Annotated in this window: 101 protein-coding genes, 1 rRNA gene, 1 pseudogene and 1 riboswitch (1 of these 104 cut by a window edge); of the genes and pseudogenes, 58 read left to right on the top strand and 45 right to left on the bottom strand. The window is 72.4% G+C overall.

From position 1 onward, the window contains the following. From rrf to AMK16_RS23500, 11 genes are all read left to right on the top strand, one after another. Nucleotides 1-72: ribosomal RNA gene (rrf, locus tag AMK16_RS38545) — 5S ribosomal RNA — on the top strand; the annotation flags it as partial. A 132-nt stretch (nucleotides 73-204) separates the two neighbouring features. Then, on the top strand, nucleotides 205-795 hold the full coding sequence (locus AMK16_RS23545; protein WP_073918784.1) for a CDP-alcohol phosphatidyltransferase family protein: 591 nt from the start codon (nucleotides 205-207) through the stop codon (nucleotides 793-795). Nucleotides 796-894: 99 nt separating this feature from the next. Further along, complete coding sequence (locus tag AMK16_RS23540) at nucleotides 895-3,390, top strand: mannose-1-phosphate guanyltransferase (RefSeq protein ID WP_073918782.1); 2,496 nt, start codon at nucleotides 895-897, stop codon at nucleotides 3,388-3,390. Nucleotides 3,391-3,496: 106 nt separating this feature from the next. Beyond that, on the top strand, nucleotides 3,497-4,405 hold the full coding sequence (locus AMK16_RS23535; protein ID WP_073918780.1) for a DUF881 domain-containing protein: 909 nt from the start codon (nucleotides 3,497-3,499) through the stop codon (nucleotides 4,403-4,405). Beyond that, complete coding sequence (locus AMK16_RS23530; protein WP_030158423.1) at nucleotides 4,402-4,734, top strand: small basic family protein; 333 nt, start codon at nucleotides 4,402-4,404, stop codon at nucleotides 4,732-4,734. Before AMK16_RS23535 ends, AMK16_RS23530 begins: the two co-directional genes overlap by 4 nt. Nucleotides 4,735-4,739: 5 nt before the next feature. Then, nucleotides 4,740-5,726 carry a DUF881 domain-containing protein gene (locus tag AMK16_RS23525; RefSeq protein WP_107417215.1) on the top strand — a complete coding sequence of 329 codons (987 nt, stop codon included), beginning with the start codon at nucleotides 4,740-4,742 and terminating at the stop codon, nucleotides 5,724-5,726. 483 nt (nucleotides 5,727-6,209) lie between these two features. After that, nucleotides 6,210-6,752 (top strand): FHA domain-containing protein, encoded by a 543-nt coding sequence (locus AMK16_RS38155; protein ID WP_274535378.1) that lies wholly within the window; start codon nucleotides 6,210-6,212, stop codon nucleotides 6,750-6,752. A gap of 45 nt (nucleotides 6,753-6,797) precedes the next feature. Beyond that, nucleotides 6,798-7,559, top strand: coding sequence for a transcriptional regulator FtsR (gene ftsR, locus AMK16_RS23515; RefSeq protein WP_073918774.1), 762 nt, complete (start codon nucleotides 6,798-6,800; stop codon nucleotides 7,557-7,559). A 63-nt stretch (nucleotides 7,560-7,622) separates the two neighbouring features. After that, nucleotides 7,623-8,099 carry a bifunctional nuclease family protein gene (locus tag AMK16_RS23510; RefSeq protein WP_042812692.1) on the top strand — a complete coding sequence of 159 codons (477 nt, stop codon included), beginning with the start codon at nucleotides 7,623-7,625 and terminating at the stop codon, nucleotides 8,097-8,099. 180 nt (nucleotides 8,100-8,279) lie between these two features. Next, a complete protein-coding gene (locus AMK16_RS23505) occupies nucleotides 8,280-8,918 on the top strand; it encodes a MerR family transcriptional regulator (RefSeq protein WP_073918772.1) in 639 nt (212 codons plus the stop codon). Between the two features lie 75 nt (nucleotides 8,919-8,993). Further along, complete coding sequence (locus AMK16_RS23500; RefSeq protein WP_073918770.1) at nucleotides 8,994-10,472, top strand: DNA polymerase IV; 1,479 nt, start codon at nucleotides 8,994-8,996, stop codon at nucleotides 10,470-10,472. Between the two features lie 97 nt (nucleotides 10,473-10,569). Here AMK16_RS23500 and AMK16_RS23495 read toward each other — a convergent pair whose 3' ends face one another. Beyond that, a complete protein-coding gene (locus AMK16_RS23495) occupies nucleotides 10,570-10,935 on the bottom strand; it encodes a PRC-barrel domain-containing protein (RefSeq protein ID WP_199885533.1) in 366 nt (121 codons plus the stop codon). A 112-nt stretch (nucleotides 10,936-11,047) separates the two neighbouring features. Beyond that, nucleotides 11,048-11,146, top strand: a riboswitch (glycine riboswitch). Nucleotides 11,147-11,342: 196 nt separating this feature from the next. Between AMK16_RS23495 and gcvP the strand changes: the two genes are divergently transcribed. Further along, nucleotides 11,343-14,228: an aminomethyl-transferring glycine dehydrogenase gene (gene gcvP, locus AMK16_RS23490; RefSeq protein ID WP_073918768.1), complete on the top strand. Its 2,886-nt coding sequence runs from the start codon at nucleotides 11,343-11,345 to the stop codon at nucleotides 14,226-14,228. Between the two features lie 229 nt (nucleotides 14,229-14,457). On the opposite strand, the gene AMK16_RS23485 is transcribed toward gcvP, so the two are convergent. Together AMK16_RS23485 and AMK16_RS23480 are read right to left on the bottom strand one after the other, a co-directional pair. Further along, the gene (locus tag AMK16_RS23485; protein WP_073918766.1) at nucleotides 14,458-14,664 is read right to left on the bottom strand and encodes a DUF5999 family protein; all 207 of its coding nucleotides are present in this window, start codon (nucleotides 14,662-14,664) and stop codon (nucleotides 14,458-14,460) included. Nucleotides 14,665-14,925: 261 nt separating this feature from the next. Beyond that, nucleotides 14,926-15,546: a hypothetical protein gene (locus AMK16_RS23480; protein WP_073918764.1), complete on the bottom strand. Its 621-nt coding sequence runs from the start codon at nucleotides 15,544-15,546 to the stop codon at nucleotides 14,926-14,928. A 497-nt stretch (nucleotides 15,547-16,043) separates the two neighbouring features. Between AMK16_RS23480 and AMK16_RS23475 the strand changes: the two genes are divergently transcribed. Both AMK16_RS23475 and AMK16_RS23470 read left to right on the top strand, forming a co-directional pair. Continuing rightward, a complete protein-coding gene (locus tag AMK16_RS23475; protein WP_073918762.1) occupies nucleotides 16,044-17,567 on the top strand; it encodes a glutamate-cysteine ligase family protein in 1,524 nt (507 codons plus the stop codon). Between the two features lie 251 nt (nucleotides 17,568-17,818). Continuing rightward, a complete protein-coding gene (locus AMK16_RS23470) occupies nucleotides 17,819-18,640 on the top strand; it encodes a CPBP family intramembrane glutamic endopeptidase (RefSeq protein WP_242438869.1) in 822 nt (273 codons plus the stop codon). A 119-nt stretch (nucleotides 18,641-18,759) separates the two neighbouring features. Here AMK16_RS23470 and AMK16_RS23465 read toward each other — a convergent pair whose 3' ends face one another. Next, the gene (locus AMK16_RS23465; protein ID WP_073918760.1) at nucleotides 18,760-19,581 is read right to left on the bottom strand and encodes a PhzF family phenazine biosynthesis protein; all 822 of its coding nucleotides are present in this window, start codon (nucleotides 19,579-19,581) and stop codon (nucleotides 18,760-18,762) included. A 182-nt stretch (nucleotides 19,582-19,763) separates the two neighbouring features. Here AMK16_RS23465 and AMK16_RS23460 point away from each other — a divergent pair, with 182 nt between their 5' ends. Continuing rightward, nucleotides 19,764-20,390, top strand: coding sequence for a PadR family transcriptional regulator (locus tag AMK16_RS23460; protein ID WP_073918759.1), 627 nt, complete (start codon nucleotides 19,764-19,766; stop codon nucleotides 20,388-20,390). 81 nt (nucleotides 20,391-20,471) lie between these two features. On the opposite strand, the gene AMK16_RS23455 is transcribed toward AMK16_RS23460, so the two are convergent. After that, nucleotides 20,472-20,900 carry a type II toxin-antitoxin system Rv0910 family toxin gene (locus AMK16_RS23455; RefSeq protein WP_073918758.1) on the bottom strand — a complete coding sequence of 143 codons (429 nt, stop codon included), beginning with the start codon at nucleotides 20,898-20,900 and terminating at the stop codon, nucleotides 20,472-20,474. A 175-nt stretch (nucleotides 20,901-21,075) separates the two neighbouring features. On the opposite strand from AMK16_RS23455, the gene AMK16_RS23450 reads away from it, so the two are divergent. Then, nucleotides 21,076-22,032: an EamA family transporter gene (locus AMK16_RS23450; protein ID WP_073918756.1), complete on the top strand. Its 957-nt coding sequence runs from the start codon at nucleotides 21,076-21,078 to the stop codon at nucleotides 22,030-22,032. A gap of 172 nt (nucleotides 22,033-22,204) precedes the next feature. Beyond that, nucleotides 22,205-23,239, top strand: coding sequence for a DMT family transporter (locus AMK16_RS23445; protein ID WP_073918754.1), 1,035 nt, complete (start codon nucleotides 22,205-22,207; stop codon nucleotides 23,237-23,239). Here AMK16_RS23445 and AMK16_RS23440 read toward each other — a convergent pair. Next, nucleotides 23,221-23,946, bottom strand: a complete 726-nt coding sequence (locus tag AMK16_RS23440) for a pyridoxamine 5'-phosphate oxidase family protein (RefSeq protein WP_073918962.1) — start codon at nucleotides 23,944-23,946, stop codon at nucleotides 23,221-23,223. The genes AMK16_RS23445 and AMK16_RS23440 overlap by 19 nt on opposite strands. Before the next feature lie 38 nt (nucleotides 23,947-23,984). On the opposite strand from AMK16_RS23440, the gene AMK16_RS23435 reads away from it, so the two are divergent. Beyond that, the gene (locus tag AMK16_RS23435) at nucleotides 23,985-25,316 is read left to right on the top strand and encodes an aminotransferase class I/II-fold pyridoxal phosphate-dependent enzyme (RefSeq protein ID WP_073918752.1); all 1,332 of its coding nucleotides are present in this window, start codon (nucleotides 23,985-23,987) and stop codon (nucleotides 25,314-25,316) included. Nucleotides 25,317-25,588: 272 nt separating this feature from the next. Here the strand turns inward: AMK16_RS23435 and AMK16_RS23430 are convergent, their stop codons facing one another. Then, nucleotides 25,589-26,629, bottom strand: a complete 1,041-nt coding sequence (locus tag AMK16_RS23430; protein WP_199885529.1) for a DMT family transporter — start codon at nucleotides 26,627-26,629, stop codon at nucleotides 25,589-25,591. Nucleotides 26,630-26,703: 74 nt separating this feature from the next. Here AMK16_RS23430 and AMK16_RS23425 point away from each other — a divergent pair, with 74 nt between their 5' ends. After that, the gene (locus AMK16_RS23425; RefSeq protein WP_073918749.1) at nucleotides 26,704-27,624 is read left to right on the top strand and encodes a LysR family transcriptional regulator; all 921 of its coding nucleotides are present in this window, start codon (nucleotides 26,704-26,706) and stop codon (nucleotides 27,622-27,624) included. A gap of 103 nt (nucleotides 27,625-27,727) precedes the next feature. Here AMK16_RS23425 and AMK16_RS23420 read toward each other — a convergent pair whose 3' ends face one another. Next, nucleotides 27,728-28,186 carry a pyridoxamine 5'-phosphate oxidase family protein gene (locus tag AMK16_RS23420; RefSeq protein WP_073918747.1) on the bottom strand — a complete coding sequence of 153 codons (459 nt, stop codon included), beginning with the start codon at nucleotides 28,184-28,186 and terminating at the stop codon, nucleotides 27,728-27,730. 76 nt (nucleotides 28,187-28,262) lie between these two features. On the opposite strand from AMK16_RS23420, the gene AMK16_RS23415 reads away from it, so the two are divergent. The 8 genes from AMK16_RS23415 to AMK16_RS23380 all read left to right on the top strand — a co-directional run bounded on the left by AMK16_RS23415 (nucleotide 28,263) and on the right by AMK16_RS23380 (nucleotide 35,056). Beyond that, on the top strand, nucleotides 28,263-28,877 hold the full coding sequence (locus tag AMK16_RS23415) for a cysteine hydrolase (protein ID WP_073918745.1): 615 nt from the start codon (nucleotides 28,263-28,265) through the stop codon (nucleotides 28,875-28,877). Nucleotides 28,878-28,895: 18 nt separating this feature from the next. Further along, the gene (locus AMK16_RS23410; protein WP_073918743.1) at nucleotides 28,896-29,741 is read left to right on the top strand and encodes a HipA family kinase; all 846 of its coding nucleotides are present in this window, start codon (nucleotides 28,896-28,898) and stop codon (nucleotides 29,739-29,741) included. Next, nucleotides 29,738-30,121 carry a DUF3037 domain-containing protein gene (locus tag AMK16_RS23405; RefSeq protein ID WP_073918741.1) on the top strand — a complete coding sequence of 128 codons (384 nt, stop codon included), beginning with the start codon at nucleotides 29,738-29,740 and terminating at the stop codon, nucleotides 30,119-30,121. The genes AMK16_RS23410 and AMK16_RS23405 overlap by 4 nt, the downstream gene beginning before the upstream one ends. Before the next feature lie 162 nt (nucleotides 30,122-30,283). Beyond that, entirely contained in the window at nucleotides 30,284-31,045 is a 762-nt protein-coding gene (gene fabG / locus AMK16_RS23400) for a 3-oxoacyl-ACP reductase FabG (protein ID WP_073918739.1), read from the top strand. 26 nt (nucleotides 31,046-31,071) lie between these two features. Then, nucleotides 31,072-31,833, top strand: coding sequence for an SDR family oxidoreductase (locus AMK16_RS23395; RefSeq protein WP_073918737.1), 762 nt, complete (start codon nucleotides 31,072-31,074; stop codon nucleotides 31,831-31,833). 152 nt (nucleotides 31,834-31,985) lie between these two features. Continuing rightward, entirely contained in the window at nucleotides 31,986-33,569 is a 1,584-nt protein-coding gene (locus AMK16_RS23390; RefSeq protein WP_073918735.1) for an ABC transporter substrate-binding protein, read from the top strand. 122 nt (nucleotides 33,570-33,691) lie between these two features. After that, entirely contained in the window at nucleotides 33,692-34,360 is a 669-nt protein-coding gene (locus AMK16_RS23385; protein ID WP_073918960.1) for a uracil-DNA glycosylase, read from the top strand. A gap of 99 nt (nucleotides 34,361-34,459) precedes the next feature. Then, nucleotides 34,460-35,056, top strand: coding sequence for a hypothetical protein (locus AMK16_RS23380; RefSeq protein WP_073918733.1), 597 nt, complete (start codon nucleotides 34,460-34,462; stop codon nucleotides 35,054-35,056). Between the two features lie 41 nt (nucleotides 35,057-35,097). On the opposite strand, the gene AMK16_RS23375 is transcribed toward AMK16_RS23380, so the two are convergent. Together AMK16_RS23375 and AMK16_RS23370 are read right to left on the bottom strand one after the other, a co-directional pair. Next, nucleotides 35,098-35,652 carry a hypothetical protein gene (locus AMK16_RS23375; RefSeq protein WP_242438852.1) on the bottom strand — a complete coding sequence of 185 codons (555 nt, stop codon included), beginning with the start codon at nucleotides 35,650-35,652 and terminating at the stop codon, nucleotides 35,098-35,100. Nucleotides 35,653-35,793: 141 nt separating this feature from the next. Further along, nucleotides 35,794-36,318 carry a DinB family protein gene (locus AMK16_RS23370; RefSeq protein WP_073918958.1) on the bottom strand — a complete coding sequence of 175 codons (525 nt, stop codon included), beginning with the start codon at nucleotides 36,316-36,318 and terminating at the stop codon, nucleotides 35,794-35,796. 83 nt (nucleotides 36,319-36,401) lie between these two features. Here AMK16_RS23370 and AMK16_RS23365 point away from each other — a divergent pair, with 83 nt between their 5' ends. After that, a complete protein-coding gene (locus AMK16_RS23365) occupies nucleotides 36,402-37,307 on the top strand; it encodes a Gfo/Idh/MocA family protein (RefSeq protein WP_073918729.1) in 906 nt (301 codons plus the stop codon). Here the strand turns inward: AMK16_RS23365 and lnt are convergent. From lnt to AMK16_RS35870, 5 genes and pseudogenes are all read right to left on the bottom strand, one after another. Continuing rightward, nucleotides 37,252-38,862: an apolipoprotein N-acyltransferase gene (gene lnt, locus AMK16_RS23360; protein WP_079191672.1), complete on the bottom strand. Its 1,611-nt coding sequence runs from the start codon at nucleotides 38,860-38,862 to the stop codon at nucleotides 37,252-37,254. The genes AMK16_RS23365 and lnt overlap by 56 nt on opposite strands. A 38-nt stretch (nucleotides 38,863-38,900) precedes the next feature. Next, complete coding sequence (locus AMK16_RS23355) at nucleotides 38,901-39,401, bottom strand: nuclear transport factor 2 family protein (protein WP_073918727.1); 501 nt, start codon at nucleotides 39,399-39,401, stop codon at nucleotides 38,901-38,903. 69 nt (nucleotides 39,402-39,470) lie between these two features. Further along, a complete protein-coding gene (locus tag AMK16_RS36715) occupies nucleotides 39,471-39,647 on the bottom strand; it encodes a hypothetical protein (RefSeq protein WP_199885528.1) in 177 nt (58 codons plus the stop codon). 114 nt (nucleotides 39,648-39,761) lie between these two features. Beyond that, nucleotides 39,762-39,893: pseudogene (locus AMK16_RS35245) on the bottom strand (undecaprenyl-diphosphatase); the annotation flags it as partial. A gap of 362 nt (nucleotides 39,894-40,255) precedes the next feature. Next, a complete protein-coding gene (locus AMK16_RS35870) occupies nucleotides 40,256-40,504 on the bottom strand; it encodes a hypothetical protein (protein WP_143196855.1) in 249 nt (82 codons plus the stop codon). Between the two features lie 312 nt (nucleotides 40,505-40,816). Here AMK16_RS35870 and AMK16_RS38150 point away from each other — a divergent pair, with 312 nt between their 5' ends. From AMK16_RS38150 to AMK16_RS36290, 4 genes are all read left to right on the top strand, one after another. Continuing rightward, complete coding sequence (locus AMK16_RS38150) at nucleotides 40,817-45,118, top strand: LamG-like jellyroll fold domain-containing protein (RefSeq protein ID WP_143196854.1); 4,302 nt, start codon at nucleotides 40,817-40,819, stop codon at nucleotides 45,116-45,118. 135 nt (nucleotides 45,119-45,253) lie between these two features. Then, nucleotides 45,254-51,706 carry an RHS repeat domain-containing protein gene (locus AMK16_RS38145; protein ID WP_073918721.1) on the top strand — a complete coding sequence of 2,151 codons (6,453 nt, stop codon included), beginning with the start codon at nucleotides 45,254-45,256 and terminating at the stop codon, nucleotides 51,704-51,706. A 24-nt stretch (nucleotides 51,707-51,730) separates the two neighbouring features. Beyond that, entirely contained in the window at nucleotides 51,731-52,135 is a 405-nt protein-coding gene (locus tag AMK16_RS23335; RefSeq protein WP_073918719.1) for a hypothetical protein, read from the top strand. A 1,226-nt stretch (nucleotides 52,136-53,361) separates the two neighbouring features. Continuing rightward, a complete protein-coding gene (locus AMK16_RS36290) occupies nucleotides 53,362-53,676 on the top strand; it encodes a carbamoyltransferase N-terminal domain-containing protein (RefSeq protein ID WP_073918717.1) in 315 nt (104 codons plus the stop codon). A gap of 124 nt (nucleotides 53,677-53,800) precedes the next feature. On the opposite strand, the gene AMK16_RS23325 is transcribed toward AMK16_RS36290, so the two are convergent. Together AMK16_RS23325 and AMK16_RS23320 are read right to left on the bottom strand one after the other, a co-directional pair. Further along, the gene (locus tag AMK16_RS23325; RefSeq protein WP_073918715.1) at nucleotides 53,801-54,679 is read right to left on the bottom strand and encodes an undecaprenyl-diphosphate phosphatase; all 879 of its coding nucleotides are present in this window, start codon (nucleotides 54,677-54,679) and stop codon (nucleotides 53,801-53,803) included. A gap of 48 nt (nucleotides 54,680-54,727) precedes the next feature. Next, the gene (locus AMK16_RS23320; RefSeq protein ID WP_073918713.1) at nucleotides 54,728-55,456 is read right to left on the bottom strand and encodes a TVP38/TMEM64 family protein; all 729 of its coding nucleotides are present in this window, start codon (nucleotides 55,454-55,456) and stop codon (nucleotides 54,728-54,730) included. Nucleotides 55,457-55,505: 49 nt separating this feature from the next. Here AMK16_RS23320 and AMK16_RS23315 point away from each other — a divergent pair, with 49 nt between their 5' ends. The 4 genes from AMK16_RS23315 to AMK16_RS23300 all read left to right on the top strand — a co-directional run bounded on the left by AMK16_RS23315 (nucleotide 55,506) and on the right by AMK16_RS23300 (nucleotide 59,645). Continuing rightward, nucleotides 55,506-56,234: a DNA alkylation repair protein gene (locus AMK16_RS23315; RefSeq protein ID WP_073918712.1), complete on the top strand. Its 729-nt coding sequence runs from the start codon at nucleotides 55,506-55,508 to the stop codon at nucleotides 56,232-56,234. A 322-nt stretch (nucleotides 56,235-56,556) separates the two neighbouring features. Continuing rightward, nucleotides 56,557-57,738 carry an elongation factor Tu gene (tuf, locus tag AMK16_RS23310; protein WP_073918710.1) on the top strand — a complete coding sequence of 394 codons (1,182 nt, stop codon included), beginning with the start codon at nucleotides 56,557-56,559 and terminating at the stop codon, nucleotides 57,736-57,738. Nucleotides 57,739-57,831: 93 nt separating this feature from the next. Then, the gene (locus tag AMK16_RS23305; RefSeq protein ID WP_073918954.1) at nucleotides 57,832-58,689 is read left to right on the top strand and encodes a patatin-like phospholipase family protein; all 858 of its coding nucleotides are present in this window, start codon (nucleotides 57,832-57,834) and stop codon (nucleotides 58,687-58,689) included. 164 nt (nucleotides 58,690-58,853) lie between these two features. Further along, on the top strand, nucleotides 58,854-59,645 hold the full coding sequence (locus AMK16_RS23300) for a spermidine synthase (RefSeq protein WP_073918939.1): 792 nt from the start codon (nucleotides 58,854-58,856) through the stop codon (nucleotides 59,643-59,645). An 80-nt stretch (nucleotides 59,646-59,725) separates the two neighbouring features. Here AMK16_RS23300 and AMK16_RS23295 read toward each other — a convergent pair whose 3' ends face one another. Next, on the bottom strand, nucleotides 59,726-61,045 hold the full coding sequence (locus AMK16_RS23295) for an MFS transporter (protein ID WP_073918708.1): 1,320 nt from the start codon (nucleotides 61,043-61,045) through the stop codon (nucleotides 59,726-59,728). Between the two features lie 70 nt (nucleotides 61,046-61,115). Continuing rightward, nucleotides 61,116-62,126 (bottom strand): hypothetical protein, encoded by a 1,011-nt coding sequence (locus AMK16_RS23290; protein ID WP_073918706.1) that lies wholly within the window; start codon nucleotides 62,124-62,126, stop codon nucleotides 61,116-61,118. A 120-nt stretch (nucleotides 62,127-62,246) separates the two neighbouring features. On the opposite strand from AMK16_RS23290, the gene AMK16_RS23285 reads away from it, so the two are divergent. The 3 genes from AMK16_RS23285 to AMK16_RS23275 all read left to right on the top strand — a co-directional run bounded on the left by AMK16_RS23285 (nucleotide 62,247) and on the right by AMK16_RS23275 (nucleotide 64,040). Beyond that, the gene (locus tag AMK16_RS23285; RefSeq protein ID WP_199885527.1) at nucleotides 62,247-62,699 is read left to right on the top strand and encodes a DUF4442 domain-containing protein; all 453 of its coding nucleotides are present in this window, start codon (nucleotides 62,247-62,249) and stop codon (nucleotides 62,697-62,699) included. A gap of 142 nt (nucleotides 62,700-62,841) precedes the next feature. Further along, nucleotides 62,842-63,042, top strand: coding sequence for a type II toxin-antitoxin system VapB family antitoxin (locus tag AMK16_RS23280; RefSeq protein WP_073918703.1), 201 nt, complete (start codon nucleotides 62,842-62,844; stop codon nucleotides 63,040-63,042). A 338-nt stretch (nucleotides 63,043-63,380) separates the two neighbouring features. Beyond that, the gene (locus tag AMK16_RS23275) at nucleotides 63,381-64,040 is read left to right on the top strand and encodes a DedA family protein (protein ID WP_073918701.1); all 660 of its coding nucleotides are present in this window, start codon (nucleotides 63,381-63,383) and stop codon (nucleotides 64,038-64,040) included. 136 nt (nucleotides 64,041-64,176) lie between these two features. Here AMK16_RS23275 and AMK16_RS23270 read toward each other — a convergent pair whose 3' ends face one another. Further along, nucleotides 64,177-64,731, bottom strand: a complete 555-nt coding sequence (locus AMK16_RS23270) for a gamma carbonic anhydrase family protein (RefSeq protein WP_073918699.1) — start codon at nucleotides 64,729-64,731, stop codon at nucleotides 64,177-64,179. Between the two features lie 132 nt (nucleotides 64,732-64,863). Between AMK16_RS23270 and AMK16_RS23265 the strand changes: the two genes are divergently transcribed. Continuing rightward, on the top strand, nucleotides 64,864-65,625 hold the full coding sequence (locus AMK16_RS23265) for an acyltransferase (RefSeq protein ID WP_073918697.1): 762 nt from the start codon (nucleotides 64,864-64,866) through the stop codon (nucleotides 65,623-65,625). A 62-nt stretch (nucleotides 65,626-65,687) separates the two neighbouring features. Here the strand turns inward: AMK16_RS23265 and AMK16_RS23260 are convergent, their stop codons facing one another. After that, nucleotides 65,688-66,092, bottom strand: coding sequence for a CoA-binding protein (locus AMK16_RS23260; protein WP_073918695.1), 405 nt, complete (start codon nucleotides 66,090-66,092; stop codon nucleotides 65,688-65,690). A 100-nt stretch (nucleotides 66,093-66,192) separates the two neighbouring features. Here AMK16_RS23260 and AMK16_RS23255 point away from each other — a divergent pair, with 100 nt between their 5' ends. The 3 genes from AMK16_RS23255 (at nucleotide 66,193) to AMK16_RS23245 (ending at nucleotide 71,310) form a co-directional block, all read left to right on the top strand. Continuing rightward, the gene (locus AMK16_RS23255) at nucleotides 66,193-66,822 is read left to right on the top strand and encodes a YigZ family protein (RefSeq protein WP_073918693.1); all 630 of its coding nucleotides are present in this window, start codon (nucleotides 66,193-66,195) and stop codon (nucleotides 66,820-66,822) included. A 310-nt stretch (nucleotides 66,823-67,132) separates the two neighbouring features. Then, the gene (locus AMK16_RS23250; protein ID WP_073918691.1) at nucleotides 67,133-68,302 is read left to right on the top strand and encodes an exonuclease SbcCD subunit D; all 1,170 of its coding nucleotides are present in this window, start codon (nucleotides 67,133-67,135) and stop codon (nucleotides 68,300-68,302) included. Next, nucleotides 68,299-71,310 (top strand): AAA family ATPase, encoded by a 3,012-nt coding sequence (locus AMK16_RS23245; RefSeq protein WP_073918689.1) that lies wholly within the window; start codon nucleotides 68,299-68,301, stop codon nucleotides 71,308-71,310. The genes AMK16_RS23250 and AMK16_RS23245 overlap by 4 nt, the downstream gene beginning before the upstream one ends. On the opposite strand, the gene AMK16_RS23240 is transcribed toward AMK16_RS23245, so the two are convergent. Next, nucleotides 71,300-71,746, bottom strand: a complete 447-nt coding sequence (locus tag AMK16_RS23240; RefSeq protein ID WP_073918688.1) for an Lrp/AsnC family transcriptional regulator — start codon at nucleotides 71,744-71,746, stop codon at nucleotides 71,300-71,302. The genes AMK16_RS23245 and AMK16_RS23240 overlap by 11 nt on opposite strands. Before the next feature lie 94 nt (nucleotides 71,747-71,840). Between AMK16_RS23240 and AMK16_RS23235 the strand changes: the two genes are divergently transcribed. Beyond that, nucleotides 71,841-72,410, top strand: coding sequence for a rhodanese-like domain-containing protein (locus AMK16_RS23235; protein WP_073918686.1), 570 nt, complete (start codon nucleotides 71,841-71,843; stop codon nucleotides 72,408-72,410). 103 nt (nucleotides 72,411-72,513) lie between these two features. Here AMK16_RS23235 and AMK16_RS23230 read toward each other — a convergent pair whose 3' ends face one another. The 4 genes from AMK16_RS23230 to AMK16_RS23215 all read right to left on the bottom strand — a co-directional run bounded on the left by AMK16_RS23230 (nucleotide 72,514) and on the right by AMK16_RS23215 (nucleotide 78,610). After that, entirely contained in the window at nucleotides 72,514-74,217 is a 1,704-nt protein-coding gene (locus AMK16_RS23230; RefSeq protein WP_073918684.1) for a DUF885 domain-containing protein, read from the bottom strand. A gap of 238 nt (nucleotides 74,218-74,455) precedes the next feature. Continuing rightward, nucleotides 74,456-75,883 carry a GNAT family N-acetyltransferase gene (locus AMK16_RS23225; RefSeq protein WP_073918682.1) on the bottom strand — a complete coding sequence of 476 codons (1,428 nt, stop codon included), beginning with the start codon at nucleotides 75,881-75,883 and terminating at the stop codon, nucleotides 74,456-74,458. A gap of 182 nt (nucleotides 75,884-76,065) precedes the next feature. Continuing rightward, nucleotides 76,066-77,649 (bottom strand): alkaline phosphatase D family protein, encoded by a 1,584-nt coding sequence (locus tag AMK16_RS23220; protein WP_073918680.1) that lies wholly within the window; start codon nucleotides 77,647-77,649, stop codon nucleotides 76,066-76,068. 106 nt (nucleotides 77,650-77,755) lie between these two features. Then, nucleotides 77,756-78,610, bottom strand: a complete 855-nt coding sequence (locus tag AMK16_RS23215) for an alpha/beta fold hydrolase (protein WP_073918678.1) — start codon at nucleotides 78,608-78,610, stop codon at nucleotides 77,756-77,758. 288 nt (nucleotides 78,611-78,898) lie between these two features. Here AMK16_RS23215 and AMK16_RS23210 point away from each other — a divergent pair, with 288 nt between their 5' ends. Continuing rightward, nucleotides 78,899-79,669: a GntR family transcriptional regulator gene (locus AMK16_RS23210; RefSeq protein WP_073918676.1), complete on the top strand. Its 771-nt coding sequence runs from the start codon at nucleotides 78,899-78,901 to the stop codon at nucleotides 79,667-79,669. A 362-nt stretch (nucleotides 79,670-80,031) separates the two neighbouring features. Here AMK16_RS23210 and AMK16_RS23205 read toward each other — a convergent pair whose 3' ends face one another. The 3 genes from AMK16_RS23205 to AMK16_RS23195 form a co-directional block, all read right to left on the bottom strand. Then, the gene (locus AMK16_RS23205; RefSeq protein ID WP_073918675.1) at nucleotides 80,032-81,189 is read right to left on the bottom strand and encodes an ROK family transcriptional regulator; all 1,158 of its coding nucleotides are present in this window, start codon (nucleotides 81,187-81,189) and stop codon (nucleotides 80,032-80,034) included. A gap of 108 nt (nucleotides 81,190-81,297) precedes the next feature. After that, the gene (locus tag AMK16_RS23200) at nucleotides 81,298-81,948 is read right to left on the bottom strand and encodes a response regulator transcription factor (RefSeq protein WP_073918673.1); all 651 of its coding nucleotides are present in this window, start codon (nucleotides 81,946-81,948) and stop codon (nucleotides 81,298-81,300) included. A 4-nt stretch (nucleotides 81,949-81,952) separates the two neighbouring features. Continuing rightward, nucleotides 81,953-83,128: a sensor histidine kinase gene (locus AMK16_RS23195; RefSeq protein ID WP_073918672.1), complete on the bottom strand. Its 1,176-nt coding sequence runs from the start codon at nucleotides 83,126-83,128 to the stop codon at nucleotides 81,953-81,955. Between the two features lie 108 nt (nucleotides 83,129-83,236). On the opposite strand from AMK16_RS23195, the gene AMK16_RS23190 reads away from it, so the two are divergent. The 3 genes from AMK16_RS23190 to AMK16_RS23180 all read left to right on the top strand — a co-directional run bounded on the left by AMK16_RS23190 (nucleotide 83,237) and on the right by AMK16_RS23180 (nucleotide 85,472). Further along, nucleotides 83,237-84,148 carry an ABC transporter ATP-binding protein gene (locus tag AMK16_RS23190; RefSeq protein WP_073918670.1) on the top strand — a complete coding sequence of 304 codons (912 nt, stop codon included), beginning with the start codon at nucleotides 83,237-83,239 and terminating at the stop codon, nucleotides 84,146-84,148. Between the two features lie 96 nt (nucleotides 84,149-84,244). Then, nucleotides 84,245-84,994 carry an ABC transporter permease gene (locus AMK16_RS23185; RefSeq protein ID WP_073918668.1) on the top strand — a complete coding sequence of 250 codons (750 nt, stop codon included), beginning with the start codon at nucleotides 84,245-84,247 and terminating at the stop codon, nucleotides 84,992-84,994. Between the two features lie 40 nt (nucleotides 84,995-85,034). Further along, nucleotides 85,035-85,472, top strand: coding sequence for a hypothetical protein (locus AMK16_RS23180; protein ID WP_073918667.1), 438 nt, complete (start codon nucleotides 85,035-85,037; stop codon nucleotides 85,470-85,472). A gap of 28 nt (nucleotides 85,473-85,500) precedes the next feature. Here AMK16_RS23180 and mug read toward each other — a convergent pair whose 3' ends face one another. The 5 genes from mug to AMK16_RS23155 form a co-directional block, all read right to left on the bottom strand. After that, on the bottom strand, nucleotides 85,501-86,058 hold the full coding sequence (gene mug, locus AMK16_RS23175) for a G/U mismatch-specific DNA glycosylase (protein ID WP_073918665.1): 558 nt from the start codon (nucleotides 86,056-86,058) through the stop codon (nucleotides 85,501-85,503). Next, on the bottom strand, nucleotides 86,055-87,488 hold the full coding sequence (gene purB / locus AMK16_RS23170) for an adenylosuccinate lyase (RefSeq protein ID WP_073918664.1): 1,434 nt from the start codon (nucleotides 87,486-87,488) through the stop codon (nucleotides 86,055-86,057). Before purB ends, mug begins: the two co-directional genes overlap by 4 nt. 71 nt (nucleotides 87,489-87,559) lie before the next feature. Next, entirely contained in the window at nucleotides 87,560-88,351 is a 792-nt protein-coding gene (locus AMK16_RS23165) for an SGNH/GDSL hydrolase family protein (RefSeq protein ID WP_073918662.1), read from the bottom strand. Between the two features lie 68 nt (nucleotides 88,352-88,419). Beyond that, nucleotides 88,420-89,445: a hemolysin family protein gene (locus AMK16_RS23160; protein ID WP_073918661.1), complete on the bottom strand. Its 1,026-nt coding sequence runs from the start codon at nucleotides 89,443-89,445 to the stop codon at nucleotides 88,420-88,422. Further along, on the bottom strand, nucleotides 89,442-90,890 hold the full coding sequence (locus AMK16_RS23155; RefSeq protein WP_079191668.1) for a hemolysin family protein: 1,449 nt from the start codon (nucleotides 90,888-90,890) through the stop codon (nucleotides 89,442-89,444). The genes AMK16_RS23160 and AMK16_RS23155 overlap by 4 nt, the downstream gene beginning before the upstream one ends. A 213-nt stretch (nucleotides 90,891-91,103) precedes the next feature. Between AMK16_RS23155 and AMK16_RS23150 the strand changes: the two genes are divergently transcribed. Beyond that, nucleotides 91,104-91,538 (top strand): GNAT family N-acetyltransferase, encoded by a 435-nt coding sequence (locus AMK16_RS23150; protein WP_073918659.1) that lies wholly within the window; start codon nucleotides 91,104-91,106, stop codon nucleotides 91,536-91,538. On the opposite strand, the gene AMK16_RS23145 is transcribed toward AMK16_RS23150, so the two are convergent. From AMK16_RS23145 to bioB, 4 genes are all read right to left on the bottom strand, one after another. Beyond that, nucleotides 91,510-92,181, bottom strand: coding sequence for a class I SAM-dependent methyltransferase (locus AMK16_RS23145; RefSeq protein ID WP_073918658.1), 672 nt, complete (start codon nucleotides 92,179-92,181; stop codon nucleotides 91,510-91,512). The two genes, AMK16_RS23150 and AMK16_RS23145, sit on opposite strands and share 29 nt — an antisense overlap. A gap of 287 nt (nucleotides 92,182-92,468) precedes the next feature. Next, complete coding sequence (gene bioD / locus AMK16_RS23140; RefSeq protein ID WP_073918656.1) at nucleotides 92,469-93,179, bottom strand: dethiobiotin synthase; 711 nt, start codon at nucleotides 93,177-93,179, stop codon at nucleotides 92,469-92,471. Between the two features lies 1 nt (nucleotide 93,180). After that, on the bottom strand, nucleotides 93,181-94,419 hold the full coding sequence (locus AMK16_RS23135) for an adenosylmethionine--8-amino-7-oxononanoate transaminase (protein ID WP_242438866.1): 1,239 nt from the start codon (nucleotides 94,417-94,419) through the stop codon (nucleotides 93,181-93,183). Between the two features lie 121 nt (nucleotides 94,420-94,540). Beyond that, entirely contained in the window at nucleotides 94,541-95,803 is a 1,263-nt protein-coding gene (gene bioB, locus AMK16_RS23130) for a biotin synthase BioB (protein ID WP_073918654.1), read from the bottom strand. Between the two features lie 156 nt (nucleotides 95,804-95,959). On the opposite strand from bioB, the gene AMK16_RS23125 reads away from it, so the two are divergent. Then, nucleotides 95,960-97,153, top strand: a complete 1,194-nt coding sequence (locus AMK16_RS23125) for an 8-amino-7-oxononanoate synthase (RefSeq protein WP_073918652.1) — start codon at nucleotides 95,960-95,962, stop codon at nucleotides 97,151-97,153. On the opposite strand, the gene AMK16_RS23120 is transcribed toward AMK16_RS23125, so the two are convergent. Together AMK16_RS23120 and AMK16_RS23115 are read right to left on the bottom strand one after the other, a co-directional pair. After that, entirely contained in the window at nucleotides 97,101-97,343 is a 243-nt protein-coding gene (locus AMK16_RS23120) for a DUF397 domain-containing protein (protein WP_073918650.1), read from the bottom strand. The genes AMK16_RS23125 and AMK16_RS23120 overlap by 53 nt on opposite strands. A gap of 12 nt (nucleotides 97,344-97,355) precedes the next feature. Continuing rightward, nucleotides 97,356-98,240, bottom strand: coding sequence for a helix-turn-helix domain-containing protein (locus tag AMK16_RS23115; RefSeq protein WP_073918648.1), 885 nt, complete (start codon nucleotides 98,238-98,240; stop codon nucleotides 97,356-97,358). A gap of 196 nt (nucleotides 98,241-98,436) precedes the next feature. Between AMK16_RS23115 and AMK16_RS23110 the strand changes: the two genes are divergently transcribed. Beyond that, nucleotides 98,437-98,886: an ATP-binding protein gene (locus AMK16_RS23110; RefSeq protein ID WP_073918633.1), complete on the top strand. Its 450-nt coding sequence runs from the start codon at nucleotides 98,437-98,439 to the stop codon at nucleotides 98,884-98,886. 80 nt (nucleotides 98,887-98,966) lie between these two features. Here AMK16_RS23110 and AMK16_RS23105 read toward each other — a convergent pair whose 3' ends face one another. Continuing rightward, nucleotides 98,967-99,359, bottom strand: a complete 393-nt coding sequence (locus AMK16_RS23105) for a VOC family protein (protein WP_073918631.1) — start codon at nucleotides 99,357-99,359, stop codon at nucleotides 98,967-98,969. A 314-nt stretch (nucleotides 99,360-99,673) separates the two neighbouring features. Here AMK16_RS23105 and AMK16_RS23100 point away from each other — a divergent pair, with 314 nt between their 5' ends. From AMK16_RS23100 to AMK16_RS23070, 7 genes are all read left to right on the top strand, one after another. Beyond that, on the top strand, nucleotides 99,674-99,976 hold the full coding sequence (locus tag AMK16_RS23100; RefSeq protein WP_073918630.1) for an urease subunit gamma: 303 nt from the start codon (nucleotides 99,674-99,676) through the stop codon (nucleotides 99,974-99,976). Nucleotides 99,977-99,990: 14 nt separating this feature from the next. Beyond that, nucleotides 99,991-100,302 (top strand): urease subunit beta, encoded by a 312-nt coding sequence (locus AMK16_RS23095; RefSeq protein WP_073918628.1) that lies wholly within the window; start codon nucleotides 99,991-99,993, stop codon nucleotides 100,300-100,302. After that, entirely contained in the window at nucleotides 100,295-102,016 is a 1,722-nt protein-coding gene (locus AMK16_RS23090; RefSeq protein ID WP_073918626.1) for an urease subunit alpha, read from the top strand. Before AMK16_RS23095 ends, AMK16_RS23090 begins: the two co-directional genes overlap by 8 nt. Before the next feature lie 31 nt (nucleotides 102,017-102,047). Next, nucleotides 102,048-102,722 carry an urease accessory protein UreF gene (locus AMK16_RS23085; RefSeq protein ID WP_073918624.1) on the top strand — a complete coding sequence of 225 codons (675 nt, stop codon included), beginning with the start codon at nucleotides 102,048-102,050 and terminating at the stop codon, nucleotides 102,720-102,722. 39 nt (nucleotides 102,723-102,761) lie between these two features. Then, nucleotides 102,762-103,457 (top strand): urease accessory protein UreG, encoded by a 696-nt coding sequence (gene ureG / locus AMK16_RS23080; protein WP_073918623.1) that lies wholly within the window; start codon nucleotides 102,762-102,764, stop codon nucleotides 103,455-103,457. Beyond that, complete coding sequence (locus AMK16_RS23075; RefSeq protein ID WP_242438851.1) at nucleotides 103,454-104,251, top strand: urease accessory protein UreD; 798 nt, start codon at nucleotides 103,454-103,456, stop codon at nucleotides 104,249-104,251. Before ureG ends, AMK16_RS23075 begins: the two co-directional genes overlap by 4 nt. A gap of 246 nt (nucleotides 104,252-104,497) precedes the next feature. Beyond that, nucleotides 104,498-106,096 carry an alpha/beta hydrolase gene (locus tag AMK16_RS23070; protein WP_073918935.1) on the top strand — a complete coding sequence of 533 codons (1,599 nt, stop codon included), beginning with the start codon at nucleotides 104,498-104,500 and terminating at the stop codon, nucleotides 106,094-106,096. Nucleotides 106,097-106,123: 27 nt separating this feature from the next. On the opposite strand, the gene AMK16_RS23065 is transcribed toward AMK16_RS23070, so the two are convergent. The 4 genes from AMK16_RS23065 to AMK16_RS23055 all read right to left on the bottom strand — a co-directional run. After that, complete coding sequence (locus AMK16_RS23065; protein WP_073918621.1) at nucleotides 106,124-106,837, bottom strand: lysophospholipid acyltransferase family protein; 714 nt, start codon at nucleotides 106,835-106,837, stop codon at nucleotides 106,124-106,126. Between the two features lie 142 nt (nucleotides 106,838-106,979). Next, nucleotides 106,980-107,138: a hypothetical protein gene (locus AMK16_RS36710; protein WP_199885526.1), complete on the bottom strand. Its 159-nt coding sequence runs from the start codon at nucleotides 107,136-107,138 to the stop codon at nucleotides 106,980-106,982. A gap of 32 nt (nucleotides 107,139-107,170) precedes the next feature. After that, nucleotides 107,171-108,127 carry a cytochrome c oxidase assembly protein gene (locus AMK16_RS23060; protein ID WP_073918619.1) on the bottom strand — a complete coding sequence of 319 codons (957 nt, stop codon included), beginning with the start codon at nucleotides 108,125-108,127 and terminating at the stop codon, nucleotides 107,171-107,173. Nucleotides 108,128-108,216: 89 nt separating this feature from the next. Continuing rightward, nucleotides 108,217-109,197: the 3' portion of a 6-phosphofructokinase gene (locus AMK16_RS23055; protein ID WP_073918618.1), read on the bottom strand. 45 nt of this gene lie beyond the right edge of the window; the window shows 981 of its 1,026 coding nt (coding positions 46-1,026); its start codon lies beyond the right edge, outside the window; it ends in the stop codon at nucleotides 108,217-108,219.

Genomic DNA, 109,197 nt, shown 5'->3' with positions numbered 1-109,197 from the left:
CCGGAAGCTAAGCCTTTCAGCGCCGATGGTACTGCAGGGGGGACCCTGTGGGAGAGTAGGACGCCGCCGAACAATTATTGTGGGAAAGCCCCGCACCATTCATGGTGCGGGGCTTTTCTGCGTTCAGGACCCGTGCGGGGGCTCCTGTAGGGTCAAGGGGCATCGTTCGTCCAGTATTTTCACCGTCACAGTGGAGGCCCCCGGGTGGAGGTCCAGGAGACTCGGGTTCAGACTGACCGAATTTTCACCATTCCCAACATCCTGAGCATGGCGCGCCTGGCCGGCGTACCCCTGTTCCTCTGGCTGATCCTCGCGGAGCACGACGGATGGGCCCTGGCCGTCCTGATGCTCAGCGGCATCAGCGACTACCTCGACGGCAAGCTCGCCAGGCGCTGGAATCAGATCAGCAACCTGGGCCGGCTGCTGGACCCGGCCGCGGACCGCCTGTACATCCTGTCGACACTCTTCGGCATGACGTATCGCGGGATTCTGCCGCTGTGGCTCACCGGCGCCCTGCTGGCCCGCGAGCTGATGCTGCTGGTCATGGTGTGGATCCTGCGCCGCCACGGCTATCCGCCGCCCCAGGTGAACTTCCTCGGGAAGGCCGCGACCTTCAACCTGATGTACGCGTTTCCCTTGCTGCTGCTCAGTGACGGCACGGGTTGGTTGGCCTGGATGGGGGCAGTTTTCGGATGGGCGTTCGCCGGATGGGGTACAACCCTCTATTGGTGGGCAGGAATCCTTTACGTGGTTCAAGTCCGCCGTCTCGTGAAGGCGGACTCCACGGCCGATTGAGCTCGCCCGGCGCCCGATGACGCGGAGGAGTAGCGGAGTCACCGTCCGAGACGGGTGAGGTCGGCAAGACAGTCGTCTCTCTAGGAGGACTCTTCCGACATGAAGGCCGTCGTGATGGCCGGTGGCGAAGGTACCCGACTTCGCCCGATGACCTCGAGCATGCCCAAGCCGCTCCTGCCGGTGGCCAACCGGCCGATCATGGAGCACGTGCTCAGGTTGCTCAAGCGGCATGGGCTCAATGAAACGGTCGTCACCGTTCAGTTCCTGGCGTCACTCGTCAAGAACTACTTCGGGGACGGCGAGGAGCTCGGTATGGAGCTCACCTATGCCAATGAGGAGAAGCCACTCGGCACCGCCGGCAGCGTGAAGAACGCCGAGGAGGCCCTGAAGGACGACACCTTCCTGGTCATCTCCGGCGACGCGCTCACCGACTTCGACCTCACGGACCTGATCCGCTTCCACAAGGAGAAGGGCGGCCTCGTCACGGTCTGCCTGACCCGGGTTCCCAACCCGCTGGAATTCGGCATCACCATCGTGGACGAGGAAGGTAAGGTCGAGCGCTTCCTGGAGAAGCCCACGTGGGGGCAGGTCTTCTCGGACACGATCAACACCGGCATCTACGTGATGGAGCCGGAGATCTTCGACTACGTCGACGCCGATGTTTCCGTGGACTGGTCCGGGGACGTCTTCCCGCAGCTCATGAAGGAAGGCCGGCCGATCTACGGCTACGTGGCCGAGGGCTACTGGGAGGACGTGGGCACCCACGAGAGCTACGTCAAGGCCCAGGCCGACGTGCTCGAGGGCAAGGTCCAGGTCGACATGGAGGGCTTCGAGATCTCGCCCGGCGTGTGGATCGCCGAGGGCGCCGAGGTGAGCCCGGACGCGGTGCTCCGCGGGCCCCTGTACATCGGGGACTACGCCAAGGTCGAGGCCGGCGTCGAGATCCGCGAGCACACCGTCGTCGGGTCGAACGTCGTCGTCAAGAGCGGCGCCTTCCTGCACAAGGCCGTCGTCCACGACAACGTCTACATCGGCCCCCACAGCAACCTCCGCGGCTGCGTCATCGGCAAGAACACCGACATCATGCGTGCCGCGCGCATCGAGGACGGCGCCGTCATCGGCGACGAGTGCCTCGTCGGCGAGGAGTCCATCGTCCAGGGGAACGTACGCGTCTACCCCTTCAAGACGATCGAGGCGGGCGCGTTCGTCAACACCTCCGTCATCTGGGAGTCCCGGGGACAGGCGCACCTCTTCGGGGCGCGGGGTGTCTCCGGGATCCTCAACGTGGAGATCACGCCCGAGCTGGTGGTCCGGCTCGCGGGCGCCTATGCGACGACGCTGAAGAAGGGCGCGACGGTCACCACGGCCCGCGACCACTCCCGAGGCGCGAGAGCGCTCAAGCGAGCCGTGATCTCCGCCCTCCAGGCCAGCGCGATCAACGTCCGCGACCTGGAGAACGTCCCGCTGCCCGTGGCGCGCCAGCAGACCGCGCGCGGCAGCGACGGCGGCATCGTGCTGCGGACCTCGCCGGGTGTGCCGGACTCCGTCGACATCATGTTCCTGGACGAGCGGGGAGCCGACCTCTCCCTCCAGCAGCAGCGCAAGCTGGACCGCGTGTACGCCCGCCAGGAGTACCGGCGCGCCTTCCCCGGCGAGATCGGCGACCTGCAGTTCCCGGGCAGCGTCTTCGACGCCTACACGGGCTCGCTGCTGCGCCGGGTGGACACCACGGGGATCGGCGACGCCGGGCTCAAGGTGGTCGTGGACGCCTCCAACGGCAGCGCCGGGCTCGTCCTGCCCAGCCTGCTGGGCAGGCTCGGGGTGGACGCGCTGACGATCAACCCGGGTCTCGACGAGACCAGGCCGACGGAGACCGCCGAGTCCCGGCGGGCCGGGCTGGTACGGCTCGGGGAGATCGTGGCCTCGGCCCGGGCCGCGTTCGGTGTGCGCTTCGACCCGGTCGGCGAGCGGATCTCGCTCGTGGACGAGCGCGGGCGGATCATCGAGGACGACCGGGCGCTGCTGGTGATGCTCGACCTGGTGGCCGCGGAGAAGCGCAGCGGCAAGGTCGCGCTCCCGGTGACCACGACGCGTGTCGCCGAGCAGGTGGCGGCGTACCACGGCACGCAGGTGGAGTGGACGACGACCTCGCCGGACGACCTGACCCGGGTGGGCCGGGCGGAGAACACCATCTTCGGCGGTGACGGCCGCGGCGGGTTCATCGTTCCGGAGTTCAGCAGCGTCTTCGACGGATCGGCGGCCTTCGTACAACTGCTGGGCCTGGTGGCGCGGACGCAGCTCACCCTGAGCCAGATCGACGCGCGGATCCCGCGGGCGCACGTGCTCAAGCGGGACGTGCCGACGCCGTGGGCGGTCAAGGGCCTGGTGATGCGCAGTGTCGTCGAGGCGGCGGGCGACCGGCAGGTCGACACCACGGACGGCGTGCGGGTCGTGGAGGCCGACGGACGGTGGGCGCTGGTCCTGCCGGACCCGGCGGAAGCGGTCACGCACCTGTGGGCGGAGGGCCCCGACGACGCCTCCGCGCAGGCGCTGCTCGACGAGTGGGCGAGCGTGGTGGACAGCGCCGGGAACTGAGCCTCGGATCCACGGATGACCTACAGTCCCGCGGGCGGGGCGGGGAGAGTGCCCCGCCGGCCCGCGGGACGGGTGCATTGGGTGTGTACGGCGCCGACATGCGACGATGTGCGGCATGTCGCAGCCGCCCCACAACCGGAGTTCGGCGTCACCTCCGCCCGCTCGCCCGGACGCCTCCATGTCGCTGTTGACGCACGTGATGGACCACGGTCTCGACGAGGGCTACGCCGAGGCGTCGGCCCGGCGTGAGGCGGAGGGCACCGCCGGACTGCCGCGGACCCTGAAGGCGAAGCTGGCGCTGGCGGGCGGGCTCGTGCTCGCGGCCATGGTCGTCACGCTGGGCGCCGCGCAGGCGCAGCTGGCCGCCCCGGTGCTGGCCAAGGAGCATCAGGAGCTGATCGACCGCGTGGAGCGGGCGGACGATCGGGCCAAGGATTTGGACCGGGACATCGACCACCTGCGGACGGATGTGGCCGGGCGCCAGCGGACCGCGCTCAAGCAGCCGGGCGGGGGGCAGGGCGACCTCGTGGCGCTGCTGGCCGGGGCCACGGCGGCGCGCGGACCCGGGATCAAACTGGTCGTGGACGACGCCAAGGGCACGTCGTCGGGCGGCGGTGGCGGCCCGCGCGAGAGCGCCGGTTTCTCGGACACCGGGCGGCTGCGGGACCGTGACATGCAGAAGATCGTCAACGGGCTGTGGCAGTCCGGCGCGGAAGCCGTCTCGATCAACGGGCAGCGGCTGACGGCGCTGTCGGCGATCCGGGCCGCGGGTGACGCGATACTGGTCGACAACAGGCCGCTGGTACCGCCGTACGAAGTGCTGGCGGTGGGCGACAAGAAGCGGCTCGGCCCCGCCTTCCAGGACTCGGCGGACGGCCAGTACCTGCACGTGCTGCAGGAGAGCTACGGGATCCGCTACACGCTGTCCGCCGCGGACGACCTGCGGCTGCCGGCCGCGTCGAGCCTGACCGTGCGTACAGCCACAGCAGCAGAGCAGCAGAAGGGTGCATCGTGATCGCGGTACTGGGCCTCGTGGCCGGAGTGGTGGTCGGGCTTCTGGTCCGGCCCGAGGTGCCGGCCGTGGTGGAGCCTTATCTGCCGATCGCCGTCGTGGCGGCGCTGGACGCGGTGTTCGGGGGCTTGCGCGCCATGCTGGACGGCATCTTCGTGGACAAGGTCTTCGTGGTGTCGTTCCTGTCCAACGTGGTCGTCGCCGCGCTGATCGTCTTCCTCGGTGACAAGCTGGGCGTCGGTTCCCAGCTGTCGACGGGCGTGGTCGTGGTCCTCGGCATCCGCATCTTCTCCAACGCCGCGGCCATCCGCCGGCACGTGTTCCGGGCGTGAGGCCGATGAGTACGAACGACACCCCGCCGGAGCGGTCCGAAGGGCCCGAGGGGGCAGCGGGCTCCGGCGCCCCCGTCCCGCCGGTGCCGCCCCCGGTGCCCGGTCCTCCCGTGCCCCCGGTGCCCGCGCCTCCCGTGCCGCCGGCCGGGCCCGTTCCCCCGGACGCGTCGGTCCCGCCCGTCCCGCCGGCGGGTCCGCTCCCGCCCGCGCCGCCGCCGCAGGCCGCGGAGAGCGGGGCACCAGGTCCCTCGGGGCCGCTGTCCGAGCCGCCCGTGCAGACGGGCCGGCAGCGGCTCGCGGACGGGTTGTGGCCACCGCGTGTGAGCAGGGCCCAACTGATCGTGGCTCTGCTGCTGTTCGTGCTGGGTCTGGGGCTCGCCATCCAGGTGCGGTCCAACAGCGACTCCAGTGCGCTGCGTGGGGCCCGTCAGGAGGACCTCGTACGGATCCTGGACGAGCTCGACGGGCGGACCAAGCGCCTGGAGGACGAGAAGCAGCAGTTGGAGGACCAGCGCAAGGAGCTGGAGAGCAGTTCCAACCAGGCCGAAGAGGCGCGCAGGCAGACGGTGGAGAAGGAGCGCCAACTGGGCATCCTGGCCGGTACGGTGGCAGCCCAGGGGCCCGGTATCACGTTGAAGGTCGGCGATGCCACCGGTCAGGTGCGGTCCGACCAGCTGCTGGACACGCTCCAGGAGCTGCGGGCGGCCGGGGCCGAGGCGATCCAGATCAACGGTGTGCGCGTGGTGGCGGGCTCGTACTTCTCGGACGAGAACGGCGGGGTCGGGATCGACGGTAAGAAGATCACACAGCCCTACGAGTTCAGGGTGATCGGCCAGGCCCAGGATCTGGAGCCCGCCCTGAACATCCCCGGCGGGGTCGTACAGACGTTGGAGAAGGAACAGGCCACCGTGGAAGTCAAGCGTTCGGCCAAGATCGTTGTGGATGCCTTGCGAGCGGCGAAGCAGCCTGACTACGCTCGGTCGTCACCGTGATGAAGCGGAGTGGAAAGTGGAGCGGCTCATGCGGGCGGATGCCTGCGGGGGGTCGGCGCACCGAAGTCGCGGTGCGTGGTGGAAACTGTCTGGTGGTTACGGACGTTGTGAGAATGTCCGGGTCGGCAGGTGTTGCATTCGGAGTTCGTCCTGCCCCACGGGCGGGTCTGTTTCGGTCAAGGGGAATCGCCCGTGAAGTTGTTTGAGAAGTTGTTCGGCAAGAAGAACCGTGAGGAAAGCGGTGCGGCACGTCACCGCGCCGGTCACGGTGAGGGGGAAGGGCAGGGCGACCGGCCGCTCTTCCGGGACGAGGTCGCGGGCGGTGACATTTCGGGCGCGCACGGCGCGTCGTCCGTTGACCCTGCCGGTACCGGACGCATAGGTTTCGGTGACCCATCAACCTCGAGTGCGGGTGGAGGCTTTGCCCCCGACCCGTATGCCACCAATGCCTCCGCGGGGCAGCCGCGGCGCGAGGAGCCGTCCATGTCGGCCGAGCAGGTTTGCAGCAGGTGCGGGCACCGCAGCGATGCGGCCAGCCGGTTCTGCTCCAACTGCGGGGCGCCGCTGCGGGCGGGTCTGACGCCGGAGCGTGCCTCGGAGACCACGTCCACCATCTCGATCTCGGGCCTCGAGGCCTATGAGGCCGAGGTGTCGGGACAGCCGCACGTGTCGTCCTCGCTGTCCCCCGAGGCCCAGGCCGCGGTGGAAGCGCTGCCGCCCGGTTCCGCCCTGCTGATCGTGCGGCGCGGTCCCAACTCCGGTAGCCGCTTCCTGTTGGACGGCGAGCTGACCACGGCCGGCCGGCACCCGCAGAGCGACATCTTCCTGGACGACGTGACCGTCTCCCGGCGACACGTCGAATTCCGCCGGAGCCAGGACGGGGGCTTCACCGTCTCCGACGTCGGCAGCCTCAACGGCACGTACGTCAACCGTGAGCCGATCGACGCCGTCGCGCTGCACAACGGCGACGAGGTGCAGATCGGCAAGTACCGGCTGGTCTTCTACGCGAGCCTGCGGGGCATCTGACCCTCCCTCCGGACCCCGTCCGGAGGGACCCCCAGGGAAGGTCCCATGCTGCGTACACCGACGGGCGGTGCCGGAAACGGCGCCGCCGGCTCGGCAGGGCGGCTGGTGAGCATCGGCACGGTGCTCACCACGCTGCGTGACGAGTTCCCCGAAGTCACGATTTCGAAGATCCGTTTCCTGGAGGCGGAGGGGCTCGTCGAGCCCAGACGCACACCTTCCGGATACCGCAAGTTCAGCACCGAGGACGTGGAGCGGCTGGCCCGCATCCTGCGGCTGCAGCGCGACCACTACATGCCCCTGAAGGTCATCCGGGAGCAGCTCGACGCGCTCGCCCGCGGTGAGCAGATCCGTATCCCCGCACCCACCGCCCACGGGGAGTCCGTCGATCCGGCCGCCCCGGCGGCCGTCTACGGCGAGGTGGGCCGCCAGCGGCCCACGGTGGCGCGGGTGGGCCGGGCCGAACTGATCGCGGCCGCGGACGTGGACGAGGAGCAGCTGGCCGAGTGGGAGTCCTACGGGCTGCTCGCCGAGGCGCCCGGAGGCGGATTCGACGCCGAGGCCGTGACGGTGGCCCGTCTCATCGCCGATCTGCGCCGATTCGGGCTGGAGCCCCGCCACCTGCGGGCGATGAAGGCTGCCGCGGACCGGGAGGCGGGTCTGGTGGAGCAGGTCGTCGCACCGCTGCGCCGGCACCGCAACCCGCAGACCAGGGCGCATGCGGAGGCCACGCTCAAGGAGCTGGCAGGGCTGTCCGTACGGCTCCACGAGGCCCTGGTGCAGACGGCTCTGGGGGTCCGCCCGCAGTGACCGTGCTGGTCGTAGGGGAGCCCCGACTACCCAAACCTGCCGGGCAGGTCCTAGGGTTGCTGTGTGAACGAGCTCGACGTTGTGGGTGTCCGGGTGGAAATGCCCTCCAACCAACCGATCGTGCTCCTGCGTGAAGTGGGAGGCGACCGGTACCTCCCCATCTGGATCGGTCCTGGGGAGGCGACCGCCATTGCCTTCGCGCAGCAGGGGATGGCCCCTGCCCGCCCGCTGACGCACGACCTGTTCAAGGACGTGCTGGAGGCGGTCGGCGAGGAGCTGACCGAGGTCCGGATCACGGATCTGCGGGAGGGCGTCTTCTACGCGGAGCTCGTCTTCGCCAGCGGGGTCGAGGTGAGCGCGCGGCCTTCGGACGCGATAGCGCTGGCCCTGCGGACGGGGACGCCGATCTACGGCAGTGACGGCGTGCTCGACGACGCCGGCATCGCCATTCCCGACGAGCAGGAGGACGAGGTGGAGAAGTTCCGCGAGTTCCTCGACCAGATCTCGCCCGAGGACTTCGGCACCGGCCCGCAACAGTGACGGATCGGCCGCGTCGTCCACCGGGGGAATTCATCGCATTCGAGTAGCCTTTCCCCACGAGGAGATACGGGAAACCACTCTCAGGGTGATTATCACTCGGCGTGCCGAGTGTGGCGATCGTTGACGCACCCCTGGTGACTGCCTACCTTCAAGGTGGCAGGTCAAGGACGGAGGGTCGGCGTGAGGATCACGGGCGACGGTACGACCGGGGGCATCCCCGCACGGAGTGACGGTGGACCGTACCCGCTGCAGGGCAGTGCGGCCGCAGCCGCGCGCCGTCAGCCGGAGTCGACGCCGGCCGGACCGGTGGGCGGCGGCCCGGCGCCCGAGCAGATCGGCTACCGCGGGCCCACGGCCTGCGCCGCGGCCGGCATCACCTACCGGCAGCTGGACTACTGGGCCCGGACCGCTCTGGTGGAGCCGAGCGTGCGTCCCGCCCACGGATCGGGCACGCAGCGCCTCTACAGCTTCCGGGACGTCGTCGTCCTCAAGATCGTCAAGCGCTTCCTGGACACCGGGGTGGCGCTGCAGAACATCCGCACGACCGTGCAGCACCTGCGGGACCGTGGTTTCGAGGACCTGGAGCGGATGACGCTCATGAGCGACGGCGCGACCGTGTACGAGTGCACCTCGCCGGACCAGGTCGTGAGCCTGCTCCAGGGCGGTCAGGGCGTCTTCGGCATCGCCGTGGGCGTCGTGTGGCGGGACGTGGAGAACGCGCTGTCGCAGCTGCACGGGGAGCGGGTGGACACCGGCGAGACCCTCGTCAGGCACAACCCGGCGGACGAACTGGCCGCCCGTCGCAACCGCGCCGTCTGACCTGCGCGCGCCAGCGGCCCGGGCCGGGGCGGAGCGGGCCCCGCGATGTCAGAGGCGTAGGGCAGCATCGGTGGTGTGAGAGCCGCGCCGACCATTCTGCATCTGGACATGGATGCCTTCTACGCCTCCGTGGAGCAGGCGTCGAAGCCGAGCCTGCGGGGCAAGGCCGTCATCGTCGGCGGCCTCGGGCCGCGGGGGGTCGTCGCGACCGCCTCGTACGAGGCCAGGCGGTTCGGGGTGCATTCGGCGATGCCCATGGCGCAGGCGAGGCGCCTCTGTCCGAACGGCGCCTACCTCTACCCGCGCTTCACCGTCTACCGGGCGGTCAGCGACGTGGTGATGGCCCTGCTGCGGGAACTGTCGCCGCTGGTGGAGCCGCTCAGCCTCGACGAGGCCTTCGTGGACCTGGAGGCGGGCGGGGTCGCATTCGACTCCCCGACGGCCCGGGCCACGGGGGAGCGGCTGAGGGCGGACATCCGGGCCGCCACGGGTCTCAGCGGGTCGGTGGGGCTCGCGGGGTCGAAGATGCTGGCGAAAGTGGCCTCCGAGGAAGCCAAGCCGGCCGGTCTGCTGCTGATCGAGCCGGGCACGGAGCGCGAGCTGCTCGCCCCGATGTCGGTCCGGACCCTGCCCGGCGTGGGGCCGGCCACCGGTGAGCACCTGCGGCGCGCCGGGATCACCACGGTGGGACACCTGGTGGAGGCGGGGGAGGACGAGCTGGTGCGGATGGTCGGGCGCTCTCACGGGGTGGGGCTGTACCGGATGGCTCTGGGGCTGGACGACCGCCCCGTGGTCGCCGAGCGCGATGCGAAATCGGTGTCCGTGGAGGACACCTTCGACGTGGACCTGCACGACCGCGTGCGGATCCGGACCGAGGTGCAGCGGCTCGCCGACCGGTGCGTGCAGCGGCTGCGGGGGTCGGGGCACTCGGGGCGCACGATCGTGCTGAAGGTGCGCCGCTACGACTTCTCGACGCTGACCCGGTCGGAGACGCTGCGGGGGCCCACGGACGACCCGGCGGTGGTGAGGGAGGCCGCCGGGCGGCTCCTGGAGGGGGTGGACACCACGGGCGGGGTCCGGCTGCTGGGCGTGGGCGTGACCGGGCTGGCGGACTACACGCAGGAAGACCTCTTCGCGCAGTCGCTCACCGCGGAGGCGCGGGCCGCTGGGCCGGACGGGGTGGAGGAGGTCCAGGACGCCCGGCCGCAGGCCGGCGCGGAGGCGGGCGCCGTGGGGAGCGCGCCGGGGTCCGTCGAGGCCGCCGGGGGCCAGGAGGGAGCGGGGGAGGACCGGGGGCCGGAGCCGGCTCCCGAGCGGCGCTGGGCGGCCGGCAACGACGTACGGCACGCGGTGTACGGGCCGGGGTGGGTGCAGGGCAGCGGGGTCGGGCGGGTGACCGTACGGTTCGAGCGGCCCGGATCGGCGCCCGGCCGGGTCCGGACCTTCCGGGTGGAGGACCCGGAGCTGCAGCCGGCCGATCCGCTGCCGCTGGTGGGGGACGGGTCCGCTGCGGAGGAAGGCGGACCCGGCGGACCCGGTGCCGCTGGACCATGATCCGCGTCCGGCACGCTCCGCCGCCCGCCCGTCGGCCCGTGACGGATGTTACCGAGGCGCCCGGACCGCTCGGCGCGGGCGGGGCGGTCCCGCTCCTTCAGCCGTCGTCGCCCGCCAGGCTGCCGAAGTCGCCGTGGAGGTCCGTCGGCAGGGTCAGGTCCAGCCCGTAGTGGTGGTAGAGCTGGAGCTCCTGCTCGGGAGAGAGGTGGCGGCCCACGCCGAAGTCTGGCGCGTCCCTGATCAGGGCGCGCTCGAAGGGCACCCGCAGGGTGTCGCCCACCAGCTCGCTCGGCTCCAGCGGGACGAAGGCGTCCCGGCTGAAGAGGCCGGTGCGGACGGCGGCCCATTCCGGGACGCCCGTGGCGTCATCGAGGTAGACCTCGTCGATGGTTCCGATCTTGGTGCCGTTGCGGTCGAACGCCTTGCGGCCGATCAGGCTGCGCGGATCGATGTCGGTCTGCACGGTCCCTCCACATGGTCGCAACTCCTCCGTAAGCACTACAGAAGTGCATATCCGGAGCGCAGGCCACTCGGGAAGGGCCCGGATCCTCGCTGGTAGGCTGGATGACGGCTGTCGACCCTGTGCGGGAGAGTCCTCCGAGTGAGCTCGACGGAGGCGCCGAAGGAGCAAATCCTCCCCGGAATCTCTCAGGCATACGTACCGCACGGACGAGGCCACTCTGGAAAGCAGGGGCGGGTACCGGGCGCGCAGTGCCGGTTCCCCTCCTCACCGACGGTGAAAGCCGGAGCTCACGGGAGACCCCCGCGACTCCGGTGAAACTCTCAGGTTGAGATGACAGAGGGGGAGGCCGTCCGGGTGCCCGCGCCGTGGTGCCCCTCGCAGGTCATACGACCAGGAGGCCTCCGTACATGACCGCCAACCGCATTCCGCTCTCCCAGCTGGAGCGAGGCATTCCCTTCGAGCAGCGCCACATCGGCCCGGATGCCGAGGCGCAGGCGAAGATGCTCGCCCAGGTGGGCTACGGCTCCCTGGACGAACTGACCGCTGCCGCGGTGCCGGATGTCATCAAGACCGCCGAAGCGCTGAACCTGCCCGAGGCGCGGACCGAGGCCGAGGTGCTCGCCGAGCTCCGCTCGCTGGCCGACCGCAACCAGGTCCTCACCTCCATGATCGGTCTCGGCTACTACGGGACCTTCACGCCGCCGGTGATCCTGCGCAACGTCATGGAGAACCCGGCCTGGTACACGGCGTACACGCCCTACCAGCCCGAGATCTCGCAGGGCCGCCTCGAAGCGCTGCTGAACTTCCAGACCGTCGTCGCCGACCTCACCGGGCTGCCGACCTCCGGCGCCTCCCTGCTCGACGAGGGCACCGCCGCCGCCGAGGCCATGTCGCTCGCCCGCCGGGTGGGCAAGGTCAAGGACGGCGTCTTCCTGATCGACGCCGACGCGCTGCCGCAGACCATCGCGGTCATCGAGACCCGCGCCGAGCCGGCGGGCGTCGAGGTCGTCGTCGCGGACCTCTCCGACGGCATCCCGGCCGAGATCGCCGAGCGCGGTGTCTTCGGCGTACTGCTCCAGTACCCGGGCGCCTCCGGCGCCGTGCGGGACCTCAAGCCGCTCATCGACCGGGCGCACGAGCTCGGCGCCATCGTCACCGTCTCCGCCGACCTGCTCGCGCTGACGCTGCTGACCTCGCCGGGCGAGCTCGGCGCGGACATCGCGGTCGGCACCACCCAGCGCTTCGGCGTCCCGATGGGCTTCGGCGGTCCGCACGCCGGCTACATGGCCGTCCAGGCCAAGCACGCGCGCTCCCTGCCCGGCCGCCTCGTCGGCGTCTCCGTGGACGCGGACGGCAACAAGGCGTACCGGCTGGCCCTCCAGACCCGCGAGCAGCACATCCGCCGCGAGAAGGCCACCAGCAACATCTGCACCGCGCAGGTGCTGCTGGCCGTCATGGCCGCCATGTACGCCGTCTACCACGGCCCGGACGGGCTGCGGACGATCGCCCGCCGCACCCACCGCTACGCGGCCCTGCTCGCCGGGGGCCTGCGGGCAGCGGGGATCGAGATCGTGCACGGCGCGTACTTCGACACCGTCACGGCCCGCGTCCCGGGCCGCGCCGCCGAGGTCGTCGCCGCCGCCCGTGAGGGCGGGGTCAACCTCCACCGGGCCGGCGAGGACCTCGTCTCCGTCTCCTGCGACGAGACCACGCTGCGCGCCGACATCGAGGCCGTCTGGGCCGCCTTCGGCGTGAGCGCCGACATCGAGGCGCTGGACGGGACCACGGCCGACACCCTCCCCGAGGCGCTGCTGCGCTCGGACGACTTCCTGGGCCACCCGGTCTTCCACCAGCACCGCTCCGAGACCGCGATGCTGCGCTACCTGCGCAAGCTCTCGGACAAGGACTACGCGCTGGACCGCGGCATGATCCCGCTGGGCTCCTGCACCATGAAGCTCAACGCGACCACCGAGATGGAACCGGTCACCTGGCCCGAATTCGGGCAGCTGCACCCGTTCGCCCCGGTGGAGCAGGCCGAGGGGTACCTCACGCTCATCACCGAGCTGGAGGAACGTCTCTGCGAGGTGACCGGCTACGACAAGGTCTCCATCCAGCCCAACGCGGGATCCCAGGGTGAGCTCGCCGGCCTGCTGGCCGTCCGCGCCTACCACCGCGCCAACGGCGACGACCGGCGCACCGTCTGCCTCATCCCCTCCTCGGCGCACGGCACCAACGCCGCCAGCGCCGTGATGGCGGGCATGAAGGTCGTCGTCGTCAAGACCGCCGACGACGGCGAGGTGGACGCGGCCGACCTGCGCGCCAAGATCGAGCAGTACCGCGACGAGCTCGCCGTGCTGATGATCACCTACCCCTCGACGCACGGCGTGTTCGAGGAGCACGTCGCCGACATCTGCGCCCAGGTGCACGAGGCCGGCGGCCAGGTCTACGTGGACGGCGCCAACCTCAACGCCCTGGTGGGCCTGGCCAAGCCGGGTCACTTCGGCGGCGACGTCTCGCACCTGAACCTGCACAAGACCTTCTGCATCCCGCACGGCGGCGGCGGCCCGGGCGTCGGCCCGGTCGGTGTCCGGGCCCACCTGGCCCCGTACCTGCCCAACCACCCGCTCCAGCCGACCGCCGGTCCGCAGACGGGCGTGGGCCCGATCTCGGCCGCTCCGTGGGGCTCCGCGGGCATCCTGCCGATCTCCTGGTCGTATGTGCGCCTGATGGGCGGCGAGGGCCTCAAGCGCGCCACCCAGGTGGCCGTGCTGGGCGCCAACTACATCGCCAAGCGCCTGGAGCCGCACTACCCGGTGCTCTACACCGGCCCGGGCAACCTGGTCGCGCACGAGTGCATCATCGACCTGCGGCCGCTGACGAAGGCGACGGGCGTGAGCGTCGACGACATCGCCAAGCGCCTGATCGACTACGGCTTCCACGCGCCGACCATGTCCTTCCCGGTCGCCGGCACGCTGATGATCGAGCCGACGGAGTCCGAGGACCTCGCCGAGATCGACCGCTTCTGCGACGCGATGATCGCCATCCGCGGCGAGATCGAGCGGGTCGCGGCCGGCGAGTGGCCGACCGGCGACAACCCGCTGGCCAACTCCCCGCACACCGCGGCGGCGCTGGGCGGCGAGTGGAACCACCCCTACACCCGTGACGAGGCCGTCTTCCCGGGTGGGGTCACGGCCGCCGAGAAGTACTGGCCGCCGGTGCGCCGCATCGACGGCGCCTTCGGTGACCGGAACCTGGTGTGTTCCTGCCCGCCGCTGGACGAGTACGACAACTGAGCACGGGCGAAGGGGCCGGCCCGGGATTCACCTCCCGGGCCGGCCCCTTCGCCGTACCTCCGGCCCCAAGGGCTGTCCCGCAGTCCCCGGCGGGCGCACGACGCCGGCTACGGCGCCTCGCCGCGTTGTCGGAACGCCCCGATACGCCCCGTATGAGGGCGCCCCTCCGCCTTGCGATGCACCGCATCTGACGCCGTGCGCTGATCCACCGGGGATTGCGGGACAGCCCTTAGGCGGCCCTCATCACGTGCGCCGCCGCGAGCGGGCGGTGCGGGGCGATGATCTGGCCGTCCGGCAGCAGCTCACCGGTGTCCTCGAAGAGCAGGACGCCGTTGCACAGCAGGCTCCAGCCCTGTTCCGGGTGGTTGGCCACGGGGTGCGCGGCCTCCCGGTCGGCGGATTCGGCTGACGGGCAGGCTGGCTGGTGCTGGCACATGGATGCGTTCTTTCGCTGCGGTGTGGTCTGCGTGCTACGGCTCGATGCGTGGTTCATGGCCGTCCCCCTGGGTCGTCCCCGCACCCGCGGGGAGCGTGTCATCAGTCTTCCCCCACGACAGCCGCTTCGCAGGTATTTCCCGGCAGCTGTCCTCACAGATTGATGACGCATCACCCGTGCGGGCGGTTCAGCCCAACTCCCCTGTCCTTTCGGATGGTTCGCGAGTGACCCGTGCGGGCTAGGCCGAATGGGCCACTCGGGTCAGGCGGCCGGCGCGGCCAGCGACGGCGGGACCGGCGCCGCCGCCGGAGTCAGCCGGTGGGTGAGCACCGGCAGCAGCTCGGAGACCGGGTGCGGCCGGTACGCGGCGATGCCCGGAGGTGCGGGAGCGAGCGGCACCAGCAGGTCCTCCCCGGCGGGCAGACCGGCCGCGGCGTCGGCGCCGACCGCCCCGTGCAGCCACAGTGTGAGCATGTACAGCTCCGGAACGGACAGCAGCCGCGGCTGGTAGCCCTTGCCGAGCGACTCCGCCTGACGCAGGGCGCGTTCGGTGGCGGCGACGTAGGGTCCCTCGAAGAAGTGGGAGAAGACCCAGCCGTCCGGCGTCAGCCGGGTGTCGGCCGCCGCGACGTAACGGTCGCCGCTGCGGATCAGGAAACGCCAGCCGGTGAGCCGGGTGCGCGGCGGCCTGACGCCGGCCGTCCGGTCCGAGATCTTCAACCGGTCGAGGACGTGGACCGGCAGGGGGAGTTCGGCGGTCATCGGCCCCTGGAGCGCGCGCAGGGCCGGTGTGTGCGCCTCGTTGACGGCGGTGGGAGAACCGAGAGCCGCGAGGACGCTGCGCAGGGCGGGCGCGGGAGCCGGAGGGACATGCAGCGGCATGGTGGGTCGCCTCTCACTTGGGAGACCTGTGGAACGGGGGCGGGGTGCGGGGACGGCGCTGTCGCATTCTGGGGCCAGAGGGGGGCTGAGGGGCAATGGCCTCGCGCCAACTCTCTGCCTCGTTTGCGGAGTTTATACGACCTGTGTTCACGCAGTGTTTCGGCTAGCTGTCCCGGCTATTGCCGACAAGGCCCTTACCGGTCCCGCTGGTGTGGCATTCATACCGGTTGTGCGCCAACGTGTCGCCCTGACCTCGGAGGTTACCGGAAAGGGGCTCGGCTGGAAAGCGCCGGTAATCCGAAACCGGCACATTCGACGGGGAATTTGCGTTCCGCGACGTGCCAGGGGAATGTGCCCGAGCGCCCGTCGGCCAAACCGGCGCGCGCTCCTCGCCACTCACGCCCCCTCCGCGTTATGGATCACGCCGCCGGGGCATCATCGACCGTAACGCGAGCCTGGGTGCGCCGGGCCAGGCCCAGTCGAGGAGGGACGCTTCGATGGGGGAGAAGGTCGTGGCAGGCGGATTCGACCTGTCCGATCGGCAGCGGTATCGAAGGAAGCTTCACGAGTGCCTGGAGGGGCTGGAGCGGCTTCTGGCGGAGAAGAGGTTCGACCGTCCCAAGAACATGATGGGGCTGGAGATCGAACTGAATCTCGCGGGTGCCGACGGATTGCCGAGAATGGTGAATGCCCAGGTGCTGGAGCGGATAGCGAGCACCGATTTCCAGACCGAACTCGGAATGTTCAACCTGGAGGTGAACGTCCTCCCGCACCGGCTCGGCGGACGGGTATTCGATCAGCTCGCCGAGGAACTCGGCGCGGGCCTGGGTTATGCCCACCGGCAGGCCGCGCAGATCGAGGCGGGCGTGGTGATGATCGGGATCCTGCCCACGATCTCGCGCGAGGACCTGGTCACCGCCAACCTCTCCGCCGTCGACCGGTACTCCCTGCTGAACGAGCAGATCCTGATGATGCGCGGGGAGGACTTCGCACTCGACATCGACGGCGTCGAACGGCTGACCTGGAGTTCCGGGTCCATCGTGGCCGAGGCCGCGTGCACTTCCGTGCAGCTGCACCTCCAGGTCACCCCCGGGCGGTTCTCGGACGTGTGGAACGCGGCGCAGGCGGTGGCGGCCGCGCAGATCGCCGTGGGCGCCAACTCGCCCTTCCTGTTCGGGCGCGAGCTGTGGCGCGAATCCCGGCCGCCGCTGTTCCAGCAGGCCACCGACACCCGGCCGCCCGAGCTCCAGGCCCAGGGGGTGAGGCCGCGGACGTGGTTCGGGGAGCGCTGGGTGGACTCGGCGTACGAACTCTTCGCCGAGAACGTCCGCTACTTCCCCTCCCTGCTGCCGATCTGCGACGAGGAGGAGCCGCTGCGCGTCCTCGACGAGGGCGGGGTGCCGGCGCTGCAGGAACTGGTCCTGCACAACGGCACCGTCTACCGGTGGAACCGGCCCGTCTACGGGGTCGCCGAGGGGGTGCCGCACCTGCGGGTGGAGAACCGGGTGCTCCCGGCCGGGCCCACGGTCGCCGACGTCGTCGCCAATGCCGCCTTCTACTACGGGCTCGTGCGCACCCTGGCCGACGAGCCGCGTCCGGTGTGGACCCGGCTGCCCTTCGCCGAGGCCGAGGCCAACTTCGACGCGGCCTGCCGGTACGGGATCGACGCCCGGCTGCGCTGGCCGCGCCGGGGCCGGGCCGGCGGCCTGACGAGCGTGCCCGCCGTACGGCTGGTCCTCGACGAACTGCTGCCCATGGCGGCGGCCGGACTGGACGCGTGGGGCATCGAACCCGCCGACCGCGACCGCTACCTCGGCATCATCGAGGAGCGCTGCCGGCGGCGGGTGAACGGGGCGACCTGGCAGGTGGACACCTATCACCGGGCGCTGGCCTGTGGGATGGAGCGGGGCGAGGCGCTGGCCGCCACCACCCGGCGCTACAGCGAGCTGATGCACAAGGGCGACCCCGTGCACACCTGGCCCGTCGGGCCCGGGGACGAGGAGGTGCCCGTTCGGTCCTGAGCTGGGAGACCCGGGGCCGCACCCGCCCCGGGCCCCGGGATGCCGGATCGTCCCGCGGCCTCCCGTGGCCGCCGCCGCCCCGCGTCCTGCCGGACCGCGGGGGACCCGGCGACCTGGTGACCCGGCGACCCGACGACCCGGGCGTCATCCCGCCGGCGCCGCCCGGGAAACCGCCCCGACCGTGCCGCGGTGATCCCTCCGGCCTGCCGAGGAGGCAGTATGGGGTGGTCGCAGTCGGGATGTCGCAGTGGATGGCGGGACGGGAGTCGGGCGTGCGGACGGAACCGGAGCCGGTGGTCTTGGAGCCGCTCGAGGACGGGCGGCGGGGCCTCCTGCGCACCGAGACGCTGCTGGTGCTGGCGCTGTCCCTGGGCGCGAGCGCGGTCTCGGCGCTGATCAGCTTCATCGGCTCGCTCACCAAGCCCGGCGGCCTCAAGGACCAGGCCGCCACCCTCAACGGCTCCTACGCGCCCGGCCGGCCCTGGCTGGACCTGGCCTGGCAGCTGTTCGGCATCGCGACCGCACTGGTCCCCGTCCTACTCGTGGCCCACCTGCTGACCCGCGAGGGCGCGCCGGGGCTGCGGGTGCTGGGCTTCGACCGCACCCGGCCCCTGTGGGACCTGGGGCGGGGCGCTCTGGTGGCCGCCGGGATCGGCAGCGCGGGGCTGCTCTTCTACCTGGGTGCACGGGCCGCCGGGTTCAACCTCACGGTGGTGCCGGAGGCGCTGCCCGACGTGTGGTGGAAGTTCCCCGTGCTGATCCTCTCCGCGCTGCAGAACTCCGTGGTCGAGGAGGTCATCGTGCTGGCCTACCTGCTGCGCAGGCTGGACCAGCTGGGCTGGTCGCCGACGGCCGCGCTGCTGGCCAGTGCGCTGCTGCGCGGCTCCTACCACCTCTACCAGGGCATCGGCGGCTTCATCGGCAACGTGGTGATGGGCGTCGTCTTCGTGCTGGCCTACCGCCGCTGGGGCCGGGTCGGGCCCCTGGTCGTCGCGCACGCCCTGCTCGACATCGTGGCCTTCGGCGGGTACGCGCTGCTGGCGGGCAAGGTGGGCTGGCTGCCCACGCCGTGAGCAGCCCGGCGCGCCGAAGCGTCACGCGCCGAGACCTCAGGTGGCGGGCCTCCCGTGCCGGGGCCCCACCCGTGGGGGCCCGGCGGGCGCCGCGCACCGGGCCGGTGGCGGCGGTGCGGTCAGGGAGTGGCGAGCAGCTCCCCGTCCAGGACGGTGACCGCGTGCCCGTTCAGCAGGGTCCGCTCGCCCGCCAGGGTCACCCGTACGAGCCCCTTGCGCGCGCCGCCCTGCAGGCCCGTCAGCTCGCCGCGGCCCAGCCGCGCGGCCCAGAACGGGGCGAGCGCGGTGTGGGCGCTGCCGGTGACCGGGTCCTCGTCGATGCCGAAGGCGGGGAAGAAGCCGCGGGAGACGAAGTCGTACCCGCGGGAGGGGTCCTCGGCCGGCGCGGTGACGATCACCCCGCGCCTGGCGAAGGCGCGCAGGGCCGCGTGGTCGGGTTCCAGTTCGCGGACGGTCCTTTCGTCGGCGAGCTCGATCAGCAGGTCCCCGATGTGGGCGGAGGTGTCGTGCACGGAGAGGATCGGGGCACCGCCCAGGGCGTGGTCCACGGCGGGCGGAGCCGGCACCGCGGTCAGTGAGGACGTCGGGAAGTCCATGGTCAGCGACCCGTCTCCGGCGGTCTCGGCCGTGAGGACGCCGCAGCGTGCCGTGAAGCGGATCCGGCCGGCGGCAAGGCCCTCGGAGGCCAGGACGTGCGCCGTGGCGAGGGTGGCGTGCCCGCACATGTCGACTTCCGCGGCCGGGGTGAACCAGCGCAGGGCCCAGTCCGCCTCCGCGCCGGGCGGCAGGGGGTGCGCGAAGGCGGTCTCGGAGAGGTTCATCTCGGAGGCGACCTGCTGGAGCCAGGTGTCCGGCGGGAAGGCGGCGTCCAGGAGCAGGACGGCAGCGGGGTTCCCCTGGAAGGGGCGGTCGGTGAAGGCGTCGACGATTCGGATGCGCATCCCCCGACGGTAGGGCGGTTCGCCGGTCCCCGACAAAGGCCAATCGGGGGTGGTTGGCCTTGTCCCGCGCTGTTCGCCGAGAAAGTTTCCGATATATCGTTGACGCATCGCGATGGGTCTCCGATAGTGGAGGCATCGGACAACCGATAACGACATCACGACGTGATGAAAGGAGCGCAGTCATGCGTTCACACGGACAGCACGGACACGGCCACGGACACGAGCACGAGCACGGACGGGGCCACGGCCACTGCGGGCCTGATCACCGGGAGGAGTTCCAGGGACGGCGCGCGGCCTTCGGACCGTTCGGACCGCCCTTCGGCGGCGGCCCCTTCGGCGGCCGCGGCGGCCGCGGCGGACCGCGGGGCCGGGCCCGGCGCGGAGACGTGCGCGCCTCGATCCTGGCGCTGCTCGCCGACCGCCCGATGCACGGCTACGAGATGATCCAGGAGATCGGCGAGCGCAGTGGAGGGGCCTGGAAGCCCAGCCCGGGCTCGGTCTACCCGACCCTGCAGCTGCTCGAGGACGAGGGGCTCATCACCAACGAGAGCGAGGGCGGCAAGAAGCTGTTCACGCTCACCGACGCGGGGCGCACCGAGGCCGGGTCGGGTCCGGCGGCTCCCTGGGCCGAGGCGGGCCGCGGCGTCGACTTCGAGGCCATGAGTGAGATCCGTACGGCCGGCTTCGGCCTGATGGAGGCCTTCGGGCAGGTCTGGAAGACCGGCACCGCCGAACAGCGGGACAAAGCCGTCGCGGTCATCAACGACGCCCGCAAGAAGCTCTACCTGATCCTGGCCGACGAACACTGACCGCTCGGCAGGAGGGCCGCGACGGCGCGCCCCGCGGGTGACTCGCGGGGCGCGCCCTCGTCTGCGGGAGGGGTGGGCGGCTCAGGTGACCAGCCCGGCGAGCTTGCGCAGCGATTCGTTCAGTGCGGCGGTGGCCGAGTCCTTGAGCTTGCCGGCCATGAGGGAGACGGCTGCCCCGGTGAACTCGCCGTCGATGCGGACGGTCGTGGCGCCGCCGTCCGGGATCAACGTGTAGCGGGTCAGGACGGCCACACCCATCGGACCCTTGCCGGTGACGGCGAAGAGGCGCTCGGCCTCCAGCTCGGAGACGGTCCACAGGACCTCGGCCGGGAAGCCCATCATCTTCATGTTCTCGGTGAAGGTGGAGCCGACCGCGAGGGTCTGCGGGCCGCCCTGCGGGAAGTCGGTGTGGGTCGCGCTCCACCGGCCGTAGGCGTCCCAGTCCGTCAGCTGGGACCAGAGCTTCGCGGCGGGCGCCTCGATGCGTGATTCCGCGGTGACGTCGGCCATGCGACCACCCCTTCTCCTCGGGTACGTGCGGTGCGGCGGAAGGTAGCCCCGGCGCACCCAACATTCAATACTGACGACCTATCAGATTGCAGGGGGGCGGGGTGCGCGTGACCGGCCCCGTCCCAACAGGTGTCACGCCGGTGACGGTCCTGACCGGTCCTGTCATGATGGCTCGATGCAAGCGTCAGGGAGACATGCCGGACTGGGCCTCGCCCTCGTCTCGGCGTTCGCGTTCGGTGGTTCCGGAGTGGCGGCGAAGCCGCTGATCGAGGCGGGTCTCGACCCCCTCCACATGGTCTGGCTCAGGGTGGCCGGGGCGGCACTGGTGCTGTCCCCGCTGGCCTGGCGCCACCGCGACCTCCTGCGCCGCAAGCCGGCGCTGCTCGCTGCCTTCGGACTGGTCGCCGTCGCCGGCGTACAGGCCTTCTACTTCGCCTCCCTGTCGCGGATCCCGGTCGGTGTGGCGCTGCTCCTGGAGTACCTCGGCCCGGCGCTGCTGCTCGGCTGGATCCGCTTCGTGCAGTGCAAGCCCGTGACGCGGGCCGCCGCCGCCGGAGCCGCCGTGGCGGTCGCCGGGCTGGCCTGCGTGGTCGAGATCTGGGCCGGGCTGAGCCTGGACCCGCTCGGCGTGCTGTTCGGCCTCGCGGCGGCCTGCTGTCAGGCCTTCTACTTCGTCCTGGCCGACCAGGGCACCGACGGGGACGACGTGCCCGACCCGCTCGGGGTGATCGCGTACGGCATGATCGTCGGCGCCCTGGTGCTGACGGCGATCGCCCGGCCCTGGGAGATGCACTGGCAGGTGCTCGGCGGACAGGCGGCCGTGGGCGCGGCGGCGGTGCCCGCGCCGCTGCTGCTCGGCTGGGTCATCCTGGTCGCGACCGTCTTCGCCTATCTCACCGGCGTCATCTCCGTGCGCAGGCTCTCGCCGCAGGTCGCGGGAGTGGTGGCCTGCCTGGAGGCGGTCATCGCGACCGTGTTCGCCTGGATCCTGCTCGGCGAGCACCTCTCGGCCTGGCAGATCGTCGGCGGGGGGCTGGTGCTGGGCGGCGCCTTCATCGCGCAGTCCGCCCGGCCGACTCCGCCGGCTGCGGCCGATCCGGCCGTGCTGGACCGCGAAGCGGCCACCGCATAGGGTGCCGGACATGCCTTCGACCGTGCTTCCGCCTCCCGCCGCCTAGGCGCGGGCGGCACCTCCAGCGACGAGATCCCGGCCCGGACGTCCGACGGCGTCCCGGGCGGGTGTGCGCTGCCCGCGAAGCGATGACCTGCACCTCTCATCCTTCACGCATGCACGGAGACCCCACGTGTCGAACCATTCGCCCGCTGCCGGGCGCAGTCTGCTGTACCTCGTCGTCGCCGGAGCCGCCTGGGGCACCGCCGGGGCGGCCGCCTCCCTCCTCTACCTCGCCAGTGACCTCGGTCCGCTCGCCCTGTCGTTCTGGCGGTGCGCGGGAGGTCTCGTGGTGCTGCTGGGGGTGCTGGCCCTGCGCCGGCTCCCGTCCCGTCACCGGCCCCGTTCCCGTTTCCGTTCCCGTGCCGGTTCCGGACGGGCGTCCGGTCCCGTCCGGGTGCGGCCGTCGGCCCGTTCGCTCATCGCGACGGGGCTGATGTTCACGCTCTTCCAGGCCTCCTACTTCGGCGCCGTGCGCGAGACCGGCCTGGCCGTCGGCACCGTGGTCACGCTCGGCGCCGGTCCGGTGCTGATCGCACTCGGCGGGCGGTACTGGATGGGCGAGCGGCTCGGCCGGGGCGGCGCGTCCGCCGTCGTGGGGGCGCTCGCCGGGCTCGCCGTACTGGTGCTGGGCAGCGGGGACGGCCAGGTGCGTCCGCTCGGCGTCGGCTGGGCCCTGCTGTCGGCCGCCGGATACGCGGGGATGACCCTGCGGGCACGGTGGCTCGGGATGCGCGGGCGGAGCGGGGACCCGCTGGTAACCACCGCCTGGTCGGTCGGCGTGGGCACGCTGTGCCTGCTGCCGCTCGCCGCCGCGGAGGGACTGCTGCCGCACACCGCCGCACCGGGCCGGGTGATCTGGCTGCTGGTGTACGTCGCCGTCGTGCCGACGGCGCTGGCGTACGCGCTCTACTTCACCGGTGCCGCGGCCGTGCGGGCCGCCACCGTTTCGGTGATCATGCTGATCGAGCCGGTGAGCGCCGCGGTGATCGCCGTCCTGCTGCTGGGGGAGCGGCTGACCGGCGCCGTGGTGCTGGGAACCGTACTGCTGCTGGCCGCGGTGGGCGCCCTGATCGCGGCGGAGTCCCGCAGGCCCGCGGGCGGGCCGGCCGATGATGACGCGGCGCGGCCCGCCGCCGCGCGGACTGCTCAGAGCGTGGCGAGGTAGGCCGGGACGGGGATGCCGGGGGCCAGGTCGGCGGAGGGCACGGGGGCCGCGTAGGCCGGGGCGACGGGGACCACGCCCGCCCAGTGGGGCAGTGCGAGGTCCTCGGCGTCGTCGTTCGGGCCGCCGGTACGCAGCTTCGCGGAGACCTCGGTCAGGTCCAGGCGGATCACCGCCGTGGCGGCGAGCTCCTTGGCGCTGGCCGGCCGGGAGTCGGCCGAGCGGCCCGGAACCACGTGGTCGACGAGGGCGTCCAGCGCGATCCGGCACTCCTCCTCGTCGGTGACCTGGTAGGCGGTGCCGTGGACCACCACCGAGCGGTAGTTGAGCGAGTGGTGGAAGGCGGAGCGGGCGAGGACCAGGCCGTCGACGTGGGTCACGGTCACGCAGACCGCCAGGCCCGGGTCGGCCTGTCCGGCGGCGCGCAGGGGGCGGGAGCCGGTGGAGCCGTGGAGGTAGAGCGCCTCGCCGACCCGTCCGAAGAGGGTGGGGAGCACCACGGGGGCGCCGTCGCGGATGAAACCGAGGTGGCAGACGTAGGCCTGGTCGAGTATCGAGTGCACCGTCTCGCGGTCGTAGCGCGCGCGGTCCCGGGAGCGGGTGGGGACCGTACGGTCGGTGGGCTCGTAGGCGGCGGTCGGTCCCGTGGGGTCGGGCTGCCCGGCCGGGTCGGGCGTCTGGGTGGCGGGTGTGGCGGGCGTGGCCGTCATGGTGGCGGACTCCATTGCACTAGTGCATACTTGTCTTTGTGCTAGGAGACTATCGGATCACAGGGCGGCGCGCATCGGACATCGCCGCCAGCGTCGAGGCCGGCGTCGGGGCGGGAGCGCTCGCGCCGGGAGCCCTGCTGCCGCCGATGCGGGAGCTCGCCGGCGAGCTGGGGGTCAACCCCAACACCGTCGCGGCCGCCTACCGCGCGCTGCGCGAACGCGGGGTGATCGAGACCGACGGCCGGCGGGGCAGCCGGGTGCGGGCCCGCCCGTCGAGCGCGCCGCGGGACGCCCTGCGGATGGCGGTGCCGGCGGGCGTACGGGACATCACGGAAGGCAATCCGGACGTGTCCCTGCTGCCTTCGCTGGACGGCGCGCTGGCGGCGGCCGCCCGGCGGTACGCGCAGGCCCCCACCCGCTACGGGGCGGACCCGGTCGCGCCGGACCTGGCCCGGCTGGCCCGGGCCGACCTGGACGCCGACGGCGTGCCGGCCGGGCCGGTGGCGGTGACCTCGGGCGCGCTGGACGCCATCGAACGGGTGCTGGCCGCCCACCTGCGACCGGGTGACGCGGTGGCGGTCGAGGACCCGGGGTGGGGGAGCGTGCTGGACCTGGTGCCGGCGCTCGGGCTGCGGGTGCTGCCGGTCGCGGTGGACGACGACGGGCCGCGGCCCGAGGCGGTGGCGCGGGCGTTGGAGGCCGGGGCGCGCGCCCTGGTGGTGACCTCGCGGGCGCAGAACCCCACGGGGGCGGCGGTGAGCGCGGCGCGGGCCGGTGAGCTGCGGACGCTGTTGGGCGGCCACCCCGGGGTGCTGGTGATCGACGACGACCACGGGCACGCGATCGTCGACCTGCCGCTGTACCCGCTGGGCGGGATCACCCGGCACTGGGCGCTGGTGCGTTCGACGGCGAAGGCCTACGGACCGGACCTGCGGCTCGCGGTGCTGACGGGGGACCCGGTCACCCTGGACCGGGTGCGGGGACGCCAGCGGCTGGGCCCGGGCTGGGTGAGCCGGCTGCTGCAGTACGCGGTGGTGGAGCTGTGGACCTCGGGCGCGGTGGACCGGGCGGCCGTGGCCCGCTCGTACGGTGAGCGGCGGGACGCGCTGGTCGAGGCGCTACGGGAGCGGGGCGTGCCGGCGCACGGGCGGAGCGGGATGAACGTGTGGGTGCCCGTGGCCGATGAAACGGGGGTGGTGACGAGACTGCTGGCCGCAGGCTGGGCGGTGACGGCCGGGGCCCGGTTCCGTGTGGAGTCGGGACCGGGGGTGCGGCTGACGGTGTCGGAGGTGGCGCTCTTCGAGGTGGCGGGCCTGGCCGAGGCGGTGGCTGCCGCGGTCCGCCCGGCGACGGGCGGCCGCTTCGGCTGACGCCGGGGCGGTCCGCCCAAAGCCCGCGAGCGGGCGCTCGGAGCCCGTGAGCGGCCCCTGACCGCCCCGCGGAACTCCCGGCGACACCGCGGGTCCCGGCGGCCCTGTCGCCCCCTGGGGCCACCGGGCCGCCCCTCGGGCCGGGGCGGTCGCCCGGACACCCTCCGGGGAGGTGGCGCGGCGGACCCGGGCGACGGTCCGTCAGAGCCGCTCCGGGAGGCCGCCCAGGATCACGACGATGCCGGCGGCCGCTGTGCGACCGGTGGCCGTCGTCAGGCGCGGTTGCGTGCCCCGGGCCGGGTCTGGGTGAGGGCGGCGCCCGCCAGTACGATCGCCGCGCCGACCGGGGTGTTCCAGTGCAGTTGTTCGCCCAGGACCAGGACACCGGCCGTGGTCGCGATGACCGGGATGAAGTAGGTGACCATCTGCGCGGTGGTCGGGCCGACCTCGGTGACCAGTCCGTACTGCATCTGCAGGGCCAGGCCCGTGCCGAGGGCGCCCAGGGCGACCACCGACAGGGTCGGCCAGAGCGGGAACGATGCCGGGGCCGTCGTGAACACGGCGCTGACCAGGGCGAGCTGGAGGGTGGAGACGAGCAGCTGGCCGCCGGTCAGGGCCACCGGCGAGCCCGGGGTCCCCGCCAGGGTGCGGCGGACGTAGATCCAGCCGATGGGGTAGCAGAGCGAGGCGAGCAGGGCGAGCGCGGTGCCCTTGGCGTCGACGCCGGTGAAACCCTGCCAGGCGCCGAGGACGGTCAGCACGCCGAGGAAGCCGAGGCCCAGTCCCGCGAAGCGGCGGCGCGTGGGGCGGTCCTCGGACAGCGCCACCAGCGACAGCGCCATCCCCCACAGCGGGGAGGTCGCGTTGCAGATGCCGGCCAGGCTGGAGGGGATGCTCAGCTCGGCGAAGGCGAAGAGGGAGAAGGGGGCGGTGTTGAGCAGCAGCGCCGCCACGGTGAGGTGGCCCCAGGTGCGCCGCCCGCGCGGGAGGGGCTCGCGGCGGACCAGCAGGACGGCCAGCAGGGCGAGCGCGCCGAACAGGACCCGGCCCAGGGCGACCTGGAAGGGGGCGTACGCCTGCGTACCCACCTTGATCAGCAGAAAGCTGAAGCCCCAGATGACGGACAGGACCGCGAAGCGGATGCGCCAGTCCCGCAGGAGCTGCGCGCGGGCGGCCGCGGCCGTCGCCGACACCGTGGCCTGCTCGGCGGACGGGCTGCCGGCCGGCGTGCCGGCCAGTGGCATGGCGCCGGGGACGCCGGGGGTGGGGACGGCGGTGGGGAGGGTCGGTCCAGGGGCGGTGGGTGCGCTCATGCCCCTTACTGTGCGCTGTGCAACTTCGTAGGACAAGCGAGACTTTCTCGCAGTGACGTCGTAGCATCGCTTACATGTTGAACCTGGAGCGCCTGCGCACCCTCGACGCCCTCGCCCGCCACGGCTCGGTCAGCGCCGCGGCGGACGGCCTCCACGTCACCACCTCCGCCGTGTCCCAGCAGATGGCCAAGCTCGAACGGGAGGTCGGCCAGCCCCTGCTGGCCCGGAACGGGCGCGGGATCCGGCTCACCGACGCCGGGCGGCTGCTCGCCGACCACGCGGCCCGGATCATCTCCCAGGTCGAGCGTGCCCAGGCCGACGTCGAGGCCCAGCGGGGCCGCGCCGTCGGCCGGTTGCGCATCGGAGCCTTCCCCACCGCCATGCGCGGACTGCTGCCACAGGCCCTGTCCGCGCTGCGCACGGACCACCCGCAGCTGCGGGCACGGGTCCGCGAGCAGGAGCCCGAGGAGGGCATGGCCGCCGTGGTGCGCGGCGACCTCGACCTCGCGCTGGCCATCGACTGGCACAACAAGCGGATGCCGGTGCCCGGCGAGCTGACCCGGACGCACCTGCTCGACGACTCCGTCGACATCGCGGTCCCGGCCGGCCACCGGCTCGCCGACCGGGGGCAGATCTCGCTGGCCGAGCTCGCCGACGACGACTGGATCTCCTGGAACGAAGGGCAGTTCTGCCACGAGTGGCTGGTCTTCACCCTGCGGGGTACCGGCATCGAACCGCGCATCGCCCACATCGCCGAGGAGCACCACACGCAGCTGGCCTTCGTCGCGGCCGGACTCGGGGTGTGCGTGGCCCCGAAGCTGGGCCGGGGGCCCGTGCCGCCCGGGGTCCGGCTGCTGCCGGTCTGCGACAGCGTGCGCCGTCACGTGTACGCCGTCTGGCGCGCGGACGCCGACCGCAGGCCCACCATCCGGGCGGCGGTCGAGGCGCTGAGCCGGAGCGCCGCCGTCCTCCAGGGCGGGCCGGAGTCCGCCTGATCCGGTCCGATCCTCGGAGCCCGCCCGAGCCCGTCTGATGGGTCCGGTCCGACCCGGTCCGGCCCGGTCCGGTCCCGTCCGAGCGGACCGTCCCGGGCTCCGCCTACAGCTTGCGGAAGTCCCAGGAGACGATCGACTCCGGAGTCAGGCGTATCCAGGCGTGGCGCCCGTCGTGCGGCATTTCCGCGATGCCGAAGTTCTTGACCGGGAAGATCCGCTCCGCCTCCGCCAGTTCCGGACACGGTTCGCCCGTGCGCGGGGCCTCGCCCACGAAGACGGCGCTGCCGGACAGTTCCACGCCGCGCAGTTCGTCGTAGGCCTCCCCGCAATCCACGACCACCGAGATCCGCGGGTCCGCGCGCAGGTCCGACCACCGCCGGCTGCGGACGATCGAGTACAGCCACAGCGAAGCGCCGTCCCAGGCGAACCACAGGGCTCCCACGTGCGGCCGGCCGTCGGGGGAGACCGTCGCCACCCGGCAGGTCCGCTGCTCGCGCAGGAAGGCGTCCACTTCCCCGTCGGTCATCATGATGCGGCGTCCCCGCCGCTGCGTCCCGTTCATCCGTCCCACGACCCTTCACATCTGACTGTGTGTCAGGAATCATGGGCGCTCTTCCGTCGCCACGCCAGGGGGAGCCATGCCGGACCTCGATCCCGCCACCACCGCGCTGCTCACCGTCGAGTGCCAGAACGGTGTCGTCGGCGAGGAGAGCGCCCTGCCCGAGCTCGCGAAGGAGGCCCGGGATTCGGGGATGCTGGAGCGGGTGGCCGCGCTGGCCGATGCTGCGCGCGGAGCGGGCGTACAGGTACTGCACGCGGTAGCGGAGCGGCGGCCGGACGGGCGCGGGGCCAGCGTCAACGCAACGTTGCTGCGCGCCGCCGGGAGGCTGCCCGTGCGCCAGCTGACCGGGAGCCGGGCGGTGCAGGTCGCCGCCCCCATCGTCGTCGCCGAGCAGGACCTGGTGGTCCGCAGGCTCCACGGCCTCTCGCCGATGGCCGGCACCGACCTGGACGCCCTGCTGCGCAACCTCGGCGTCCGCACCCTCGTCGTCACCGGGGTCTCCTCCAACATCGCCATCCCGAACACCGTCTTCGACGCCGTGAACCTCGGCTACCAGGTCGTCGTCCCGGCCGACGCCGTCGCGGGGGTCCCCGCCACCTGCACCGCCGAGGTGATCCGCAACTCCCTCGCGCTGGTCGCCACCATCACCACGGCCGAAGCGCTCCTCGCGCAGTGGGCTCCCGCGTCCTGACCCCCGTAACCTGGTCGGATGCTGTCCGAAGTGATTGCGACCCGCTACGTCACGCCCCTGCGTGAGGGCGGCTCGCTGCCGGGGATCGTCGAAGCCGACGATCTCGGCACCTACGTCATGAAGTTCACCGGAGCCGGCCAGGGCCGCAAGACCCTGGTCGCCGAGGTCATCTGCGGCCGTCTGGCCCAGCGGCTGGGCCTGCGGGTCCCGAGGCTGGTCCAGATGCAGCTCGACCCCGTCATCGGGCTCGGCGAGCCCGACCAGGAGGTCCAGGAGCTGCTCAAGGCCAGCGGCGGGCTGAACCTCGGCATGGACTACCTGCCTGGGTCGATCGGCTTCGACCCGCTCGCCTACCAGGTGGACCCCGTCGAGGCCGGGCGCGTGGTCTGGTTCGACGCCCTGATCAACAACGTCGACAGGTCCTGGCGCAACCCCAACATGCTGGTCTGGCACGGGGACCTCTGGCTCATCGACCACGGCGCCACCATGATCTGGCACCACAACTGGCCCACCGCGGCGACGGCCGCCGCCAAGCCCTACAACGCCTCCGACCACGTACTGGCGCCCGTAGGCCCCGACATCGCGGCCGCTGCGGCCGCGCTGGCGCCGCTGGTCACCGAGGAACTGCTCACCGAGGTGGCGGCCGACGTGCCCGACGAGTGGCTCGTCGACGAGCCCGGATTCGACTCCACCGACGCCCTGCGCCGCGCCTACGTGGAGGCGCTGCTGCCGCGCGCGGCGACGATCCACGAGAGGATCTCGATGGAGTCGGAAGTCAAGACCGCCGCCGGACCGCCCGGCTGGCTCACCGACCACCTGACCGAATGGCCCCACAAGACCAAGAAGAAGAGCGACGGCGAGTGACCAAGCGGGACGTGTTCGAGTACGCACTGGTGCGTGTGGTGCCCCGGATGGAGCGCGGCGAGTGCTTCAACGCCGGAGTGATCGTCTACTGCCGGGCGCACGGTTACGTCGCGGCGCGCACCCACCTCGACGAGGCGAAGCTCCTGGCCCTGGACCCCGAGGCGGACGTGGCCGGGGTACGGGCCGCCCTCCACGGGGTCGCGGGGGTGTGCGCGGGCGGAGCGTACGCCGGCCAGGCGGCGGCCGACGACGCGGGCCGGCGGTTCCGCTGGCTGATCGCGCCGCGCAGCACGGTGGTGCAGCCGGGGCCCGTGCACACCGGCCTGACGGCCGACCCGGCCGCGGAGGTGGACCGGCTGCTGGACCTGTTGGTCCGCTGACCGCCAAGGCTGCGGGACGGTGGGTGCCGGGGCGGGAGGGCGGCGGGGTGGATGTGCCCCCGTTGACACCGAGTGCCAGGGCTCCTAGCGTCTCCTCAGCTGAAGCTACTAAGCGGTTGCTCACCTCTGGGCGGCCGCCTCTCAAGGGCGAGGAGATCCAGCATGTCCACCACCGAGCAGCGCGTCGCGATCGTGACCGGGGCGGCCCGGGGCATCGGCGCCGCCACCGCCGTACGCCTGGCCGCCGAGGGGCGGGCCGTCGCCGTACTCGACCTCGACGAGGCCGCCTGCAAGGACACCGTGGAGGCGATCACAGCGGCCGGGGGCAAGGCCCTGGCGGTCGGCTGCGACGTCTCCGACGCCGCCCAGGTGGAGGCGGCCGTCGAGCGCGTCGCGAGCGAACTCGGCGCTCCGACCGTCCTGGTCAACAACGCGGGCGTGCTGCGCGACAACCTGCTGTTCAAGATGAGCGAAACCGACTGGGACACGGTCATGAACGTGCACCTGCGCGGCGCCTTCCTGATGTCGAAGGCCTGTCAGAAGTACATGGTGGAAGCCAAGTTCGGTCGCATCGTGAACCTGTCCAGCAGCTCGGCGCTCGGCAACCGCGGCCAGGCCAACTACTCCGCAGCCAAGGCCGGTCTGCAGGGCCTCACCAAGACCCTGGCCATCGAGCTCGGCAAGTTCGGGGTCACGGCCAACGCGGTCGCCCCCGGTTTCATCGTCACCGAGATGACGGCGCAGACCGCCGCCCGGGTCGGCATGGGCTTCGAGGACTTCCAGGCCGCCGCCGCCACCCAGATCCCCGTCCAGCGCGTCGGCCGTCCGGACGACATCGCCAACGCCATCGCGTTCTTCACGGGCGAGGCCGCCGGCTTCGTCTCCGGCCAGGTCATGTACGTGGCCGGCGGCCCGCTCAACTGACGAGCACGAGAGGCAGGGCGCAGGTCATGACGTACAACGCAACCGACAGCGGCAAGGTCGCGCTGATCACCGGGGCGAGCCGGGGCATCGGCTACGGCATCGCCGAGGCGCTGGTCGCCCGCGGCGACCGCGTCTGCATCACCGGGCGCAACGAGGACGCCCTCAAGGAGGCCGTGGAGCGGCTCGGCGCGGACCGGGTGATCGGGGTCGCCGGCAAGGCGCACGACGAGGCCCACCAGGCGCTCGCCGTCGAGCGCACCATGGAGGCCTTCGGCCGGGTGGACTTCCTGGTGAACAACGCCGGCACCAACCCGGTCTTCGGACCGATCGCGGACCTGGACCTCGGTGTCGCGCGCAAGGTGTTCGAGACCAACGTGATCTCGGCGCTCGGCTTCGCCCAGCGGACCTGGCACGCCTGGCAGAAGGACCACGGCGGCGCGATCGTGAACATCGCCTCCATCGCCGGCGTCTCCGCGTCGCCCTTCATCGGTGCCTACGGGATGAGCAAGGCCGCCATGGTCAACCTCACCCTCCAGCTCGCCCACGAGATGGCGCCCGGGGTCCGGGTGAACGCGATCGCCCCCGCGGTGGTGAAGACGAAGTTCGCGCAGGCGCTCTACGAGGGCCGGGAGCAGGAGGCCGCGGCCGCCTATCCGCTGGGCCGGCTCGGGAACCCGGAGGACATCGGCGGGGCCGCCGCGTTCCTCACTTCTGCACAAGCGGAATGGATCACTGGGCAAACTCTCGTCGTCGACGGGGGAATGTTCCTCAATGCCGGAGTGCACTGACCGATAATCGGACGCATCTGCCTCCGGAAGGGAGTCAAATGCGTATCGAATATGCACGGAACCGGTCAAGTGCCCCACGAAACCTACCCATTGGTTTCGTGGGGCACTGCGGTAGGGTCTGCCGCACCCCTGGCTGATCGAGGAGCGTGCACGTGTTCAACCGGACCAGATGCCTGCAGATCACTGCGGCCCTTGCGTCCATATCCATGCTCGCCGGTTGCGGCATGCTCTCGGATAGCGGCGCCGAAGACGCGAAGAGGATCGTCGTCGGCACGACGAGCGCACCGAGCACCCTCGATCCCGCGGCGGCCTGGGACGGCTCCTGGGAGCTGTACCGGAACGTCTACCAGACTCTGCTGGCCTTCCCCACGGGCTCCACCAAGCCCCAGCCGGACGCCGCCCAGAGCTGCGACTTCACGGACGCGGCGAACGAGTCCTACCGGTGCACCCTGCGCAAGGGCCTGAAGTTCTCCGACGGGGAGCCGCTCGACGCCAAGGCCGTCAAGTACTCCCTGGACCGCATACGGACCATCGGCTCCAAGGTCGGGCCCAAGGACCTCTTCGGTGCCCTGGACAAGATCGAGACCCCCGACGCGCTGACCGTCGTCTTCCACCTGAACACCCCCGACGCCACCTTCCCCTACGTCCTCGGCTCGCCCGCCGCCTCGCTGGTCGCGCCCAAGGACTACCCCGCGGACAAGGTGCGCGAGGACGGCAAGGTGACCGGCTCCGGGCCGTTCGTGCTCGACTCCTACAAGGAGGGCGCCGAGGCCGTCCTCGGCCGCAACGCGAGCTACACGGGCTTCGCCAACCGCCGCAACGACGGCGTGACCATCCGCTACTTCGCGGATTCCACCAAGATGGTCGCCGCCCTCAAGGCCAAGGAGATCGACGCCACCTACCGAGGCCTGTCGGCCGCGGAGGTCAGGGACCTGCAGACCCCCGAGTCGCACGCGCTGGGCCTCCAGGTCGTCGAGAACGTCGGCGCCGAGATCCGCTACCTGGTCTTCAACCCCAAGGACCCGGCGATCGCCAAGCTCCCGGTCCGCCAGGCCATCGCCCAGACCGTCGACCGCGGGGCGCTCGTGTCCAAGGTCTACCAGGGCACGGCCGAGCCGCTGTACTCGATGGTTCCCAAGGGGGTCGTCGGCCACAAGACGCCCTTCTACGACAAGTACGGCCACGCGGACGTCGCCAAGGCCAAGAAGATCCTCAAGGACGCCGGGATCAACCAGCCGGTCGAGCTGACCTTCTGGTACACCACCGACCGCTACGGCTCCTCCACCGCGGACGAGTTCACCGAGCTCAAGCGCCAGCTGGACGAGAGCGGCCTCTTCAAGATCACCCTGCGCGGCCAGCCCTGGAAGGACTTCCAGGTCGGCTACAAGGGCGGCGAGTACCCGGTCTTCGGCCGAGGCTGGTTCCCCGACTTCCCGGACCCGGACAACTTCATCGCGCCGTTCGTCGGCAAGGAGAACGCGGTCGGCACCCCGTACGAGCCCACCGAGATCATCAACGACCTGCTGCCGAAGACCCGCCGCGAGGGTGACCGCGCGGCCGGCGTCCACGAGTTCGAGCAGGCCCAGCAGATCTTCGCCGAGGACGTCCGCCTGCTGCCCCTGTGGCAGGGCAAGCTCTACGTCGCCGCACGCGACGACATCGCGGGCGCCGAGCGGGCGCTGGACCCCCAGACCGCCATGCAGATGTGGGAGCTGTACCGCAAGACCAGCTGGTGACCGCGGTACGGCCGCCCGCACCGCGCACACGGCGCACGGGCGGCCGCGGCGATGTCAGTGGCCCCGGGTAGGTTCTGGAGCAGTCGCACGAACTTGTACCGGAGGTTGTCGCCGTGACCCAGATGCTGCCCGAGTCCTGGCTCCCCGTCCTCGGCGGGGAGCTGGACCAGCCCTACTTCAGGGAACTCTCCGAGTTCGTCGAGAAGGAGCGGGCGAACGGGCCGGTCTACCCGCCCCGCGAAGAGGTCTTCGCGGCCCTGGAGGCCACCCCCTTCGACCAGGTGAAGGTGCTGGTCCTCGGCCAGGACCCCTACCACGGCGCCGGCCAGGGCCACGGCCTGTGCTTCTCCGTGCGGCCCGGCGTCAGGACGCCGCCCTCGCTGCGCAACATCTACAAGGAGATGAAGGAGGAGCTGGGCCTGCCCGTCCCGGACAACGGATACCTGATGCCCTGGGCCCGGCAGGGTGTCCTGCTGCTCAACGCGGTGCTCACCGTCCGTGAGGCCGAGCCCAACTCGCACAAGGGCAAGGGCTGGGAGAAGTTCACCGACGCGGTGATCCGCGCCGTCTCCGACCGCCCCGACCCGGCCGTCTTCGTGCTGTGGGGCGCCTACGCCCAGAAGAAGCTCCCGCTGATCGACGAGGAGCGGCACGTCGTCGTCAAGGGCGCGCACCCCTCCCCGCTGTCGGCGAAGAAGTTCTTCGGATCCCGGCCCTTCACGCAGATCAACGAGGCCGTCGCCGCCCAGGGCCATGAGCCGATCGACTGGCGGATCCCGGACCTCGGCTGACGGCACACCGCGCCTCGGCGCCAATGCCGCTGCCTCCGGCTAGCTTCTTGATGATCAGACCGGAGCAGGTCTGGCAGAGCAAGCAAGCCGGAGGCCGCCTTGACGGAGCAGCAGGAGGCGTCGGAGGACGCCGTCATGACCAGGATCGGCCAGGCGGTCATCCTGCTGCACGCCGGGGACCGCGAGGAGGCCCGCAACCGGCTCCGCGAGCTCTGGTCCGAGATCGGCGAGGAGGGCGACTGCCTCCACCGCTGCACCCTCGCCCACTACCTGGCCGACGCCCAGGACGACCCCGCCGACGAGCTGGCCTGGGACCTCAGGGCCCTTTCCGCGGCCCAGGCGCTGCAGGAGGCTCCCGCGCCCGGTGAGGCGGAGCGGCCCGGCGGGGAGGAGCCCGGGGCGGCCGCGCGGGATGCCGGGGCGGCCGGAACCGCCGACCGGTCCGCCCAGGGCCGGCCGCAGGCGGCGATGCGCGTGTTCTACCCCTCGCTGCACCTGAGCCTGGCCACCGACTACGTGAAGCTCCGGCGGCCGGAGGCGGCCAGGGTGCACCTGGCCCGGGCCCGGGCGGCCACCGTCGCGCTGGCCGACGACGGGTACGGGAACGGCGTACGGGCCGCCATCGCCCGGCTGGAGCGGCGTCTGGCCACGGAACCGGGCGCGGGACCCCGGCGCTTTCCCGAGCAGTCCCCGTAGCCGCCCCGGCCCCCGTAGCCGCCTCAGTCCCCGCGGCCGCCTCAGTCCCCGTGTACGCCCGCGCAGATACGGGCCTCGGGGCTGTCCGGCCGCCACCGCCCGTGCCGGCGCCCCAGCGCGCACACGTCGGCGGGCCGTACGGGAAGCTCCCGCACCAGCTCCCGCCCCTCCTCGCCGTCGTGCCGCTCGTGGCGCGGACGGGCTTCACCCCGGCGCCCGGGGACCGGGGCGGCGGGCCTGTGCGGATCCTGGATGTCCGGGACCGGTGGCGGGGCCTGCACAGGCGCCCCGGAGGAGCCCTGCGGGGCCCCCTGCCCGTCGTGGCGTGCGGTCCTGCCCGCCGACGCGGAGGCGGCCGGAGCCGCCGGCTGCCCCGCCCGCCCGGGGGCCGCTTCGAGCGCCTCCAGGGCGGGCGCCCGGACGACCACGGGCACGGTCCCCGGCCCGCTCCGCGGCCCGTGGTGCGGGGGCACCCCCGCGGCGGGGGCGGCTCCCGGCTGCGCGGGAGCGGGATTCACGGTCACACAGCCGGAGACGGCCGAGACCGCACAGGCGACTCCGAGCAACAGCTTCGTCGTGGTTCGGGTTGGGTGCACCTGCGCAACTCTGCTGTGCGAGGACCCGGTTGCGAAAACCGAGAGCCGATATTCACCCCGCACGGGTGACGACCGATCCGCCGACACCGCCGGGCCGGCCGCGCCCCGGCCCGCTCGCCGCGGACGCCGCCCCGGGGCCCCTCAGTCGCCGGTGGCGCCGTCCGTCTGCTCGCGCAGCAGGTCCGCGTGGCCGTTGTGGCGCGCGTACTCCTCGATCATGTGGGTGTAGACCCAGCGCAGGCTGAAGACCTCGCCGCCGTGATGGCTGCCGGCCTCCGAGAGCAGGTCCAGCGGACGGCCCGCGGTCGCCCGGCGCGCCAGCTCGACCTCGGTCCGCCACACCTCCTCGGCCTCGGCCCAGGTGTCCTCGTCGGTGAAGTGGAAGTCGCCGTCCGGGTCCTCGCGTGTGCAGTACAGCTCGGGGAGGTCCTCGCCGAGCATGATCTCCCGGAACCAGTAGCGCTCCACCTCGGCCATGTGCCGCACCAGACCCAGCAGGCTCAGCCGGGAGGGCGCGAGCGGGGTGCGGCGCAGTTGCTCCTCCCGGAGCCCCTCGCACTTCCAGAGGAGGGTGTCGCGGTGGTAGTCGAGCCAGCCGTCCAGCATGCCGCGTTCGTCGGCGGTCGTGGAGGGTTCGTTGCGATGTGATCCGGAACTGTTGTTCATGCGGCCATTCTCGGCGACCCCGGTGCCCGCCACCAGGGATTAAGCTGCCGGCATCCCACTAGGAACGACCCAGGAGGCGCCCGGTGAAGGTCGGCTGCATCGGACTCGGCGACATCGCGCAGAAGGCGTACCTGCCCGTCCTCACCACCCGCCCGGAAGTCGAGCTGCACCTGCAGACCCGAACCCCCGCCACCCTGGAGCGGATCGGCGCGCTCCACCACGTCCCGGCCGGGCGGCGCCACACCGATCTCGACGCTCTGCTCGCCGAAGGGCTCGACGCGGCCTTCGTGCACGCCCCGACCGCCGCCCACCCCGAGATCGTCACCCGGCTGCTGGAGGCGGGTGTGCCGACGTACGTCGACAAGCCGCTGGCCTACGCACTCGCCGACTCGGTGCGGCTGGTGGAACTGGCCGAGAAGCGCGGGGTGTCGCTCGCCGTCGGTTTCAACCGCCGCTACGCGCCCGGCTACGCGCAGTGCGCCGACCACCCGCGCGAGCTGATCGTCATGCAGAAGAACCGCGTCGGGCTGCCCGAGGACCCCCGCACGCTGGTGCTGGACGACTTCATCCACGTCGTCGACACCCTGCGCTTCCTGCTGCCCGGGGAAGCGGACCGCACGGACGTCCGGGCCGTGGTGCGCGACGGGCTGATGCACCAGGTGGTCCTGCAGTTGTCCGGCGCCGGGTTCACCGCGCTCGGCATCATGAACCGGCTCTCCGGTTCCACCGAGGAGGTCCTGGAGGTCTCCGGGCAGGACACCAAGCGTCAGGTCGTCAACCTCGCCGACGTCATCGACCACAAGGGCCAGCCGACGGTGCGGCGGCGCGGGGACTGGGTTCCCGTCGCGCGCCAGCGCGGCATCGAGCAGGTCGTCGACGCCTTCCTGGAGGCCGTCGCGGAAGGCAGGACGCTCAGCGCACGGGACGCGCTGCTCACCCACGAGCTGTGCGAGCAGGTGGTGCGCTCGGCTCTGGAGCAGGCCTCATGAGCGCGCGGGCGCCGGCCATCGCACCGTAGGCCGCCAGCGCGGTGAGGGCGGCGGTCACCGGCCAGTCCCCGAAGCGGACGTAGAGCGTCGTGCCGCGGGCCAGCGGGACCTCGTACACCTGCGCGGTGCTCGCGGAGGTCGGCAGGGCGGGGCCGACCCGCTCCCCGGAAGGGCCGTGCACCGCGCTGACGCCGGTCAGCGTGGCGTGGACCACCGGGCGCCCGTTCTCGGCGGCGCGCAGGGCGGCCAGTGAGGCGTGCTGGGCCGGGGCCCAGCTGTCCTGGAAACTGGAGGTCGCCGACTGGGCCACCAGCAGGGCGGCGCCGTCGCGGGTCAGGCGCCGGCTCATGTCGGGGAAGGCCGATTCGAAGCAGACCAGCGGGCCGAGGCGCACTCCGGGGCGACCGTCCGGCCGTCCGGGCAGGTCCATGACCACCGGGGCATCGCCGGGCACGCGGTTCTCGCCGGCCGCCTTGCCGACCGAGGTGGCCCAGCCGAGCAGGGCCCGGGCCGGTACGTACTCGCCGAACGGCACCAGCCGCATCTTGTCGTACCGGTCCCCGGTCGGGCCCCCCGGGCCGACGAGCACGGCGCTCTTGCGGATCCCGGGGCTGTCGGGGGGCCGCGCGTCCACATTGACCAGCAGCGGGGCCCCGACCAGGGTGGAGAGCGAAGTCAGCCGCCGGGCCAGGTCCGGGCGGGCCGTCAGGTCCTCGCCCACACTGCTCTCGCCCCACACCACCAGGTCGACCCGCTGCCCGGCGAGGTCCCGGGTGAGCCGCTCACCGGCGGCGAACCGCCGCTCGGGGCCGTCCGGGCCGTCCGTCACCGTGCCCGGCTGTATGACCGCCACGCGTAGCGCGCCCGACACCTCGGGCCGGGGCACCCACAGCCACACCACCCCCGTCAGCACCGCACACCCCGCCATCCCGGCCACCGCAGGCACCCGCGCCCCGGGAACCGCGACCAGCACCACCACCGCGCAGTTCACCGTGACCACCAGCAGGCTCACCAGCCACACCCCGCCCGCCGAGGCCAGCCGCAGAGCGGGCGGAACCTGCCACTGGCTCGCGCCCAGCAGCCCCCACGGGCCGCCCAGCCCCTGCCAGGACCGGACCAGTTCGGCCAGCAGCCACCCCGCCGGTATGAGGAACAGCGCGGCGCCCGCCCGGCCCGCCGACACCCGCCCGCCGAGCAACTCGCGCACCAGCAGCGCCCACGGGATCCACAGCAGGCCCAGCAGCGCTGCCAGCGGCACCAGGAACACGTGCAGGCTGGGCAGCAGCCAGTGGTGGACGGCCACGACGAAGCCGGCACCGCCCAGCCACCCCTCCAGCGCGGCCCGCCGCCCGGTGGGGGCCGACCTCAGCAGCAGCATCCAGGGCACGAGGGCGACGTACGCGAACCACCACAGGGCGGGCGCGGGGAAGGCCAGGGCGGGCAGCGCCCCGGCGGCGAGCGCGGCCGCGGCGCGGCGGCGCGGGCACCACCCCGTGCGGGCGGGCGCGCCCGCGGTCCGCCGGGACGGGTACCACCGCGTGCGCACAGGGATCATGGTGTGCCTCCGCTACCAGTGTGGGACGGCCGCGCGCTCTACGCCGAGATGTGGCGCCACTTCTCCTGGACCGTGACCCGGGCGAGCCGCCAGCCGTCGGCCGTGCGCTCCAGGGCGAAGTCGTACCGGCCGGCCGCGACGAAATTGGGCGAGGTCACCGCACCGGCCGCCCCGCCGTCCCCTCCCGCCTCCGCGCCCGTGTCACCGGCCCCCGCCAGCCGCATGGGATTGAGGAAGTCCGCCCGCACCTCGGCCCGGTCGCCGGGGGACCCGCCCACGTCCTCCAGGCGGATCAGCCGGTTGACGATGAGGTGCTGGCGCACCGGGAAGCGCGCCATGGTCCGCGCCAGCCAGTCGGCGACCTCTCCCGACGGCCCTGCGATCCCGCCCGCCGAGCTGTAGTCGGCCCGGCCGGCAGCGGTGAACAGGGCCCGGTAGGCGGCCCAGTCGCCGTCGTCGACGGCCACCGCGTAACCGGTGACCACCTCGTCGATCGCCAGCCGGTCCATCACCGTCGCGAGGTTCACACGCTGCGTCATCGGTTCAGTGTGGGGCTCCGGGGACAGGAGGCCAAGGGTCGTGCGCCGGCCACGGCCGCCTACGAGCCGTCAGCGACCGCGATACGCCTCCCGCTGCCGGACGACCACGAGGAACGCGTCACTGTCCAGGTCCATCACCACCTCGGCCTGCACACCCTCGCGCATCCGCTGCGCCGCGTACTCCTCGGCGGGCCAGCTTCCCCGCGGACTTCCGGCCGGAAAACGCTCCAGCACCACTCGACCCATGGGACACCCCCTGCTGCTTGCCTTCAGGTCTCTTCAGGCACAACGACGCGCAGGCCGCCCGGGAACGTTCCCGAGCGGCCCGCGGTTCACGCGAAGCGGTGAGCGCGTGGGCCCCTACAAGCCCGACTCGCCGGCATGCGGGCTCAGCACACCCAGGCCCACCAGCACGAACAGGGCGATGCCCAGCGCGATCCGGTAGATGACGAACGGCATGAAGCTCTTGGTGGAGATGAACCTCATGAACCAGTTCAAGCCGAGGTTCTGAGCGGCTCTGACCTGCTGTTTCCACCCCTCATCAAGATTGAATGGGAGAGCAGTGGGAGATGGCATCTTCCAGGGCTCTCCCTCGCCGGCCACGAAGCGCAGCCACCTGGTTCGCAGCAAATCGGCGATCTCCTGCTCCATGGTCAGGGGAACGTGCGAGTCGAGACCTTCTACGCCGACGACCTCGTAGAGCAGGTAGTCGGCGGTGCCCTCCGGCCGGCCCCGGGCACGGTAGCCGTCCGCCCAGGCGTGGATCTGCTGCTCGAATCCGGTTACGTCGCCCAGCGCGGCCAGCGCCTCCCGGCGGAGTGACGAATGCGTTCCCTTCTCATCGGAACCGGCGGTCACGGCGGCGACAGCCTGCTGCCGACAGCCTGCTCCGCGGCCTGCCTCTGTCCGCCCTGGTCGACCAGGACACCGAGCACGCCAACCAGCTCGCCGCCCAGTGGGTGATACCCCAGGCCTACGCCGCGGCCGACGAGGTGAACCCGGCCGTCTTCGACGCCGCGCTCATCGCGCTGCCCGTCACCGATCAGGCCGAAGACGCCGCGTGGGCGATCAAGTCCGGATGCATGACGACTGCTCAGTTTCACTGATCAGCCACATCGGTCACGGTGGCGCAACTGCGCGCGGCCATGAAGCACTGGGTATCCGGATTCAGAGCCAGTCCCGTGATTTACCTCACTTCGGAAGCCATCTACCTATCTGATTTGACGGCACTGATCACCATTGATCCAGCACGTTACGGGCAGGATTCTCACCGGATTCTCACAAGCTGTTGACGGACTTTTAAGGTCTGCACAAAGATCCGCGAGTGTTGCACGATCTCGCGAGAGCTGGAAATAGTGGTTAGTAGAGTCAGAAGACGGGCCGTCAGGATCTGGTCCGTCAGCGCCCTGGCCGCGGTGGCGGTGGCAGCGTCGGCGCTGTCGCCCTCGGCGGCGGCGCCGTCGGGAGCACCCGATTCGAAGGCGGCGGCCGGTTCGGCCGAGCCGGCGGACTCGGCGGACAGCCTCGCGGTCAAGGAGGCTAAGAGGACCGGCAAGCCGGTCGAGGTGGCCGCCAAGCGCACCGAGTCCAGCGACACGGTGGCGCAGCCGGACGGCAAGTTGGTCACGACGACGTACGTGCAGCCCAAGCGGGTCCGCAAGGGCGGCTCGTGGGTCGACCTCGACTCGGCGCTGCGCGTCCTGCCGAGCGGCGCGGTCGCGCCGAAGGCGGTCACCGCGGACGTCGAGTTCTCCGGCGGCGGCACCGACCAGCCGCTGGTGCGGATCGCCACCGCGGGCAAGGAACTGAAGCTGACCTGGCCGAAGGCCCTGCCCAAGCCGGTCGTCGACGGCAGCACCGCCGAGTACCGGGCGATCCTGCCCGACGTCGACCTCAAGCTCACCGCCACCCGGACCGGCTTCAGCCAGGTCATCGTGGTGCACACTGCGGCCGCCGCGAAGAACCCCGAGCTCGACCAGCTCCGCCTCGACCTGCAGAGCGACGGCCTGACCGTCCAGCAGGCACCCGACGGCTCGCTCAAGGCGGTAGACAAGGGCGCTGGCGGCACCGTGTTCGAAGCCCCCGTTCCTGTCATGTGGGACTCCTCCGGCCCCGCCGGGAACGCGTCGGCCGCGAAGCCCGCCACGGCGAAGTCGGCTGCCGCCCCCGCGCAGGGTTCGGCCCCGGCCGCGCCGAGCACCCCGCCCGCGCTGGAGAACCTGGTGCCCGGCGAGGGTGCCAAGGTCGCCAAGCTCAAGGTCGAGCTGCCGCAGCAAAAGATGGTCCTGACCCCGGACCAGAGCATGCTGGACGACGCCGCCACGGTCTTCCCGGTCATGATCGACCCGGCCTGGAACACCCCCAACGCGTCCGACTGGGCCGGTGTTTCCCGGTACTACTCCTCCCAGCCGTACTGGCATTTCACGTACAACAGCAACTACGTGCACGACTGGGGCGTCGGCTACTGCGGTGACCCCTCGCGCTGCGCACCGACCGACGTCAAGCGGGCGTTCTTCCAGGTCCCCAACGGCAGCTTCATCGGCAAGCAGATCCTCAGTGCCGAGTTCGGCACCTACGAGAGCTGGTCGTACTCCTGCGACGCCCGACCGGTCGAGCTGTGGAACACCGGCTACATCTCCTCGGGCCTGACCTGGGACAGCCAGAACGCGGCCGGCTTCTGGGGCCGCAAGCTGCAGACCATGAACACCGCCAAGGGCTGGAGCGGTAACTGCCCTGGCGGCTGGCTGGAGTTCGGCGGGACCTCGGGCGCGGTCAAGGACCTGGTCCAGGACGCCGCCAACTGGGGCTGGCCGACCATCACCTTCGGGCTCAAGGCCGAGAACGAGAGTGACTCGTACGGCTGGAAGCGTCTGACCGACGACGCCTTCCTGCGGGTCTACTACAACCTGCCGCCCAACCAGACCGCGATGAGCGATCTGACCATGTCGCCGGGCTCGGTCTGCCAGACCACCCCGCTCAAGATCAACAAGATGCCGCAGATCACCGCGCGGGCCTCCGACCCCGACGGCGAGGCGGTCGGCGTCCAGTTCGGCGTGTTCTGGGACGCGGGCGACGGCCAGGGATTCATCCGCCGTTGGTGGTCCACCGGCTCGGCCGGGGCCGCCCCTGCCTCCAACACCTTCAAGGGCTCCGGCTCGTATTTCTCCTGGTCCCTGCCCACTACCCTGCCCGCCAACACCAAGCTGGGCTGGGAGGTGCGGGTGTGGGACGGCGCGCAGTGGGGACCCTGGTCCTCCAGCGGTGATCCGACCCTGTGCTACTTCACCGTCGACACCACCGCACCGGACGGCCCGGCGATCACCTCCGCCTCCTACCCCGGTTCGAAGGACGCCACCGCGTCCCTGTCGTGGACCGACGGCGTGGGCAAGTACGGCGCGTTCATCCTCGACTCGGCCTCCACCGACGTGGTCAAGTACCAGTGGGGGTTGGACGGGAACGCCTCCGCGGCGCACGAGGTGACCACCGCCGCCGGCGCCCCGCAGACCGTCCAGATCCTGCCGGAGACCCCCGGCGTGCACACCCTGTCGGCCAAGGCGCTGGACAGCGCCGGCAACGCCTCGCAGCAGGAGACGTACTACTTCACCGTTCTCAACGGTCAGCCCGTGCGGGCCGGTTGGGGCATGGACGAGTCCGGCGGGACGACGCTGTCCGGTACCTCCGGAAGCTTCGAGGCCGTCCTGGCGACGGGTGCCAAGCTCGGCTCGGCCAGCCACCTGGGCAACGCGATGTCGCTGGACGGCAGTGCCACCGGCTACGCCGAGACCCAGGGCGCCGTACTCGACACCACCCGGAGCTACACCGTCTCGGCCTGGGTCAACCTCGCCGACTCCCAGGCCAACAGCGCCGCCGTGTCCCAGGCGGGCAACGTGATGTCCGCCTTCGACCTGGGCATGCGCAACGGCAAGTGGGTGTTCTCGGTGCTTACCCAGGACGTCAACCCCGGGTACGCCTACCAGGAAGCCGCCTCCACTGTCCCGCTGGCGCTCAACCAGTGGACCCACCTGCTCGGCGTCTACGACGCGACGGCCAAGACCGCCACGCTGTACGTCAACGGCGCCAACCCGGTCACCGTCGCCTCCCCGTCGGTCTGGCCGGCGCGGCGCTCCCTGGAGCTCGGCCGGATGCACTGGCGCGGCACCTTCACCGACGAGTGGAAGGGCGCGCTGGACGAGGTGAAGGTCTGGGACCGCGCCCTGACGGCCGGCGAGGCCACCGACGTCGCCGCCGACCGCACCCCGGCCACCGGCTGGCTCGCGAAGGCGGTCTGGCACCTCGACGACAGCACCGCCAATGCGATTGGCACCGGTGAGTCCGACAACCTGATGGTCAACGGCGGCGCCGCCCCGGGCGCGCCCGGGATCTCCGGCAACGCCGTCCACTTCGACGGCGTGGACGACTATGCCCGCGGCACCCGCGCGCAGGTCGACGGGACCAAGGACTTCTCGGTCTCGGCCTGGGTCAAGGCCACCGCACCCGCAGCGGGCGACACCATCGCCAAGGTGGCGGTGACCCAGAACGGTGAGCACAACAACGAGTTCTCGCTGCACTACTCGGCCTACGGCAAGAAGTGGGTGTTCGGCCGCTACAAGGAGGACACCTCCGTCGACACCCTGGTCCGGGCCGCCCAGGCCGACTGCACGCCCGGCACCACCGTCAATGGCGTGCCCTGCTTCAGCTCCGCCACCGGCGAGTGGGTCCACCTGGTCGGTGTCTCCGACAGCGTGGCCAAGAAGACCCGCCTCTACATCAACGGCTACCTGGTCGGTGAGGCCGACTACACTCAGAACGCACCGTGGGCCAAGCCCGGCCCGATCCAGATCGGCGCCGTGAACCGCAAGGGCGCCAACGCCGAGTTCTTCAAGGGCGACATCGACGACGTGCGGATCTACGACCGCGTCCTCACCTCCACCGAGGCCCGCGACATGGTCCAGCAGCGCCCGCAGCTGGCCGGCCGCTGGAAGCTCGGCTCGGCGACCGGCACCCCGCTGAGCTCCCCCGGCGAGGGCCCGCTCAAGGCGGGCGCCCAGCTCGGCACCGGAGCCTCCATCAAGTCCGACGGCGGCGTGCTGCCCACCATGGGCACGCTGCTGCTGGACGGCTCCACCGGCTACGCGGCCACCACCGCCGTCCCGCTGCACACCGGCCAGAGCTTCAGCCTGGCGGGTTGGGCCAGCACCGCGGGCGTCCCGACCCGGGACATGACCGTGCTGGCCATGCCCGGCGCCAACAACAGCGCGGTAACGATCCGCTGGCACTACCTGGGCCTGGACGCCAACCAGCAGCCCTCGGGCCAGTGGCAGGCAGAGGTGCGGGACTCTGACGCCGTCGGCGCCGTCCGCACCAGCACCACGCACACGCCCGCCACCTCGGTCCTGGACAACTGGACCCACCTGGCGGTCACCTACGACGCCTTCTCCGACCGGCTGAGCCTGTACGTCAACGGCCAGTTGGAGAACCAGGGATGCCCGGACGGCAGCACCGGCTGCACGCCGCACATCTCCTGGACCGGCGCCCCGCAGCCGTACGAGGCCACCTTCGGTCTGCAGTTCGGCCGCAACCGGAACGCCGGCGCATGGGGTGAGTACTTCTCCGGCGAGCTGGACGACGTCTGGCTCTTCCAGGGCGTGCTCAGCGGTACCCAGATCACCAAGCTGGCCGACTACAACACCGAGCTGGCCACCTCGTCCGGTCTCTGACCGGTGACGGCGGGTCGGGTGGCCACTCGGCCGCCCGACCCGCCGTGCCGTTTCCGGCCCCGACCGGCCCGGGGGCGGCGGCGGTCCGATCCGGACGCGCCGCGAAAATCCCTGATCGACAAGGAATCCCGACAGATGAGTACCCCACGGGCCGCCGACCGGCGGTCCCGAGGCAGAGTCCCGGCCGTCGTCGCCGCCACCCTGCTCAGCTCGCTGCTGCCCGCCCTGCCGCTTGCCGACAGCGCCAGCGCCGACCAGTACACCAAGCCCGCCGCCGCCTCGTCCGAGAAGCCGGTGAAGGGCTCTAACGGCAAGGTGAAGGCCCGCAAGGGCGACACCACCGTCAGCGCCCCCGCCGCCAAGCACACCAGCTGGCCCGGCGCGGGCAGCGCGAGCGTCGTCCCCGCGCCCGCCGGCCAGGCCCCGGCCCGGGCGGGCAAGCTGCCCGTCGTGCTGGAGAGCGCCGCCGCGGGCGACGCCAAGGCCCGGTCCGCGGCACCCGCGTCCGCGCCGCAGGAGGTCAAGGTCGAGGTCCTCGGCCAGGACCTCGCGCGGAAGGCCGGCATCACCGGTGTGCTGCTGACCGTCGGCGGCACCGACGCGCCGACCAGGGTCAGCGTGGACTACAGCGATTTCGCGCAGGCGGCCGGCTCCGGCTTCGGCGCCCGCCTGCACCTGGTCCAGCTCCCGGCCTGCGTGCTGACCATTCCGGAGAAGCCGGAGTGCCGCACCCAGACCCCGCTGCCCGGCGGCAACGACCTCGAGAAGCAGACCGTCACCGCCGACACCGCCGCGCCGGCCGGCTCGATGCGCCTGCAGGCCCTCTCCGGACCGGTGACCGTCCTCGCCGCGACCGCCGACACGGCCGGTCCCAGCGGTGACTACAAGGCGACCCCGCTGTCTTCGGCGTCCTCGTGGTCGACCTCGCTGAACAGCGGCGCGTTCACCTGGTCGTACGACATGCCGCTGACCGCCATGCCGGGCGGTCTGACCCCCAAGCTCGGCCTGTCCTACAACTCCGGTGCGATCGACGGCCGGACCGCCAACAGCAACAACCAGGCGTCCTGGGCCGGTGACGGCTTCGAGCTGTCACCCGGCTTCGTCGAGCGCAGCTACAAGCCGTGCGCCGACGACGGCGCCCCGAAGACCAATGGCGTCACCCCCGGCGACCAGTGCTGGGCCACCGACAACGCCACCATCAGCTTCGCCGGACACTCCGGTGAACTGATCCCGGTAAGCGCCAACGAGTGGCGGATCAAGGGCGACGACAACACCCAGGTAACCCGTGGCCGTGACGTCAACCGCGCCAACGGCGACAACGACGGCGAGTACTTCCGGGCGGTCACCTCGGACGGCACCCGCTACTACTTCGGCTACAACCGCCTGTCCAACTGGGCCAGCGGCAAGCCCGAGACGAAGTCCGTGTACACCGTGCCGGTCTACGGCAACAACGCGGGCGAGCCGTGCAACGGCACCGACTTCGCCTCGTCCTGGTGCCAGCAGGGCTGGCGCTGGAACCTCGACCTGGTGATCGACGCCCACGGCAACGACGTCACCTACTGGTACACCCAGGAGACCAACAACTACGGCCGCAACCTCAAGGCCACCGACCGCACCCCGTACGTCCGCGGCGGCCGCCTGGAGCACATCGAGTACGGCCAGCGGCAGTCCGACATCTACTCGGCGACCGTGAAGCCGATGGGCCGGGTGGACTTTGGTACCGGCGAGCGCTGCCTGGAGACCACCTCGGGCACCTGTGACCCGGCGAACATCGACGCCAACCGGCAGTACTGGTACGACACTCCGTGGGACCGGAACTGCAAGGACGGCACCGACTGCACCGGGCAGTACTCCCCGACCTTCTTCACCCGCACCCGCCTCACCCAGGTCGTCGCCAAGACCCTGCAGGCCGACGGCAGCTACGCCGCCGTCGACACCTGGGACCTGAAGCACAAGTGGGGCACCGCCGACTTCGACTACCAGCTGTTGCTGGACTCGATCAAGCACACCGGCTCCTCCGCGACGCCGGCGATCGCGCTGCCGCCGACCACCTTCGCCTACAAGCAGATGGTCAACCGGCTCGACAAGGTCGGTGACGGCCGGGCGCCGTTCATCAAGCAGCGCTTGGGCACCATCACCGACGAGCTCGGCGGCCAGCTCGACGTCAACTACTCAGCAGCGGTGTGCGACTGGGCGAACCTGCCCGCCCCGCAGACCAACAACACCCGCTGCTTCCCCCAGCAGTACCAGGCGTCCGACGAGGTACCGGTGACCACCGAGTGGTTCAACAAGTACGTCGTGGAAGCCGTGATCGCCACCGACCGCACCGGCCACGCGCCGGACATGGTCACCCACTACACCTACCTCGGCGACGCCGCCTGGCACTTCGACGACGAGGACGGCCTGACCAAGGACAAGCTCAAGACCTGGTCCCAGTGGCGCGGCTACGCCCGCGCCCGGGTGGAGACCGGCGGCGTGGCCGCCATGTCCACCCAGGCCGAGCACTGGTTCCTGCGCGGCATGGACGGCGACCGCAACGACCCCACCGACAAAACCAAGAAGCGCAGCGTCACCGTCGATGACGGCCACGGCACCGTCCTCAACGACGACCAGGCGTGGGCCGGCTACGAGTACCGCACCGAGCAGTACGACAAGCCCGGCGGCGTGATCCTCTCCAAGACGGTCAACACGCCGTGGAAGAAGCAGAGCGCCACCCGCACCAACGACTGGGGCACCACCACCGCCAACCTCACCGGCACCGCGGTGACCCGCTCCCTCGCTTCGCTCGACAAGGGCGCAGGTGCCGCCTGGCGCGAGACCCGCACCAACAACACATTCGACACCTACGGCCGGACCACCCAGGTCGAGGAACTCGGCGACGTCGCCGTGGCCACCGACAACAAGTGCACCCGCACCACGTACGCGGACAACACCTCGTCCTGGATCCTCAACGGAGTCACCCGGACCGAGGTCGTGGCCGCCGCCTGCGCTACCAACGTCAGCCGTGAGACGCAGGCCGACGGCACCTCCGCCGTCCTCGCCGACACCCGGCTCCGCTACGACGGCCAGGCGTACGGCGCCGCCCCCACCAAGGGCGACGTCACGCTCACCGAGACGCTCAAGTCGCAGACCGGCACCAGCGCGACCTACCTGGACAGCTCCGCGACGTTCGACCTGTACGGCCGCAAGCTGACCGACACCGCGCTGGTCTCGACCACCGAGTTCGATACCACCGGTGCGACCGGCCCGGTCACCACCGCGTCCACCGATGCCCGTACCACCACCAACGCCTACACCCCGACCACCGGACGTGCGACCAGGTCCACGCTCACCACGCCGCCGGCCACGGTCGGCAACAGCGCCACCGCCCAGACCACCACGGTCGACTACGACCTGATGCGCGGTCTGAGCACCAGCACCATCGACGCGAACGGCCGTCGCAGCGATCTCACGTACGACGCCCTGGGCCGTTCCCTGAAAGTCTGGCGGCCCGACCGCCTCAAATCGGGCGGACAGACCCCGAATCACGAGTTCGCGTACGCGATCGCGGACGGGGCGATCACCGCCGTCACCAGCAAGACCCTCAACGCCGACGGCTCGCAGGCCACCACCTACACGCTGTACGACGGCCTCGGCCGCGTCCGGCAGACCCAGGCCCCGGGTGGCAACGGCGGCCGGATCCTGACCGACACCTTCTACGACGAGCGCGGCCAGGCCGCCCTCAGCTACGCCCCCTACTACGCTACGGGAGCGCCCTCCACCACGCTGTTCAAGGTCGAGGACCCCACCGGCGTCGAGACCCAGACCGCCAACACCTACGACGGCCTCGGCCGCGTGGTGAAGGCCACCACCCTCGCCGGCAACGGCGTCGGCACGCCGCTGTCCACCACGCTCACCGAGTACGGCGGCGACCGCGTCACCTTCACCCCGCCGCAGGGCGGCATCCCGACGACCACCATCACGGACGCCGCGGGCCGCACCACCGAGCTGCGCCAGTACAAGTCGGCCACCCCGACCGGCGCGTACGACGCCACCACCTACGGCTACGACCCGGCCGGTCACATGAACAAGCTGACCGACCCGTCCGGCACCGTCTGGACCTGGTTCTACGACCAGCTCGGCCGCCAGACCAAGGCCGTCGACCCCGACAGCGGCACCTCCACCAAGACGTACAACGTCCGCAGCGAGGTCACCAGGACCACGGATGGCCGCGGCAAGACCGTCTCCAGCGTCTACGACAACCTCGGCCGCCTGATCGAGACCCACGACGGCCCGGTCACCGGACCGCTGCTCACCTCGCAGACCTGGGACCCGTCCGGGAACAAGGGCCAGCTGTCCACGGCCTCACGTTTCAGCACCGTCGGCGCGACCACCTACGAGTACAAGACCACCTACTCGCTGTTCGACGCGCTGTCCCGGCCGAACCGAACCACCGTCACCATCCCGTCCGTCCCCGGTCAGGAGAACCTGGCCGGCTCCTACATCAACGGCACGACCTACCGCCTCGACGGGCTGGTGAAGTCGGTCGCCTACCCGGCGGCTGGCAACCTCGCCTCCGAGTCGGTCGCGTTCACCTACGACGGCCTCCACCGGATGACAGCAGCCGAGGGCCTGAGCAAGTACCTCACCGCCCAGAGCTACAGCCTCACCGGCAAGCCGCTGCAGTCCACGCTGAGCAACGGCACCGCGGGCAAGGACACCTACGTCACCCTCGGCTACGAGTGGGGCACCCAGCGACTGGTCTCCAGCCGCACCGACCAGTACGGCATCACCGGCGCAGCCCGCGCCGCCGCCTATACCTATGACCAGGTCGGCAATGTCACCTCGGTCACCGACACCTCGCGCTCCGGCACCGACCGGCAGTGCTTCAGCTACGACTACCTCACCCGCCTCACCGAAGCGTTCACCCCGACCGGCAGCTCCTGCCCGGCCTCGCCGACCGGCGCCACCCTCGGCGGCCCGGCCCCGTACTGGACCAGCTGGACCTACAACACCAACGGCACCCGGGCCACCGAGACCCGGCACGACCCGGCGGGTAGCACCGCCAACAACGCCACCACCACCTACACCTACCCAGCCCCCACGGCCGCCCGGCCCCACACCCTGACCGGCACCAGCACCGTCACCGGCGGCACCGGAACGCCCGTCACCCAGACCTACACCTACGACAACTCCGGCAACACCACCGAACGGCACCTCAAGCCCAGCGGCACCCAGACCAGCGACCAGATCCTGACCTGGAACACCGAAGGCCGGCTTGCCCAGGTCGCCGACAGCGTCAAGAACGGTGCGACCACTACCACCAAGACCACCGACTACCTCTACGACACCTCGGGGAACCGACTAATCGGTCACACCCTCGACACCGCCAACCCGGCCGCCGAGAACTGGACGCTCTACCTCGGCACCACCGAGCTCAACCTCGTCAAGGGCGCGGCCAAGGCCACCGCCACCCGCTACTACCCGCTCGGCGCCACGGCCACCGCCGTCCGCACCGACGACAACAAGATCACCTTCCAGGTCAACGACCACCACGGCACCGCCGAACTCAACATCGACGCCACCACCGGCACCCTCAACCAGCGCCGCACCACCCCGTTCGGCGGCACCCGTGGCACCGCCCCGACCACCTGGTCCGGCACCCGCGGCTTCCTCGGCGGCGTTAACGAGGCCACCGGCCTCACCCACCTCGGAGCCCGCGACTACGACCGCACCACAGGCCGCTTCATCTCCGCCGACCCGCTCTTCGTCGCAACCGACCCCCAGTCTCTGGCCGCTTACACCTACAGCGACAACAACCCGCTCAGGTACAGCGACCCGTCGGGGCTGGCCCTGGAGGAGTGCGCCAGCGGGATGTACCGCTGTCAGGGCGGAACGAAGATCCTCGGCGAAGGCCCGAGGTACCAGGCGATCGTCGCGCAGAACAAGGCCGAGGAACCATACCGGAAGGCTGCACTGGCCGCGTACCAGGTGAGCGTGGGGGTCAAGCCGGCCGGGTGGATCGGCAGCCTGGTGGCCAACGCCGCGGACGAGATGAGGAAGGCGCGCCGGGCCTACGGCCAGCAGCTGGAGAGGGAGTACCGCCAGAACACCAACTTCAAGTACGAGACGGTGCCCAGCCAGACGCAGATCCCCGGGGCGGAGCCGTACGACGAGATAGCGACCGGCAAGGCCAAAAAGTCGGAGCTGATGGTCTGCGCGTACATCGGCGTGGCCGACTGCTACGACGCGAAGCAGATCACCGGCTGGGCCGCGAACGTAGCGGCGGACGCATACCCTGGGGCGGAGAACGAGGGGCAGAACGCCTACCGGCACTTCACCTGGCAGGCCATGATCACGGCCAAGCACGGGGCCCAGACCGCCGAGATGGTCGCGGACGCCCACGAGGCGTACGGCGACCGGGAAGGCCACAACTATGCTGATCACCTTTCGGACCTCGTGAACAACGAGTACGGCCGCCAGATGGGCGAGAGGATCGCTGCGGCCAACCCCGGGGCCTCGGAGTCCCAGCTCAGGGACGCGATCACCAGGGAGGCAAAGAACTACATGACAGGTGGGAACTATGCCCGACCCAGTGACTTCGAGTAACCCGCTCCAGAAGGGAGATGTCGGATGAGGAGTGGCGTCCGTTTCCTGGTCGGCTCACTGGTGGCCGTCCTACCGCTGGCGGTGTCCTGCACCGTGCAGACGGACGAGGACAGGGCGCGGCATGTCGTCGGGTCCTGGAAGTCGCCGACCCTGGGCACGATCCAGTTCCTCAAGGACGGTGCGCTCGGAGAGGTGAGCCTGCCTCCCAGCGTGTGTCACAAGGGGTCGTGGTCAGCCGACACGAAGTTCACCGGTACCTGGCGACCCTGGCATCTGGACTCCGTCGGGCCGGCTACGGAGGTCACGTTGACGGCCGCCGCCGGTGGCCCGACGTGCGACCTGTTCTTCCTGTACTCCACGGATCAAGATCAGGCAGAGCTGGACCTGGCCTATGCCCCGGAGGGTAGCGAGCCCTTCGTCCGGCAGTAGACCAGCAGACCGGTCATCGCGGAGAACCTGAGCCTCCGCACGAGGGGTCGTGCTCATCCCACCGAGGATGAGCACGACCCCTCTTCGCACCCTGGCGCCGGTGCCCGCACGCGGTTCCCCAGCGCCCCTGTGAGCTGATGCAGGTCTCCCGGTCCGCCTTCTACACGCGCCTGAAGAACGCACCGGGACCGCGGGCTGCCCGCGACCGGGAACTGACCGAGCAGGGCTGTCGATCCTGTCCCGTCGTGCCGTCCAGGACGATCGGCTCGTTGCCCACTTCCCCGTACCCGGCACCGTGCCAGAATCCGTTGACCTTCGGCACCTTCCGTCCGGAACCGTCGGGCAAGGCCCGCCGCTTCTGAACCGAAGCGGCGTCGAAGACCGTGATTCCGCGGTCTGCCGCCTCGTACCCGTACTTGGAGCACAGGACCAGGGACTGTGCGTCGTGGCGGCACCGCCAGCCCCCGCATCGAGCGCCACTCGCCGCTCACCGCTGACGGCATCCACGACAAGCGTCTCGTCCTTAAGGGTTGCGCTCAGCAGCCGGGGCGCGGCGGCGGGACACCATCTGGACATGCGGACGAGGGCAATGCAGTAGAGGGCTGAGTCGGCTCCGCGATTACCGCTGCGCGGGACAGCGACCAAGGCCCAGAGCCGCGCCCTGGTCGCCGGGAAGGAGGTCGGCTGCACCACCGACGTACTCACCGTGGCTGGGCTCCTTGTCCTGGCCACGGCATGGGACTCGCCGAGGCGATGGTCGCGCTCGGCATCGCCTCCCAGACCAGCGGTGTGTGGTCCATACCCGTCACGCTCCCGGCCCCCGAAGACGAACGGACACTTGCTCGCACGCGGATCTCCGGTCTGGCCCCCTGCGGGCAGCACAGGGCCGCCCGCTCGAAGGCTGACGAGCGACCCAGTCGCTGGGTTGTATGCAGCATGCAGCAGGCGTACAGGCGCATGTGCGCCCTCGTGCATCGCGGGCCTTCGCTTCTGCACTGGAGAACCCAGGCCTTGAGGAGGTCGCTGTGGCAAGGATCGTGGAGGGGAAACACCGGTCGCCGATCGAGGACGACGGGCACCAGCCGAATCGGCCCGTACCGCAGCACCCTCCTCCCCCTTTGCTTCCACCCCTCCGCCTGCCTGGTCATCGACGGGAAGGTGGTCGCCTTCGCCGGGGGGAGCGCTTCTCCCGCCGCAAGCACCACAAGGACTCCCGCTCCTGCGCGGTGGCCGCGGCCTACTGCCTGTCCGAGGCCGGCATCACCCTGGCCGACGTTGACGAGATCGCCATCGCCTTCAACCCGGACTGGCCTACGCCGAGCAACATCTGCACGGACGCCGAGCTGATCGCCGAACTCCTCGCCCCCGCCCTGTTCGGCCACCACCGGCCCCGGCGGGTATTGGTGGTCGAGCACCACCTCGCGCACACCGCCTCCGCCTTCCACCCCAGCGGCTTCGACGAGGCCGCCCTCCTGGTGGTCGACGGCTCCGGCGACGGCGTCTCCGCCAGCCTCTCGCCCGCGGCACCGCCGACGGACTGAAGGTCCTGCGCCCGTTCCCGTTCAGCCAGTCGCTGGGCTGGTTCTACGAGACCGTCGCCGAACACCTCGGACTCGGCAACTGGACCAGCTCCGGCAAGCTCATGGGCCCTTGTGAGGCCCTGGTTCAGCCGCCGGACTCGCCTGCGTGCGGGCTGAGGACATCGGTCCCGACCAGCACGAACAGCACGATGCCCAGTGCAATCCGATACCACACGAACGGCATGAAGCTCTTGGTGGAGATGAACTTCATGAACCAGGCGATGACGACGTAGCCCACGAAGAAGGCGATGACGGTCGCGAAGATCGTCGGACCCCAGGAGATGTGACCCGGGCTCTCGACCACGTCCTTGATCTCGAACGCGCCCGAGGCCAGGACGGCGGGGATGGCGAGCAGGAAGGAGTAGCGGGCCGCCGCCTCGCGGGTGAAGCCCAGCAGCAGGCCGCCCGAGATGGTCGCACCGGAGCGGGAGACACCCGGGATCAGTGCCATCGCCTGGCACAGACCGAAGATCAGGCCGTCCTTGACACCGAGCTCCCGGAGCGTCTTGCGCTCCCGGATGGCGCGGTGCCGGCCGCCCTCCTCGTCACGGGCGGCCAGCCGGTCGGCGACGCCGAGGACGACACCCATCACGATGAGGGTGGTGGCGGTCAGCCGCAGGTCGCGGAACGGCCCCTCGATCTGGTCCTTGAAGGCGAGGCCGAGGACACCGATCGGGATCGAGCCGACGATCACCAGCCAGCCCATCTTCGCGTCCTGTTCGGACCGCAGGGCCTTGGTGAACAGCGAGCGGAACCACGTGGAGATGATCCGCGCGATGTCCTTGCGGAAGTAGATCAGCACGGCGGCCTCGGTGCCGATCTGGGTGATGGCGGTGAAGGCCGCTCCGGGATCGTGCCAGCCGGCGAACGCCGCGGTCAGCCGCAGGTGGGCGCTGGAGGAGATCGGGAGGAACTCCGTAAGCCCCTGGACGAGACCGAGGATTAGGGATTCGAACCAGCTCATGTCGGGGTGCGCTCGTCCTTGTGATCGTCGGGCAGTTCGGGTCCGATGCTAGGGCCCGTGTGGTGAGCCGCTGACCACAGGGGGGTGCTGAGGCGCCGGTTCGTAGGCGACCCCGTGGATCCGGGCAGGTGCGAGGCGGTGCCGTTTGCGCCAGGCCACCACCGCGGCCGCCACCACGGACACCACGATGAAGCCGAAGGAGAGCAGGAACGCGGGTGATCCGGGGGAGGAGGCGCTGGCCCCGGCGATCACATAGGCCGCGGTGTTCGGGACCACGCCGAGCGCCGTCGCGGACAGGAAGGGCAGCCACCCGCACCGCGACACCGCGGCGCAGTAGTTGGCCACCACGAACGGCACCCCGGGGAAGAGCCGGACCGCGAGCATCGAGCGGAAGCCGTGCCGGCTGAGCTGGCCGTCGGCCGCCTGGAGCCAGCGGCCGCGCAGGAACGGGCGCAGGGCCTCCTGCCCCATGACGCGCCCCAGACCGAAGGCGATCCCGGCGCCCAGCACGGTGCCGCCGACCGCCGCCACCAGGCCGAACTGCGTGCCGAAGACGGCTCCCGCGGCCAGGTTGAGCAGGGGGCGCGGCACGAAGGCCGCCGCGCAGATCCCGTACCCGGCGGCGAAGAGCAAGGCCGCCGCGCCCACCGGCACACCCGGGGGCCGGCCCTCCGACAGGATGCGCTGGGGCTCGAACAGCAGCACGCACACACCGGCGGCCACGAGCAGCACCACGAGCAGGCACAGCCGGGTCCACGGCGCGAGGAGGAGGGACATCCGGGGAGACTAGCCGACCTGTACGACACCCCGCCGTAATCTGTGCCTCATGCTGCCGAACGACCGGCGACCCCCCAGGGCCCCGCACAGCGCCCTCGCGGACACCCTCCTGGAGCGCCTGACGCAGACGTACGCGGCCGCGGGCGACCCGGCGCGGGCGCGCGCCATGGCCGCGTACATGAAGGACGTCGCCCCCTTCCTCGGGATCCCCACCCCCCTGCGCCGCGCACTGTCGAAGACGGTGACCAAGGACATGCCGCTGCCGTCGGAGGCGGACTGCGCGGCGCTCGCACTGCGCTGCTGGCGGCTGCCGGAGCGTGAATACCACTACTTCGCGGTGGACTACCTGCGCCGGCACGTCTTCCGCTGCTCCCCGGCCCTGCTGCCGGTGGTACGGCACCTGATCACCACCGTGCCGTGGTGGGACACGGCCGACCTGCTCGCCGCACGGACCGTCGGCCCGCTCGTCGCCGCCCATCCGGCCCTGGCCGAGGCGATGGACGAATGGATCGGGGACGAGGACCTGTGGCTCGCCCGCGCTGCCCTGCTCCACCAGCTCGGCTACAAGTCCGCCACCGACACCGACCGCCTCTTCGGCTACTGCCGCCGCCGGGCGGCCCACCCGGACTTCTTCCTCCGCAAGGCCATCGGCTGGTGCCTGCGGGAGTACGCCAAGACCGATCCGGCCGCGGTACGCGCCTTCGTCGAGGCCGAACGCGCCTCCCTGTCCCCGCTGTCGGTGCGCGAGGCGCTCAGGAACCTCGGCAAGGACCTCTGACAGGACCCCGGGGCCCTGGCAAGGACCCCTGCCGGGCCCCGGCCCGGCACCGGTGCCAACAGGCCCGGCCGCCGCGGAAATCCACTCGACGCGCCAGGAGCGGTCGGGCAGCATCAGGGGCATGTCCCGGTACGCCTTCCTCGTCGCACCGTCCGCAGTCGCGGACGCGCCGAAGGCTGCCGCATTCGCAGAGGCATTCCCCTTCGCCGCATACGACGGCGCACGAAGCTGACCCTTCCCGGATCGTCCGGCGGACCCCGCAGGGGGAGGGTCGGCCCGGTCCAGGGGTCCCGTTCAGGCTTCGAGCCCAGGGGAAGACATCATGGCCAAGACGGCCTTCGTGCGGACCAAGCCGCACCTCAACATCGGCACCATGGGTCACGTCGACCACGGCAAGACCACCCTCACCGCCGCCATCACCAAGGTCCTCGCCGAGCGCGGGGGCGCCTCCTTCGTGCCCTTCGACCGCATCGACCGGGCCCCCGAGGAGGCCCGGCGCGGGATCACCATCAACCTCACGCACGTCGAGTACGAGACCGACACCCGCCACTACGCCCACGTCGACATGCCCGGCCACGCCGACTACGTCAAGAACATGGTCACCGGCGCCGCGCAGCTCGACGGCGCGATCCTCGTGGTCTCCGCGCTCGACGGGGTCATGCCGCAGACCGCCGAGCACGTGCTCCTCGCCCGGCAGGTCGGCGTCGACCACATCGTGGTGGCCCTGAACAAGGCCGACGCCGGGGACCCCGAACTCACCGACCTGGTCGAGCTGGAGGTCCGCGAACTGCTCACCGCGCACGGCTACGGAGGCGAGACGGCGCCGGTCGTACGGGTCTCCGGACTGGGGGCGCTGCAAGGCGACCCGCAGTGGACGGGGGCGGTCCAGGCGCTGCTGGACGCCGTCGACACCTACGTGCCCACGCCGGTGCGCTACACCGATGCGCCGTTCCTGCTGCCGGTGGAGAACGTCCTGACCATCACCGGGCGCGGGACCGTCGTGACGGGCGCCGTCGAGCGCGGCCGCGTACGCCTCGGCGACCCCGTGAGCGTGCTCGGCGGCGACGGGGAGCCGGCCCGGACGGTCGTCACCGGGCTGGAGACCTTCGGCAAGCCGATGGAGTCCGCCGAGGCCGGCGACAACGTCGCGCTGCTCCTGCGCGGGGTGCCCCGGGACGGGGTGCGCCGCGGGCACGTGGTGGCCGCTCCCGGCAGCGTGACGCCCACGCGGCGCTTCACCGCCCGGGTGTACGTGCTCTCCGGGCGCGAAGGAGGCCGCAGGACACCGGTCGTCACCGGCTACCGGCCGCAGTTCTACATCCGGACCGCCGACGTGGTGGGGGACGTGGACCTGGGCGGGGCCGGCGCGGCCCGGCCGGGGGAGACGGTCACGATGACCGTCGAGCTCGGACGGGACGTCCCGTTGGAGCCGGGCCTCGGCTTCGCCGTCCGCGAGGGCGGACGGACCGTCGGCGCGGGCACGGTCACGGCCGTACTGGGGTGACCCGGCGGGCCTGATCCCGGCCCCCCTGTGGTGGCGGCGGACCTGCTGCGCCAGACTGCCGTCACCACAGGCATCGCGGAGGGGCGGTCGGAGATGGGCGGCGACACGGCACTGGTGCTCGGCGGCGGAGGACTGGCCGGCGTCGGCTGGGAGTGCGGGATCCTGTACGGCCTGGCCCGCGCGGGAGTGGACCTCACCACCGCCGACCTCGTCGTCGGCACCTCCGCGGGTTCGGTCGTCGGTGCACAGCTGACGTCGGGACTGCTCGGACCGCAGGAGCTGTACGAGCGCCAGCTCGGCGACCCGGGCGGGGAACTCCCGGCCCGGCTGGGGGCGGGGCTCATCGCGCGGTACGCCGTCACGATGGCCCGCTCGCGGGACGCCACGGCCTACCGGCGGCGGATCGGCGCCGTCGCGCTGGCCGCCGACACGGGCCCGGAGGGCGAGCGCCGCAAGGTGCTGGAGGCCCGCCTGGTCTCCCACGAGTGGCCGCGGCGGCGGTTCGTCGTCACCGCGGTCGACGCGCTCACCGGCGAGTTCCGGGCCTTCGACCGCGAGAGCGGGGCCGGGCTGCTCGACGCGGTCTCGGCGAGCTGCGCGGTACCGGGGGTGTGGCCGCCCGCCACGATCGGCGGACGCCGGTACATCGACGGCGGCGTCCGTTCCGCCACCAACGCCGATCTGGCCGCCGGGTACGCGCGCGTGGTGGTCATCGCCCCCCTCGCACTCGGTTCCGCTCTCGTCCCCTCGCCGGCGGCGCAGGCCGCCGGGCTGCGGGAGGCGGGCGCGCGGGTGCTGCTCATCACGCCTTCGCCGGCGGCGCGCAAGGCATTCGGCCGCAACGTGCTGGACCCGGCCCGGCGGGACCCGGCCGCCCGGGCGGGCCTGGCGCAAGCGGTCGGCCACGCGGCCGAGGCGGCCGCGCTCTGGTCCGGGCCGCCGCGGACATAGGGGCAGGGCCGGCGGTCCCGAAGGCAGGGGCGGCCCGCGACCTGCCGGACAATGGAGCGGTGAGCGACGAACGGGCCGACCGGCAGGGCGACGAAGAGACCGACGGGCAGGGTGACGAGCGGATCCCCGTGATCCGGGAGGTGGGCCAGGGCACCGCCAAGCTGATGCCGGACGTGGACCGGGAGCGGGCCTGGCTGCTGACCGTCGACGGGGCCCCGCAGTCGTACGTCGACCTGGACGACCCGCAGCACCTCGAGTTCGAGTACGTGCGCCGCCTCGCGCACGTCCTGGACTGCGTGGCCGCTCCGGGGCTCGCCCTCGACCTGCTGCACCTGGGCGGCGGCGCCCTCACCCTGCCGCGCTACGCCGCGGTGACCCGGCCGGGATCGCGGCAGCAGGTCGTCGAGTTCGACGCCGGTCTGGTGGATCTGGTCGCCGCGCACCTGCCGGTGCCCCGGGGCGCCGACATCACGGTGCACGTCGCCGACGCCCGGGCCTGGCTGGAGGCGGCGCCGGCGCGGAGCGCGGACGTGCTGGTCGCCGACGTCTTCGGCGGCGCGCGGGTGCCGGCGCAGCTGACGTCGGTGGAGTACGCGCGCCAGGCGGCCCGCGTGCTCAGGCCCGGCGGGCTGTACGCGGCGAACCTTGCCGATGGGGCGCCCTTCGACTTCCTGCGCGCCCAACTGGCCAACTTCGGGGCGGTGTTCCGGGAGCTGGCGCTGATCGCGGAACCGTCCGTACTGCGCGGGCGCCGTTTCGGCAATGCGGTGCTGCTGGCCTGTGACGCTCCGCTGGAGGTGGCCGCGCTGGCGCGCAGATGCGCCTCCGACGCCTTCCCGGCGCGGGTGGAGTACGGGGACGGGCCGGTCCGGTTCGCGCGGGGCGCGCTCCCGGTGGCCGACGCGGACGCGGTGGCCTCTCCGCCGCCGCCGGCCGGAGCGTTCAGTCTCGGGTGAGCCGCCCGGCGGCCGGCGGGCCGCCCGCCGGCGGGCGATCGGCGGACGGCGCGCGGCGGGGCGGTTCGGGGACCCGTGCCTCAGGTCCCGGCGGGGCTGGGCCCGGTGGGAAGGGGAGACGCGGGAGCCGGGACCACGGGCGACCGGGCGTGCGGGCGCCGCCGCCTCATGCGGCGGACGTCCGGGACCAGCAGGACCAGGGCGGTGACCAGGACCACCAGGCCCGCGCAGCCCCACAGCGCCGGGGTGCGGCCGAAGGCCGACTCGGCCGGGCCGGCGAAGGCGGTGGCCAGCGGCAGCATCGACACCGAGCCGAACCAGTCGTAGGCCGAGACCCGGGAGAACTTCCCCTCGGGGATCTCCTGGTGCATGGTGGTCATCCAGTTCACGCCGAAGACCTCGATGGCGGCCCCGCTGGCGAACATCACGGCGCACAGCCCCCACACCGGCAGCGGCAGGGCCAGGCCCGCCGACGGCAGGGCCAGCGGGAACACGCACAAGGTGCCCACCAGCAGCAGCCGGCGCGGCTTCCACAGCATCATCAGGACGGCGCCGGCGATGGTGCCCGCGCCGAAGAGGGCCAGGGCCAGGCCCCAGGGCGCGGGCCCGCCCAGCCGGTCCCGCGCGACCAGCGGACCGTAGACCGCCTCCGCGGCGCCCACGACGGCGACCACGACCGAGAATTGCAGCACGATGCTCCACAGCCAGGGCCGTGTCCTGAACTCGACCCAGCCCTCGCGCAGATCGGCCAGGAGACCACCGCCGGGGGCCCGGTCGGCGATGTGGCCCACGTCGAGGAAGGCCCGCAGGGCGCCCGCGATGGCGAAGGCCGCCGCGTCCACGGCGAGCACCCAGCCGGGTCCGACGGCGGCGATCAGCGCGCCGCCGAGCGCGGCGCCGCCGATGCCCGCGCCGTTCATCGCCATGCGGAAGAGCGCGAAGGCGCGGTTGGCGTGCTCCCCGGAGACGGTGGAGAGGAGCATGCCTTCGGCGGCCGGATTGAAGAAGGCCGTGCCGGTGCCGCACAGCGCGGTCAGCAGCATCATCTGCCACAGCCGGGGCTCGCCGGTGAGGACGAGCAGCGCGAAGGCCGCCTGCGAGAGGCAGTTCAGGGCGTTGGCCGCGACCATCACGCGGTGGCGCGGCAGCCGGTCCGCCAGGGCGCCGCCTATGAGGAGGAAGAGGACGAGCGGCAGCGTGCGGGCGGCGGCGACCAGGCCGACGTCGCCCCCGGAGCCGCCGGCCTCCAGGACCGCGAAGGCGGCCGCGATGAGTGCTCCGTGGCTGCCCAGGTTCGTCACGACCGCCGCACCCGTCAGCAGGGTGTAGTTGCGGCCCGCCCAGGCGGGCCGGCGGGGGCGCGCGGGTGTCGCGGACGGGGCGGGGGAAGGAGAACTCACACCCGGACTATCCCCGCCCCGGTCCGGGAATCCAAACGGATTGCCGGACCTGGGCGGCGCCGGCGGCCGATCAGCCCGTGCTGAGGCGGACCGTGCTCAGGATCTTCTCCTGCGTCTCCTGGCTGACCTCGTCCGGAACGCCCGCGGCGCTGTAGAGGACCCAGCTGGCGAAGTCACCCTTGGCGTTCTTGAAGCTGAAGGCGATGGACTTGCCGTCGGAGTCGCACTTGGTCGCCTTCGGCAAACCGCTCACGGTCGCCGTGGCCACGTGACCCTTGAGACCCGACGCAGTGGTGTACTCCTTGGACTCGCTGATCTTGGTGACTTCCTGGGGCTGCGGCTGGCCGTACGCGGCGTACGCCCAGCTGCCCGCCGCGTTGCGCGAGAGCTCGGCGGTGTCCTTCGCGCCCTGACCGCCCTTGGTCCCGGTGCCGGCCAGCGACTTGGTCTCCTCGCGGCCGTCCTTGTTGGAATCGACCTTGCACCAGTCCTCCTTGAGGTAGGCCGGTGCGGACATCATCACGAAGGGCGAGCCGTCCTTCTTCGCTTCGTCCTCGAAGCCCACGGACATGCCGGAGCCCAGCACGTTCCACTCCGGTGGGACGTCGAAGGCGGTGCCGTGAGTCGGGTTGACCACGACCTTCCACCCCGGGATCAACGGCTTGTTCTCCCCGCCGGCCCGCGGGTTCGGGCTGCTGCCGGCCGGGGCGGGCGCGGCCGACGGCGGGGCGGAGGAGGCCGCGGGCGGCTTGTCGGCCTGGTCGGTCTTGCCGTCCCGGGTCAGGACGAAGGCGCCGGTCGCGGCGGCGGCCACCACGACGGCGGCGGCCGCGACGATGGCGACGGTCTTGGTGGAGTACGGGCTGCCTCCGCCCCCCGGCGGCGGGGCCTGCGGCGGCTGCTGGCCCCACGGCTGGACGGGCGGGGGCGTCTGGTAGCCCGGCTGCGGGTACCCGTAGCCCGGCTGCTGCTGGTACGGGTTCGGCTGTCCCGGCTGTCCCGACTGCTGCTGGTACGGGTTCTGTTGCGCGTCCTGGGGGTTCTGCTCGCCCCCGGGCGGCTGCTGCTGTCCTGGCCACATGGCCGGTAACGATAGTGGGAGCCGCCGAGGAGGGCCACGGCCGCCCCCGTGCCCGCTCTGGCCAAGCGCATCTACTCGTGTCTGGCCAAGCGCATCTACTCGTGGGTAACATAGCGGTTCATGAGCGCAGACCAGATGAACGTGGGCGAACTGCTCGCCGCGACGGTGCCGATGGCCCGGACCCTGAACCTCCAGTTCCTGGAGACCACCCCCGAGCGCGCGGTCGTCCGCCTTCCGGACCAGCCCGACTTCCACAACCACGTCGGCGGCCCGCACGCCGGCGCCATGTTCACCCTCGCCGAGTCCGCGAGCGGCGCGATCGTCCTGGCCGCCTTCGGCGAGCAGCTCTCGCGCGCCGTACCCCTCGCGGTGAAGGCCGAGATCGGCTACAAGAAGCTCGCCAAGGGCGTCGTGACCGCCACCGCGACCCTGGGCCGCCCGGCGGCGGAGGTCGTGGCCGAGCTCGACGCGGGCGGCCGCCCCGAGTTCCCCGTCATGGTCGCCATCCAGCGCGAGGACGAGGCCGTGACCGGCGAGATGACCGTCGTCTGGACCCTGCGCCCGAACGCGTAACCGCTTCCCGGCCCCGCCGCGGACGGCCCCCGCCCCTCCCGGGCGGGGGCCGTCCGCGGTACGCGGCTGCTGGTGCCGCGACCCGGTGAACCCTTCCGGTCACAGCGCTAGAGTCCCTCGCACGACGATGGAGGGGGTAGCGGTGGCCAGGATCAACATCAGCCTCGACGCGGAGCTCGTGGTGGAAGTCATGGTGCTCGCCGGGGTCGGATCGCCGCAGGACGCGGTGGAGGCGGTCGTACGGGACTACATCGCGCGCGGGCACCGCACAGAAGCCCGGGTCCGGACCCGGGACGAAGGCCGACACGACGCCGACTCCCGGCCCCAGCCGCCGCAGGGCTGAACCCGCACGCGGCCCCCGGGCTCGCCCGTAGAGCGGGAACCCGGCCTCCCCCTCCCGTCGGCGTCGTGCTCGACAGCCGCCGGGGCGGCCCGGGATGCACGCCGGCCCCTCGGGGATCGAGCGTGACCCGCCCGTGCGGCGCCCTCCGGACCGCCCTCCCGGACCCGTGACCGCACGGCCGGGTGCTGGGTTCCGGCCGCCAGGAGGTGTTCGCGGGCCGTTTCCCGGGCGGGCCGTCTCCGGCGGCGGAGGCGGTCATGGGGAGCGGATAGGCTGCCCGTTCGGCGTGTCGCAGGGGGCGCGCCGGGACGACTCGGACGACTCGGGAGGACGTACCGGTGCACATCCAGGAATGGCTGGAGACGATTCCGGCGGTCAGCATCTACCTCCTGGTGGGTCTGGTCATCGGCCTGGAGAGCCTCGGCATCCCGCTGCCGGGGGAGATCATCCTCGTCAGCTCGGCGCTGCTGGCATCGCAGCACGGTGAGATCGACCCGGTGGTGCTGGGCGTCTGCGCCACCGTGGGGGCGATCGTGGGCGACTCCATCGGCTACGCGATCGGGCGCCGGGGCGGCAAGCCGCTGCTGGACCGGCTGGGACGGCGCTTCCCCAAGCACTTCGGACCGGACCACGTGGCCGTGGCGGAACGGTCCTTCGAGCGGTGGGGGATGTGGGCCGTCTTCTTCGGGCGGTTCGTCGCCCTGCTGCGGATCTTCGCCGGGCCGCTGGCCGGCGTGCTGCACATGCCGTACTGGCGCTTCCTCATCGCCAACGTCCTCGGCGGGATCCTCTGGGCGGGCGGCACCACGGCCGTCATCTACTCGGTCGGGATCGTCGCGGAGCCGTGGCTGAAGCGGTTCTCGTGGCTGGCGCTGGGACTGGCGGTGCTGTTCGGCCTGGCAGTGACACTGGTGCTGCGGGCCCGGATGAAGAAGGCCGCCGCGGCGGCGCGCCCCGCCGCCGCCGAGCCGGTGGGTACGGCGTCGGCCACGGACTGACCCTCGGCGCTCACGTACCGGTCGCCCTGCGGCGACCGGGGCGGGTGCGGGGGCGGGGCCCGGGCGGTCCCCGGCCCGGTCTGCCGCCGGGCCGACCTGTCTGCCGCCGGCGCCGCAGCGGGTCCGGCTCCGCCGGCTACGCGGCCGGCGTCACCGATGCGCGGTGCTGCTCCGCCAACTGCACGTACATCGCCGCGTTGACCTTGATGCCCTCGCGCTCCTCCTCGGTCAGCTCGCGCCGCACCTTGGCCGGCACGCCCGCGACCAGCGAGCCGGGCGGGACCACCATGCCCTGCGGCACCAGCGCCTGCGCGGCCACCAGCGAGCCCGCGCCGATCACCGCGCCGTTCAGGACCGTCGCGCCCATGCCGATCAGGCAGTCGTCCTCGATGGTGCAGCCGTGCACGACGGCGTTGTGACCGACGGAGACGCGGTCGCCGATGGAGACCGGGAAGCCGGGGTCCACGTGCACCGTGCAGTTGTCCTGCACGTTGCTGTCCGCCCCGAGCGCGATCGGACCGAAGTCCGCGCGCAGCACCGCCGAATACCAGACGCTCGCACCGGCGGCCAGGGCGACGTCGCCGATGACGACCGAGGTGGGTGCGGTGAAGGCCGTGGGGTCGACGGACGGCTGCTTGCCGCCCACCGCCGCGATCAGTGCCTGCCCGTGCGTCGTCGACTGGTGCGTCATGCTCGTTTCCTCCGCTGTCCGGATGCCGCGCTACCGGCACCGTAGGGCACGCGCCGGGGCTCACCCGAGATGGGGTGAACATCACAGGACGGCGGTCCGGGCGCCCGGCGTCCGGCGCACTACCGTGGCCGGGTGCCGAAGAACCAGAACACGTTCTCCTCTCTGACGGCTCTGCGCCGCCGGCTGGCGAGCCGCGCGGTCCACGCCGGCTGGTCCTGGATGCAGCAGGCCGGTGCGGTCACCGCGCACACCCCGGGACGGCTGCGGTTCGGCGCGATCGGACACGGGACCCGGCTGGCCTTCCCCCAGGGCACGGTCTTCGGCGAGCCCTGGATCCGGCTCGGCGACCACTGCATCATCGGCGAGCGGGTCACCCTCACCGCCGGGATGATGCCGGACCTCGACCTCGGTACGGAGCCGGTGCTGGTCCTGGGCAACGGGGTGGTCATCGGCCGGGACAGCCACGTCATCGCCGACACCCGGATCACCATCGGGGACGACACCTTCTGCGGGCCCGGGGTCTACATCACCTCCACGAACCACAGTTACGACGACCCGCACGAGCCGGTCGGCAAGCAGTGGCCGCGCAGCGCCCCCGTCGAGATCGGGCCGGGCTGCTGGCTCGGCACCGGCGCCGTCGTCCTGCCCGGCGCGCGGCTGGGCCGCAACGTCGTGGTCGCCGCGGGTGCCGTCGTACGGGGCCAGGTACCGGACCACGCCGTGGTCGCGGGCGCTCCGGCGCGGGTCGTGCGGCGCTGGGAGCCCGAGACCGGCTGGCAGCCGCCACTGCGCACCCCCGCGCCGGTGCCGATCCCCGACGGGATCACCCCCGAACAGCTGCGCGGGCTGGCGGCACTGGCGGAGGCCGAGGAACGCGCGACGGCGCAGCCTTAGCGCTGGGTCGTCCCCGGCCTGCGCCGCGAGGGCAGGCCGGACCGGCGGCAGGCTGCCGGACGCTACAGGGCGGGGATCTCGATCGCCGGGCAGCGGTCCATCACCATGGCCAGCCCGGCCTCCCGGGTGCGCCGGTAGGCGGCCTCGTCCACCACGCCGAGCTGGAACCAGACGGCGTCGGCGCCGATCGCGACCGCCTGGTCGGCGACCGGCCCCGCGAGCCCGCTGTTCACGAACACGTCCACCACGTCCACCCGGAAGGGGATCGCCTCCAGCGAGGGGTAACCGGGTTCGCCGTGCACCGTTTGTGCCTTCGGGTGGACGGGCACCACGCGCTTGCCGAACCGCTGGAGCACGCGCGCCACCCCGTAGGCCGCCCGGTCCTGGTTGTCGGAGAGGCCCACCACGGCCCAGGTGTCGCCCAGTTCGGTGAGGATCCTGCGGATGGTCGCCTGGTCGCCGTACACGTGTGCCGCCTTCTGCTGGTCTGGGTCCGCTCCACCGGATCTGCCGGATGTAGCGGATCAACCGAAAGGACACGTGTCCGATTCCCCGTAGGGTGGAGCGGTGACGCCAGACCAGTACGTGACGGTGGCCCGCGCGGGCGCGCACGAGTCCGAGATCAACCGCTCGCGCTTCCTGTGCTCGCTCGCACCCGCCGCGACCGAGCAGGAGGCGCAGGACTTCGTCGCGCGCGTCCGCAAGGAGCACCCCACCGCCTCGCACAACTGCTTCGCCTACGTCATCGGCGCCGACGCGTCCGTGCAGAAGGCGAGCGACGACGGCGAGCCCGGCGGCACCGCCGGAGTCCCGATGCTGCAGATGCTCCTGCGCCGTGACGTGCGTTACGCCGTGGCCGTCGTCACCCGCTACTACGGCGGTGTGAAGCTCGGCGCGGGCGGCCTGATCAGGGCCTACGGCGGAGTCGTCGGCGAAGCCCTCGACGAGGTGGGCACCGTGACCCGGCGGCGCTACCGCCTGGCCACCGTCACCGTCGACCACCAGCGGGCCGGAAAGACCGAGAACGACCTGCGCTCCACCGGCCGGGTGGTGCTGGACGTGCGGTACGGGGAAGCGGTCTCGCTCGAGATCGGCCTCCCCGAGACAGACGTCGACGCCTTCCGCGCCTGGCTCGCCGACGTCACGGCCGGGACCGCGGGCTTCGAACTCGGCGGTGAGGCATACAGCGAGGGCTGAGCGCCGGGCGCCCGGGGGTTCGGCTACTGGTGGACCCGGCGAGGGCCCAGCGCCCCGGTCCGGCCGCCCGGGCACCCTGGGCCGCCGCCCGAGCACTCCGGTCCAGCCGCCCGGGCGCCCCGGTCCCGCCGCGCGTGCGTCCTGATGGCGCCGCGCGTGCGCATCGATCCGGTCACGCGGACGTCCCGGCCCCGCCGGGGACGGGGCCCCGGCCGCCGGCCGGAAGCGGGGGAGCCCCCGGGCGACGGGTAGCCTGGAGGGTCGGTGCGGAGCCACGAAGGAGAACGAGCGTGCGGGTCGGAGCGGTCGAGTGAAGTTCCTGCACACCTCCGACTGGCACCTCGGCCGGGCCTTCCACCGCGTGAGCCTGCTCGGCGCCCAGGCCGCCTTCGTCGACCACCTCGTCGAGACCGCACGCGAGCGCGAGGTCGACGCCGTCCTCGTCGCCGGGGACGTCTACGACCGGGCCGTGCCCCCGTTGCCCGCCGTCGAGCTGTACGACCGGGCCCTGCACCGCCTCGCCGAACTCGGCGTGCCCACCGTCATGATCTCCGGCAACCACGACTCCGCCCGCAGGCTCGGGGTCGGGGCCGGGCTCATCGGCCGGGCCGGCATCCACCTCAGGACCGACCCGGCCGGCTGCGCCGACCCCGTGGTCCTGGCCGACGCACACGGCGAGGTGGCCCTGTACGGCTTGCCCTACCTCGAACCGGCCCTGGTCAAGGACCAGTTCGACGCGGAGCGGGTCAGCCATGAGGCCGTCCTCGGCGCGGCCATGGACCGCATCCGCGCCGACCTGGCCGCCCGCGCCCCCGGCACCCGCTCCGTCGTCCTCGCCCACGCCTTCGTCACCGGCGGGCAGACCAGTGACAGCGAGCGCGACATCACCGTCGGCGGCGTCGACGCCGTACCCGCCTCCGTCTTCGACGGGGTGGACTACGTCGCCCTCGGCCACCTCCACGGCTGCCAGACGATCGGTGAGCGGATCCGCTACTGCGGCTCCCCCCTCGCCTACTCCTTCTCCGAGGCCGGCCACCGCAAGAGCATGTGGCTGATCGAGATCGGCGCTGGAGGCGCGCTCACCGGCGCCGAACGCATCGACACCCCCGTGCCGCGCGCCCTCGCCCGGCTGCGCGGACGCCTGGAAGAGCTGCTGGAAGACCCGGCCCACGCCGCGCACACGGACTCCTGGGTCGAGGCCACCCTCACCGACGCGGTCCGCCCGGACGACCCCATGGCCCGCCTCGCCGTCCGCTTCCCCCACACCCTCAGCCTCGCCTTCGAGCCCGAAGGCCGCGAGGAGGACAGCGGCGCCTCCTACGCCCAGCGCCTCAAGGGACGCAGCGACCAGGAGATTGCCGAGGACTTCGTCGCCCACGTACGCGGCGGCGGCCACGCCGACGAGGCCGAACGGGACGTCCTGCGCAGCGCCTTCGACGACGTACGGACCGACGACAGCCGCCAGGAGACCCACCGATGAGGCTGCACCGGCTCGAAGTCACCGCCTTCGGGCCCTTCGCCGACGCCCAGCGGATCGACTTCGACGCCCTTTCGGGCGCCGGGATCTTCCTGCTGCACGGCCCCACCGGCGCCGGCAAGACCTCCGTCCTCGACGCCGTCTGCTACGCCCTCTACGGCTCCGTCCCCGGACCCCGCCAGGCCCCCGGCACCAGCCTGCGCAGCGACCACGCCGCCGCCGGCACCCCCACCCAGGTCACCCTCGAACTCACCGCCGGCGGACGCCGTCTGGAGATCACCCGGCGTCCCGAGCAGGACCGCCCCAAGAAACGCGGCACCGGCACCACCAAGGACAAGGCGCAGAGCCTGCTGCGCGAGCACACCGGCGAGGGCTGGCAGCCGCTCAGCCGCTCCCACCAGGAGATCGGCGAGGAGATCGAGCAGCTGCTCGGCATGAGCCGCGAGCAGTTCTGCCAGGTGGTGCTGCTGCCGCAGGGGGAGTTCGCCCGCTTCCTGCGCGCCGACGAGGCCGCCCGCGGCCGCCTGCTGGGCCGGCTCTTCGACACCCGCCGCTTCGCCGCCGTCGAGGCCGTCCTCGGCGAACGCCGCCGCGCCGCCGAGGCCAGGGTGCGCGCCGGGGACGAGAAGGTGCTGCACACCGCCCAGCGGCTCGCCCAGGCCGCCGGCGACGGCGCTGACCTGCGGGCCTGGCCGCTGCCCCGGCACCAGCCGGGCGACCCCGGGCTCGCCGAGGCCGTCCGCGCCTGGGCCGCCGTCGCCCGGTGCTCCGCCCGGGAGCGGCTGACCGTCGCCGAATACGCCCTGGCCGCCGTCGAGGGGCGGCACGCCGCCGCCCGCCGGGCCGCCGAGGACGCCCGGGAACTGGACCGGCTCCAGCGCCGCCACGCGGAGACCGTCCGCCGGACCGCCGTGCTCGCCGAGGCCGCGCCCGAACGGGAGCGGGTGCGCGCCCTGCTGGACCGCGCCCGCCGGGGCGCCCTGGTGGCCCCCGCCCTGGAACTGCGCGGTGCGGCCTTTGCCGCGCACCTGGCCGCCGCCCACGCCGAGGCGGCCGCCCGCGCCGAGCTCCCGCCGCCCCTCGCCGAAGCGGGCGCCGAGCAACTGGCCGCCGTCGAGCAACGGCTGCGCGAGGACCTCGGCGCGCTGGGCGCCGCCCACCGGGCCGAACAGCGCAGCGCCGAGATCGGGCGCGAACGGGCCGACCTGGAACGGGAATCGCGGGCTGCCGAGGAGCAGCACCAGGAGTCCGCCGAGTGGCTGGAGCGATGGGAGTCCCTGCGGGCCACCCTGCGGGAGCGCCTGGACGCCGCCCAGCAGGCCGCGACCCTGGCCGAGCAGCTCGCGGGCCGCCTGGAACCCGCCCGCATGCACCTGGAGGCCGCCCGGCGGCGCGACGCCTTCGCCGCCGACGCCGAACGGGCCGAAGCCGAACTGCTCACCGCGCGCGAGGAGTCGGCCGCCGCCCGGGAACGCTGGCTGGAGCTCAAGGAGGCCCGGCTGCGCGGCATCGCCGCCGAGCTCGCCGGGGCCCTGGTGGCCGGGGAGCCCTGTGCCGTCTGCGGATCGGCGGAACACCCCGCCCCGGCGCGCCCCGCGCCCGGCCATGTGGACCGCGCCGCCGAGGACGACGCCCACGCCCTCCTCGAAGGCGCCGAAGCGGCCCGCGCGGCCGTCGAGCGCCGCCTCGCCGCCGCCGGGGAAGCCCGCGCCCAGGCCGCGGCCGCCGCGGGGGACGCCACCACCGCCGAACTCCTCGCCCAGAGCGCCGACCTGAGCTCCCGGCACGCCGCGGCCCAGGCCTCGGCCGCCGGCCTGCACGCCGCCCGTGAACGGCTCGCCCGCGCCGAACGGGAACACGCCGCGCGCAGCGCCGACCGGCTCGCCGCCGCCGAGCGCGCCGCGGCCAGGGCCTCCCGCCGCGAGGCCCTGGACCGGGAACGGGCCTCCCTGGAGACGGAGCTCGCCCTCGTCCGGGGTGACGCGCCCACCGTCGCGGCCCGCGCCCGGACCCTGGAGGACCGGGTCCGCATGGTGTCCGGCGCGGCCGCCGCCCTGCGCCGCGCGGAGAGCACCGCCGCCCGGCTGAAGGAGGCCGACGACCAGCTGGCCGACGCCGCCTTCAAGGCCGGCTTCGACACCGTCGACGCCGCGGCCGATGCGGTGCTCCCCGAATACGAACGCACCGCCCTCCAAAGCCGGTTGGACACCTGGCAGGCGGAGGAGGCCATGCTGGGGGACCGCCGCGGCGAGAGCGACACCGCAGCGGCGGCAGCCCTGCCTCCGGCCGCGCCGGATGCGGCGGAGGCGTACGCGGCCCAGGCCGCGGCGAAGCTCCGTACGGCAGGGTCGGCCTACGACGCCGCCCGGGTGCGCTGCGCGGACCTGGACGGGCTCTCCCGCCAGGCCGAGCAGGAACTGCGCGCCCTCGGCCCGCTGCGCGAGGCCTACGACCGGGTGGCCCGCCTGGCCGGGCTCACCGCCGGCACCTCCGCCGACAACGAGCGCAAGATGCGGCTGGAGGCGTACGTGCTGGCAGCCCGCCTGGAGCAGGTCGCCGCGGCCGCCACGGTACGGCTGCTGCGGATGTCGGGCGGCCGCTACACCCTCGTGCACTCCGACGCGCGCGCGGGCGGGCGGGGCCGTTCCGGCCTCGGACTGCACGTGGTCGACGCCTGGACGGGCAGCGAGCGGGACACCGCCACCCTGTCGGGCGGGGAGACCTTCTTCGCCTCGCTCGCGCTCGCGCTGGGGCTGGCCGACGTGGTGACCGACGAGGCGGGCGGCATGCGGCTGGACACGCTCTTCATCGACGAGGGGTTCGGCAGCCTCGACGACCAGACCCTGGACGAGGTCCTCGACGTGCTGGACTCGCTGCGCGAGCGCGACCGCAGCGTCGGCATCGTCAGCCACGTCGCCGACCTGCGGACGCGGGTGCAGGCCCAGCTGGAGATCGTCAAGCAGCGCGGGGGCTCGCGGGTGCTCCACCGCACCGGGGCGCTCACGGACTGAGCGGGCGGCGGGGGAGCGGCGAGGAGTACACGACGCTGGTCGTCACCGGGCCGAGCCCCGAGATCCGGCCGGTGACCTCCTCCAGGTGGGCCATCGAGCGGGCGGCGACCTTGAGGACGAAACAGTCGTCCCCGGTGACGTGGTGGGCCTCCAGGATCTCGCAGGTCGCGTCGAGGAAGTCGTGGAACGGTTTGTAGTTGCCGTGCGGATAGCGCAGCCGGACCAGGGCCAGGATCGTCTTCCCCAGCTTCTGCGGGTCGACCACGGCCGCGTAGCCCGTGATGACGCCGCTCTCCTCCAGGCGGCGTACCCGTTCGGTGACGGCGCTCGCCGACATCGAGACGGTACGGGCGAGCTCGGTGAAACTGGCCCGCCCGTCGCGCTGGAGGGCTTCGAGGATGCGCCAGTCGGTCGCGTCAGGGAAATGGTCGGCCATGGGGCAGGTCTAGCAGGGGATTCCCCGGCCGGACAAGGCGAAGGCCGGGGAATGTCACTTCAGGCGATGATCGGTGTTCCGTAGATTTCCCGCCATGACGACGACGCAGAACGACCTGGCCCAGGCCGCTCCCGGCCCCGGCCCCCTCCCCGGTCCGGCCGCCGCCCCTGCCGCCGCGGCAGTGCGCGCCCATCCGGTGCTGCGGGTGCCGCCGGCCCCGCCGGCCGTGGCCGCCGCCCACTTCGCGGCGAGCCTCGCCTTCCACACGGACGTGTCCGATGTCGCCGCCGCCCTCGCCGCCCACCGGGAGGAGGGCGCCGAGCTCGGCTTCCAGCTGGTCGACTCCCGCTCCACGCCCTCCTGGGACCAGGCCCACGTGCCCGGCGCCGTCCACCTGCCCACCGCACTCGTCCCGGAGCGGGCCGGGAGCCTCCTCGACAGGAACATCCCCGTGGTGACGTACTGCTGGGGCCCCGGCTGCAACGGCGCCGCACGCACCGCGCTGGCCCTGGCCGAACTCGGCTACCAGGTCAAGGAGATGCTCGGCGGCATCGAGTACTGGATCCGTGAGGGCTACGAGGTCGAGACCCGGCAGGGGCGCGAGCGGCGCGCCGGGGCCGACCCGCTGACCGCCCCCACCGGCTCCAACGACTGCGGCTGCTGACGGCGGGCGCGCCGCGGCCCGCCGCCGGGAGGCCGGGATCGGCCCGCGCGTCCCCGGAGGGCGGGCGGGCCGATGCCGTTGTGGCCCGGGGAGGGCCGGCCGGTCAGAGCTTCGACAGCTCGTCCACCAGGTCGTCCAGCCCGAGCGAACCCTGCGAGAGGGCTGCCATGTGCCACGCTTTCAGGTCGAAGGAGTCGCCGTGCGCCGCGCGCGCGTTCTCCCGGCCGAGCAGCCAGGCCCGCTCGCCGAGCTTGTACCCGATGGCCTGGCCCGGCATCGACAGGTAGCGGGTCAGCTCGCTCGCCACGTAGTCCGCCGGCCGGCCGCTGTGCAGCCCGAAGAACTCCTGCGCCAGGTCCGGGGTCCAGGTCTCGCCCGGGCGGAAGGGCGAGTCCGCCGGGATCTCCAGGCCGAGGTGCATGCCGATGTCCACGATGACCCGCGCCGCGCGCATCATCTGGCAGTCCAGGTAGCCCAGGCGCTGCTCGGCGTCCTTGAGGTAGCCGAGCTCGTCCATCAGCCGCTCCGCGTACAGCGCCCAGCCCTCGGCGTTCGCACTGACCATGCCGACACCGGCCTGGTAGCGGGAGAGCTGGTCGGCGACGTGCGTCCACTGCGCGAGCTGCAGGTGGTGGCCCGGAACGCCCTCGTGGTACCAGGTGGAGACCAGGTCGTACACGGGGAAGCGGGTCTGGCCCATGGTGGGCAGCCAGGTGCGGCCCGGCCGGGAGAAGTCCTCCGACGGGGAGGTGTAGTACGGGGCCGCGGCGCCGCCCGGAGGGGCGATGCGGGACTCCACCCGGCGCACCCGCTCGGCGAGTTCGAAGTGGGTGCCGTCGAGGTTCTCGATGGCCTCGTCCATGAGGCCCTGCAGCCAGGCCCGGACCTCGTCCACGCCCTCGATGTGGGTACCGTGCTCGTCGAGGTGGCGCAGCGCCTCCCAGGGACCGGCGCCCGGCAGGATCTTGGCCGCCTCGGTCTTCATCTCGGCGAGCAGGCGGTGGTACTCCGACCAGCCGTACGCGTACGCCTCGTCCAGGTCCAGGTCGGTGCCGTTGAAGTACCGGGACCAGCGGGCGTAGCGCTCCCGGCCGACGGTGTCCGGCCTGCCCTCGACGGCCGGCGCGTACACCGTGCTCATCCAGTCGTGCAGTGCGGCGAGGGCGGCGGTCGCGGCGGCCGCCGCCCCGTCCAGTTCCGCGCGCAGGGCGGCCGGGCCGGCGGCGGCGAAGGCGTCGAAGAAGGCAGGCTCGTCGTCCTCGCGTCCCGCCCAGGTCGCCAGCTGCCCGATCATGGTGGCGGTGGCGCGGGGACCGCCGTAGAGGCCGCGCTCCAGGCCGAGTGCCAGGCTCTCGCGGTAGCCGTCGAGGGCGCCCGGTACGGCGCGCAGGCGCTCGGCGATCGCCGCCCAGTCCTCGTGCGTGTCGCAGGGGGTCAGCGTGAAGACCTCGCGGATGGCGTGCGCCGGGCTGTGGATGTTGCTGACCGCGCAGAGGTCCTCGTCCGCGTCGTGGACGGCGAGTTCGGCGGTGAGGCGCTCGCGCAGCAGACGGGCGCAGCGGCGCTCGGCGTCGGAGTCGGCGCCGGGCAGGGCCTCGGCGGCATCGAGCCGGGCGAGGGTGGTGCGGGCGAGTTCGGCGACGGCGGCGCGGCCGGCCGGGGAGAAGTCCGGCAGCCTCGGGGAGCTTTCGGCGACGCCCAGGTAGGTGCCGGTGATGGGGTCGAGGGCGATGAGGTCGTCGACGTACGCGTCGGCGACCTGGCGGGGCAGCCGTGAGGTGCTGCCGTTGTGGAGGATCTCTGACATGCGGCCATCTTCGTACGGGACACGGGGCCGCGTCATCACCGTTTGACGTCAGAATGCTGACCGGGGACGGAGCAGCCTTTCCGCACGATCCGGTGTAGTCGCGGCCGCCGGGCGCCCGTCGCAGGCACCGGTGTGGCTCGTGCGCGCCGGACCCGTGCGGTCGTACGGGGCCGCGCGAGGGTCCCCCGGGGCTGCGCGAGGGGTCCCCCGGCGGACCGCCGGGGGACCCGTCCGGCGGTCAGTGCCGGTGGCGCGGGCCGGGCTGCTCGCGCGTCAGCTCCCGCGGCCGTCGCGAAGCGGCCGCCTTGACCGCGTCGAGCCGGGCCGTGATCACCAGCGTGCCCTCCTCGATCTGGTAGTCGAGGGGCAGGCCCAGACCGCGCATGGCGGCGACCATGCCGGTGTTGGAAGCCTGGGTGACGGCGTACACGCTGTCGCAGCCGGCCTCGACCGCCATCGCAAGGAGCCGGCGCAGCAGCTCGGAACCGATGCCGCGACGCTGCCAGTCGTCCTCGATCAGCAGCGCTACCTCGGTCTCGTCGCCGTCCCACAGCAGGTGGCCGAGGGCGACGAGTTTCCCGGAGGCGGTGGTGGCGGCGAGGGTGCGCCCGAAGCGGGGGCTGAGCAGGTGGCCGAGGTAGCGGTCGGCGTCGGCGACGGGGCCGTGGTAGCGCAGGCCGAGGGTGCGCTCGGAGCAGCGGTCGTGCATCGCACGGGCGGCGGCCAGGTCCGACCCGTCGGCGCGGCGCACGGTGATCTCGTTGCCCTCGGGCAGGGTCAGCACGTCCTGGCTGCGCGGCACGCGGGGGCCGAGCCGGGCGTCGAGCTCGACCAGCGCGCGGGCGCGGGCGAACTCGGTGGGGGTGAAGGGCAGGTAGGGCCGTTCCACGGTGATCGCGCCGCCCGACGGGTCGCGCAACCGCATGACCGTGGCCTCCAGGACGCCCTCGACCGGCGCGTCGGCGCCGGCGTTGGGACGGCCGGAGAGGGTGGTCGCGGGGATGGAGTGGATGGTGCAGCGGCCCAGCAGCTGGCGCAGCGCGAGCGGGAGCTCGGCGGCGTCCAGGGCGGTACGGGTGGCCAGGCCCAGCACCCGGGTGGGGGTGTCGACCAGGTCGTGGGCGTCGGCGCGCTCGATCCAGGTGCTGTGGCCGCCGGCCCGGGCGATGGCGCGGGTGAGGTCGGCGGAGGGGAGCTGCTGCGGGGCGCGCAGCAGGAACTCGTCCACCGTGCCGCCCTCGGGCAGCGGGTGCGTCTGGAGGTTGAGGATGTCCACGTTGTTGCCGGCGAGGGCGGTGCAGAGCGCGGCCAGGGATCCGGGCTCGTCGCGGACGGTGGTGCGCATCCGCCACAGGGCGGCGGTGGTCCCGGCGGGGGCGGACGCACCGGCCTGGGGGCGGGGCGCGGGACCGGTGGGCGCCGCGCCGCCGTCCGGCGGCGGCGCATGGCTGTGGCGCCGTGCCCACCACGTGTGGAAGGCCGCCGTCACCAGGAGTGCGACGGCCGAGGCGACCAGCAGGACCGGGCCCCTCGGGCCGTGCACGACGAGGTTGGCGATGCCGTCGGCGACCGCGACGGCGCAGAAGAGCGCGGCGAGTTCGACGACGTCACGGCGCCAGTGGTGGCGGTGGGAACGCTGGGCGGAGGCGGGGTTACGGTCAGTCATGCACACCACTGTGGCCCAGGGGTGTTGCGTGATCGCGAACGATCTGTGACCGACTGGTTAAGTGTCCATCTGGCCGATTCCACCCGGTTTTCCGAGGTATGTCCTGGACGGTCGAGAGTGGGGATGGGGGTGGGGCGCGGGTGGGGCGGCGGGTCTCCGCGGAGGCCGCCCGGGGGAGCGTCCTACTGGCCCACCCGCCCCGGCCGGAGCGTCTTGGTGAAGAGGACGCCGCCTCCCTGACGCCTGAGCCGGACGGTGAGCTCACCGCTGGGGCCGTCGATGTCGACCTCTCCGTAGTACGGGGGGTTCTCCGCGGGCGACATGTTGGCGACGGGGGCCGACTGCACGTAGGCCGTCTCCGGCCCGAAGGTGGCGTCGAGCCGCCCGGCGGGGAAGCCCCCCGCGCCGATGGGGCCGGAGACGAACTCCCAGAACGGCGCGAAGTCCGTGAAGGCCGCCCGCTCGGGCGCATAGTGGTTCGCGGCGGTGTAGTGGACGTCGGCGGTGAGCCACAGGGTGCCGGTGATGTGCTGGTGCTTGACGTGGCGCAGGAGTTCGGCGATCTGGAGCTCGCGGCCGAGCGGCGCCCCGGGATCGCCCTGGGCGACGGCCTCGAAGTCGGTCGCTCCGTCGGCGACGACGATGCCCAGCGGCATGTCGGAGGCGATGACCTTCCAGGTGGCGCGGGAGCGGGACAGTTCGCGCTTGAGCCAGGCCAGCTGCTCGGGGCCGAGGATGCCGACGGGGTCCTGGGTCTGGGTGCCGGGGGAGTTGGCGTCGCGGTAGGTGCGCATGTCCAGCACGAAGACGTCGAGCAGCGGCCCGTAGCGCATCACGCGGTACATCCGGCCCTCGGCGCGGCCGCCGCGCAGGTCGGTGACCGGGAAGTACTCGCCGAAGGCCCGGCGGGCGCGGGCGGCCAGCGCGTCGGCGTCCCTGACGGTGTAGCGGGGGTCGTCGATCACCTGGCCGGGGAACCAGTTGTTGCGCACCTCGTGGTCGTCCCACTGGGCGAGGACCGGGACCTGGGCGTTGAAGTCGCGCAGGTTGCGGTCGAGGAGGTTGTAGCGGAAGTTCCCGCGGAACTCGGCGAGGGTTTCGGCGACCTTGGACTTCTCCTCGGTGGTGACGTTGCGCCAGAGACTGCCGTCGCGCAGGGGGACGGAGGACCGGATCGGGCCGTCGGCGTAGATGGTGTCCCCGCTGAAGAGGAAGAAGTCGGGGTCGCGCAGCCGCATCTCCTCGAAGACGCGGTAGCCGCCGAGGTCCGGGTTGATGCCCCAGCCCTGGCCGGCCAGGTCTCCCGACCACAGGAAGCGCACGTCGCGGCGGCGGGAGACGGGGGTGGTGCGAAAGGATCCGTGGACCGGCTCGCCGGTGCGGCGCGGCTCGTCCGGGTCGGCCAGGACGACCCGGTAGTGGATCTGCTGCCCCGGCGGGAGGTCGCGCAGGACGGCGGTGCCGGTGAAGTCGCCGGAGGGGCCGAGCAGCGGGCCCCCGTGGCGGCGCACCCCGTAGCGGAACGCCTCGCTCGGGGAGGTCTCCACGTACATCCGCGCGGGGCGGTCGCCGCGGGTCCAGACGGTGGCCGAGTGGGCGGTGATCTCACCGGACTGGACGCCCCACAGCGCCTGCGGCCGGCCGGAACGGGTGAACGCCGGGGCGGCGAAGGCGGGAGCCGCGAAGGCAGGGGCGGCGAGCAGCGCGGTGGACACGGCGAGCGAACCGCCGAGGAGGGTCCGTCGGGTGTGCGGGGTCGATGCCATCGGTGCTTCTCCAGGGGCCGGCGAGGACGGGCCCGACCAGCGTGCCGCCGCACACCGGCCCGGCCGCGTCGCCCGCGCGAACCGCGGGTGAACAGCCGTCAGCCGCTCAGGCCGCGCTGCGCATCGCCGCGCCGCCGGTCGTGTCGAGGATGACCCGGGAGACGAGGGCCGGGTCGTCGCTCATCGGGACGTGGCCGCAGCCGGGGAGGCGGACCAGCCGGGCGCCGGGGAGCGTCTGTTTGGCACGCACCCCCTGACGGCGCAGCAGGATCCGGTCGCGGGTGCCCCAGGCGATGGTGACCGGCAGGCCGGGCACGTCGTCGGTGAAGCGTACGGAGCCCCCCGCGGCCAGGGTCGCCTCGAAACCGGTGGCGTCGCGCAGCGCCAGGGTCTCGGCGACCACGGACTGCGGCGAGCGGCGGGCCGGGCGGGCGTAGATGGTGCCGGTGAGCGCGGCCCGGCCGGCGGAGCTGCGCGTGAGGCGCTCCAGTGCGGGGCGGGGCAGCGCCTTGGCCCCGGCACGCATCGCGAGGAGGGTGGCAAAGGCGTAGCGGCGTTCGCCCTCGGTCCAGAATCCGGCGGGGGACAGGGCGGTGACCGAGCGGACCAGGCCACTGCGGCCCATTTCGAGGGCCAGCAGGCCGCCGAGGGAGTTGCCGGCGACGTGGGGGCGTTCGACACCGAGCGCGGTGCACAGGGCCCCGAGCGCCGGAGCGACGGTGCCCAGGTCGTAGGGAACCCCTTCGGGCAGGGGGTCCGAGGCGCCGAAGCCGGGAAGGTCGACGGCGATGACGTCGTGCGTGGCGGCCAGGATGTCGGTCACCGGGTGCCAGGCCTGGAAGTGGTGGCCTATGCCGTGCAGCAGCAGGAGGGGTTCGCCCGAGCCCTTGCGCTCGTAGGCGACGGTGGCGGTGCGCGGACCCAGCGGCGAATCGATCGTGAAGGAGACCGTGGCGGTCATGCTGCTCCTCGTCGGGTGGACGCGTGTGAGACGGGCTGTCAGGAGTGCCTACCGCCATGATTACCGTCCGGTAGCCCTTGACTACAAGGCCCTGGAACACACGAGAACATCCCGTGAACGGCTTGATACGTATGCCCGGTCTGCCCGGCAAAGGGATGAGCATTGGTCTTGACCAAGGGGGTGCGCCGTCCTATCGTCGCAGGGATAGTGCAGGAACCTTTAATAAACAAAGGCGCGGAACTGCCGCTGGAACACACGGCGAGTGCAGCGATGGCAGGAGGAGTCAGGGTGGGGACCACGCAGCTCGAAACGGTGCCGGAGCCGAAGTACTGGCACCTGAAGACCGTTCTCAGTGAAGCGCTCGACCAGGACTTCGCCGTCGGCGAGGTGCTGCCGAACGAGCGTGAGCTCGCCGCCCGTTTCGGAGTCGCCCGCGCGACCCTGCGCCAGGCACTGGAGCAGCTGGAGCTCGAAGGCCGGCTGCAGCGCCGCCGGGGCGTGGGCACCACGGTCGCCCCGCCGCGCGTGGGTGTCGCCGTCGGCAGTACGCAGCACAGCTGGCCCGGTGAGAGCGCCGACGGCTGGGAGCCGGTGGACGCGGCCGAGGGCCTGCCGCCCGCCGCGGTCCTCGGGCTCCTCGGTACGGGCGGGGTGTTCGCCGCCGGCCGGCCCGTCCACGTCGTCCGCCGCACCCGGGTCACCCACGGGCAGGCCGTCGCGGCCGAACTGCTCTACGTCCCGGCCGCCTCCGTACCCGGTCTCCCCGCCATCGAGGCCCCGGCCGGCCCCGCCCGCGCCCGCGCCGTCCTGCGCGAGCTGCAGCGGCTGACCCTGGACGGCCAGGACCGCTCGGTGGAACTGGGCTCCGCCCGGGCCGATGACGCCAAGGAGCTCGACCGCCTCCCCGGCGCGCCGGTCCTCCTGGTGACCACCCGTTACTTCACCTCCGCCGGTACCGCCGCGGTCTCCGTGGCCACCTACCGCGCCGACACCTGCCGTCTGACCTTCGGCGACTCGGGCGGCGTCGAGATCGCCGACGAGCCGCGCGTGGCCTCCTGACCCCACCCGGTGCGGCGTCCTGTCCGGGCGCCGCCCACCGGCTCGCGGGCCTCGCGGTACGCGGCGTCTCCACAGCTGCCGACCTGATGCCCTCGCCGACCTGATGCCTTCGCCGGCGTCCGGCCCTCGTCGGGGTACGGGCCTCGTCGGGTTACGGGCCTCGCCGGTGTCCGAGCCTCGTCGGGCCTTGCCGCGATGGGTTCCTGCCCTGTCGGGTTCCGCCGGCGGGTCCCGGCCTCGGCAGGCCCTGCCTCGTCGGTCCTGCCCGCCGGGCCCCGGTCGTCCTCGGCGTCGGGTCCCGGTAGTCCTCGGCGACCGCGGGACGCCGTCCGATGCGGGACGGCCCGGTCGGGCGCGGGTCGTCAGTGGCGGCGGGCCGTGACCGTCTTCTCCACCGCGAAGAGCTCTTCCTCGACGTGGTCCAGCGCGAGCCGGAGCGCCCCGGTGGCCACCGCGGCCTCGCCGAGCAGGGACAGCGCCACCCGCGGCGGACGCAGGCAGTAGCGTTCCAGCTCCTGCCGCAGGGGGCCGAGCACCCCGTCCAGGCCGGCCGCCCAGCCGCCGACCACGACCAGCTCCGGATCCATCGCCAGGACCAGCGCCGCCACATCGTGCACCAGCCGCTGGATGAAGCGCTCCACGGCGGCCACCGCCCCCGCGTCACCCCGGCGGGCCATCGCGAAGACCTCGGCCACGGCGGGCTCGTCCAGCGGATGCAGCGGCTCCCCGGTGGTGGACAACAGCTTCTCGGGCGTGACCTCGCGGCCCAGCAGGTGCAGGGCGCCGATCTCCCCCGCCGCCCCGCCGAAGCCCCGGTGCAGCCGCCCGCCGATCAGCGAGCCCGCGCCCGGACTGAGCCCCGCCATCACGAACACCATGTCGTCGGTGTCCTGTGCGGCGCCCTTCCAGTGCTCGGCGACCGCAGCCGCGTTGGCATCGTTCTCCACGTGTACCGGGCAGCGGAACGAACGCCGCAGCCGGTCCCCGAGCGGCAGTCCCGTCCAGCCGGGCAGCGCCGTGCCCAGGCGGACGGTGCCGTCCGCCTCCACGATCCCCGGGCTGCCGACACCGACCGCCCGCAGGGAGTCGCGCGGTATCCCGGCCCGGCGCAGCAGGTCCGCCACCGCCGCCCGCACCCGCTCCAGCCGCTCGTCGGCCGAGGCCGTCTCGGCGACCTCCTTGGTGCCCGCGCCGATGACCCGCCCGTCCAGACCCGACAGCAGCACCGCGACGCGGTGCGAGCCGATCTCGATGCCCAGCAGGTGGCCCGCCTCGGCCCGGAAGCGGAACCTGCGCGCGGGACGCCCCTGCCGCCGCGTGCCTTCCTCGGCCTCGGCCTCGACGACGAGCCCGGTCCCGATCAGCCCCTCGACGACACCTTCGACGGTCGGCCGGGACAGCCCGGTCACGCGCGTGAGGTCGGTGAGGGTCGGCGAACCGGCCACGCGCAGTGCCCGGAGCACCACGGCGGAGTTGATACGACGGAGCAGAGAAGGGTCCCCGCCGGTCAGCTGCCCCAACGTGTCCTCCCAGCTGGTGAGCCTGTCAGCCGGATCGTACTGCGGACCTGCGGCGGCGGCGACAAGCAGGCCCCCATCAGCCGGAACCCGCCCCTCCACCTCCCTGCCTCAGGCCGGGGCCACGAACCCCGACTCGTACGCGGTGATCACCGCCTGAGTGCGGTCGCGCGCCCCCAGCTTCGCCAGGATCGCGCTCACGTGGGACTTCACCGTCTCGGCGCCGATGATCAGCTCGCCCGCGATCTCCACATTGGTCAACCCCCGCGCCATGAGGCGCAGCACCGACTCCTCCCGCTCGGTCAGGGCCGCCCGCTCCAGCGCGGCCCGGGCGTGCCGGTTGCCGTACTCGGCGGCCAGTGCGCGCACCGCCGCCGGGAAGAGCAGCGTCTCGCCCTCCGCGACCAACCGCACCGCGTGCACGATCTCCGAGGGGCGCGCCCGCTTCAGCAGGAAGCCGTCCGCTCCCGCCCGCAGCGCCTGGTAGACGTATTCGTCGTTCTCGAAGGTGGTGACCACCAGGATCTTCGGCGGCGAGTCCACCGTCCGCAGGACCGCCTTGGTCGCCTCGATCCCGTCGAGCAACGGCATCCGCACGTCCATCGCGACCACATCGGGCCGCAGTTGCCTCACGAGCGGGACCACCGAGGCTCCGTCGGCCGCCTCGCCCACCACTTCGATGTCGGGCTGGGCTTCCAGGACGGCGCGCAGACCCGCACGCACCAGGGGTTCGTCATCGACGAGCAGTACGGTAACCGGCATCCGGTCAGCGTATTCGCTCCAGCGGAAGCCGCGCGCGCACCCTCCAACTGCCCTCGTACGGACCGCTCTCGGCCTCCCCGCCCAGCAGTGCGGCGCGCTCCCGGATCCCCCGCAGTCCGCCACCCGTACCCGTCATCAGCGCGGGCCCCTGCGGCAACGGGTTGACGACCTCCAGGTCCAGCCGCCCCACGGCCGCCTCGATCCGCACCCGGACCGGCACCGGCCCGCAGTGCCGCAGGACATTGGTCAGCGCCTCTTGCAGGATCCGGTACCCCTCGCGGGTGACGGGCCCCGGCAGCTTCTCCAGGGCACCCGACAGTTCGGCGTCCACGGACGAGCCGGAGGCCCTCGCCGAATTCAGCAGCCGGTCCGCATCCGCGAGGGTCGGCCGCTGGGAGGGCGGTTGCGCGGATTCCCGCAGCACCAGCAGAACCCGTTCCAGGTCCTCCATCGCGGCCCGGCCCGTCTCCTCGATCGCGCACAGGGCACGCTCGGTGAAGTCCGCGTTCCCCGCGGCCCGGGCGGCGCCCGCCTGGACCACCGCCACGGTCAGCGCGTGCCCGATGGAGTCGTGCAGCTCGCGGGCGATGCGCGTCCGCTCCAGCAGCTGTTCGGTACGCGCCTCCAGCGCGGTGAGCCGCTCCGCCGCCGACGGCCCCAGCAGGCGGGCGGCGATGCCCGTGACGGCCTCACCGAGCAGGACCACGATGACCAGCAGCAGGACCAGGGGGAGCGGAGCGAGGAGGACTGCGGCCCACCGCGGCGGGGTGAAGGGGAGCACCACATCCGCCGTCAGCGCACTGCCCGCCGCGGTGAAGGCCAGCTCCAGGGTGATGACCGGCAGCCACACCGTGCACACGCCGACCAGGCCGGCGAGCACGAGACGTATCTCCAGCCAGACCACCGTCCGCCAGCGGTCCGCCCACCGCACGGACGGTGCGGTACCGATGGACCCGTCGTGCTGCCCGCGCTCGTGCGGAGCGAGCAGGAACTGCGCCTGCAGTCCCTCCGCCAGCCGTACCCACGGCAGGAACCCGAACGGCGCGACGATCAGAACGGGCATCCAGGGCCATGCCGGCTCTATGAACAGCCAGATGGACACGATCAGGATCGGCACGAGCAGATGCAGCCATCGTGTGTACGTGACCCCGCGGAGGGGGGCACGAAGCAGTCGGTACATGCCCTCATCCTGGCAGTCGGCACCCGTCCGGCGTCTCCCCCACGTGGGGGAGACGATCCCCCCGCACGGGGGAGGAGGGGGAGGGGGTCCGGCGGCGAGTCTTGAGCCATGAACAGCATCGAAATCCGAGAACTGACCAGGCGGTACGGCGCCACCCGTGCCGTGGACCACCTCACCTTCGACGTGCTGCCCGGACGCGTCACCGGCTTCCTCGGGCCCAATGGAGCCGGCAAGTCCACCACGATGCGACTGCTGTTGGGCTTGGACCGGCCCACCTCCGGAACCGCCACCGTCGGCGGGCAGCGGTTCACCACGTTCACCGAGCCGCTGCGCCGGGTGGGGGCGCTCCTCGACCCGCAGGCAATCCACGGCGGGCGCACCGGCCGCGACCACCTGCGTCTGCTCGCCGCCACGAACCGGATCCCCGCGTCCCGGGTGGAGGAGGTGCTGGAGCGGTCCGGGATCGCCCCGGCCGCGGACCGGCGCGTCGGCAAGTACTCCCTGGGCATGCGCCAACGGCTCGGCATTGCCGCGGCTCTGCTCGGCGACCCGGGGGTGCTGCTGCTGGACGAGCCGGCCAACGGACTGGATCCCGAGGGCATCGTCTGGATCCGCCGGCTGCTGCGCGCCCTCGCCGCCGAGGGGCGGACCGTCCTTGTCTCCAGTCACCTCATGTCCGAGACCGCTGCCTTCGCCGACCACTTGGTCGTGCTGGGCCGGGGCCGGCTGCTGGCGGACACCTCGATGGAGGAGTTCATCGACGCGCGCAGCACTCCCCGGGTCCGACTGCGCACCGCTGACCCGGTCAGCCTGCGGGCCGCCCTCGCCCGGGACGGCTTCGAGCTGGTGGGCGCCGAAGGCGGGCGCTGGGTCGTCGAGGGCATACGGGCGGAACGCCTTGGGGCCCTGGCCGCCGCGGAAGGGATCCCCCTGCTGGAGCTCTCCGACGAGCGTGCCTCGCTGGAGCAGGCCTATCTGGACCTCACCGCCGACCAGTCCCCGTTCGCTGCCGCCCCCTGACCGCCGCCCCGACCGCCATTCGTCGACCGTCCCCTCTGACCCACCGCCACCGCACCGTCAGCGCCTGACCGTCACCCGTTCTCCAGGAGGCTCGCCATGAGCACCGCTCTGCCCACCTTGCCCGTCCTGCACTCGGAATGGATCAAGATCCGGTCCCTGCGGGGCACGTTCTGGTCCCTGATATCCATCCTTGTCGCCACCGCCGGGATCCAGACGCTCGCCGCCGCGCTGACCGGCCGGGCGCACGAAGGCAGCCTGGGCGACGACCCGCTCCTCGCCGCCTTCTACGGACTCAACTTCGGCCAGATCGCCGCCATCGCCTTCGGCGCGAGCGCCTTCTCCGCCGAATTCCACCACGGAGGGCTGCGGACCAGTCTCACCGCCGTGCCCCGGCGCACACGGTTCTACCTCTCGAAGATCCTGATGGTGGGCGGACTCGCCCTGGTGATGGGCCTGGTCACCGGCTTCGTGACCTTCGTCGCGGGCCAGGCGTTCATGGGGCCCTACGCTCTGGGACTGGGGTCGCCGGGCAGCTTGCGGGCGATCGTCGGCAGCGGTCTCTATCTGACCGTCATGGCGCTGTTCGCCGCGGGCCTGACGGCTGTGCTGCGCAGTGGGGTGGTGGTGCTCGGCATCCTCATACCCTTCGTCCTGATGGTGTCCTTCATCGTCGGTGAGGCCACGAGCGGACTGGGTCAGTACATGCCGGACCGGGCGGGGCAGGCCATGCTGCGGCTCGAACCGCAGGGCGGCCTCGGGCCCTGGGGCGGGCTGGGCGTGATGGTCCTGTGGGCGGTGGTGACGGTGGTCGGCGGCTGGATCGCCGTTCGGCGCAGGGACGCGTGACGGCAGGCCAGTTGTCAGTGGTCGTCGGGATACTGACGGGATGACCACGGCAGAGCATCTCGACACGATCGACGGGCTCAGGACCAGGGAGTTCCCGGCCGAGCCGGTCTGGTCCGGAGGGCAGAGCAGCGGCCCGGGCCACCACCTCGTACCGGTCGGCCGGACCGCGGACTTCTGGGAGGACGGCGGCTCGGGCCGGCCGGAGGCCGCCGACCAGATCAGCGCCGAGTACGGGGCGCTCACCCAGGCCCTGACCGACCGGTGGGGACAAGCCCAGGTCTTCAGTCTGGTGTCCCTGAGGGACCGCGGTTTCGACGGGGAGGAGATACCCGAGCCGTGGGACGAGCTGAGCAACAGCACGGACCACGTGCACCTGTGGCGGGCCGGTGACCGGTGGCTCGTGGCCTATGTGGCGCAGTGGGACGAGGGCGACCCCTACCTGCTGATGGCAGGGGTCACCGTGATCGACCCGCCGTGAGGCCCGACCGGAGCGGGGCAGGCTCCCGTCAGAACCCGGCAGAGGATTCCGGGGCTTCGGCGGCCGCGCGGAGGCGGCCGTACTCCTGGGCCATGGACTCGGCCGTCCAGTGGGCGTTGAGGCCACTGGGATTGGGGAGGGCCCAGATACGGGTGGAGCCGATGGTCCGTTCCTGGGGACCGATCTGCGCTGTGCGCTCGCCGAATGCCGTGCGGTAGGCGGTGACGCCGACCACCGCAAGCCATTGGGGGCGCAGCAGTTCCACCTTGGCCTTCAGGATGCGGCCGCCCTCGCGGAACTCCTCCGCGCTCAGTTCGTCGGCGCGGGCCGTGGCACGCGCCACCACGTTGGTGATGCCCAGCCGGTAGGTGAGCAGCTCTTCCTGCTCCGAGGGGGCCAAGCGGCGCGGGGTGAAGCCCGAGAGGTGCAGGACCGGCCAGAAGCGGTTGCCGGGGCGGGCGAAGTGGTGGCCCGTCGCGGCGGAGAGGAGACCGGGGTTGATGCCGCAGAAGAGCACACGCAGACCGCCCGCGACCACGTCCGGGAGGACGCGGTCGCGGGCGGCGTTCAGCTCGTCGGGGGTCAGAGGATCGACCCCGGCGTGTACGCGGCGGCTTCCGGGTGCTGCTTGGAGATCGCCTCGATGCGCGAGACCACCGCCGCCACCTGGTCGCCCGCGGCCCCGGTGAAGGACAGCTTGTCGGCCATGAGGGCGTCGAGCTGGGCCCGGTCCAGCGGCATCCGCTCGTCGGCGGCCAGCTTGTCCAGCAGCTCGTTGCGCTCGGCGCCCTGCTCGCGCATGGCCAGCGCGGAGGCCACCGCGTGCTCCTTGATGACCTCGTGGGCGGCCTCGCGGCCCACCCCGGCCCGCACCGCGCCCATCAGGACCTTGGTGGTCGCCAGGAAGGGCAGGTAGCGGTCCAGCTCACGGGCCACGACCGCCGGGAAGGCGCCGAATTCGTCGAGGACCGTCAGGAAGGTCTCCAGCAGACCGTCGAAGGCGAAGAACGCATCCGGCAGGGCCACGCGCCGGACCACGGAGCAGGAGACGTCGCCCTCGTTCCACTGGTCGCCGGCCAGCTCGCCGGTCATCGAGGCGTAACCGCGCAAGATGACCATCAGACCGTTCACACGCTCGCAGGAGCGGGTGTTCATCTTGTGCGGCATCGCCGAGGAGCCGACCTGGCCGGGCTTGAAGCCCTCGGTGACCAGCTCGTGGCCCGCCATCAGACGGATCGTCTTGGCGATCGAGGACGGGGCGGCGGCCAGCTGCACCAGGGCGGTGACCACGTCATAGTCGAGCGAGCGCGGGTAGACCTGGCCGACCGAGGTGAATGCCTGGCCGAAGCCCAGGTGGGCGGCGATCCGCTGCTCCAGGTCGGCGAGCTTGGCCGCGTCGCCGCCCAGCAGGTCGAGCATGTCCTGCGCGGTGCCGACCGGGCCCTTGATCCCGCGCAGCGGGTAGCGGCCCAGCAGGTCCTCCAGGCGGTCGTAGGCGACCAGCAGCTCATCGGCCGCGGTCGCGAAGCGCTTGCCCAGCGTCGTCGCCTGCGCGGCCACATTGTGCGAGCGGCCGGCCATGACCAGCTCGGCGTGCTCGCCCGCCAGCTTGCCGAGGCGGGCCAGGACGGCCACCGTGCGGTCCCGGGCGAGCTCCAGCGAGAGCCGGATCTGCAGCTGCTCGACGTTCTCGGTGAGGTCGCGGGAGGTCATGCCCTTGTGGACGTGCTCGTGGCCGGCGAGTGCGTTGAACTCCTCGATCCGGGCCTTCACGTCGTGCCGGGTGACCTTTTCGCGCTCGGCGATGGAGGCCAGGTCGACCGTCTCGAGGACACGCTCGTAGTCGGCGAGGGCCTCGTCGGGGACCTCGATGCCGAGGTCCTTCTGGGCGCGCAGCACGGCGAGCCACAGCCGCCGCTCCAGCGTCACCTTGTACTCGGGGGACCACAGGACGGCGAGCTCCGCGGAGGCGTAGCGGCCGGCCAGGACATTGGGGATGCGGGGCTTGGCAGTCACGTGGAGGAATTCTACTTGGGCCGCGGCTGTGCGTTTACGCAGGCAGGGACCCCGCCTCCGATTGTGCCTTGCTACGAGAGCGGATCGCCCGCCATCGGCTCGTACGGCAGCAGTTCGGGGCGCTTGGCCGGGCGCCCGTCCCCCGAGGAGCGGCCGGTCAGCCGGCGGCCGATCCAGGGGAGCAGGTGCTGACGGGCGAAGCTCAGGTCCTGCGTGCGGCGTACCGCCCAGCCCGGGGGCGCCGCGGCGGGCAGCTCGGTGCGCCAGTCCTGCGCGGCGGGCAGGCCCAGCGCCTGCCAGACGGCCTCCGCCACCCGGCGGTGGCCCTCCGCCGTCAGGTGCAGCCGGTCGACGTCCCACATGCGCTGATCGCCGAGGGCCGGAGCCCCGTACAGGTCCACGACCAGGGCGCCGTGCCGGGCGGCGAGCTCCTCGATGAGGACGAAGAGGTCCTCCATCCGCGGCCGGAACCGCTCCATCACCGGGCCGTTGCGCCCCGGTGAACGCATGAGGACGAGCTGCTTGCAGGAGGGGGCGAGCAGTTCCACGGCCGCCTCCAGGTGGCCGCGGACCCGGCCCATGTCGACCTTGGGGCGGAGCGTGTCGTTCAGCCCGCCGACCAGCGTCACCAGGTCGGCGCCCATGGCGGCAGCCACCGGCGCCTGCTCCTCGGCGATCTGACCGATGAGCTTGCCGCGCACCGCGAGGTTCGCGTAGCGAAAGCCCGGCCCGCGTGCCGCGAGGCGTGCGGCCAGCAGATCGGCCCAGCCCCGGTAAGAGCCGTCCGGGAGCAGGTCTGACATGCCCTCGGTGAAGGAGTCACCGACCGCGACGAAACTGTTGTAAGAGGCATTCATCTCCATGGCGGAGCGATGTTACCGCGCGGTACCCCGGCCCCGCAGGGCGGGGGCCCGCACACCCGCCACCACGCCTACGCGGCGGGGGACCTGCCGAAGAGCTCCCGCAGCACGTCCTCCATCGTCACCAGGCCCGTCATGGCCCGGTCCGGCCCGAGGACCGCGGCCAGGTGGGTGCGGCTGCGCCGCATGGCGGTCAGGACGTCGTCCAGCGGGGTCTCGGCCCGGACCTGGGCGATCGGCCGCAGCGCCGACACCGGGAACGGCACCTCCCGCGTCTCCGGCTCCGCATCCAGCGTGTCCTTGACGTGCAGGTAGCCCAGGATCCGGTGCTGGTCGTCGACGACCGGGAAACGGGAGTACCCCGTATCGGCCGAGAGCCGCTCCAGGCCGGCGGGGGTGAGGCCCTCCCGGGCCACGACCACGCGCTCCGAGGGCAGCACCACGTCCCTGACCGGCCGGCGGCCCAGTTCCAGGGCGTCGTGCAGACGCTCGCTGGCGCGGTCGTCGAGGAGCCCCGCGTCACTGGAGTCCTTGACCATCCGCGCCAGCTCGTCGTCCGTGAACGTCGCCGCGACCTCGTCCTTCACGTCCACCCGCAGCAGCCGCAGCAGGGCGTTGGCGAAGGCGTTGATCGCGAAGATCACCGGCCGGAGCGCCCGCGTCACGGCCACCAGCGGCGGCCCCAGCAGCAGCGCGGTGCGCACCGGCTCGGTCAGAGCCACGTTCTTCGGCAGCATCTCCCCGAAGAGCATGTGCAGGTACGTCGCCAGGGCCAGCGCCACCACGAAGGAGATCGCGTGCGTCAGGCCGGCGGGCACCCCGACGAGGTCGAACACCGGGGTCAGCAGGTGCGCGATGGCCGGCTCGGCCACCACGCCCAGCACCAGGGTGCACAGCGTGATGCCCAGCTGGGCCGCCGCCATCATGGCCGACACGTGCTCCAGGCCCCACAGGACCGCACGGGCCCGCCGGTCGCCCTGGTCGGCATGCGGTTCGATCTGGCTGCGCCGGACGGAGATCAGTGCGAACTCCGCCCCGACGAAGAATGCGTTGACGACCAGGGTGGCCAAGCCGATGAGCAACTGGATCGCCGTCATCGGCCCTCCCCCCGGTTCCGGTCGTGATGCGTGTCGGTGTCCGTCTGCGTACCCGTGCTCGTGTCCGTGTCCCTGTCCCTGTCGGTGTCGGCGTCAAGGTGGGCGCTCGCGTCCGGGTCGGCGGGTGTCGCACCGCCCGGCTCGGCCGGCATGCGCAGCAGCACGCGCGCTGCCCGGCGCCCGCCGGCATCCACCACCTCCAGCTGCCAGCCCTCCAGCTCCAGGGCGTCGCCGACGGCCGGGATCCGGCCCAGCTCGGTCGCTATCAGGCCGGCCAGGGTCTCGTACGGGCCGTCCGGCACGCGCAGTCCGATCCGCCGGAGCTGGTCGGTGCGCGCCGAGCCGTCGGCGGAGTAGAGCCGCCGGCCCGAGTCGTCCGTGCCGGCGGGGGCGAGGTCCGAGGTCTCGTGCGGGTCGTGCTCGTCGCGCACCTCGCCGACGACCTCCTCGACGATGTCCTCCAGGGTCACCACGCCGGCCGTACCGCCGTACTCGTCGATGACCACGGCCATCGTCTGCTTGCCGGACAGCAGGTCCAGCAGACGGTCCACGGTCAGGGACTCCGGTACGAGGAGCGGCTCGCGCAGCAGCTGGGACACCGACGTGCGGTGCCGTTCCCCGGAGGGCAGCGCCAGGACGTCCTTGATGTGGACGGTGCCCGCCACGGAGTCGAGGCTGCCGCGGTAGACCGGGAAGCGGGACAGGCCCGTGGCCAGCGTCGCGTTCGCCACGTCCTCGGCGGTGGCCTGCGCGTCGAGGGCGGTGACCTGCACGCGCGGGGTCATCACGTTCTCCGCGGTCAGGTCGGCGAGGTTCAGGGTCCGCACGAACAGCTCGGCGGTGTCCTTCTCCAGGGCGCCCGCCTTCGCCGAGTGCCGCGCCAGGGCGACCAGCTCCTGCGGGGTGCGCGCGGAGGCCAGCTCATCGGCCGGCTCCATGCCGAGGCGGCGCACCAGGTGGTTCGCGGTGGTGTTGAGGTGGCTGATCAGCGGCCGGAAGGCGCGGCTGAAGACCCGCTGCATGGTCGCCACCCGTTTGGCGATGGCCAGCGGGGAGGAGATCGCCCAGTTCTTGGGCACCAGCTCACCGACGACCATCAGGGCGACGGTCGACAGGGCGGTGCCGAGGATCAGGGCGGTGGAGGACGCCGTCTCGGGGGACAGCCCGAGGGCTTCGAACGGGCCCTGGAGCAGGGCGGAGATCGACGACTTCGAGAGCATGCCGATGACCAGGCCGGTCACGGTGATGCCGAGCTGGGCGCCGGAGAGCTGGAACGTCAGGGTCCGGACGGCGGCCAGCGCACTGTCGGCTCCGCGCTCGCCCCGCTCGACGGCTCGTTCCAGTTCGCTGCGCTCGACGGTGGTCAGCGAGAATTCGGCCGCGACGAAAGCGCCGCACGCAAGGCAGAGCACCAGGGCCAAGACGAGCAGGAGCACCTCGGTCATCGGTCGATCACCTCCGTCCCATGATCGGCCAGGAGGCGGGGTGCCGCGCGATGTCGTGCGCGGGCAGAGGGGGAATGTCGTGGACCGGGAGGCTCGCCCATGGGCGGACGCTCACACCTTTCACATCGGGGGGACTGTGTCCCCATGGTAAAGGACGGGCAAAGGCGGCGGATCATTCCTTTGCCGAGCGGGCCCCGGTGATGGGATCGCCCTATGAACGATCTTCACATCGGCCCCGCGTCGGCCGCCGACCTCAGCGACGTACTGGACTTCTGGAAGTCCGCCGCCGAGGGGACGAGTATCAGCGACGATCCCGCGGGGGTCGAACGGCTGCACCGGCGCGACCCGGACGCGCTGCTGCTCGCCCGGCGCGGCGGAGAGCTCGTCGGCACCGTGATCGCCGGCTTCGACGGCTGGCGCTGCCACCTCTACCGGCTCGCCGTGCATCCCGGATACCGGCGGCAGGGCATCGCTACGGCCCTGCTGGCGGCCGCCGAGGAGCGCTTCGCCGGCCTCGGCGGACGGCGCGGGGACGCGATGGTGCTCGACCGGAACGCCTCGGCGCACCGGGCGTGGGACGCGGCCGGATACCGGCCCCAGGAGGAATGGACCCGCTGGGTCAAGGCAATCGACGGGCCGACCCGATGACGCAGTAGGAGGTGGGCAGGGCCGGACCGCGCTCGGGCAGCCGGAAGCTGCGCTGCGAGACGATCCGGAAACCGGCCGCCTCCACCGCGGCGAGCGGGTCGCGGGCGGTGTGGCAGCCGCCGAAGAGCAAGGGCCAGACGGTCCGGTCGAGGCCGCGCTGGAGGGCGGCCATACCGGGGCCGGGGGCGAGGCCGTGCTCCAGGAAGCGCAGTTCCGCGTCGGGGCGGAGCACGCGGTGCAGTTCGGACAGGGAGCGGGGCAGGTCCCGTACGGTGCACAGCACCAACGAGGCGACGGCGGCGTCGAAGGCCTCGCTCTTGACCGGGAGGGCCTCGGCGGCGGCCGGTACGAGGTCCACCGGGACCTCGGCGCGCGAGGCGGCGGCGGCCGCGAGCCGGCGGAGGGTGGGCTCCGGCTCGACGGCGACCACCTCGGAGACGGCGCGGGGGTAGTGCGCGAAGTTCAGGCCGTTGCCGGCGCCGATCTCGATGACGCGGCCGGAGACGCCGTGGAGCAGCTCGCGGCGGAGGGCGGCGACGGCGCCCAGGGTCTCGGCGGTGGTGCTGGCGCGGGCGTAGAACCGGGCGAAGAGGGGGTGGTGGACCGGATCGCGGGGCGGGGTCTGGCGGCGGCGAGGCGGCATGGCGGACCTCCGGGGCGGCGGGGACGTACGCGTACCTCCAGCGTGCCCTTTCCGCCGGCGCTCATCCCCGGGGGGTGGGGGTGCCGGGGCGCGGCGCGCTGCCGGGGCGCTGCTCCGGGGCCCCGCGCCTCAATCGCCGGCGGGGCTGGGGGGGCCGGTTACGCCCGGGGTGACGGTGGTGCCGCGTGGGGTGGGCTGTCGGGTGTGGCCGTGGTGCTGGGGCGCTGCCCCGGGCCCCCGCGCATCCATCGCTCGCTGCGCGGGGGTGTTCGGGGTTCGGGGACGGGTCAAGTGGGTTGGAGGGTTTGGGGGGACCAGGTGCCCGACAGGGTGGGGGACAGCCAGGTGGGGGCCTCCGTGCGGAAGCGGTGCGGAGGGAGGGTGCCCGAGCCTTCCGGGATCGCGCCCAGCAGGGGGGCGCCCGAGACCTTCGGGAGGTCCGCGAGGTTGCAGCGGGAGGCCAGGTCCGGTTCGGCCGGCCAGCTGCCGATCACCACGCCCAGCTGGGTCAGGTCCCGCGCCCTGAGGGCCTCCGCAGTCAGGGCGGCGGAGTTGAGGGTGCCCAGGCCCGCCGGGGCCACCACCAGGACCGGCGCGCCCAGCAGCCGCGCCGCGTCCGCGAGCGAGTGCCCCGCCTCGTCGAAGCGGACCAGCAGCCCGCCCGCGCCCTCCACCAGCACGAGGTCGTGGTCCAGGGCCAGCCGCTCCGCCGCCTGGGCGATCTGCGCGGGGGAGAGCGTCGCCAGCCCCGCGCGGCGGGCCGCCGTGTCCGGAGCCAATGGCTCCGGGTAGCGGGCCAGTTCGAGCGCGGTCACCGTCGGGCCGGCGAGGCGGACCACCTCGGCGGCGTCCCCCGGCTCCTCGGGCCCCACCCCGGTCTGCGCGGGCTTGAGCACCGCCACCGTGAGACCGGCCGCCACCGCCGCGGCCGCGACCGCGGACGTGACGACCGTCTTGCCGATCTCCGTGCCCGTGCCGGACACGATCAGTACGGACATCTCAGCCTTCCTGTGCCGCCGCGCACACCGCGCGGCAGATCCGGGCGACATCGGCGTCGCCGGTGACGAACGGCGGCATGGTGTAGATCAGGTCGCGGAAGGGGCGCAGCCACACGCCCTCGCGCACCGCCGCCCGGGTGGCGGCCGCCATGTCGACCTCGTGGTCCAGCTGCACCACACCGATCGCGCCGAGGACGCGTACGTCCCGTACGCCCGGCAGTCCGGCGGCGGCCGCCAGGCCCTCGCGCAGGCCCGTCTCGATCCGCTTGACCTCGGTCGCCCAGTCCTGTCCGAGCAGCAGCTCGATCGAGGCCAGTGCGACGGCCGTGGCGAGCGGGTTGCCCATGAAGGTCGGCCCGTGCGCGAGCACCGGCACGGCGCCCCGCGAGATCCCCTCGGCCACCCGCTCCGTGCACAAGGTCGCGGCCAGCGTGAGGTAACCGCCGGTCAACGCCTTTCCCAGGCACATCACGTCCGGTGTGATTCCCGCGTGGTCGGCCGCGAAGAGCGCGCCGGTGCGGCCGAAGCCCGTCGCGATCTCGTCCAGGATGAGGAGGACGCCGTACTCGTCGCACAGGTCGCGCAGCACCCGCAGGTGGGACGGGTGGTGGAAGCGCATCCCGCCCGCGCCCTGGACCACCGGCTCCACGATGACCGCGGCCAGCTCGTCGGCGTGCGCGGCGACCAGGGAGCGCAGGTGGTCGGCGTACGCCGGGTCCACGGGGGTGTCGAAGTCGCCGGGCGGCGCGTCCGCGAAGACCTGGCGCGGCAGGTGGCCCTGCCACAGCTCGTGCATGCCGCCCTCGGGGTCGCAGACGCCCATCGGCTGCCAGGTGTCGCCGTGGTAGCCGCCGCGCCAGGTCAGCAGCCGGGTCTTGCCGGTGCGCCCCAGCGAACGCCAGTACTGCAGGCACATCTTGACGGCGACCTCGACGGCCACGGAACCCGAGTCGCAGAGGAAGACGTGCTCCAGCCCGGGCGGGGTGATCTCCACGAGCTTCGCGGCGAGCCGGACGGCGGGCTCGTGGGTGAGCCCGCCGAACATCACGTGCGACATACGGCCCAGCTGCGCGGTCGCGGCCTCGTTCAGCGCCGGGTGGTTGTAGCCGTGGATCGCCGACCACCAGGAGGACATGCCGTCGACGAGCTCGGCGTGGCCCTGGCCCTGGGACGGGTCGGCGAGCCGCAGCCGGACACCCGACGCGGAGGCGACCACCAGCGGTTCCTGCCGGCCGGGCATCGGACCGTACGGGTGCCAGACGTGCTGCCGGTCGAGCGCGAGGAGATCCGCGCCGGTCGCCGGCGTACCGGCCGGATCGAACTGATCGACCTGCTCGGCGGGATGGAACGGATGGAGCTGATCAGGCATTGGGAGCCAGATCCGTCCCCGCGCCGCGGCGGCGGACCGCCACCAGGTCCGAGCGGACCTCACCGGCTTCGGCCCGCGCCGGGACGGGCGCCGCCTGCGCGTGCCCCGAGCAGCCGCCGCACGCCGAGCCGCAGCCGGCCACGTCCGCGCCGGTGTCCCCGGCGGAGTCTGCCGCGCCACCGGAACCGCAGACGGAGGCGCCGCCGCCGTGCGAGCCGCAGCCCCCGGCGGCGGGGGTGGCCGCCGCGTCGGAGCGGTGCGCGGGCAGCGTCGTGGTACCGGCGCCCTCCACCTCGAAGCCGGCGTCCGCGATCATGTCGAGGTCGGCCTGCCCGGCCTGGCCCTCACTGGTCAGGTAATCGCCCAGGAAGATCGAGTTCGCCAGGTGCAGGGCGAGGGGCTGGAGGGTACGCAGGTGCACCTCGCGCCCGCCGGCCAGCCGTACTTCGACGTCGGGACAGACGAAGCGCACCATCGCGAGGATGCGCAGGGCGCGCTGCGGGGTGAGGTTCCACTCCTTGGCGAGCGGCGTGCCCTCGAAGGGGATGAGGAAGTTGACGGGCACCGAGTCCGGGTCCAGGTCGCGCAGCGAGTAGACGACGTCGACGAGGTCCTCGTCGCTCTCGCCCATGCCCGCGATCAGCCCGGAACAGGCCGACAGACCGGCTCCGTGCGCCTTTTGTACCGTGTCGACCCGGTCCGCGTAGGTGTGGGTCTTGGTGATCTGGCCGTACGTCGCCTCGGAGGTGTTGAGGTTGTGGTTGTAGGCGTCCGCGCCTGCCTCGCGCAGCCGCTCCGCCTGGCCGTCCGAGAGGAGGCCCAGACAGGCGCACACCTCGACGCCCTCGTTCTGCTCCTTGATCGCCGCGATGGTCTTGCCGACGCGGTCCACGTCCCGGTCCGTCGGCCCGCGGCCGCTCGCGACGAGGCAGACCCGCTTCGCGCCGCCCGCGACACCGGCCGCGGCGGCCTGCGAGGCCTCCTCGGGCTTCAGCCAGGTGTACTTCAGGATCTCGGCCTTGGAGCCGAGACGCTGCGAGCAGTAGGAGCAGTCCTCGGGGCACAGGCCCGACTTCAGGTTGACGAGGTAGTTCAGCTTCACCCGACGGCCGAACCACTGCCGGCGCACCTTGCCGGCGGCGGCCACCACGTCGAGCAGTTCGTCGTCGGAAGTCGCCAGTACGGCGAGCGCCTCTTCGCGGGTCGGCAGCTCGCGCCGCAGCCCCTTGTCCACCAGGGTGTTCAGCAGGTCCATGACGCCGATCCTGGACCACACGACCACTCCCGGCCAAGGAGAGATCGCACAACATGGCCGGATGGGAGTGTGTGTATCGCCACACCTGGCGCTCGGGCCGCGGCCGCTAGGGTCGGGCAGATCTGTGGACTGCCGACAAAACACGAGGACCTGCCGATGCCCCAGCACCTTCCCGCTCCGGTGGACGTCTTCTCCTGGATCGATGCGGCGCAGAGCGCCCGTGAAGAGGCCGGACTGGTCCGCACGCTCCGCCCCCGGCCCGCGCTCTCGCCCCTGCTGGACCTCGCGAGCAACGACTACCTCGGGCTGTCCCGGCACCCGGAGACGGTGCGCGGCGCGTGCGAGGCCGCCGAGCGCTGGGGCGCAGGGGCCACCGGTTCGCGCCTGGTGACGGGCACGACCGAGCTGCACGCGGAGCTGGAACGGGAGCTCGCCGACTTCTGCGGCTTCGAGGCCGCGCTCGTGCTGTCCTCCGGCTACGCGGCCAACCTCGCCGCCGTCACCGCGCTCGGCGGCCGGGACGCGCTGGTCGTCTCGGACGCCGGCAACCACGCCTCGATCGTCGACGGCTGCCGCCTCGCACGCGCCGCGACGGCCGTCGTCCCGCACCGCGACCCGGACGCGGCGCGGAAGGCGCTCGCCGCCCACGAGGGCCCGGCGCTGCTGGTCACCGACTCGGTGTTCTCGGTGGACGGGGACGCCGCCCCGCTCGCCGGATACGCCGCGGCCTGCCGGGAGGAGGGCGCGGCCCTGGTCGTGGACGACGCGCACGGTCTCGGTGTGCTGGGGGAGGGCGGGCGCGGCGCGCTGCACGCCACCGGGCTCGCGGGCGCCCCGGATGTGGTGGCCACCGTGACCCTGTCGAAGTCCCTGGGCAGCCAGGGCGGCGCCGTACTGGGCCCGGCCAAGGTCATCCGGCACCTGGTCAACACCGCGCGCAGCTTCATCTTCGACACCGGACTGGCCCCGGCAGCGGCGGGCGGGGCGCTGGCCGGCCTGCGCCTGCTCCGCCGGGAGCCGGAACGGGCCGCGCGCGCCCGCGAGGTGGCGAACGGGCTGTACGGGCTGCTCACCGCGTCCGGCCTGACCGCGGCCCGGCCGGACGCGGCCGTGGTGTCGGTGCGGGCCCCGTCGGCCGCGGCGGCACTGCGCTGGGCCGCCGACTGCCGGGAGGCAGGTCTGTCCGTGGGGTGCTTCCGGCCGCCGTCGGTCCCGGACGGCATCTCCCGGCTGCGGCTGACCGCCCGGGCCGATCTCACGGAGAAGGAGGTGGCCCGGGCCGTGGAGACGATCCTGCTCACCGCTCCGGCCGGAGCCACGGACCCTCAGGCCCCGTCGTCACGTGTGTGATGAAGCCGTCCCAGGCCGGCCCGGTGAAGAGCACGGCCGGGCCGTTCGCCCGTTTGGAGTCGCGGACGGCCAGCAGGGCGCCGTCGAGGACGGCCGCTTCCACGCAGTTGTTCATTCCGGTGCTGCGGCTGCTGCGCCGCCACCGCGCGCTGATCAGTAGTCCGCCGGCGGATAAGGGGGTTGTGGACACGGGGGTGCCTCCTTACGCGTCGTCAGCCAGTCGGCTGATGAGATCCGACGAGTCCTGGGGCGGGAGGGCGTGTGCCTGGATGCTGCGGAACGCGGCGCTGTACGCCTCGAGGTCTTCCTTCCGCTCCAGGTAGAGGCTACTCGTCAAATGGTCGAGTACCACCACATCCAGATCGGCGATGTTCGGAAATGAGAAAATAACGAACGGTCCGGTGAGGCCGAGATGTCCCCCCACGCTGAACGGCAGCACCTGCAGGCGCACTTGGGGCAGGCGGCCCGCCTCCACCAGGTGCCGCAGCTGCTCCGCCATCACCCCGGGCCCGCCGATCTGCCGGCGCAGTACCGCCTCGTCCAGTACGGCACTCAGCTCCAGCGGCGGATCGGCCCGCAGCACCGCCTGCCGCGCCAGCCGTACGTCGACGAGCGCGTCCACCTTCGGCTCGGGCAGGCCGCCCAGCGCGGCCCGGGTCACGGCCCGCGCGTACCCCCGGGTCTGGAGCAGGCCCGGAACCACGGACAGCTCCACCGTGCGCGCGGACCGGGCGCCGGCCTCCAGGCTGATGAAGTCGCGGTACTCCTGCGGCAGCAGCCCCCGGTAGTCGTGCCACCACTGACGGCCCCTGCCGGCGGCGTCCCCCGGGGCCGGACCGGCGGCCGAGGCCGACAGCGCCTCCAGCAGGGCGCGCTGCTCGGGGCTGACGACCTCCCCGTAGGCGTCGAGGAGGAGGCGGATGTCCTCGGGCTTGACCCCGCTGCGCCCCGTCTCGATGCGGCTGATCTTCGACTGGTGCCATCCCACGATCCGGGCCGCCTCACCACTGGTGAGGCCCGACCGGTCACGCAGGGCACGCAGTTCCTCGCCGAGCTTGCGCCGGCGTACCGCGGGACCGTGCTGCACACCCACCTCCTTCCACCGGCACAGGTCGCACCAGTCTGCCGTCCGATTACGCTCCTCCGTAGCAGAGTTCACCGCATCGAGCGACAGATATATGCACTTCTTGGGGGAAGGGGAGAACGGCGCCACGATGGGTGGCACTCTGGCGTCCAGCACAGATCCGGGGCGGCTCGGCTCCGGTGGGAAAGGGACCGTCTCCATGGCAGATCACCAGGAAGCATCCGTCACTCTGCCGAGCGATCCCGCCTCGGTCGCCGCCGCCCGCCGTTACGTCGCCCAGGTGCTGGACACGTGGGGACTGTCGGAGGAGACCGACACCGCCGACAGCGTCCGGCTGATCGTCTCGGAACTCGCCACCAACGCCGTACAGCACACTTTCGGCCAGTCGCCCACTTTCACGGTCGACCTCCGGCTCGAACGCGAGGAGTGGCTGCGCGTCGGCGTGACCGACAGTCACCCGCGCTGGCCCAAGCGGCTCCCGGCCGCCGTCCAGCAGGACAACGGCCGGGGCATGGTCATCATCCGGTGGCTGACCGCGGAGGCGGGCGGACGCCTCTCGGTCACCCCGACCCCGGACGGGGGCAAGACGGTCTGGATCGCGCTGCCCTGGACGCCCGGGGCGCCCGGGCAGACCGTCACCGGCCCCTGACCCGGGCGCCCGGCCAGACCGCCACCGGCCCCTGATCCGGGCACCCGGCCAGACCGTCACCGGCCCTTGACCCGGGCGCCTCAGACGAGACCGCGCTCCACGGCGCTGCGCTCCACGCACAGTTCGTTGCCCTCCGGGTCGGCCAGCACGACCCAGCCCATGACGCCGTCCTCGGCGCGCCGGTCGTCCACGAGCGTCGCGCCGAGCGCGATCAGACGCTCCACCGTCTCGTCCCGGGTGCCCGTGGGCGGCTGGATGTCCAGGTGGACGCGGTTCTTGACGGACTTGGCGTCGGGCACCCGGATGAAGAGCAGCCCGGGCACCCCGGGCCGACCCGGCTCCAGCAGGACCTCGTCGTCGTCCTCCACGTCGTCGGGGTGGATCGGGTAGCCGGTCACCGCGGACCAGAACTCGGCCACCCTGTACGGGTCGAGGGCGTCGAAGGTGATGTGCCGGACCGGATTAAGGAACATGGGTCTCCTCGACAGGGGCCGCACACGGCCGTATACGGAAAAACCGCGTCCCGCAGGCCCGTGAGCCGAACCGGGTGCCTTCTCGAAACGTGGGTTAACTCGGCGGAAAAGCGCGGGGCCTAGCGTGGGCGCCACGTCCCCTCCGCCAATGATCACCCATGATCCGGTAAAGCGACGGTGGTCGGGACACAAAGCCTTCCCCTGCGTTGGGCAAGACACGCTTGGCTCGGATATGGGCAGGTCAACAAAGTGTTGACGGCCGCTACGGTCGCCGAGGCGCGATGTGATCTTGTCCCGGAAACTTGGTGATAGCTGTGCAACTGACACCGCACGAGCAGGAGAGACTGCTCATCCACGTGGCGGCCGACGTGGCCGAGAGGCGACGGGCGCGCGGCCTGCGGCTCAACCACCCCGAGTCGGTGGCCCTGATCACCTCGCACATCCTCGAAGGGGCCCGCGACGGGCGGACCGTGGCCGAGCTCATGGCCTCCGGACGCACCGTGCTGCGCCGCGAGGACGTCATGGAGGGGATTCCCGAGATGATCCACGACGTCCAGGTCGAGGCGACCTTCCCCGACGGCACCAAGCTCGTCACCGTCCACGACCCGATCGTCTGACAGGGAGCCACCGCATGATCCCCGGCGAAATCGCCTTCGGGGACGGTCCGGTGCTCCTCAACGAGGGCCGCCCCGTCACCCGCCTCACCGTGCTCAACGCCGCCGACCGGCCCGTCCAGGTCGGCTCCCACTACCACTTCGCCGAGGCCAATCCCGGCCTCGACTTCGACCGGACCGCCGCCCGCGGACTGCGTCTCAACATCGCCGCCGGCACCGCCGTGCGCTTCGAGCCCGGCATCCCCGTCGCCGTGGAACTCGTCCCGCTCCGCGGGCTGCGCACCGTACCGGGACTGCGCGGCGAGACCGGAGGGCCGCTCGATGACTGAGATCCCGCGCCAGGTGTACGCCGACCTCTTCGGGCCGACCACGGGTGACCGGATCCGGCTGGCCGACACCGACCTCTTCATCGAGATCGAAGAAGACCTCAGCGGCGGCCCCGGCCGGTCGGGCGACGAAGCGGTCTTCGGCGGCGGCAAGGTGATCCGCGAGTCCATGGGCCAGGCCCGCACCACCCGCGCCGAAGGCGCTCCCGACACCGTGATCACCGGGGTGGTCGTCCTCGACCACTGGGGCATCGTCAAGGCGGACCTCGGCATCCGCGACGGCCGCATCTGCGCCATCGGCAAGGCCGGCAACCCGGACACCATGGACGGTGTCGACCCGGCCCTCGTCATCGGTCCCGAGACCGAGATCATCGCGGGCAACGGCAAGATCGTCACCGCCGGGGCCATCGACGCCCACGTGCACTTCATCTCCCCGACCGTGATCGAGGAAGCGCTCGCCTCCGGCATCACCACCCTCGTCGGCGGCGGCACCGGACCGGCCGAAGGCTCCAAGGCCACCACCGTCACCCCCGGCCCCTGGCACCTCGCCCGGATGTTCGCGGCGCTGGAGGCCTACCCCGTCAACATCGGGCTGCTCGGCAAGGGCAACACGATGTCCCGCGAGGCCATGCACTCCCAACTGCGCGGAGGCGCCCTCGGCTTCAAGATCCACGAGGACTGGGGGGCCACCCCCGCCGTCATCGACGCGTGCCTCGACGTCTGCGAGGAGACAGGAGCCCAGGTCGCCATCCACACCGACACCCTCAACGAGGCCGGCTTCGTCGCCGACACCCTCGCCGCCATCGCCGGGCGGACCATCCACTCGTACCACACCGAAGGTGCGGGCGGCGGGCACGCACCCGACATCATCACCGTCGTCTCCGAGCCCAACATCCTGCCCAGTTCCACCAACCCCACCCGGCCGCACACCGTGAACACCGTCGAGGAACACCTCGACATGCTGATGGTGTGCCACCACCTCAACCCCGCCGTCCCCGAGGACCTCGCCTTCGCGGAATCGCGCATCCGGCCCTCGACCATCGCCGCCGAGGACGTCCTGCACGACCTCGGAGCCATCTCGATCATCTCCTCCGACTCCCAGGCCATGGGACGGATCGGCGAGGTCGTCCTGCGCACCTGGCAGACCGCCCACGTCATGAAGAAGCGCCGCGGCTTCCTTGCGGGCGATGGACCGGCCGACAACCACCGCGCCCGCCGCTACGTCGCCAAGTACACGATCAACCCCGCCGTCTCCCAGGGACTCGCCCGCGAGATCGGCTCCGTCGAGACCGGCAAACTCGCCGACCTGGTGCTGTGGAACCCCGCCTTCTTCGGGGTGAAGCCCGAACTCGTCGTCAAGGGCGGACAGATCGCCTACGCGCAGATGGGCGACGCCAACGCCTCCATCCCCACTCCCCAGCCCGTCCTGCCGCGGCCGATGTTCGGCAGTCACGGCCGCGCGCCCGGCCTCAACTCGCTCAACTTCACCGCGCAGGCCGCCCTCGACGACGCACTGCCCGACCGGCTCGGACTCGGCAAGTCCTTCGTGGCCATCGAGAACACCCGCAAGGTCGGCAAGGCGGACATGCGCAACAACGACGCCATGCCCCGGGTCGAAGTCGACGCCGACACCTTCACCGTCACCATCGACGGCGAGGCCGTGGAGCCGGCGCCCGCGGCGCAGCTGCCCATGGCGCAGAGATACTTCCTGTTCTGATGGGAACCCGCCTGATGACGGATCACCTGCGATGAGCCTGGCCGCACTGCTCGTCCTGGCGGACGGCCGCTTCCCCGCCGGCGGGCACGCCCACTCCGGTGGGGCCGAAGCCGCCTGCAAGGCGGGCCGCATCCACGACGCCGCCACCCTGGAGGACTTCTGCCGGGGCCGCCTGCACACCGCCGGGCTCACCGCCGCGGCCCTCGCCGCGGCCGCCGCCCTCGGGCTCGACCCGGCCGGGCTCGACGCCGCCGCGGACGCCCGCACCCCGTCGCCCGCGCTGCGCACCGCGGCGCGGCGACTGGGCCGCCAGCTGCTGCGGGCCGCCCGGGCCACCTGGCCCGACCCCGCGCTGGAGGCGCTCGCCACCGCCTTCCCGCGCGGGGCGCACCAGCCCGTCGTGCTGGGCCTGACCGCCCGGGCCGCCGGACTCGGACCGCTGGACGCGGCGCACGTGGCCGCGTACGAGAGCGTCGGCGGACCGGCGACAGCGACCGTGAGACTGCTCGGCCTGGACCCCTTCGAGGCCAGCGGGGTCCTCGCACGTCTGGCCCCCGAACTCGACGCCGTCGCCGCCAGGGCGGCCGAGGCCGCCCTGCGGGCCCGCACGCAGGGCCCGGACGCCCTGCCGGCGGCCTCCTCGCCCCTGCTGGAGATCGCGGCCGAGGTCCACGCCGACTGGCCGGTGCGCCTCTTCGCCTCCTGAGCGCCCCCCTCGGCCGCCCCGTACCCAAGGAGAACCCCCATGCACCTCGACCACGCCGTGATCCCACCCCACCGCCACACCCACAGCGCCGAGCCCATCCGCCCCGACGGCACCCGCCGGGCCCTGCGCATCGGACTGGGCGGACCGGTCGGCTCGGGCAAGACCGCCACCGTCGCCGCCCTGTGCCGCGCCCTGCGCACCGAACTGTCCATGGCCGTCGTCACCAATGACATCTACACCCGCGAGGACGCCGAGTTCCTGCTCCGCGAGGCCGTCCTGCCGCCCGAGAGGATCACCGCGGTCGAGACCGGCGCCTGTCCGCACACCGCCATCCGCGACGACATCTCCGCCAACCTGGAGGCCGTCGAGGAACTGGAGGAGACCTTCCGCGAGACCGGCCCCCTCGACCTGATCCTCATCGAGTCCGGCGGTGACAACCTGACCGCCACCTTCTCCCGGGGCCTCGTCGACGCCCAGGTCTTCGTCATCGACGTGGCCGGCGGAGACGACATCCCCCGCAAGGGCGGACCGGGCGTCACCACCGCCGACCTCCTCGTCGTCAACAAGACCGACCTCGCCCCCCACGTCGGCTCCGACCTCGGCCGGATGGCCCGCGACGCCGCCGAACAGCGCGGTGAACTGCCCGTCACCTTCCAGTCGCTGCGCGGCCCCGAGGGCGTGGGGCCGGTCGCCGACTGGGTCCGTGAGCGGATCTGCGCCTGGGCCGTACGGTGACCAGCGCCCTTCCCGTCGCGCTGCCCGCCGCGGGCGTGCGCGCCACCGCCCGCATCCACGCCGTCGCCGACGGGCGGGGCGGCACCGCCCTGCCGGTGCTCGCCGGGGAAGGGCCGCTCGCCCTGCGCCGCATCCGGGGGAGCGGCTGCGAGGCCGGCGTCATGCTGATCGGCGCCATGAGCGCTCCGCTCGGCGGCGACCACCTCACCGTCGAGGCGACCACCGGACCCGGGGCGCACCTCGCCCTCGCCTCCGCGGCGGCCACGCTGGCCCTGCCCGGCCGCGGCGGTGAACCCGCGCGGTACGACGTGCGCCTGACCTTGGAGGACGGTGCGTCGGTGCGGTGGCAGCCGGAGCCGCTGGTCTCGGTGCGCGGCAGCGACCTGCGGGTGCGCACCCGGGCCGAACTGGGCCCCGCGGCCCGGCTGCTGCTGCGCGAGGAGCAGGTGCTCGGCCGCTGCGGGGAGGACCCGGGCCTGCTGCGCAGCCGGCTCACCGTCACCCGCGCAGGCCGCCCCCTGCTCGACCAGGAGCTCACTTGCGGACCCGGAGCACCCGGCGGCTGGGACGGACCGGCGGGACTGGCGGGGCACCGCGCACTCGGCCAACTCCTCGTCGTCGACCCGGCCTTCGCCGCGGCGCCCCCGGCGGCCGCGGTGCTGGGGGAGTTCGCGGTGCTCACCCCGCTGGCCGGCCCGGCCGTCCTGGTGACGGCGCTGGCTCCGGACGCGCTGCGACTGCGGGAACTGCTGGACGAGGCCGCCCGCGCCTACGGGCCGTCGCACCAGGCGTAGTTCGGGACGAATCCGACGCCGCTCAGCGGTACACACCTCTCCGGTTATCGGGTTGGCAAAGAACTGGACCGCGCTCTGTTGCCAGGTCACCGTCAGGCGAAAGGATCCCCCTGCACGCCGACGACCGAACGACCGAATCCGGCCGCCCACGGCGGCACCCGACGCAGGGGGAACAACCACGTGATACGCAACGCGGCGCTGGGCAGCGCCGCCACACTGATCACCGGCACGCTGGCAGCGGGCCTGATGCTCGCGCCGTCCGCCTCGGCGACCTCCGCCGGCCGCGACAACGGGGCCGCGGAGGCGGTGGGCGTCCAGATCGCCGCCGCCCGCGCCGCCCGCACCGGGATCGAGTGGAAGGACTGCCCCGCGGACTGGGGCTTCGAGAAGCCCATCCAGTGCGGCTGGGTCAAGGTCCCGCTCGACTACACCAAGCCCTTCGGCAAGACCATCGAGCTCGCGGTCGACCGGATCGCCAGCACCGGCACCAAGGAAGAGCGCCAGGGCGCGCTCGTCTACAACCCCGGCGGCCCCGGCGGTTCCGGCATGCGCTTCCCGCGCCGGGTCACCACCAAGAGCCCGCTGTGGGTCAACGCCTCCAAGGCGTACGACTTCGTGGGCTTCGACCCCCGCGGCGTGGGCCACTCCGCGCCGATCTCCTGCATCGACCCGCAGGAGTTCGTCAAGGTCCCCAAGGCCGACCCGGTCCCGGACTCCGAGGCCGACAAGCGCGCCCAGCGCAAGCTCGCCGCCGAGTACGCGGACGGCTGCAAGGAGCGCAGCGGCGAGATGCTGCCGCACATGACCACGCCGAACACCGCGCGCGACCTCGACGTCATCCGCGCCGCCCTCGGTGAGCAGAAGCTGAACTACCTCGGGGTCTCCTACGGCACCTACCTCGGCGGGGTCTACGCGACCCTGTTCCCGACCCACGTGCGCCGCATGATCGTCGACAGCGTCGTCAACCCGGAGCAGGACAACATCTGGTACGAGGCCAACCTCGGCCAGGACGTCGCCTTCCAGACGCGCTGGAACGACTGGCAGGACTGGGTCGCCAAGAACGACGCGTCCTTCCACCTCGGCAACACCCGCGCCAAGGTCGAGGCCAAGTACCAGGAGCTGCGCGCCAAGGCCAAGGCCAACCCGATCGGCGGGGTCGTCGGCCCGGCCGAGCTCATCGGCTTCTTCCAGGGCGCTCCGTACTACGACTCCTCCTGGGTGCCCGTCGCCCAGACCTTCGCGGCCTGGGCGGCCGGCGACGAGCAGGCGCTCGTCGACGCCATCGCCCCGGACATGTCCGACACCAAGGGCAATGCGGCGTCCGAGAACAGCAACGCCGTCTACACCGCGGTCGAGTGCGCCGACGCCAAGTGGCCCACCAGCTGGGCCAAGTGGGACCGGGACAACACCAAGCTGCACCAGAAGTACCCGTTCCTGACCTGGTCGAACGCCTGGATGAACCTGCCCTGCGCGACCTGGAAGTCGAAGCAGAGCACGCCCATCGCGGTCGGCGCCAAGCGCGGCCTGCCGCCGGTGCTGATCGTGCAGTCCGAGCGGGACGCGGCCACGCCGTACGAGGGCGGGGTCGAGCTGCACCGCCGCCTGGCCGGTTCCCGTCTGATCACCGAGCAGAACGCCGGCTCGCACGGCGTCACCAGCCTCGTGAACCCCTGCATCAACACGCGGGTCGACACCTACCTGCTGACCGGCAAGGTCGACGCCAAGGACGTGAAGTGCGCCCCGCACGCCACTCCGGTCGCACCGGCACCGGCCGCCGCGAAGTCGCTCGCCCAGACCCCGGGCGCCGACTTCCCGGCGCGTGAGGAGCTCCCGGCCGTCCGCTAGGCCCCGGGAACGTGAACGGGAGAAGGTTCAGCGCACCGTGCGCCGGGCCTTCTTCCGCTTCTTCTCCTCTGCCTCGGCCTTGACGTCGCCCGCGTACCGGTCGACGTACTCCTGGCCGGACAGTTGCAGGACGGCGTACATGATCTCGTCGGTCACCGCCCGCAGGACCGCCCGCTCGCCCTCCAGCCCTTCGTAGCGGGAGAAGTCCAGCGGGGCGCCGAAGCGGATCGTGACCCGGCGGATCCGGGGGATCTTCCGCCCGGGCGGCTGGATCTCGAACGTCCCGACCATCGCGCACGGGATCACCGGCACCCCGGCGCCCAGCGCCATGGCGGCCACGCCCACCTTGCCCTTGTACAGCCGGCCGTCGTGCGAGCGCGTGCCCTCCGGGTAGATGCCCAGCAGCTCGTCCTTCGCGAGCACCCCGAGCCCCTCGCGCAGGGCCGCCTTCCCCGCCTCCTTGCCGGACCGGTCCACCGGAATCTGCCCGGCGCTGCGGAAGAAGGCCGCCGTCAGACGCCCCTTGAGCCCGGGCCCGGTGAAGTACTCGGCCTTGGCGAGGAAGGTGATCCGCCGCTTGAGGATCGCGGGCATGAGGAAGTGGTCGGAGAAGGACAGGTGGTTGCCCGCGATGATCGCCGCGCCCTCCGCGGGAATGTTCTCCAGGCCCTCGATCCGCGGCCTGAACAGCAGCCGCAGCAGCGGGCCGAGCAACACGTGCTTGAGCAAGTGGTAGAACACCGGGCCGCTCCCGTCGCCGGCCGCCGCCGGACATGGCGAAAAGGACCAGTCTAGGGGCGGGCGTACCCTGCGTCACGACCCGGAACGGACAGTTGGCCGTGAAGGGGCCAGGGCGCGGCGGGGAGATCCGCGCGGCGGCGGTTCACACGCCGCGCGACGCGGCCATTCCGGCGGTCAGCAGCCCCAGCACGACCCATCCGAACCACAGCCAGCCGTTGCTGCCGAGGGCCACGGAGTACGCGGCGACGGCCACCAGGGCGGCGAAGGTCATCACTGCCATCGCCTTAACGGATCCGCTCATGCCCCATGGTGGCGCGCCGGGGTGGCCTTGCGCTACTGACCACGCGCCTGGAGCGAGGCCAGATACGAGTTGTACGCCTCCAGCTCCTGGTCGCCGTCCCGGTCCGCCGCCCGGTCGGAGCGCTTCGCGGCCCGCTGCTCGGAGTGGTACCACTGGTAGACCAGCGCGACCAGCACCAGTACCGAGGGGATCTCGCTGAAGGCCCAGGCGATGCCGCCACCCCACTGCTGGTCGAGCAGCGGGTCGATGCCCAGCGAGGCGGCCGGGTGCGCGTACGTCTTGATCATCGGCTCGCTCGCCATCATCAGGGCGATCCCGAAGAAGGCGTGGAACGGCATGCCGGCGAACAGCTCCAGCATCCGCATCACGTAGCCGGGGCGGTGCGGACCCGGGTCGATGCCCATGATCGGCCAGAAGAAGACCAGGCCGACTGCGAGGAAGTGCACCATCATCGCGATGTGCCCGGTCCTGGACTCCATCAGGAAATCGAACAGCGGGGTGAAGTACAGGCCGTAGAGGCTGGCGATGAACATCGGGATGGTGAAGGCCGGATGGGTCACCACCCGCATGTAGCGGCTGTGCAGCAGCATCAGCAGCAGTTCGCGCGGCCCCTTGTGGCCGCGTGCGGCGGGCGGCAGCGCGCGCAGCGCTAGCGTCACCGGGGCGCCGAGGAGCAGCAGGATGGGGGTGATCATGCTGATCACCATGTGCTGGACCATGTGCACGCTGAACATGACCATGCCGTAGTCGTTCAGCCTGGTGCACGTCGCCAGCATCACGGTCAGCACGCCCAGGGTGAAGGCGACGGTCCGGCCCGGCTGCCAGGCGTCCCCGCGCCGGCGCAGCCGCAGCACCCCCCACCCGTACAGGGCGAGCCCCAGCAGCGATCCCAGGAGGAAGAAGGCGTCGAAGGAGAACTCCAGCCCGCGCCCGAGAGTGAACGGCGGCAGGTCCATCTGCATGTCCATGCCGTGCCCGCTGTGATCCATCTGTCCACTCCCTTGACTGTGAGGCCCCACCACAGTAATGCCGCCCCCGTGCGCTGCCGCGCGCGGGGGCGGTGGTAACGGGCAAACGGTCACAGAACCGTCTGGGCCTCGTCGTAGCGCTCGGCCGGAACGGTCTTCAGGGTCTCCACGGCCTCCGCGAGCGGCACCATCACGATGTCCGTGCCACGCAGCGCGGTCAGCATGCCGAAACCGCCCCGGTGCGCGGCCTCCACCGCGTGCCAGCCGAAGCGCGTCGCGAGGACCCGGTCGTACGCGGTGGGCGTGCCGCCGCGCTGGACGTGGCCCAGGATCACCGGACGGGCCTCCTTGCCCAGCCGGTGCTCCAGCTCCACGGCGAGCCGGTTGCCGATGCCGGCGAACCGCTCGTGGCCGTACATGTCGGTGCCGCCCTCCTCGAAGTCCATCGAGCCGGCCCGCGGCTTCGCACCCTCGGCGACCACGACGATCGCGAAGCGCTTGCCCGCGGAGAACCGTTCGCCGACGATCGCCGTCAGCTCGTCGATGTCGAAGGGGCGCTCCGGTACGACGATCGCGTGTGCGCCGGCCGCCATGCCCGAGTGCAGGGCGATCCACCCGGTGTGGCGGCCCATGACCTCCACGACCATCACGCGCTGGTGGGACTCGGCCGTGGTCTTCAGCCGGTCCAGCGCCTCGGTGGCGACCCCGACGGCCGTGTCGAAGCCGAAGGTGACGTCGGTGGACGCGATGTCGTTGTCGATGGTCTTCGGGACGCCCACGATCGGCAGACCGGCCTGCGAGAGCAGGTTCGCCGCCTTCAGGGTGCCCTCGCCGCCGATCGGGATGATCGCGTCGAGACCCAGGTCCGCGACGTGGCCGCGGGCGCGCTCCACGCCGTCGCGCAGGTGCGCGGGCTGGACCCGGGACGAGCCGAGGATGGTGCCGCCGCGGGCGAGGATGCCGCCGACCGCGTCGAGGTCGAGCTTGCGGTAATCGGCCTCCAGCAGGCCCTTCCAGCCGTCGAGGAAGCCGATCACCTCGTCGCCGTGGTCGACGACGGCGCGGTGTACGACGGAGCGGATGACGGCATT

This window comes from Streptomyces sp. CB00455, assembly GCF_001905445.1.
GTDB lineage: Bacteria > Actinomycetota > Actinomycetes > Streptomycetales > Streptomycetaceae > Streptomyces.
This window is presented reverse-complemented; position numbering and strand designations above follow the sequence as displayed.

Excerpts from the sequence above, each read along its gene's own strand:
- AMK16_RS23525 (WP_107417215.1), top strand. The coding sequence starts at position 4,740 with ATGAGTACGAACGACACCCCGCCGGAGCGGTCCGAAGGGCCCGAGGGG.
- AMK16_RS23320 (WP_073918713.1), bottom strand. The coding sequence starts at position 55,456 with ATGTCCCTCCTCCTCGCGCCGTGGACCCGGCTGTGCCTGCTCGTGGTG.
- gcvP (WP_073918768.1), top strand. The coding sequence starts at position 11,343 with ATGACCGCCAACCGCATTCCGCTCTCCCAGCTGGAGCGAGGCATTCCC.
- AMK16_RS23430 (WP_199885529.1), bottom strand. The coding sequence starts at position 26,629 with ATGAGCGCACCCACCGCCCCTGGACCGACCCTCCCCACCGCCGTCCCC.
- AMK16_RS23145 (WP_073918658.1), bottom strand. The coding sequence starts at position 92,181 with ATGCCGCCTCGCCGCCGCCAGACCCCGCCCCGCGATCCGGTCCACCAC.
- bioD (WP_073918656.1), bottom strand. The coding sequence starts at position 93,179 with ATGTCCGTACTGATCGTGTCCGGCACGGGCACGGAGATCGGCAAGACG.
- AMK16_RS23290 (WP_073918706.1), bottom strand. The coding sequence starts at position 62,126 with ATGTGGCCAGGACAGCAGCAGCCGCCCGGGGGCGAGCAGAACCCCCAG.
- AMK16_RS36715 (WP_199885528.1), bottom strand. The coding sequence starts at position 39,647 with ATGGGTCGAGTGGTGCTGGAGCGTTTTCCGGCCGGAAGTCCGCGGGGA.
- AMK16_RS23370 (WP_073918958.1), bottom strand. The coding sequence starts at position 36,318 with ATGAACAACAGTTCCGGATCACATCGCAACGAACCCTCCACGACCGCC.
- AMK16_RS23420 (WP_073918747.1), bottom strand. The coding sequence starts at position 28,186 with ATGAACGGGACGCAGCGGCGGGGACGCCGCATCATGATGACCGACGGG.
- AMK16_RS23285 (WP_199885527.1), top strand. The coding sequence starts at position 62,247 with ATGAGCGCAGACCAGATGAACGTGGGCGAACTGCTCGCCGCGACGGTG.
- AMK16_RS36710 (WP_199885526.1), bottom strand. The coding sequence starts at position 107,138 with ATGAGCGGATCCGTTAAGGCGATGGCAGTGATGACCTTCGCCGCCCTG.
- AMK16_RS23245 (WP_073918689.1), top strand. The coding sequence starts at position 68,299 with ATGAGGCTGCACCGGCTCGAAGTCACCGCCTTCGGGCCCTTCGCCGAC.
- AMK16_RS23475 (WP_073918762.1), top strand. The coding sequence starts at position 16,044 with ATGGGGGAGAAGGTCGTGGCAGGCGGATTCGACCTGTCCGATCGGCAG.
- AMK16_RS23230 (WP_073918684.1), bottom strand. The coding sequence starts at position 74,217 with ATGTCAGAGATCCTCCACAACGGCAGCACCTCACGGCTGCCCCGCCAG.
- AMK16_RS23450 (WP_073918756.1), top strand. The coding sequence starts at position 21,076 with ATGCAAGCGTCAGGGAGACATGCCGGACTGGGCCTCGCCCTCGTCTCG.
- AMK16_RS23305 (WP_073918954.1), top strand. The coding sequence starts at position 57,832 with ATGGGCGGCGACACGGCACTGGTGCTCGGCGGCGGAGGACTGGCCGGC.
- AMK16_RS23060 (WP_073918619.1), bottom strand. The coding sequence starts at position 108,127 with ATGGATCACAGCGGGCACGGCATGGACATGCAGATGGACCTGCCGCCG.
- AMK16_RS23415 (WP_073918745.1), top strand. The coding sequence starts at position 28,263 with ATGCCGGACCTCGATCCCGCCACCACCGCGCTGCTCACCGTCGAGTGC.
- AMK16_RS23355 (WP_073918727.1), bottom strand. The coding sequence starts at position 39,401 with ATGACGCAGCGTGTGAACCTCGCGACGGTGATGGACCGGCTGGCGATC.
- AMK16_RS23105 (WP_073918631.1), bottom strand. The coding sequence starts at position 99,359 with ATGTTCCTTAATCCGGTCCGGCACATCACCTTCGACGCCCTCGACCCG.
- AMK16_RS23095 (WP_073918628.1), top strand. The coding sequence starts at position 99,991 with ATGATCCCCGGCGAAATCGCCTTCGGGGACGGTCCGGTGCTCCTCAAC.
- AMK16_RS23185 (WP_073918668.1), top strand. The coding sequence starts at position 84,245 with ATGAGCACCGCTCTGCCCACCTTGCCCGTCCTGCACTCGGAATGGATC.
- AMK16_RS23200 (WP_073918673.1), bottom strand. The coding sequence starts at position 81,948 with ATGCCGGTTACCGTACTGCTCGTCGATGACGAACCCCTGGTGCGTGCG.
- AMK16_RS23165 (WP_073918662.1), bottom strand. The coding sequence starts at position 88,351 with ATGGAGATGAATGCCTCTTACAACAGTTTCGTCGCGGTCGGTGACTCC.
- AMK16_RS23455 (WP_073918758.1), bottom strand. The coding sequence starts at position 20,900 with ATGGCCGACGTCACCGCGGAATCACGCATCGAGGCGCCCGCCGCGAAG.
- AMK16_RS23325 (WP_073918715.1), bottom strand. The coding sequence starts at position 54,679 with ATGAGCTGGTTCGAATCCCTAATCCTCGGTCTCGTCCAGGGGCTTACG.
- AMK16_RS23535 (WP_073918780.1), top strand. The coding sequence starts at position 3,497 with ATGTGCGGCATGTCGCAGCCGCCCCACAACCGGAGTTCGGCGTCACCT.
- AMK16_RS23425 (WP_073918749.1), top strand. The coding sequence starts at position 26,704 with ATGTTGAACCTGGAGCGCCTGCGCACCCTCGACGCCCTCGCCCGCCAC.
- AMK16_RS23070 (WP_073918935.1), top strand. The coding sequence starts at position 104,498 with ATGCTCGCGCCGTCCGCCTCGGCGACCTCCGCCGGCCGCGACAACGGG.
- AMK16_RS23195 (WP_073918672.1), bottom strand. The coding sequence starts at position 83,128 with ATGTACCGACTGCTTCGTGCCCCCCTCCGCGGGGTCACGTACACACGA.
- AMK16_RS23215 (WP_073918678.1), bottom strand. The coding sequence starts at position 78,610 with ATGACCGCCACGGTCTCCTTCACGATCGATTCGCCGCTGGGTCCGCGC.
- AMK16_RS23300 (WP_073918939.1), top strand. The coding sequence starts at position 58,854 with ATGCCGGACGTGGACCGGGAGCGGGCCTGGCTGCTGACCGTCGACGGG.
- AMK16_RS23385 (WP_073918960.1), top strand. The coding sequence starts at position 33,692 with ATGCTGCCCGAGTCCTGGCTCCCCGTCCTCGGCGGGGAGCTGGACCAG.
- AMK16_RS23110 (WP_073918633.1), top strand. The coding sequence starts at position 98,437 with ATGGCAGATCACCAGGAAGCATCCGTCACTCTGCCGAGCGATCCCGCC.
- AMK16_RS23240 (WP_073918688.1), bottom strand. The coding sequence starts at position 71,746 with ATGGCCGACCATTTCCCTGACGCGACCGACTGGCGCATCCTCGAAGCC.
- AMK16_RS23485 (WP_073918766.1), bottom strand. The coding sequence starts at position 14,664 with ATGTGCCAGCACCAGCCAGCCTGCCCGTCAGCCGAATCCGCCGACCGG.
- tuf (WP_073918710.1), top strand. The coding sequence starts at position 56,557 with ATGGCCAAGACGGCCTTCGTGCGGACCAAGCCGCACCTCAACATCGGC.
- AMK16_RS23465 (WP_073918760.1), bottom strand. The coding sequence starts at position 19,581 with ATGCGCATCCGAATCGTCGACGCCTTCACCGACCGCCCCTTCCAGGGG.
- AMK16_RS23220 (WP_073918680.1), bottom strand. The coding sequence starts at position 77,649 with ATGGCATCGACCCCGCACACCCGACGGACCCTCCTCGGCGGTTCGCTC.
- AMK16_RS23440 (WP_073918962.1), bottom strand. The coding sequence starts at position 23,946 with ATGACGGCCACGCCCGCCACACCCGCCACCCAGACGCCCGACCCGGCC.
- AMK16_RS23085 (WP_073918624.1), top strand. The coding sequence starts at position 102,048 with ATGAGCCTGGCCGCACTGCTCGTCCTGGCGGACGGCCGCTTCCCCGCC.
- AMK16_RS23135 (WP_242438866.1), bottom strand. The coding sequence starts at position 94,419 with ATGCCCGGCCGGCAGGAACCGCTGGTGGTCGCCTCCGCGTCGGGTGTC.
- AMK16_RS23460 (WP_073918759.1), top strand. The coding sequence starts at position 19,764 with ATGCGTTCACACGGACAGCACGGACACGGCCACGGACACGAGCACGAG.
- ureG (WP_073918623.1), top strand. The coding sequence starts at position 102,762 with ATGCACCTCGACCACGCCGTGATCCCACCCCACCGCCACACCCACAGC.
- AMK16_RS23335 (WP_073918719.1), top strand. The coding sequence starts at position 51,731 with ATGAGGAGTGGCGTCCGTTTCCTGGTCGGCTCACTGGTGGCCGTCCTA.
- ftsR (WP_073918774.1), top strand. The coding sequence starts at position 6,798 with ATGCTGCGTACACCGACGGGCGGTGCCGGAAACGGCGCCGCCGGCTCG.
- AMK16_RS23190 (WP_073918670.1), top strand. The coding sequence starts at position 83,237 with ATGAACAGCATCGAAATCCGAGAACTGACCAGGCGGTACGGCGCCACC.
- AMK16_RS38145 (WP_073918721.1), top strand. The coding sequence starts at position 45,254 with ATGAGTACCCCACGGGCCGCCGACCGGCGGTCCCGAGGCAGAGTCCCG.
- AMK16_RS23315 (WP_073918712.1), top strand. The coding sequence starts at position 55,506 with ATGCTGCCGAACGACCGGCGACCCCCCAGGGCCCCGCACAGCGCCCTC.
- AMK16_RS23270 (WP_073918699.1), bottom strand. The coding sequence starts at position 64,731 with ATGACGCACCAGTCGACGACGCACGGGCAGGCACTGATCGCGGCGGTG.
- AMK16_RS23160 (WP_073918661.1), bottom strand. The coding sequence starts at position 89,445 with ATGACGGCGATCCAGTTGCTCATCGGCTTGGCCACCCTGGTCGTCAAC.
- bioB (WP_073918654.1), bottom strand. The coding sequence starts at position 95,803 with ATGGACCTGCTGAACACCCTGGTGGACAAGGGGCTGCGGCGCGAGCTG.
- fabG (WP_073918739.1), top strand. The coding sequence starts at position 30,284 with ATGTCCACCACCGAGCAGCGCGTCGCGATCGTGACCGGGGCGGCCCGG.
- AMK16_RS23125 (WP_073918652.1), top strand. The coding sequence starts at position 95,960 with ATGCCCCAGCACCTTCCCGCTCCGGTGGACGTCTTCTCCTGGATCGAT.
- lnt (WP_079191672.1), bottom strand. The coding sequence starts at position 38,862 with ATGATCCCTGTGCGCACGCGGTGGTACCCGTCCCGGCGGACCGCGGGC.
- AMK16_RS23395 (WP_073918737.1), top strand. The coding sequence starts at position 31,072 with ATGACGTACAACGCAACCGACAGCGGCAAGGTCGCGCTGATCACCGGG.
- AMK16_RS23225 (WP_073918682.1), bottom strand. The coding sequence starts at position 75,883 with ATGACTGACCGTAACCCCGCCTCCGCCCAGCGTTCCCACCGCCACCAC.
- AMK16_RS38155 (WP_274535378.1), top strand. The coding sequence starts at position 6,210 with ATGTCGGCCGAGCAGGTTTGCAGCAGGTGCGGGCACCGCAGCGATGCG.
- AMK16_RS23470 (WP_242438869.1), top strand. The coding sequence starts at position 17,819 with ATGGCGGGACGGGAGTCGGGCGTGCGGACGGAACCGGAGCCGGTGGTC.
- AMK16_RS23155 (WP_079191668.1), bottom strand. The coding sequence starts at position 90,890 with ATGACCGAGGTGCTCCTGCTCGTCTTGGCCCTGGTGCTCTGCCTTGCG.
- AMK16_RS23090 (WP_073918626.1), top strand. The coding sequence starts at position 100,295 with ATGACTGAGATCCCGCGCCAGGTGTACGCCGACCTCTTCGGGCCGACC.
- AMK16_RS23180 (WP_073918667.1), top strand. The coding sequence starts at position 85,035 with ATGACCACGGCAGAGCATCTCGACACGATCGACGGGCTCAGGACCAGG.
- AMK16_RS23480 (WP_073918764.1), bottom strand. The coding sequence starts at position 15,546 with ATGCCGCTGCATGTCCCTCCGGCTCCCGCGCCCGCCCTGCGCAGCGTC.
- AMK16_RS23235 (WP_073918686.1), top strand. The coding sequence starts at position 71,841 with ATGACGACGACGCAGAACGACCTGGCCCAGGCCGCTCCCGGCCCCGGC.
- AMK16_RS23540 (WP_073918782.1), top strand. The coding sequence starts at position 895 with ATGAAGGCCGTCGTGATGGCCGGTGGCGAAGGTACCCGACTTCGCCCG.
- AMK16_RS23150 (WP_073918659.1), top strand. The coding sequence starts at position 91,104 with ATGAACGATCTTCACATCGGCCCCGCGTCGGCCGCCGACCTCAGCGAC.
- AMK16_RS23410 (WP_073918743.1), top strand. The coding sequence starts at position 28,896 with ATGCTGTCCGAAGTGATTGCGACCCGCTACGTCACGCCCCTGCGTGAG.